Raw genomic sequence first — 115,343 nt, forward strand, 5'->3', positions numbered from 1 at the left:
ATTTTGAAGATATTGCAGATGTATTAATAATCGCAGGTGATATTGGTCATAACAATACTCAAAATATTAAGATATTAAAAATTTTAAAACAGTTCTATAAAAATATAATTTGTGTATTAGGTAATCATGATTACTACTTACTAAATAAAGAAGATAAATCAATATTTAAAGACTCTTTTGCAAGAGCTGAAAATATGAGAGATTTAATTAATCAAGAAAAAGGAATCTATTGTCTTGATGGATTTGTAGTTGAAATAGATGGAATTAGATTTGGTGGATGTGATGGTTGGTATAATGGTGGATATTTGTGGAAACAATATCCAACTGAATCTTTTCCAAAAAAATCAACAAATATTATGTGGCAAAACTGTATGAATGATGCAAAATGTCTAATTGGTGTAGAAAATTTTGATGATATATTTGAAATAGAAAGACCAAAAATAGAGAGAGTTTATAAAAATTGTGATGTGATGATTACTCATATAAATCCATCTGCAAAAGATGAACATTTTAGTATTAGATACCAAAAATCTCCATCAAATACTTTTTTTTCTTTTGATGGTGAAAAGTATCTAAAAGATGGAACTATGAAATATTGGATATTTGGTCATACTCATGAAGAGATGGATTATAAAGAACATAATGTTAGATGTATTTGTAATCCTTTAGGTTATCCAAGTGAAAGTGGTAATGGTCAATGGGTAAAAGTTTTAAGAATAGAAATATAATATATTAAATAAAAGGTGTGGTTATGAAAAGAAATATTGAAAATAAAATTACAAGTGAAGTTTTTGCAAAAATTGTTGAATTAGAAAAAGAAAGAAATCAAGAAAAACAAAAAGTTATCGCAAAAGAAATAATTAATGCCCTTGATATTGAAGATTTTACGCCGTATATGGCTTATGATAATGAAGGAGATATTTTTATTGCATTGAATTATGATTACAGTTCTAATGAAATTAACAACTCATTAATAACTCAAAAACACGATATTTATATTACATCAGATGGTGTATATATTAATGATGAATTAGATTTAAAACAATTAAAAGAAGAATATAATGAAACGATAAAAGAACAATATAATGAAAGTTTGGAAGAAGCAAAAAATATATGTAAAGAGCAAAAAGAATTTGATGATATAAATGAAAAATTAGAATTTTTCAATAATCAATTAATGAATTTGGTAAATTTCCAAAGACCTAAATATGTTGGCAATTATGAAAAAATAATTAAAATTGATGAAGAAATTGGAAAAGTAGAAGAAATAATAAAAATTTATGAAAATAAATTAAAGATAAAAAACAAAGAGAAGATTTAGAAAATGGGAAGATTAATAAAAATCCGTATAAACATTTGAAATTTGAAGATATTAAATCACCGATTTTAAAAAGAAAGATTATGGAAAAAGTTGCTTGTTTTGAAGCGGTTTGTTGGGATTATGGGGTAAAAGAAGGAACTAGCTATATTTATCTTGCTGATTGGGAAAGTTTTTGTAGTTTTTTATAAATACAGGTAAACATAGATTTTCAAATATTGACTAATGAGCTACAAAACTAATAAATTAAAAAATTGTACTTTAAGCTAGTTAATTTTATCAACTAGCTTGAGACTGTTTAGAGTTTTGTGTCAAATCCTGATAGTTGAATAAAACTATATCATATTCATAATTATTTGTAAATTTAATTCCACTAATAATAAATCAACTTGACAAACATATTTTATTATATTAGAATATTCAAATATAATTATATTGGAGTTTATATGAGTGAAGAATGTTATAGAGAATCAAGTAATATCAGTGAAGTTGAAAAAGCTAAGAGTTTTATTTCTAATAATCATTTAGAGATAGAAAAAGAATCAGAAAAATTAGCACTACTGTCAAATAGTGTTAGACTAAAAATTGTATTACTACTTAAAAACTTCAATAAACTTTGTGTATGTGACATTGGTGAAATATTAGAAGTTAATCAATCTGCAATTTCACAACACCTTAGAAAATTAAAAGATGGTGGAATATTGAATAAATCAAGAGAAGGTTTAACTATTTACTATTTTATTGATGAAGGGAATAACCCTGATTTAATAGGTTTATTAGAAAAAATATTTTTATTCAAGGAATAAGTATGGAATTTATATTAAATTTTTTGCAAAGCTTTTGGGAACTATCAGTAATGATAGGTCTATATGTTTTAATTGGATTAATTTTTGTAGGAATAATCCACCTATATATTTCAGAAGATTGGATTAAAAAACATTTAGGTGAAGATAATAAATATAGTGCTTTAAAAGGGGCATTATATGGTATTCCTCTTCCTCTTTGTTCTTGTGGTGTAATACCTTTGGCTACAAGTTTAAGACAAAAAGGTGCTTCTAAAAAAGCTGTGACAAGTTTTTATATTACTACTCCAATGACTGGAATTGATTCAATTATAGCTACATATGGAGTATTTGGTCTTCCAATGGCAATAATTAGAGTTATTTCAAGTTTCATTAGTGGAGTTGTTGCTGGTAGTTTTGTAAAAGAATCATATGATGACATTCAAGAAGAAGAGAAAAAGTCTTGTTGTAGTTCTTCTTGTTGTGGTTCTTCTTCTAATGAAGTAGTAAAAGAGAGTCAATTTAAAAAAGCATATGATTATGCAATGAATGAAGTTTTTAGTGATTTAGCCAAACCAATGTTTTATGGGCTAATATTAGCAACTTTATTTTTACTTTTAATTCCAAATAATGGGGTTGAATTTTTAAATGATAATTTGTTTATCGCTTATGCATTAGTTTTTTTAGTTGCATTACCTTTATATGTATGCTCTATTTCAGCCATTCCTATTGCTTTATCAATGTTAGCAGTTGGAGTAAGTCCTGGAGTAGCTTTTATTTTTTTAGCAGCAGCTCCTGCTACAAATATCATTACAGCATGGATTATAAAGAAAATTCTTGGAAATGATGTCTTAATAATATATCTTATCTCAATTATTGTAGTCACTTTTTCATTTGCATTAATGATTGATTTTGCATTTCCAAAAGAATGGTTTGTTTATACATTAGATAGTTTAGAAAGTGAATCAAAATCAATACTTGATATAGGTGGTGCTATTATATTTTTAGTCACTATGTTTTATTTTGTTGGTAAGCAATGGATTAAGACTATATCTTCAAAAAAAAATTAAAGTAGCCATCTAAAAAAGATGGCTATTATACTTATAGTTTTAAATACTCAATTGATTATCTAACCTACCTTCAAAAAATATTGTAAGTTGAGAGATTGTAAGAGACCAATTCCTAACTGGCATAGACTGATTCAAGTGGTCTTTGTTGCCACTCTTTTAATAATGGTATAACTTTATCAGTAACAGCACTTATTGTAGCTTTAGAAAAACTCATTCCATACATTTCTTCAATATGTTCAGATATTTGACTATAACTATTTCCTAAAGCATACAAAGATAGAATTTTTTGTTCTATATTATCTGACATATGAGTTTGATGTTTTTTAACTATTTGAGGCTCATAAGAACCATTTCTATCTCTTGGAACATCAAGTTCAAATTCACCAACACTACTTTTCATAGTTTTAATAGATTTACCATTTTTTCTGTTTTTATTTATCTCAGAAGTTAAATGAGACTCAAGTTCAGCTTGTAATACAGCTTCTGTAAGTTGTTTAATAAGAGGAACTAAGACTCCATCTTTACCATCTATTTTTGAACCTGCTTTTATTTGTTCAAGTGCTTCATTTAAATCAAATGTTTGATTCATTGTTCAATCCTTTAGAATTATAAATTCTATCAGACTGACACAAAATTTCTAACACTCCCACTAGCTTATTTTACAGACTCAAACTAGCAATTTTTTTGTGGATTTTTTTGACTAATTTTTAACTTAAAAATTAAATTCATGCTCGATACTGGCATAGAATTCTACTATGATAATTTCTTAACACGGAATATTTAACGATCATTATTTCTCTTTTTTCTATGTTCACTATTTTCCTCAATTTTACTAGAATAAACAACACTATTTTCATAAATTTCCATACAAACCTCAATAGCTTCTTTAGTACTTAAATTCAATTCCTTTTGTAAAAAATCTATCACATTTTTTGGTTTTTGTTTATTTTTTAAGTTATCTATTTTATTATCATCAGTTATTGAAAAATTTGAAATATCAAGTTTATAATTCTCTTTTACATATTCTAGGAGAAAATTTACATCAAGTTTTTCTTTTAGTTCTTGTAAGTTTATTTTAGGGTTTAAATCTTCATTTTGTAGATTTACTTTTTGCTGTTGAAGTGGTGATTTTACTCTTTTGATTTCTACATTACTATTTTTAATTTGATTTTTTTTCAAAATTAAATCTGCTATTTGTCTATTTGCTTCATTTATAAAATCTTCATCTCCATATGGTTCTATATTTTCAAGTTTCCAATCTTTTGCAAGTGCTATTTGTATCATTATTTTTACTTGTTCTTCTATATTTGTTCTATTTTTAACAGATACAATTTCTTCACCTTTATCTATTATTTGAATATTTTTGGAAAAATTACTAACAATTACTTCATTATTCTCTTTTTTTACATAATATCCCTCTAATTTATCTTTTATTAGATAATCGTAGTGTTCAATAAATAGTTTTTGTTGATAGCTTAGGTATTTAAAACTATTTTGAATATTTTTATTTGACTTTATTTTATAATTTTCAGATTCATAGATATTATTTAATTTTTCTTTTGATTTTTTGCTTTTTCTTTCATAGATATTTTCTATTCTAGTTTCATAATAGCTTAGTAAAATATCTTCAAGTTCTTTTTTTGATTTATGTCTTGGAAAGGTTCTATTTTTATCATCTTTTAAAATAAATCTTGAAAAATCTTTACCATTTAGATTTAAAGAGTTTGATTTTTTATTTCTTTCTTGTAGATTTAATATTTTTATATATTTATATGTTTTACTTCCAGCTATTTTAAAATCTCTGTTTTCTTCAAATTTTAGGTCATTTTGTAAAAAGTATAAAAGTTCATCTGCTGTTTTTATATCTTTTAAAAGTTCTATCCAATTAGCTCTTGTAATTGCTATTTTACTTCTAATTTTATCTTCTAAAATATTCTTATTTTGAATTTTTTCCTTAGTATCAGTTTCATCATTCTCATCTTCATCTTTTCTAGGTATTTCAAATCCATATTTTTTACAAACATAACTTTGTAAAACATCATCTAAAAAAGAGTTATTAAAAAAAGTAGTTCTTAATTGTGTATCATCCAAAGGATTATATTTTGCAATTGCAATATGAATATGGGGAAATCTTTGTCTGTTTTTTTCATTTATTTGAATTTTTGGCATATGGGCTTCAGAGTAAGCGATAACTTCATTTTCCAAGTTATATCCACTTGTATGATGTTTAATATATATAAGAGCTAACTCTTTAAATAGTTCATCTCTTTTTTGCTCATCATCTATTTCATTTAATTTTTTCACATCTTCTTGTGAGAAAGATAGAGTGATATGAATATAATTGCTTTCATAGTTTTTATATTTATTTAAATATTTTTCAGTTTGTTTAAAAGTTTGAAGATTTCCATATAGAGTAATAGTTTTATCTTTTTGGTCTCTTGTGTAAATACTATCTTTTCTAGCACCACTTATTAAATAATCTGCAAATCCCTCTTTTGCTCTTGAAATCCTTGCTAACAATTAAAACTCCTTTTCAAGGATTGAATCTAATTGGTTTTCAATGATAATTAATTTATTGATTAGATTTTTATAGTTATAAGAATCAAGTTTTTCCATTTGGATTGAATAATTTAAACTATGAGCTAATTGATTAATATTAACTCCAATTTTATTTATATTCCAGATCAACTCTTTTAAATCTTTTTTATTGTTTATTTTTACATTAATATTTGAAGATGAAATAAATTGTCTTAAAAACTCACTTGCACTCATATTGACATATTGAGATTTTGATTCTAGTAGATCTTTTAATTCTTTTGAGATTCTAAATTTAAATAATTCTTCTTTTTTCATAACAATCCTTCGTAAAAATATTTCTTATATATCTATTCACAATTTCCAAGATTTATTTTAATTTTTAGATTTGTTAAAAAATATTGATAAAATATTTATAGATTAAAGGGTTTATTTATTTTTTGGATTAAAAATATTTGGATTAATATTTATGTGTAGATTAAAATTTTGGGATTTTTAAGGGGAAACCCTTAAAGAACGATGTCATGTGGAGAAACGTAGTGTACCCACAATGGCTGTCGTTCCTATTTTGGTTTTATCTAAAAACCTAGATTTTTACTTTATTTGAACATTTTGGAAAAACTTTTCATTTTATTTGAATAAATTGGAATGTTTTTCACTTTTATTTGAATTAATTTCACTTATTTGGAATAACTATAATAAAGGAATATCTCTCTTTTAAATCTAAAACTTTAATTTGAACATTTGGAATTATATATTCAATTTTTATATTACCTAAAATATCGCCTTCTTTAAATATTTGACCTTTATATATAAAGCTTTTAGAATTAAATTGAAATTCATTAAACTTACTCTTAAACTCTTTAATATTTTCAAATCTGATTGAATTATTCTGTGATTTAGATTTTATCTCTTTTACAATTGGTGGAGTTAGACCTAAATAAAAACTTGAACAACTAATCCAACCTATAAAAAAAAATATAAGACCAGATAAAATTAATTTAATGAAGTCATTTCTTTTTTTATTTACATTATACATTTCCATTTCATTTTTTATTAAACCTAATTCAAAGAGTAATCCACTCTCATGTGGATTACCTTTTAAAAGTTTAATTGTTTTAACTAAGTCCTTACTTATTATATCTAGTTGTTCTTGTGTCATTTTTTTACTTTAATTTATTAATGATTTTTTCAATACCAGGAAGAATATAATTCTTTTGCAAAAGTAAAGCACTTTTAACGATATTTCGCTTTTTAATTAGTTGCATTAATTCTTCATCTTGTTCATTTGTAATTTCATCAATTTTCTGATTAATTGAATCAAGATTAGCATCACATAGTGCTTTAATTGTAATTGCATTACGTCTTGCGTATTTAACAGGAAGTGAATCTTTAATTGCAAAGTAATTAGATTCATTATTCAAATCAACTTTATATTTTTTTTGAATAATTTTTGCATTATCAAAAAATTGATCAAATTGATTTTGAACACTTGAATATTCATATTCATTAAATCTATTAAAAACAAATATTACTTTATTTTCCAAATCAACATGATCTTTAATTGATTCTAGAAAGTCCATAGCAACACTAAAATCATCAGATCCATCCATGCAAGGGATTAAAAACAGATCAATATATTGATATAAATCATTAGTTACCATAGATTTATGAAAAGTTGATAACTTATTAGCACCCACATCAATAATGATATTTTTATCAGATTTTCTTAAAATTCTTTCAAATTTAAAAAACTCATCATCAAGTTCTGTTAAAAAATCCATCTGTATTGATTCATAATAATCTTTTGAACTAATTCTTTTATCACTTTGATTGATTGTATCCATCTCAATTAACATAGAATTATTCAAATAAGATGCAGTTGTTGAAGATAGTGTTGTTTTTCCAGAACCACCTTTAAAATTTAAAGAAAGTATATTTTTTGCCATTTTGTTATCCTTTTTAATTTATTTTTATAACTATTTAAAATCTGATTTATCAGCTATTTTTAGCTCTCCATCATCTTTTAACTCTTTAACTTGTGCCAATTGAACTTGACTATTTGCAAAATCATTTTTTACTTCACTTTTATCTATTTGATTTTTTGAAGTAATATCTTCTTTTTTAGTATTGTTTTTTGGAACTATTATTTCATTTTTTATAATATTTTTTACATACCACTTATAAAAATTACTGTATTTTACTTTTGTTTCAAAGACAGAATTTACAAGTTCTAAAATCTCTACTTTTGTAAAAAAATCATTTAAGTAAACTAACTCATTTCTAATGAGTTTTAAAAACTTTGTTGATTTTTTTATCTCTTTTAACTCTTTTCCTAAAAGAGTTTCTAACTCTTTTTTACGTTTAAAAAGTAATTCTTCCATTTATAACATCCTACTTCTCCTAGAATTTTTTTAAAGATTTTTAAATCTCATAAAGGTATTCACAAAAATTGAAAAAAAGTAAAAATTGGTGAAATTGTGAATAGAGTAAATACAAATTAATAAAGGACAAAAGATGGAAAACCAAGAAATACAAAAAGCAAACAATAAGATAGAAAGAGCAATTAATCAATTAGAACTTATTCTTTTAGACATAAAAATCGCCCATTCAAAGATTAAAATAGAGATGTTCGATGATTGTTATCAATTTTTAATTCAGGAAATGGAATATGAAAAAAGAATTGAAGAACTTGAAAAAGAACTAAAATATATTAAAAATGAAAGAAATAAATACACTATTGATGTGGAGGTTGAATAAAATGAAAAAAATAGAAGCAATATTAAAATGTTATGGAGAAAAAGCATTAAAACAAGATATTAAAATTATAAGAAAAGGTATAGATTACAATACTTGGATGATAGAAAAAATAAAAACAGCTAAAAAATTAAAAAAGATGTATACAAAAAAACAAATAATTACAATATATGAAAGTGGAATTTAATTTGTAAGAAATTTGTATCAAAAGATTCATTTTGATACAAATTGTAACATATTGAAAATTTTATACTTATTTTTAAATCATAAAATTTAATGAAAAATTGATATTTTTTAGGAAATCTAAATATTAAATTAAACTTAAATCAATATAACTTAATACTGAATTTATTTTTAATTAAGCTGTTAAAACTACTAAAACAAGCCTGTTGTAGAGATATTTTTACATTTGACAAGCATTTGTTATTTTTATAGAATGATTTCGTGATTAAATAATCATACAGAAGATTCTTTTTCAAAATCTGATAGTTGGCGCTTAAGAATGAAAAAGAATCTATATTAATAAACAGGAGATAGCATGTATAAAAAAATATTAATCCCTTACTTATCATCGGATTATAACAATATTTTGGAAAATTTCCAAATTGAAAAAATTAGATCTATGGGAAAAGATGAATTAATAGTTTGTATTAAAAATCCAGAATCTTGGATTTATGATTTTTATTTGAGAGAAAAATGTATTAACTTGTTTGTAAGAACAGGTGGATTTACAGGAATTGGTTTGTGTGATGATGATCTATATAGAATTGGTGTTGATATTACGATAAATCAAATAAATAAGCGATATTTTTTTGAGTTAGTTGATGATAATCTTTTAATTTTAAACAAAGTTAAAAGTAGAATAGTTAATAATATAAAAAATTACTTTAGTCCAACTAGAAAGGTAAATTATCAACAATTTCAAAATTTTATATTTCAAATAGACGATTTGTATGACAATTCTGAAGAAATTATTTTTGAAATAGATCTAGAAAAAATCGATAATAAAACATTAAAAGAAGGGCTTAAAAAAGTCTGGGAAGATGCTGTTGGTGATATGGATTTTGATTTGCAGGATTTTGAAGAACTGTGTAAAAAATTTGGTTTTAGACCTTTAGATGTGTTGATTTATAATCCTTATATTCTACCACAAATGTCAAAAGAAGGATGTAATAATAGTAATTATCAGTTAGTTTTATTTTTTGATAAAAAAGAGGTGATGTAATGGAAAAAAAGATTAAATTCACTCAAATTAGTAATACTTGCCTCTATGATACAAACTTAAGTTTAGATGCAAAAGGTTTAATGTGTTTAATCAAATCATATCCTAATGATTGGCAATTTTACAATACTCATATTATAAAGGTTTCAAATGTAGGAAAAGAAAAATTGAATAAATTATTTAAACAACTTGAGAGTAATGGATATATAACAAGAACTAAAAAAAGAGATAGTAAAGGTAAATTTAGAGGTTTTGAGTTTAAAATTTGTGATCAAGGAAGCTATAAAATGATACCAGAATCCATAACGAAAAAAACACCATTACGGCAAAAATCCATTGCGGCTAAATCGGTAGCTACTAATACTAATCTAACTAATACTAATCTAACTAATACTAATAATTCATATGATGTTATAGACAATGATTATCAAGAAAAAATGTATGAGTTAAACCAAAAGCTTTTACATAAACAGTTAAATAAAGATATTTTAATGCAAAAATTAGAAAATCTTGCAGTATCGACTCAAAATCAAATAGATTTTTAAGGATAAAATAATGGAAAATTTTAATGAACAATTATTTAATACAATGCTTGTTACACTTATTCAAAAATATGGACTTTTTATCAACACAAAAAATTGTGCAACAATTCTTGGTATTAGTGGTAGGACACTCGACGAAAGAAGGAAAGCTGCTATAGATTGCCCAGAGTACATCGAAGAAAAAAAATGCATAATGTATCCTGTTCAAAAAATAGTTGAGTATCAAATCAATAAAACTAAAAATTCAATTAAAACTAAATAAAACCACATTTATGTGGTTTTATTTTCTAATTATTCTCTTTTATATCTTTTAATGTTTTTTTGCATATCTTTAAATTCAAACCTATAGTTTTTTTCTTAATATAAAGCTAAAAATAGGCTATAAAATATCTCCTTATAATCCTTTTTCATTGTTTATAATACGCTATTACAGGCTTTTGTATTGATAAAAGGGTCAAATGCTAGTAAGCCTTGATACAAAAACATATCCGTTTTAGATGATTATATTTTTTTATAATAAATATTAAAAAATGATGTGCCTAATTAGTTTTAAAATTAGGTACTTTTTTTAAACTTTTGTATTTAACCTAATTCTTGTAATTTTTTGTAGATAGTTTCTTCATAACCTTCTTTAAATTCAGAAAATGTATTTTTAGTATATGATAATGCAAGATTTAAATATTCTCCTGATTATTTTTGATTATCATTTTTTAATGGCATCAGCCATAGTTGCATAAGTTTATGATATTCAAAATATAAGACAAATATATGTCCAAAAAAGTTAATAGAATTTCTTAAATAATAAAAGGAAAATATAGATGCTTGTTAATATATTAGAGGATGCTTGTACTGGATTAAGAAAAGAAGAGAAAAATTATGAAATTATCAATACATTAAAAAAATTGGGATTAGATGGATATTGGTTTGAAAATATTGAAGAAGAATTAGAAGTTTATTGTTTATATGAAAATAAATTAAATCTATCTAATGAACATTTTGAAACTTTATGTTTTTTAACAAAAGATTGTGCTTTAGAAATTGGAATCAGAAATGGAATAATTAATGTTGGATAATTTTATTTAAAGCTTTATAAATAGCTTTATTTAGTAATATTATGAGTAGAATTAAAGAAACAATTATAAATAGGAATGAGATGAAAATAGCATTAGTTGTAACAGATAAATTTAAAGATTATAAACTATTAGAAATGAAATTAGATGAATTGAAAGTAAAAGAAGTTATTTCAGGTACTTCTAATGGCTATGTTATGCTTGAAGAATATATTAAAACAAGACCTAATGTAAAAATAAGTTTGGCAAAAGGAGAAAATCGTCCAATTATAAGAGCATATAATGCAATAAATGAAGCTGATAATGTAGTTATTTTCGCAAATGGAGATGGAATTAGAACAGAACATTCAATAGCAAATGCTCTCAATGAAAATAAGAGACTTAAAATTTATCCTTATAAATCAAAAGCTTTTAATATAGAACAACAAAATGAATATATAAAAATTTCTATGTGTGGCAACTTGCAAAAAGCTTCAAAAATAGAAAGTGTGTGTTTGAATAAAAAAGAGGTTGAAAAACTGATTGATAGATTAACTGAAATGAAAAATAAATTATAAAATAAAGCTAATGAAAATACTTATTTATTTTAATTAAGCCTAGAATTTCCAAAATTAGACAAATAATTGTCCTATAAAAACAATAAACTTCTTTTTTATAAAAGGAGTTTATTATGTCAACAAGAATATTTTTTCAAACTTTTCCAAAACTTTTTTTACCAGAGTTTCAAAAAAGAAATAGCTGGATTGTAACTGTTTATTCAAATGAAAATGAAGAAAAAGCAGAATTTTATAATGCTTATTTTATTTATAAACACTATTATTGTTCTAAATGTGGAACAGTTGAAATAACTAAAAAAAGAGCAAAAAGAAGAGATAACTTTTATTGTGGTTATACTTGTAAAGTTTGTAAAAATAGTGATTTCCTAAATTTACTTTCAAATAATGAATTTTTTAAAGCAAAAAATATAAGTTTTGAGCTTTTTGAAAATCAAGATTTTTATCATATTCAACCATATATTCATATTCCATCTGTAAATTATGAAAATAAAGTTGTAGATAAAAGAATAGAACTAAGAGGTTATAAATGTGATAAAAAAATTTATAACCCAAACTACTTCAAAGATGATTTTTTTAAAGAGGAAAATATCAAATATAGATTTACTGATATTTCTATAAATGAGATAAATAATTTCTTTTTGGAGAGTTTGAGTGATGAATTTATAGTGAAAAAAGAAGAAATAAAAAATGTGTTGTTTAATAACTAAATTAAAAATGATTTAATATATAATAAATAGCTAATAAACTGTAAAACTTGTAAAAAAGGAATAGAATTTAATGATTAATAATATAAATAATATAATAAAAATAGTTGAAAATGATCAAAAATTGATGAATATGAGAGGTTGTATTTTTTATAGCGATAAAAAAACTTTACAAAAAGGAAAATTTTATTTTCTTGGAGTAAATCCAGGTGGAGAGAATTCTGAAACTTTAATTGAAGATTTGAAAAAGTTAGAAGGAGAAAAAATTAATCATTATTTAGTATCTTGGGAAAATGATATTAAAGAATATGCTAAAGGAGAAGCACCCTTACAAAAAAGAGTTAAAAAATTATTTTGTAGATTAAATATTTCTATTGAAGAAGTTTGTTCTTCTAATCTAATTTTTAAACAATCAAAAGATTTAAAAAATTATGATGGTAATCTATTTGAGGATGCTGATGCTTGTTGGAAAATTCATGAACTTATAATAAATGATATAGTTCAACCAGAATATATAATTACACATGGTAAATATGTATATGAGTATTTAATAACTAATCAAGAATTTAAAGAAGATATTGCATTTAATTCTGGACATGGAAATTGGTCTATTAAAATAGCAAAAAGAAATAATATTACTTTAATAAATTTACCTCATTTAAGTTATTATAGTCCTTTTACTAAAAACATTAAGAAAAAAGAAGCAATAGAAAAATTATTAAAATATATTAAATAATTAGACAAAATATTGTCCACATAAAATTATAAACTTCTCTTATAAAATATGAGAGGTTTATATGAAAATAGCTACAAAAAAACTACAAAATATCAAACTTAAAATCACTTTTCCATTTGCAAATAAAAATGATGAAAATGAACTAATTATTTATCAAAAAACTATACAAGAAGTTATGAAACTTTTTAATCAAGAGAGATTTTATATATCTTTTAATCGTAATAATAAAGGAATAGTTTGTGTTAAATCTATTGTTGATTTTATTTATAGTTTGGATGAAGAGATTAAAAAATCATTAGATTATCCAACTGTTGAGATTTTTTCAAGGGATGAAACTTTTGAGAATAATTTTATTTGTATTACTTCTTGTGAAAACTTATCAGTTAATCTAAAGGATAAAGAGAATAGTGATTTCCAGTTAGATGAATATTTACGAACTACTACAGTTGATTTAAAAAATTTAAAAATTTGTATCTCTTGTGATATTGAATATATTTTAATTTAAAAGGAAAATCTAAATGAAAAAAACATCTTTTGTAATAGATTTGAGTAAAGAAGATTATATTAAATCATATATAGAAAAAACTAATTTTAATAAAACTAAAATTTATAATAAAAATGAAGTTGAAAAAATTGGTTTAGATGGATGTAACAGTATAGATACTTTTAAAGCAATAAAATCTATTTCAGAAGCATATATAAAAGCTGTAAAAAATATAAATGAAAAGATTGATGAAACTGTGATTATAATTGGACAAGATTATGTAAAAATGCCACTTGTTGATATAGAAATCAATATGGAAAATAAAATCATTACTAAAAATGATATTACAAAAATCTTACAAGATATGGTTAAAAATCATAAATACCATAATGATTATATTGCTATTCAAGTTCAATCTGTATGGTTCGTTTTAGATAATGATAGACATGTACTTGACGTAGTAAATCATAAAACTTCAATACTTAGATGTTATGCTTCTATATATTTTGTAGATAAAAATATATTTTCAAATTTTCAAGAGATATTTAGTAAATGTGGAATTATAAATCCAAGATTTAAAGCCATGTTTTTTGAAAGAAAGCATAAATATGAACTAGACATAAAGGGAAATCTTATTGAATTAGAAATTTTGAGTGCTTTTGAAAAAAAGTCATCTTTTGGTAAATGGCTACATGAAAGAAAATTTGTTTTAAGAGAGATTTTTAAAATTTTTTGTAAAAAATTAAATCAATAAAAAAATAGAAACCCTTATAAAAGATTGAGTTTTAGACAAAAGAGTGTCCAAAATTTTGTATATGATGTTTTAAATAAATTAGGAGAAAAAGATGCCAATAGCACTTTATACAATAGAAGAATATATAGTAAAAGAGAGAAAAAGAGATACTTATTGGTTGGTTTTTAATACAGTTTACAATGACATCCATGCTTTTAAAAAAGAGCCAACCGTAAATGAAGATGGTTCAAGAAATTATTTAAAAAAAGAGTTTACAGATTATAAAGCAAGAGAAGAATTTTTAGACTTTATGAAAACAAATTTTCCACAAACTAAGCTGATTGAAGTTTTTGATTTTGTGAGTACTTGTTATTTGTTATATCCATATTTAGGTAGTATTGCTATTGATTGTGAAAAAGATGATGAAGTTTTTATGGCTTTGAGTGAAAAATATGGAAATCCTTACGAAGATGGTATCAAAAATAATGCTGTTTTTTGGGCAATGACTTATGAACTTGCATTAGAGTCTCATAACGAAAGAATGGAAGTAATTGAGGGTGAGTTTGGGGATTGAAAGTTAAAATATAGATTAAAAATAATTTATAAAAGGCTATAATAATTCAATTTTGTTACAGTAAGAATACAGGAGTAAAATTTGTTGGATGAAAAATATATAAATTTTTTTGAGAAAATTAGGCTTTTTAAAGAAGAGCAAAAAAAACAAAAACAGCGTGGTCTAAATGATTATAATATGGTAAATGTTGTAAGAAAAGAAAACGCTGAAGTTGGAATGCATTCAAATGTAATCTACTCATTAATTGACCCAGATGGATTGCATTATCAAGATGATTTATTTTTGCAAATATTTATCAAAGATGTTTTAGAGATAAATGATTTTGGAAATATTTTAAGTGTTCAAGCTGAAGAATCAACAAATGAAAATAGAAGAGTTGATTTTACTATAAAAAGTAGTAATTACTATATTGGAATAGAAATGAAAGTTGATGCAAGTGACCTTGAAAATCAGATTTCACACTATTATGATGATTTAAAAGAAAAAGCATCAAAAGATTCAAATCAAGAAGTTATAATATATTATCTTACAAAAAATGGAAAAGATGCTTCATCTCATAGTCATAGGGAAATTGAATATAAAAAAATCTCTTTTGAAAAACATATTTTACAATGGATAGAAAATTGTCAAAAAGAGGTTCGAAATATTACAAATTTAAATGAAGCTTTTGAGAATTATAAAGATATTGTAAAAAAAATTACAAATAAATATGAAGGAAGAGTAATGTCCTTAAAAAATGAATTATTGAAAAATGAAGAATATTTTGAATTAGCTAAAGAAATTAGTGAAGCATTTCAAGAAGCAAAAAATGAAAAAATAAATGAATTTAAAAATAAACAAATAAATTTAATTATTGAAATTGTAAAAGAAAAAAATTTACAATATGTTAGTTATTTACCAAAAAATTGGACTGCTATTGATATTTTGTCAGAATTATCACTGAGAATCATAGCTAATGAAAATGATTATCTAATTCAAATTTTTGATAAAGAAGGTTATGGACAAGATGTTGATAAATTAAAAAAAGAAGTTATATTAGAAAAATTAATTAATATTGATAATAAATTTAAAAGTGCTTATTCAAAAGTATATGGTCAAATGCAAATCAACTATCAAGATACAGATAAAGAAAAATTGGATGTTTTACTTTCTAAACTGATAAATTTAAAAGACGAAATTTAATATGCCACTATCTAAATCCCAATACATCAGAGGACTTCAATGCCACAAGTCTCTTTGGCTTTATAAAAATAAACCTGAACTTAGAGATACTCCAAATCAAGCTCAAGAATCATTATTTAACACAGGTTTTGATGTAGGAGATTTAGCAAAACAACTATTTCCAAATGGTATTGAAATAGAGTTTGATTCATCAAATTTCGATGGAATGATTACTAAAACAAAAGAGCTAATTAATAATGGTTGTGAAGTGATATATGAAGCAACATTTAAAGAAAATGGTATTTTTGCAATGGCAGATATACTTGTAAAAAATGCTGATAGTTGGGATATATATGAAGTAAAAGCAAGTACCAATGTAAAAGAATATCATCTAAATGATGCTTCTGTTCAATGGTATTGTTTAAGTAAATCAATTAAACTAAATAAAGTATATATAGTTCATATAAACAATAGCTATGAAAGAAATGGAACTTTAGATATTAAAAATCTTTTTTCAATTGTTGATATAACAGAAGAAGTACAAAATAGACAATATCAAATACCATTTAATATTGAACAAATGGATTTAATGCTTAAGGATGATATACCAAATATAGATATAGGAACTCATTGTAGTAATCCATATTCTTGTGATTTTGAAAGCCATTGTTGGAAACATATTTCATATCCATCAGTTTTTAATCTTTATTGGATGAATAGTTCTAAAAAATTTGAGATGTATTACAAAGGAATAATAAATTATGAAGATATTCCTTTTGATTTTGCACTAAATACAACTCAAAAACTTCAAGTTGAAACTTCTAAATCAAATGAACCATATATAGACAAATCTATAATAAAAGATTTTATAGAAACTGTTAAATTTCCTATTAATTTTTTTGATTTTGAAACATTTCAAAATGCAATTCCAAGATTTGATGGTCAGCGACCATATATGCAAATACCTTTTCAATATTCGCTTCATATTTTGCACGAAGATGGAACATTAGAACATAAAGAATTTTTAGGTGATGAAAATAGTGACCCAAGAGATGCTTTGATAAATCAAATGTTAAATGATATAACTCCAAATGGAAGTATTATGGCTTATAATCAAGCTTTTGAAATAACTAGGATTAAAGAATTAGCTAATTATAATATTGAAAAAAAAGATGAACTTTTAACTTTAGTTGATAGATTTGTAGATTTAATAGTTCCATTTAGAGGAAGAGGATATTATCATCCAAATTTTAATGGAAGTTTTTCTATAAAATCAGTTCTTCCTGCAATGTTTCCAAATAATGATGAATTGAATTATAAAAAATTAGGCTCAATTCAAAATGGTGGAGATGCTATGGATACTTTTGCAAATCTTTATTTACTAAAAGATAAATCAAAAAGAGACGAAATTAGAAAAGATTTATTAGCTTATTGTCATTTGGATACATTGGCAATGGTTAAGATTTTTGAGAAATTAAAAGAAATTATTAAAAACTAGACATAATATTGTCTAGTTAATAACTTATTATTCTTTTATATGTTAGTTGACAAATAAAGGAGTAGTTTGTGAATAATATTTGCTGTATGACATTAATAATGATTTTTATAATAATTTTTTTTATAGGTCTTAGAAAATATTATAAGAAAAATGAAGAAATAAACCAAAAAGTTAAAATTATTGGAATAGGTGGAGGAGGTTCTAATATTGTCGAATATTTATCAACAACATATTCTGATAATTATGATGCACTTATTATAAATAGTGATAAAAAAGCTTTAGAATCAAAAAAAGTTGATAAAAAGATTTTATTACAAAAAGATAATAATTATGGCTGTGGTTCTAATATAGTTTGTGGATATACTCTTATAACTTCTGATGTAATTTCTAAAATTAAATATTTTATAGTAAGAAATAAAGAAATTTATATTTTTGTAACTTTAGGTGGTGGTTGTGGTACAGGCTCATTAAAAGCTATTGCTCAAGAATTTAAAAATACTAATTATCAATTAAATTTTATTTTAACTACACCATTTAAATGGGAAGGTACTAAAAAAAATGAAAGAGCAAATGAAGTAGTTAAAGTACTTAAAAATGATTTCAAGAATGTTTATATTTATTCAAATGATGATTTATTAACTTACGGTAATTTGGGAATTAATGACTGTTTCAGAATTCAAAATGAAAATTTTAATAAATTAGTTTTAGAATCAGAAGAGAGAAATTATGATTTATAAAATAATAGAAGATGATTATACATTTGAACAAATAGAATCAATTCAAGATATTGAGGAGTTAGAAAAAAAGTATAACTTAAATATAAGTATTGAAGATAAAACATATCCAGAGCTTTATCCTGAAATAGGTTTGAATACAAGTTATAAAGTGTATAAAAATGATAAATTAATAGCTTTTTCTGGTTTCCAATTTTATTATTATAGTATTGCAGCTTTAACACCTTTTGATATTGTAAAAATTTGTAAATTTAAAATAAAACATTTTCCAAAACAATATGAATCTGATTTAGATTTGTTGAAATTTGGAGATATAGGAAGTATTTGGTATCTTACTGAAATTAAGTGGCGTTCATCTCTTACAATTGGAAATAAATGTCATTATTTAGAAGAAGAAAAATTTAAAGAGATATTTTTATCTCAAGATTTTAATAAAAAGAATTACAAAGATTTAATAAAACTTTTAAAATATAGTGAAAAAATTAGAACACCTATTGCTGAATGTATGTATGAATATGTTCGGCTTAATAATTTTCCTATATCATCATATAAAAGATGTGAAAAGTTATTATCAAAATATGCAGATTATTTTGAAGAATTATTCATTTTATTTGTCACAAAAGATGCTTGTATTAGTTTATCAAAAAAAGAACAAAATTATAAAATAATAGATACATTAACAACTTTAGGTTTAAAAGGATATTGGGAGCAAAAAGAAGAAGATAATTATGAAACATATTATTTGTATGAAAAAGAATTAAAAATATCTAAAGAAAATTTCTTGATTTTATGCTCTTTAACTGAAAAATGTACATTGACTATAGAAATTAAATATAAAGTTATAACTATTAATTCTTTTAAACATTATAGTTTAACTAGAAAAAATTTATAATACTAAATATTTATAAAAAGGGTTTAGATGCCAAAAGTTGTTCAAAAACAAAATGATAATACCAAATATAATAGAATAAATCAAATCTATGAAATGTTAAAAAATAATACTAATGGTATGACTATAAAAGAACTATCAGAAGAATTAGATGTTAGTACAAAAACAATACAAAGAGATTTATATGAAGTATTAAGTGATTTTGGAGCTATAAAAGAGGGAAGAACTTGGAAAATAGACCCAAAATTAAAAGAAGATAATTTAGCATCAAATGAAAAAATGATTTTAGGTATCTTAGATGAAATGGCAAAAGGTGCAGGGGGAATATTTTATTCTAAAGCTCACTCTTTACTATCACAAGTTACTCAACAACTTGAACACCCAATTTTTGCAAATATTAATGGTGAATATCTAGAAGAAAAAAATATTGCTTTGTTTGAAGAAATTGAGAAATCTATTAAACAAAAAGTTGAAATACAATTTGATTATGAAAATTATAACTTTCATGTAAAACCTCTTAAATTAGCCTTCTTTGATGGATTTTGGTATCTTCTTGCACTTCATATTAAAAAAGATAAAGAAACATTTAAAAAATATCATCTAAAAACAATTAAAAATATCCAAACCTTAGATAAAAATTTTGAAATTCCCCAAATTGTAGAAGATAGATTAAGATATGCAAACTCTGTTTGGTTTAACCTTGATGAGCAATTTGTAATTAGATTGTTTATAGATAAAAGCATTAGAAAATACTTTGAAAGAAAACCATTAAGAGGACAAACAATAATTGGTGAAGATAGAGATGGCTCAATAGAAATAGAAATAAAGCTCACACATGAAATGGAAATAATACCTTTGATTCTTTGGTATATACCATATATAAAAGTACTTGAACCACAATGGTTAGCTAATGATGTGAAAGAAAGAGTTCAAGAGTATTTAAAAGAGATTTGAAAAATACTTTTATATAAATTTTTTTGATGACATTATCAGGTGTAGCAAGTATAATCATTATAGACTATCATGGAAAATTTAAGAATAAATCCAAGATAGTTTAGTATTAATTTTAGCTATATTTGTTCTTTGTTTTTAGATATCAAAATATTTAGAATTAATTTTTTAATATATAAATATCTATACATAGCTAGATATAAGCTAGAAAAATTATAAAATTTTTTCTCCCCTTAAACCTTTTCTCATAGCTTCAATTACCTTATTATCGGCTTTTGTATTTGTAAAATATTCAAATGCTAAAACCCCTTGATGGAGTAGCATATCTTCCCCATCTTTAATTTCACAATTATTTTCACGTGCAAGAGCTAAAAAAGGAGTGATTTTTCCATAAACACAATCAAAAGCAAAAGAGGCATTTTTTAGTATTGGTTCAAGAAGCTCTTTAGGTGCAGGTAAATAATCATCTTTTAGTCCAGCACTTGTAGAGTTTACAACTAAATCATAAATATCAGGTTTGAAGTTTTCCCATGAAAAAGAAGGGATATTATGATTTTTAAAAAATTCTAGTTTTCCTTCACTTCTATTTAACACTGTTACTCTTATACCTTTTTCTTTTAGAGCTAAACTTATAGCTTTTGCAGTTCCACCAGCTCCTAATAAAAGTACATTTTTTACTTTACCAAAACTCTCTATTGCTTTTAAAAAACCAGGAGCATCAGTGTTATAAGCTACAACTTTTCCATCTTTCAAAATATATGTATTAACTGCTTTTATCTCTTTTGCAATTCCTTCTACAATATCTGCATTTTCATAGGCAAACTCTTTATGTGGTACAGTTATATTTGCACCACTGTAATTATTTTCTAAAAAAATATTTTTTATGATATTTCCATCAATCAAGTGATGTTTTTCATAAATTCCATCAAAATTGATATATTTCAATCCTGCATTTTGCATTTGAGGTGATTTTGAGTGTTCAACAGGATTTCCAAAGATTACAAATTTTTTTGTCATTATTTTTTCCCTATTAAATTAAAAAGTGGATATTCTTTATCGTTTCTTTCATGTACAAATACTGTGTCACATGAAATTATTTCAAATCCAACATCTTCAAAAATTTTACATACTTTTTCTATATCATATCCAAAGTGTTCAACTCCATCGTTATTATGTCGAGAATGAAAAGTTCCATCTTCTTCTTCTAAATCATTTATACAAATTATTCCACCATCAACTAAACTTTCATAAGCTTTTTTTGCAAACATTTTAGTATCTTTGATATGATGCATAGTCATTGAAGAGATAAATAAATTAAATTCATTTTTTGGTAAATCTTCTTCATTGATATTATGTTGTATTGCTTGTATGTTTGAAAAATTTAATTCTTTTGCTTTTTCATTAAATTTGTTAATCATTCCTATAGAATAATCCATCCCTACAACATTATTTTGTTCTGTACTTAAAGCAAAAGCTATAAATCCAGTTCCACAACCATAATCTAAAATTTTAGAGTTTTCATTTAAAGTTATATATTTTTTGAAATTTTCTACACAGGCATTTGAACTTTCAATACTTGTTTGTTTATTTTCCCAAGTTTTAGCTGCTTCATCAAATCTATTCAAATCTTGTCCTTAAACATTTTTTTGATAAATTATATCAAAAGCAAATAAAAAGAAGAAAAAATGAGCCAAAAAATTTTAATAAATTTTACAACAACACAAGATGGTAATTTAGCTTATCATGTTGGTGATATAAAAGAAAATGTAGATAAGAATAGAGAAAACTTAGCAATAAAACTAAATTTTAAAAATGAAAATCTTGTTTATATGAACCAAGTTCATGGAAATAATGTACAAATTGTAGATGAAAAATCACTTAAATTGATAGATAATTGTGATGGATTGATTACAAATTCTAAAAATCTACCTTTGATGGTAATGGTAGCAGATTGTATTCCAATACTGTTTTATGATGAAATTCAAGGTGTAATTGCAGCTGTTCATGCAGGAAGAAATTCTACTTTTCTAAGAATTGCAGAGATTACAGCAAAAAAAATGATAGAAAATTTTTCTTGTAAAGTAGAAGATATAAAAGTAATTATGGGACCATCAATTCAAAAATGTTGTTATGAAGTAAGTGATGAACTTTTAAAAATTGTAAAAACTTCATTTGGAGAAGAGTTTTGTATAGATAAAAACATTGATTTACAAGGAATCAATAAAATGTTATTAGAAAATTTAGGAATAAAAAATATAGAAATCTCGAATATTTGTACAAAATGTTCAAATAAACCATATTTTTCTTTTAGAAAAAATCCCAAAACAGGAAGATTTGCAGGAATTATAAGTATTACTAATGTATAAAGCTTAAAAGATAATTATAAATTATAATTAAATAAAAAAACTTACATAAATTTTACATAACTGATAAATATTTACTTAAATGAATACATATTCATAAAAAATCAACAAAATTCTTTTTATTTAAGTTTCATTTTGTTACTATTTTGCGATTTTATAATAAATCAGTTTATAAAAAGGGAAACAAAATGAGTACGAAAGTTACAAAAGAAGAGGCATTAGAGTATCACAGAGTTCCAAATCCAGGGAAAGTTGCAATTTCAACAACTACAAGATTGGAAACTCAAAGAGATTTATCCTTGGCATATTCTCCTGGTGTTGCTTATCCTTGTGAAGAGATTCAAAAAAATCCAGAATTAGCTTTTGAATATACATCTAAGAGAAATCTTGTTGCAGTTATTTCAAATGGTACAGCAGTTCTTGGACTTGGTGATATTGGAGCAATTGCTTCAAAACCAGTTATGGAAGGTAAATCTGTATTATTTAAAAAATTTGCTGCTGTTGATTCTTTTGATATAGAAGTTGATGAAACGGATATTGATAAATTTTGTGAAGTTGTAAAAGCTATTTCTCCTACTTTTGGTGGAATTAATCTTGAAGATATAAAAGCACCGGAATGTTTTGAAATTGAAAAAAGATTAGTTGAAGAGTTAAATATTCCTGTTATGCATGATGACCAACATGGTACTGCTATTATTACAAGTGCTGCACTTATTAATGCAAGTGAAATGATGGGAGAAAAATTAGAAGATATGAAAGTAGTTGTTGTAGGGGCGGGGGCTTCGGCAATTGCTTGTTCAACAATGTATAAAGAACTTGGAGTAAAAAACTTAATTATGTGTGATTCAAAAGGTGTAATTCACAAAGGAAGAACTGATTTAAACAAATATAAAAAAGAGTTTATTACACAAACTGATATAACGACAATGGAAGAGGCGTTTAAAAATGCCGATATGGTTTTAGGATTATCAAGACCAGGAACATTTACAGTAGAACATATAAAACTTATGAATGATGAACCAATTATCTTTACTTTAGCAAATCCAACTCCAGAACTTTTCCCAGAAGAGGTAAAAGCTGTAAAACCAAAAGCTATAATAGGAACAGGACGTTCAGATTATCCTAATCAAGTAAATAATGTTTTAGGTTTCCCTTTTATTTTCAGAGGTGCACTTGATGTTCAAGCAAGAAAAATAAATATGCATATGAAAAAAGCAGCTGCTTATGCTATTGCAAATCTTGCAAAAGAACCAATAACAGACCAATTAAAAGCTTCATTTGGTGATTTAACTTATGGAAGAGAGTATATTATTCCTATTCCATTTGATAAAAGACTGATGGTTGAAGTATCAAGTGCTGTTGCTTTAGGTGCTGTTGAATCAGGAGTAGCTAGAATAAAAAATTTTGATTTAGAAAAATATAGAGAAAAACTAGCTTCTATGCTATAACTTAAAATTATCTATTAATTTATAAAATGGTATTATTCAAGCTTTAAAAATTTAAGCTTGAATAGTCATAGGATAAATATGGAAGAGTATATACTGTTAATTGATACAGAAGATGCAAAAGGATTAGTTTATAATATCTCAAAAGTTCTTTTTGCAAACCACTTAAATATAGAGCAAAATGCTGAATATGTTGACCCTGAAACAAAAAAGTTTTTTATGAGAAGTATAATATCAGGGAAAGTTTTAAAAAATATTTTATTAAAAGAGTTACAAGAAGTTTTACCAAAAGGTGCTTCAATTAAATTAAATAAAAAAGAGAAAAAAGATGTTGTTATTTTAGCAACAAAAGAGTCTCATGTTTTAGGTGATTTATTGATTCGTTATATTGCAGGAGAATTAAATGCAAATATCAAAGCAGTTATTGCAAATCATGAATATTTAAAAGATTTAGTAGAAAAGTTTAATATTCCTTTTACATGTATTAGCGCTGAAGGTCTTAGTAGAGAAGAACACGAAGATAAAATGATTGCAAAAATTTCTGAATATGAACCAGAACTTATCGTTCTTGCAAAATATATGAGAATTTTAACTCCAAAATTTGTAGAAGCATTCCCTAAAAAAGTTTTAAATATTCATCACTCATTTTTACCAGCATTTATTGGAGCAAATCCATATAAACAAGCTCATGAAAGAGGAGTTAAAATCATAGGAGCAACTGCACATTATGTAACTGATGATTTAGATGAAGGTCCGATTATTTTCCAAGATGTAGTAAGAGTTGATCATAGTTATTCTTGGGAAGATATGCGAAATGCAGGAAGAAATGTAGAAAAAATCGTATTATCAAATGCTTTTGAATTACTTTTAAATGATAGAGTATTTGTTCATGGAAACAAAACGGTAATTTTATAATGTTTAATATAGTTTTATTAGAACCACGAATACCTGGAAATGTTGGAACAATTGGAAGACTTTGTTTTGCTATGAATTGTACTTTACATCTTATTAAACCTTATGGTTTTGGTGAGATTACTGAAAAAGAGGTACGTCGCGCAGGACTTGATTATTGGTATGATTTAGATGTTAGAGAATATGAAAATATTGAAGATTTTTGGTCGAAAAATCCTTTTAATGATAGACATTTTTTAGCAACTACTAAAACAAAACAAGTATATTTTGATGCCGAATATAAAGTTGGTGATTATATATATTTTGGTAGAGAAGATGCTGGACTTCCTGTTTCTTTATTAGAAAAAAGTCCTAAAACTTGTATTACAATTCCCATGACAAATGAAGCAAGAAGTTTGAATATTGCAAATTCAGTATCAATCGTAGCTTACGAAGCTTTAAGACAAAACTTTAAAGATTTTAAATAAGTTTATTACTTTTTTCAATAAGTTTTATTACTGCTTCAAGCTCTTTTTGAAGTTTTTCTTTTTCTGAATCTTTTTTAGCTTCTTTAATCTCTTTTTTTATTTTTGCTTTTTTTAGAGATAATTTTTCAATTATCTCTTTAACTTTTTCTTGTTTAGATTCATCTAAACTCTCTTCTTTTAGATATTTTTTGATTTTATTGATAATTTTATCTAGGTTCATTTTGTGTATCTCCTATTTCTTTTAAAAGATTATTATTTATAAATAATATGCTTGCCATTTCAACAAGTTTTTTCTGAATAGAATAAACAGTCGCACTATCATTTATAAGAGAAGTTGCCATTGTTGCTTTTATTTTATCTTCTCTAATTAAAGCATCAATCTTTCCTGTGTTTGAAAAATCATTTGCTTGAAGTGTTGATTTTATCACTTCTAATTGAGTAAGCTTTTCTAAGTCTGTTTCATTACTATCAAGCATATTAATATCTATTAAAATTGTTGCTAACTCTTTTCTTAATATATTATACTCTTCTTTAATATATTCATTTCGGCTTTTTAAATAAAAATTAACATTTTTTTGAATATCTCTTGTATCTTTTAGAACTTCAATAATCAATTTTGCACTTCTTTTTATATTTGCAACTTCTCTTTGTTGTGAACTTGACATATTTTCTTGAGCAAAAGAAGAATATTTTATGATTTCACTATATAAGTTTTTTAAATTTGAATGATAAATTTCATCAATATTTGTATCGATTTTTGTAACTTCTTTAGAAATTTGTAAATCTAAATCTTCTTTTGTTTTTAGATTACTTGTATGAAGATTTAAAGCATGAAGCATAGCTTTTTGACAATTTTCATAAAGATTTATACTCTCTTTTCTAATAGAAACTATAGCTGTATCTGGAACATTTAAATTTGAATCTAAAAGATATTTTGGTTTTGATAAAGCTGATACTTTTTTCTTAATAAGTTTTTCTGATAATTTTACTATTTGATTCACAAATGGTGAAAGTATGATAATTCCAAGTAAACTAAAAATAGTATGAAATAGTGATAATTTCATTCCATAATTATTTTCACTAATTCCTAAATATGGAGCTAAGAAATCAACTAAATCTTTAAATTGATAAATAAATAGGGTAATTATTGTGGCTGTTATTATATTAAAAAGGAAATGTGCAAATGCAACTCTTTTACCATTTTCATTTGAAGCCAATGAAGCTAAAATAGCTGTAAAAGTTGTTCCTACATTAGCACCAATGGCTAAAGATAAAGCATTTATATAAATAATACTTCCAGCACTTAAAGCTGTGATAATAATAGCCAATGTTGCTGCACTTGATTGAATAATTACCGTTGCAACAGCTCCAATTAAAATGTAGATTATTATTCCAAGAGGTCCTTCCATAGCAAAAGAAGCTAAATCAATAGAATTTTTTAAAGTATCAAAACCATCTTTCATATATGAAATTCCAAGAAAAATAAATCCTAATCCTAAAAGAACATTTCCAATTCCTTTATATGTATTACTTTTTAAAAATCTTAAAACAACACCAAAAACTATCATAGGAAAAGCATAAGCTGAAATTTTTACATCAAATCCTAAACTTGAAACAATCCAAGCAGTAGTTGTACTTCCCAAATTTGAACCAAAGATTATTCCAATTCCTTGAACTAAAGTTAATAACTCAACAGATAAAAATGAGATAACAACTAAAGAGATAATAGAAGAACTTTGAACAATAGATGTTGATAAAAATCCAGTCAAAATAGAATAAAACAAATTACTTGTGAATTTTTGAAGTAATTTTTCTAAAATACCACCAGAAAGTTGTTTGAATCCTTCTTGCATAAAAAACATTCCAATCAAAAATATTGCGATTCCACTCAAGATTACAGTGAAGTTTTCTTGTGAAATTACAAAATATGCAAGAATAAGAAATCCAAAAGGTAAAAGTAAGTTTTTTGCCATTAAACATCCTAAAAATTATTTTTAAAACCTTTATTGTAGCAAATTAATATTAATATCTTTAGATTTACTATAATTTATAGATAATATAATATTTTGAACTCTTTTTTTCCCTTGTTTGTAAAAATTATCAACTATTTAACAAAAAATAAATATAATAAATATAGCTGTTAAGTAAGGATTATTTTTGTATAAAATTTTAGTTTTAGAAGATGATGAACTTTTTTCCTCAACACTTGAAGATTTTTTAAGTGATGAAGGTTTTATTGTTGATATTGCAAGTGATGGTGAAGAGTGTTTAAGTCTAAATTATGAAAAAAACTATGATTTATATATTTTTGATATAAATGTTCCAAAAATAAATGGTCTTGATTTATTATTAAATTTACGAAAAAGTGAAGATAACACCCCAACTATATTTTTAACTTCATATAAAGATAAAGATACTTTACATGATGCTTTTTTAAAAGGTTGCGATGATTATTTGAAAAAGCCAGCTGATTTAGATGAGTTACTTTTGCGAATAAAAGCTTTATTGAAAAGAAATAAAAAACAATTTGATATTATAAAGTTATCAGATAATTTAACTTTTAATCCTTTGAATAAAAGAGTTTATGAAAATGGAATTGATTTAAATCTTCCAGTAAAAGTTTTAGAATTATTTGAATTATTCATAGAAAATAGAGGAGAAATAGTTACAAAAGAGATGATTATTTCAAAACTTTGGGCTACAAGTGAAGGTTATAGTGAAGGTTCAATTAGAGTTTATATAAATCAAATCAAAAAACTTTTTGAAAATAAAGATTCAATTTCAAATATCAAAGGTATAGGATATAAAATTGAATTCTAAAAAAAGAGATTTTTTAATCTCAATATCTATAATTTTTACTTTTTGTTTAGTAATTATTTTGTATTTAAACTATTTTTTTATCTCTAAATTTGGTCTAAATCAAGATAATTTTATATATATAATTGTTCCTTTAATAATTTTAGGTTTATCTATATTTCTAAGTTTTTCAATCTCTATTTTAAAACCATTGTTTAAAAGTGATGAGAAATTAGAACTTAGTATAAAAGAGACTATTCATGAACTAAATATTCCAGTTTCAACTATAAAAATGAATACTCAACTTTTAGAAAAAACAATTACAGATGAAAAGAGTTTAAAAAGATTAGAACGAATAAAACAAGCTAGTAATAATCTTTTGAAATTATATGAGAATATGGAATATAATATAAAAAAAGAGATTGATAAAATAGATAAACAAGAGTTTTTTTTAGATGAGATTATAAATACTTCTATTGAAAAATTTGATGATATAAAAAATGATACAAAAATTTTTGTAAATATACCAAATATAAAAGTTAAAAGCGATATGAATGGTTTTTTAAAAACTATTGATAATCTTATTTCAAATGCAATAAAATACAATATTAAAGAAAATCCAATAGTAGAAATTAGCTATAAAAACTCAATTTTATCAATTTATAATTCTGGTGAAAAAATTGACACTAAAAATCTTTTTATAGTTTTTGATAAATATTTCCAAGAAAATCCTTCTCATGATGGTTTTGGTTTAGGACTTGCTATGGTAAAAGAATTTTGTGATAAAAATAAAATTTTGATAAATATCGAAACTTTAGAGTCTGGAAATAAGTTCAATCTAAATTTGAAAAATATAATTATTTAAAAGCTTTGCTTTAAAATAAATTATTATATTATAGATGTAATTTTAAATTAAAAAAAGGAAATTCAATGGAACCAAGTATTGTATTTGCTATTGCAATAATATTTTTTGTTTTGATTATTATTGTAAAAGGTGTAAAAATTGTTCCACAATCAGATTTATACTTAATTGAAAGATTAGGAAAGTTTCATAAAGTTCTGCATGGTGGTTTTCATATTATTATTCCAATTATTGATAGAGTAAGAGCAGTTCTTACTTCAAGAGAACAATTAGTTGATATAGAAAAACAATCAGTTATTACACGAGATAATGTAAATATTTCTATTGATGGAATAGTTTTTTGTAAAGTTGATGATGCAATGCAAGCAACTTATAATGTAGTTGATTTTAAAAATGCAATTGCAAATCTTGCAATGACAACTTTAAGAGCTGAAATTGGTGGAATGGATTTAGATGATACTTTATCAAATAGAGAAACACTTAATGCAAAATTACAAAATGAATTAGGAAGTGCTGCAACAAACTGGGGAATCAAAGTAACTAGAGTTGAAATTTCTGATATTTCAGTTCCTGCTGAAATTGAAAGAGCTATGAATATGCAAATGGAAGCAGAAAGAGAAAAAAGAGCCATTGAAACAAAAGCACGAGCAGATAAAGAAGCAGTGATTAGAAAAGCAGAAGCATTTAAACAAGAAGAAGTTTTAAAAGCAGAAGCAATTGAAAGAATGGCAGATGCAAAAAGATATGAACAAGAACAAATGGCAGCAGGGCAACAAGAAGCTATGAGATTGATTAATATTTCAATGGTCGAAAATGAAAAAGCAGCAGAATTTTTACTTGCAAAAGATAGAATTGCAGCTTTTAGAGCATTGGCTGAAAGTAACTCAACTGATAAAATGATTTTACCTTATGAAGTTTCTCAAATGATAGGTTCAACATCTGTTTTAGGAGATGCTTTTTTCAAAGGTGTAAGTAATGGAGCTACAAATAATGCTTAGTGCGGTTGATCCATATATATTATTAGCAATAGGTGTAGCTTTGATAGCTTTAGAAGCTTTAATAGTTTCATTTATTCTTATTTGGTTTGGAATAGGTTTTATTATAGTTGCTTTAATTAGTTATTTTTTTATATTTTCAGGAGCTGTTTGGCAATTAGCTATTGTTTCCTTGATTTCATTATTTTTAATATTGATTTTAAGAAAAAAAGTTTTAGAAAAATTTTTAAAATCAAAAATGGAAATATCAGATGATTTTTTTAATGAAAAAGGAATAGGTGAGATAAAAAATTCAAAAGTTTTTTATAAAGGGACTTATTGGGAAATAGATTCAAAACTTGATGAGAAAGAGTTTAAAGAAGGTGAAAAAGTTGTAGTTCTAAAAACTTCTAGAAATAGTGCAACTATTGAAAAAAAGTAGAGAGATATTCTCTACTTTCCTCTAGATTATACGACATGACATAAAAAACTTAATTTATTCAAAATTGGTAACTCTCCATCTGCATATTTTAATAATACTTCATCTATTTTAATTTTATTTGTACCAGAAAAATATACTTTTATACCATTATCTTTTAAATTTTGAAAAGTTTTTTCTCCTACATGAAAAGCAATAAGAATATTTACATTTTTATCTTTTAACCAACTTACTACTGCTTTTTTATCTTCTTGTTCATTTTTTAAAATCTCAATTTTATTATTATTTATAAAAGCAAAATATTTCGCTTTTCCAAATTTTTTTGATAAACCACTATTTTCTTCTTCATTATTTAACGGTATTGCAATCATTTAATCTCCTTTGTTGCATTTTTCATAGAAAACTTATATCCAAGATATATAACAATGGGCCAAAGACTTAACCAGATTAATTCACTAATATATTCCATAATTCATACTCATTTTTAATAATTGTGAGAATCAGAAGATTCTATTTCATCTTTTGTAATTTTTACTCTATCCATACTGTACCAAGCATAAGCTATATAAGCTAATACAAAAGGTACCATTAAAGAAACATAACTCATAGTCATAAGTGTATAATGACTTCCTGAACTGTTCATAATAGTTAAACTACTTTGCAAATCGGATATTGATGGATAGTATGATGTGTTATTAAAACCAACATTTAAAAGCACAGCCATAACAGTTAGAACTATTCCAATTCCACCTGTTTTTATGCAACACGTTTTTTTAAATGTAATTGTCACAAAAACTGCAACTATAACCATAATAACACCAATTAAAAACATACTTAAAACAATAGGCATTTCTATAAAATTTTGAAGATATTTGTATTCTTGTAAGAAAATAATACCATCGTTTTGCACTGCAAATCCATCTTTTGTAAGAATCCAAAATATAAATCCTAAAAAGAAAACTAAGAAAAAAATCATATTTATTTTTATAGAATAAACAGCTTTTTCTCTAATTTTTTCATAATTTATATTATTTATAAAATATAAAGCTCCACTTATTTTTGCTAAAAAAACAAGCGAAAAGCCAAGTAAGTAATTATAAGGATTAAGTAGTGCTTCTAAACCTCTTAATGAATTTTGCCAATCTACAAAGTTATTACTATCAACTATAAATTCACTTCCGCTAAAAAATGTACTAATTGCAACACCTAATAAAAATGTTCCAATATTTCCATTTATTTTTAAAAAATTTTCATAGGTTTTTTGTCCAAGAAAATTGTTTGGTTTTGTTCTATATTCATAACTAACAGCTTGAATAATAAAACAAAAAAGTATTGCTAACCACACCCAGTAAGCTCCACCAAAACTTGTTGAATAAAATAGTGGGAAAGCAGCAAATAATGCTCCACCAAATAGAACTAAAGTTGTAAAACCAAGTTCCCATTTTCTTCCTATACTATTTATTAACATAGTTTTCTCAGTTTCATTTTCACTTAATTTATCTATTAAGGTTTGTCCTCCTTGAACAAACATTATAAATACAAAAAGACCTCCTAATAAAGATATTATTATCCACCAATATTGTTGGAGTGTTAAAAGTTCAAGCGATCCAAAGCCCATATTAATGCTCCTTGTCTGGACCAATTTTGATTTGTTTGGTCATTATTTTGATTTCGGCTATAAGTAACAATGTAAAAAGTATTGCAAATATAAAAAAACTTATCATTACATTTGTAGTTGCAATTTTTGTAGCAGCAATTCCCACAGGCATTAAATCTTGTATAGCCCAAGGTTGTCTTCCAACTTCTGCAACAATCCATCCTGCTTCACTTGCAATATATCCTAAAGGTATAGTAAATAAAGTAGCTTTTAAAATAATTGGGTAATTCATAATATCTCTTTTAGTAGATAAGAATAGAACAATAATAAAAAGTAGGGTAAACCAACTTCCTAAAATTACCATTATATGAAATGAATAAAAATTTATTGAGATGGGAGGAATCACATCTTGTGGATTTTTTATATGTCCATAACCAAAATATTGCATATTTTCGTCCAAGATTTTTCTAGCTTCAATCATTTTTGATTCATCACTTGATTTTTTTGCCTCTTTATAGGTTTCTAAAGCCTCAACGGCCAACTTTCCCTTTAGCATTTTTTCTTGTGTACTTATAATTCCTTGATCTTCATTACCATAAATTAAATCTTTAATTCCAGGAACAAAAGCATTAATGTTATGATACCCCAAAAAAGATAAAGCGTAAGGTATTGTAAACTCAAAAATAAAAGTTTTTTCATCATTTTCTAAAGTTTTATTTGGATTTAAAATTCCAATTGCAACAATACCAGCATCTTTTTCACCCTCATAAAGTCCTTCCATAGCCGCTAACTTCATTGGTTGTTTAAGTGCAACTTGATGAGCTGATTCATCTCCACTTAAAATTAAAAATAAAGATGTAATCAATCCAAATGTAGCTCCAATAATCATAGATTTTTTTGCAAATAATATGTCTCTTTTTTTTAGTAAATACCAAGCACTAACACCTATTACAAAAAGTGAAGCTAAAACATAACCACTTGCAATAGTATGTAAAAATTTGCTTATGGCAACTGGTGAAAGTAGTACATCCCAAAAATTATTCATCTCATTTCTTACAGTATTTGGATTAAAAGTCATTCCAGTTGGATATTGCATCCATCCATTTGCCACAAGAATCCATAATGCAGATAGATTTGAACCAATTGCAACTAACCAAGTAGATATTAGGTGAAATTTCTTACTAACTTTATTCCAACCAAAAAACATAACTGCAAAAAATGTACTTTCCATAAAAAATGCTAAAATACCTTCAACAGCAAGAGGAGCTCCAAAAATATCTCCTACAAACCAAGAATAATTTGCCCAGTTTGTACCAAATTCAAATTCCATTATTATTCCTGTTGCAACTCCAATTGCAAAATTTATGGCAAATAATGTCATCCAAAATTTTGTAGTTTTTTTCCAAAACTCATCATTTGTTTTTACATAAATTGTTTCCATAATAGCAACAATAAAACCAAGACCAAGTGTCAAAGGAACAAAAATCCAATGATACATAGCAGTCAGTGCAAATTGAGCTCTAGACCAGTCAACTAAATGTTCTTCCATTTTGATTTCCTATTTAATTCTTTTTTGTTAGATTTTTATAAACAAAATCAACTTTTTCATCGTATGTTTTATATTCTGTATTTAATGATTTATCATGGATAAAATAATTAAGGAAAATAAGAATTACAAATAATTTTATAATTATAATTTTCCATAAAGTCTTTCCAATTGTCATATTTCTAAAACCATTTAAATAAAAATAATAAATATTTCTTATTGTATTCATATAAGTTCCTCTTATTATAATTATCATAAAATGATAACACTTTGAGATATTTATGTCAATAAAAACTAAGAGTAATTTCAATAAATAATCTTTTTATGTAAGAAATAATAAAATTACGAAATAATATTTATATGGTGAAGAGATAATGGAATACGTTAGAGATGTTTTTTTTGCTACTTCAATATTTGTAGTAGGATATATGATTTTTAAATTTGATATATTTAAAAAATTATCTAGAAAAGGAGTAATTGAAAAGGATTTTAAAGGTTGTTATATTTTAAAGTATCCCAAACAAACTGAATTACATAATAAAGATAATGTTTATAAAATAGATTTAGAAGAATTTTTTAAATTAAATCCAAAACTAAAAGGGAAAATTCCAGTTATAGACAGACCTGAAATTGATTTTACAAAACCAAATGCAAAAAAAGAAGAACTTGAAGAGAGAAGAAAGATTAGAGAAAAATATGGTATTAAAGATTTAGAAATAGAGTAATAAAAAGGAGAAAAATCCCCTTTTTATTAATAACTTAAATTTTGATAGTCTTTATCTAATAATTTTTTAGCAACTTCAGCTGGTTTTGCAACACTTATACCTTCTAATAAAACTGATTCATCTTTTGAAGTATTTGGTAAATAAAGAGGGCAAACTTCAACTTTAGCACCTTGTTTGATTAGAGCTTGTAACATCATTTTTGGTGATTTATCTTGAGGTTTTAAAATAGGACTTTCAATTCCTTTTACAGCTAAATCTCCTGCATCAGAACAAAGAGTCATATTTACTTCTTTTTTTTGTTTTAAAGTCATCATAGATAGAACCATTCCCATCATTTGAGTTTGTGCATCTTTTGATGTGATAACTACATTTAATCCTTTTGCTAAATTATCATTTGCAAAAAGAGAAGTTGATAAAACTAACGAAGATAATAAAATAGGTAAAGTTTTTTTCATATTATAAATCCTTATATAAAATTGTTTTAATATTATAATTAAAACTTATTTATTCTAAATAGTTTTAACTTATAATAAGATAAAAAAAAGAATTATTTTCCTCTTTTAAAAAGAAAACTTTTTGTAAAGTTTAAAGAAATAGATAATAGTTTTTATTTGAATGTAAATAAAAGGAATCATTAAAATAAAATAAGCCATAGAATATTTTGAAATAATTTCATTATATGTTAATCCAAAATTTATAAAAAACATACCAAACACAAAAAAAGCAACTCCAGGACAAATCAAAGCAAATGAAATTGCAGATTTTTCACCTGATTCTATATATTTTTCAAAGTATCCTATTTGTTTCATAACCATATATCCTAAAATACCAAATATAATTTGTAAAGATAAGATAACAGAAGTTAAAATAAATAAAGAAGTTATTTCTACGGGTGAAGAATAGTGATGCTCTAATCCAAATGAGATTCTTATAAAAGCAATACCTAAAAGTGTTAAAATAGGAATAATTATCCAAATAGAAGGAGCTGCTTCAAGATTTAGCCCTTTTTCAAACATATTTTTGAAACCCAATGTTATTTTTATTAATATTAATAAAATTGATAAAGAGGCAAAAAATATTGAAAAGAATAATCCAATAGAATTTATAACTATATTATGGCTCATTGCTCCTGGTGCTGCAAATCCAACAGCAACCATTGCAAGGGCAAATATTGAAATCATTTGAGATAGGTTATTGTTTTTTGAAAAATCAAAATCACCTTTTGTTAAAAGTCTTGAAAAATACTCAAAAAATATTTTTAAAGCAAAATAACCAGTTGTTATAAAACCAAGTAGTGCAAAAGGAAATAAATATTCAACAAAACTCCAAAGACCAGGAACAAAAACTGCACCTAAAACAAAACAAACATTTATAGTCATTGTGTAAGTTAAAGGAAGAGTCATAAGAGTAATTTGTGCATTTGAATTTTTTAAATCTTCATAAGCTTTTGTTTTTTTATATAAATTATATTGTTTTGTATTCCAAAGCAATAATTTGAAATGAAAAAAAGCAAATGCAATAATAAATACTAATGAAAATGAGATTACAAAAGATAACCAATCTCCTTTTAATAAAGCTGGCATTATAAAATCATAAGTTGCCATTGGTGTGTTTGGATGTGGAACTAAAAACATTAGATACATAAAAAATGATACACTTAATCCACCTGCACCTAAAGCAGATAAAAAACAAGTCGGAGAGAATTTTTCTCTTAAAGTCATAAATAATCCTTAATAATTTTTTTTGTTATCTTACTTATTAATATATTAAAATATTATAAATAATATATAAGAAAAATTAATATATTTGAATTTAATTTATTCTTAGTATTATAATTATATATTATGATAAATTTATAAATTTATTTTATTTTTAAGGTCTAATTTATTTTAAATCATATACAATTCTTTTTATCAAAGGAAAAATATTATCCTTTGTTTAAAAGGAGAAACTTATGGCTTGCGATACAGGTGCAAAACCAATAGAAGAAAAAGAAACAGTTTTAGAAAATGAAAATAATAATGAAATAAAAAAGGAAAAAAATATGAGTTCAAGTTTAGTTTTAAGAAGAGTTCCAGAGTTCAAAATGGATGCTTATGATTCAAAAACAGGTCATTATACAACAGTTAGTAGTGAAGATTATAAAGGTAAATGGCACGTTGTTTGTTTTTATCCAGCAGATTTTACATTTGTTTGTCCAACTGAGATTGCAGCTATGAATGCAAAATATGATGAATTTCAAGAATTAGGAGTTGAAATTTTAGCTGTTTCAACTGATACAAAATTTTCTCATAAAAGATTTGTTGAAACTGAACCTTTATTAAAAGGATTAAAACTTACAATTGGAGCTGATTCAACAGGAAATGTAAGTAGGGCATTTGGTGTAATGATTGAAGAAGAGGGACAAGCTTTAAGAGGAAGATTTTTAATCAATCCTGATGGTGTTGTTGTAGCTCAAGAAGTTCAAGCTCCAATGGTTGGAAGAAATGTAAATGAATTTTTAAGACAAGTAAAAGCTTGGCAACATGCATCTAAAACAGGTGAAGTTTGTCCAGCTGGTTGGGTTCCTGGTAAAAAAACACTTCCAGTTAATACTGATGTTGAACAAATGACAGGAAGAGTTGGTGATTATATTACTATTGAAGAAATTTTAGCCTAGTTTTTTTCTTATCCCAAGATTTTTCTTGGGATAATCACCTTTTTATTACAAATCTAACAAAAAATTAACAGAAAGTTAACAGAGTAGTTCTATCATTTCAAAAACTTATTTAAGGACTGAAATGAGACTAAAATACTCTATATTTGCACTAATTGCATTAAATGCAAATCTTTTATCAAATGAAACAATAAAACTAGAACAGATGTCAGTAACTGCTACAAAAGTTGAAAAAGCAACAAAAGAAGTAAGCGAAAGTATTGCTGTTGTAGATGAAAAAACAATCAAAGATAAAAATATCTTAAATATTCAAGATGCTTTACAAAATATTCCAGGTGTGATTGCTGAATCTTCATCAAATTCTCCTAGTCCAAGACTAATTATAAGAGGTGCTGGATTAAAAGCTAGATATGGGGTAAGAGAAATCATGGTTATGAAAGATGGTGTTCCTATGACAGATCCAGATTCTTTTACTAGATTTGATTTTATTGATATGCAAGATGTTTCAAGTATTGAAGTTCAAAAAGGACCAGGGTCTATAAATGCTGTTAATTCAACAGGTGGAGTTATTCAGTTAATTACAAAATCAGTTTTTGATGAAGATAAAAATAGTTTCAAAGTTGGAGTTGGTGACGAAAATCAAAGAAATGTTAATCTTAAATTAAGAGGTGTAATAGATGAAAATGATTTTGCTTCATTTACATTTAGTTCAAGAAAAATCGATAACTCTTGGAGAGATAACAATGAGTTTGATACTACACAAGCAACTTTAAAATATGGTCATATTTTTGATGATGACTCAACAATCGAAAATGAACTTTCATATACAGAATCAAATTTAGAACTTCCAGCTTCTATGACAAAAGAAGAGTTTGAGATTTTTAAACAAACAGGAAAACAACATGATACTTCAAGTCAATGGCAAAATAGTGCAAGGGATTCGAAAATCTTTTCATTAAATAGTAAATATGAAAAAGAAGTAGGAAATATTACATATAAGCCAAGATTTTATTTTAACTCTTGGGAACATTTCCATCCTGTAACTGGTCTTATAAATGATGCTGATGACAATAAAGTATTTGGTACAGATTTAGAGTTTAATGCAGCTCATAAACTATTTGAAAAAGATGCAATGCTTGTTGGTGGATTGACATTTAAAATGGACAAAACAAATGATGCTAAAAAATATGAATATGCAGATGTTATAACTAATACTGTAACAACAGGTTGGGGTGCAAATAAAACAACAGTTGATCAAATAGTAAAAACTTTATCAAATAATAAAGGAGCCTTAGCTTCAACTGAAGATTCTCAAACTTTACTTTATGGTGCTTATTTAATGGAGAGTTTTAAAGCAACAGATAAATTGGGTTTTGATATTAGTACAAGAATTGATAAATTAAAATTTGATATAGATGGAAATGAAATTTCAACTTATGATTATTCAACAAAAAGTTATAAAGCTGGTATTGGTGAGTATTCAATAGATAATTCATTTACTCTATTTTCTGCAAAATTTGGTTCAAGTTATGCAATAACAGATAATACAAATATTTATGCATCAATTGCAACTGCAAATCAAGCTCCAACAACAAGTGAATTAGGAGAAAATGAAGATTTAGATAAATCTCAAAGTACAAACTATGAAATTGGATTAAAAACAAGAACTGATAAATTAGCTTATGATTTAGCACTTTTCCAGAATTTTGTAGATGATGAGATTATACAAATCAAAGATGCAAATGGAAATTCTATCTATGACAATGCAGGAAAAACAGATAAAAAAGGTTTAGAGTTTAATTTAGCTTATGATTTAACTTCTTTTATTCAAGTTGGTGGAGCTTATGCTTATAGTAATTTTAAATTTGATACTTTTAATGAATCAGTTAGAGGAAGTTTAGTTTCAAGAGATGGAAACTATATGCCATATATTCCAAAAAATCAATACTCGCTATTTGCAGCTTATAATCTAGCAAATGGATTTAAAACAAGAGTAACTGCAAGAACTTATGGAAGTTATTATATGGATAATGCAAATACACAAAAGTATGAAGGTTATGATTTAATCACTGATTTTATGATTGGATATGAAAAAAGTAATCACAATATTCAGTTAAATATCAATAACTTATTTGATAAATATTACGCTTCAGAAGCTTCAAAAGATGTTTATGGGATTGAGTCATATAAAGCTGCAAGTCCTAGAATGACAATGCTTACATATACATATAAATTTTAGGAAATAATTATGGTAAATTTTGTAAAAAGAGATAAAAATGATATTTTTGGAATGCCTATTTTAAATATCATTTTTAAAAATAGAGTTTTTCAAAGAACAGTTCAGATTTTAGTCTTATTTTTATTTGTATATGCAATTTATATGGGATTTATTAATCCAACAAAAGAGGAAAATCTATTTACAACAGCACTCTTTTGGGGATTGTTTTGGCCATTTTTTATGGTTACAACATTATCAACATTTGGAAGAATTTTTTGTGGAATTTGTCCTCATGGATTTATAGGAAAATATATCACTAAAATTGGATTAAAGAAAAAAATTCCTCAAAGTTTAGCAAATCCTTTTATTGGAGTTTTTTTACTTTTTATTGGTTGGTGGGCTACATATTATATGTATCCGGAGTTTTTCAAAACACCTTATTCAACTGCACTTTTATTTTTTATTATGACTTTAGTTGCTGTAGTTTTTTATTATATTTATGATGAAATGGCATATTGTAAATATATTTGTCCTATTGGAACTATGACAAAAGCTTTCTCAAAAGTAGGATTTACAAAACTTGAAACTTACAAAGAACACTGTTCATCTTGTAAAACATTTGATTGTGCAACTGCTTGTAGTTATAACTTAAAACCATTTACTTTTGCAAAGAAAAATTCTATGGAAGATTGTACTTTATGTATGGATTGTAGTAGTGTCTGTGAAAGTGTAGCTTTTAAATTTAAAAAACCTTCAAGCACATTATTTGATAAGTTTAAAACATCAAAAGCAGAAGTTTGGGCATTGATTTTTATAACCGCAGCTATTAGTATAACTATGGGATTTCATCACGCACTTGGAAGAAGTGCGATAGTTGAAGAGTTTTTTTGGACTAAAACAGCAAGATATTTTGAATCATTTATAAATTTTGGAACTATTGATGTTATTGGACTTTTTGCATTTTTATATGCAGTTTTAATCTCAATAGTTTTAAGTGTTGGAGGAATGTTTATAGCTTCAAAGATTTTAAAAGTTAATTTTCAAACTACATTTTACACTTTAGGATATGCTTTTGCTCCACTATTTATAATAGGTGGATTATCACATATTGGAGAATTTTTCTTTTATTCTTATGCTTCAAATATCGTAAATGGGTTTAATCAAGCTTTTTATTTAGGATTTGAAACTATGCAACCACTTGCAAGTAGAAAAGATGACTGGGTTCATATTTTTAAAGTTTTTAATCACATTGGTTATATTTGGGCTTTTGTGTTGATGATAAATAGATTTAAACTAATAGAGAGTAAAACTATTTTAAAAGTTTTTGCTTTTCCTTTTGCATCTGCACTTATAATCTTTTATATGAGTCTAAATTTTTATACGGGTTATGTATTTAAAACTTATGGTGCAAATATGGGACACAATCATAAAAATCATCAAATGAGCATGGAGAATAAATGAATATCGAAGTTTTAAAAAATCTTATAGATTATGGAGTTATTGCTCTTTTACTTTTTATGAGTTTTATCTCATTTTGGTTTTTTGTTGAAAGAATAATTTTTTATAAAAAGTTAGATGTAAAAAGTTTTAAAAACAAAAAACAACTTGATGTTGCATTAACAAAACATCTAACAATCATAGGAACAATAGCTTCAAATTCGCCTTATATTGGATTGCTTGGAACGGTGTTGGCTATTATGCTTACTTTTATGACTATGGGAAGTGGAGATATTGATGCAGCAAAAATCATGAGTTCATTAGCGCTTGCTTTAAAAGCAACTGCTATTGGACTTGTAGTTGCTATTAGTTCTCAGATTTTTTATAATATTTTGGGACGTTATGCTGAAGTTTTGGAGAGTCATTATGAAACTGAAGAAATATGATTCAATAAATGTAATTCCATTTATTGATGTATTACTTGTTTTATTAACTATTGTTTTGATGACATCAACTTTTATTACAAAAGGAATAATTCCGATATCTCTTCCCAAAGCATCAAATGCTGAAAATTTAAAAGTAAATAAAGAGATAATTATAGTAATAAAAGAGGATGGAACTCTATTTTGTAATAATAATATAGAGGGTTTAAAGAATATAGAAGAACATATTTTACAATTTTCTAAAGATACACCAATTCATATAAATAGTGATAAAAATTCAAAATTTGAAATTTTTGTATCTGTTTTAAATATGTTAAAAAGATACGAATATTCAAATATTTCAATTGTGACTAAAAAATGAAAAGATATTTTAATTCTTTTATTATTGCATTAGTTTTTTATAGTTCTTTTGCTTTTGGAATTTTCTATTTTTTTATAGATAAAAAGATAATTACAAAAGATTCTCAAGTAGTTCAAAAAATATCTTTAAATCATATTGAGTTAAAACCTGAGCCAGTTGTTAATCAAATAAAAGAAAAAAAGATTATACAAGAAGAAATAAAAGAGCAAATTAAAGAAGAAATAAAACCAGAACCAATAGAAAAAGTAATTAAAAAAGAAGAAAAGAAAAAGGTTCAAAAAAAGCCAAAAGAGAAAAAAATAGAAAAAGAAAAAGTAGTTAAAAAACAGGAAATAAAAGAGCAGAAAAATTCTACAAAAGAAGAAGTTGTAAAAGAAAATATAGTAAATAATAATATACAAAAAGAAACTAAAGAATTATCAGCTACAAAACCAGTAGTTGATGAAAAAAAAGAGTATTTAGAAAAACATTTAGCACTTATTAGAAATTTGATAAATCAAAATGTAAAATATCCTTTGAAAGCTAGAAAATTATCTATTCAAGGAGTTGTAACAGTAAGATTTAAAATCAATGAAAATGGAACTGTTGAAAATATTATTATAGTTGATGGTCATAAATTTTTACAAAATGCAACAATTGAAGCTATACAAGAGGCTTCAAGAAATTTTCCTAAAACAAATAAAAGTATAGAAATTCAAATTCCAATAGAGTATAAGTTAATCTAAAAAAGTCATTTGTGAGTAATTTGTTTGTTATAATCTTTTAATAATTTTTAAAAAAGAAAGAACAAACTTTGAAAATACTACATTTTAGCGATACACATCTAGGTTTTAATGACCTAGATATTATAAATGAAAACAATATAAACCAAAGAGAAGCAGACTTTTATGATGCTTTTTCTCAAGTAGTTGAACAAATAAAACTAATAAAACCTGATTACATAATCCATACGGGAGATTTATTTCATAGAGCAAGTCCAAGTAATAGAGCAATTACCTTTGCACTTGAAAAATTCAATGAGATAAATGATTTAAATATTCCATTTATTTTAATAGCTGGAAATCACTCAACTCCTCGAACAAATCTAAGTTCTCCTATTTTAAAGATATTTGAAAACTTTAAAAATATCTATGTTTCATATAATCAAGAGTATAAAAAAATAGAGTTTGAAGATGTAGTATTTCATACCTTACCTCATATGAATGATGAAAATATTGCAATAGAGCAAATAAACTTTTGTGAAGCAAATATAGACGAAAACAAAAAAAATGTCATGATGATGCACTGTTCAGTTGGTGCTTGGTATTTGATGAGTGAGTTTGGAGAATGGGTATATCCATCAAACAAAGAGTATATATTTGAAAAGATGGATTATGTGGCTCTTGGTCATTGGCATGGTTTTGGAAAAGTTGGAAAGTACGAAAATGTTTATTATAGTGGAAGCGTTGAGCGAACAAGTCTAAATGATAAACGAAACTCAAAAGGTTTTATAATTGCAAATATTGAAGATACACTTACTATAGACTATAAAGAGATAAACATAAGAGCTATTAGACAAAAAGAGATAGATTGTGAAGATTATGAAGTTTCAATACAAGCTTTAGATACAAGTGATTGTCAAAATGCTATAGTAGAAGTAAAACTAACAAATCTTACACCACTTTCTTCAATAGATATTCAAAACAAACAAATCAAAGAGTTATTCCCAACTGCTTTAAGTGTTAGTATAAAAAGAGAGTTTAAAAAAGATACTACCTCATCAAATATTGATAATCTTGAAGCTATATCACTTGAAGAGTATTTTTTAGAGCATATAAAAGAGAGTTGTAATGATATAGAGTATGAAAGACTAAAACAAAAGACACAAGAATTATTTTCTAAGTATGAAGAGGTAAGTTATGATACTAACTAAACTAAAACTAGAAAACTTTAAAAAGTATAACTCTTTTGAAATCTCTTTTGATTTAGGACTTATAGGAATCATAGGGAAAAATGGTAGTGGAAAATCTACTATTTTTGAAGCTATCTTATTTGCCTTATATGGAGAACTAAGAAACAAAGGTGATAAAGAAGTGGTAAGAAATGCAAATGCAACTTCAAAAGATATTGTAAGTGTTGAACTTGATTTTGAAATAGGTGAGAGTATATATAAAATCATCAGAGAGTTTAGAGGAAAGACATTAAGTGCAAATGCAAAACTATATAAAAACGAAGAACTTATAACAACAGGTGCAAAAGAAGTAACTACAACTATCTCAAATCTAACAAAGATGAGTAAAGATGCTTTTATGCATACACTATTTGCTAGTCAAAAAGAACTTACAAGTTTAAGTAATAGTAAACCAGAAGATAGAAAAAAGATGATTAGAAAACTTCTTGGTCTTGAAAAGATAGATTTTGTAGAAAAAGAGTTAATAGAAAAAAGTAGGGAATTAAAAAGAGAGATAGATGCTTTTAAAGAAGTATTACTAAGTAGTGAAGATATAACTATAAAAAAAGAAAACATAGTTGAACAAACATCTCAAAAAGAAGAGTTTTTAAAAGAGATAGATAAACAAAGTTTAGTTTTAGAAGAGTTAAATAAAAAAGCTTCTACTATAAAACAAGAGTTAGAACAACTTACAAAAACAAAAGAACAAAAACAAAGCCTAAAAGCTAGATGTGAACTTTTAACAAATACAATCAACTCTCACCAAAAAGCACAAGAGAAACTACAAACGGAATTAAATACTCTATATACAAAACAAGAAGAGTTAAAAGGTTTACAAACTATAAAGCAAGAGTATATAACTTTACATGAAACTCTAAAAGAGCAAGATAAACTAAAAGAGTATAGTCTAAGAAAAGATGGATTACTTTTAGAGCAAAAAGAGTTAAGAGAACAATACACAAAAGCAAAGGATAGTATAAAAGTATTAGAGTTTGAAACAAAAGAGCATTTAGAGTTAGTAGAAAAAGAAAAAGAGTTAGATAAGAGTATAGAAAAGTATAAACAACTACTAACAAATAAAGAGTTAGATGAAAAAAGAGTAATACAAGAAATAGCAGGTGAAGAGAAGCTAATAGCTGATATAAAAAAGAAAATAGAAAATATCACAACACTTGGACGTGAATCAAACTGTCCAACTTGTACAAGACCTCTTTTAGATGAGTATGATAGTGTTATATTCTCACTAGAGCAAATAGTAACAAATACACAAAATACAAAGATAGATACTGCAAAAGAACAACTAGCAAATATAAAAGATGAAAAAGAAAAACTAGAAGAACAACAAAAAGCATATATAAAAGAGCATTTTGAAATCTCTAAAAAGATAAATCTAATAGAAAATAAAAAAAGAGATTTATTAGCCCTAAAAGAACACTTTGAAAAAGTGACACAAAAGGGAGTGAAAAATAAAGAGGAGTTAAGTAAACTTGAAATCTATAGTTATGATAAGAACTTACATGAAGAACTGCTTTTAAAACAAAAAGAGTTAAAAACTAAGTATGAGTATATACTCTCTCTTGAAACAATGCTAAAAAGAGTTGATACTATAAAAGAGGAGTTACAAACTTCTATAAATAATCAAGATAAATACAATCTAGAACTTCTTCAAAAAGATTTAGAGTATAAAGCTATAGACTATGATGAGGTAAAACATCAAGAAAAATCAAAAGAGTTTGATGAGGTACAAAAACAAAAAGATAGTCTAATAAGTCTAATAAATGATTTAAAAGTAAAAATAGCAACTATACAAGGACAAATCAAAACTATACAAGAGAGTTTATCAAACAATGAAACTCAACTAAAAAAAGTACAAACAAAAAAAGATGACCTAAACGACTATGAAAAAATCAAAATAAATCTAGCAGAGTTTAAAACAAAACTAAACTCAAAAGTAGCTCCAAGAATCTCTGATATTGCTTCAACTATGTTTGCTCAAATCACAAAAGGAAAATATCAACATATAGAGGTTTCAAATGAGTTTGACTTTTATATCTATGATGAAGGTAAAAGATATCCAATAGAGCGATTTAGTGGTGGTGAAATCGACCTTGCAAACTTGGTTTTAAGAATCGCCATTTCTAAAACTTTGAGTGAATTAAGTGGTGCAAATAGTGTAGAGTTTTTAGCTTTTGATGAAGTTTTTGGAAGTCAAGATGATACAAGACGAATGGAAATCCTTGAAGCCTTTCATACAATCAAAGAACAATATAGACAAATATTTTTGATCAGCCATGAAATGGAGATAAAAGAGATGTTTGAACGGGTTGTAGAGGTTTAGAAATAAAAAAGAGTTATTTGTGAGTATTTTATATAATATACTTGATTTTTAAAATTAGACAAGGAAAAAAATTGAGTGAAGAAATAAAAAATACGCTAGATATAGAATGTCCACATTGTTTAGAAGAAAATAAAATAAATTTATCTAAAGAAATAAGATGCAAGAAATGCGAGAAACCTTTAATTGGTGAAAAATATAGAAAACCTATATTATCTGCAATGACTACAATTCTTATTGGAAGTGGATTGGGTATTACTGCTGATGCTTATTTGAATATAAATAGAGCATCTGTGAAAACTGAATATAAAATGATGAAAACTTGCATTGGATTATTTGGCTCATATACTTTTGTTAGAGATAGATGTGCTTGTGCTGTTGAGTCTATGTCAGGTGTAATTGATGCACAAAGAGCTAGAATATTAGGTATAGAAAAACTTGAAAAAATTTTGAGAAACCGTTACAATGAATGTGACTAAATTTTTTAATTTAATCAAACCAATGTTCAGGTGTTTCATCTTCTAATAGCTCTTGAATAAAGTAACCATTATTTAAAAATTTACAATATTCTTGTAGCTGCAAAAAAGTAACTTCTCTGATGCTTTTTTGTTTTTGTATTATTATTCTTTTATGCCACTTTTCTAATTTATCTAAAACTCTTTTTTTATCATTTTCTTCATTTGTATCACTATGTTTTTCATAATATTTTGCAAAACCTTTTAAGTCGTTTGTCTCAAGTCTTGTAGATATTTTTATTTCTTTTTCAAAAATAATCCATAATTTTTTGAATTTTTCTAAATTAGTTTCTTTTGTCCCCATATTTGTCCTTAATGGTTATTGCATAATTCTTTAATTGATAATAACTTTATCAAAAAATAATAAAAAAGGAATAAAAAATGGCAAATGATAATCATAAAGCTAATCAAGGAAATAAAAATAAAGGAACATCTGGTAATAATGTTGCAAATGCAAAAGTTAATGGTAATAGAGGTGCACAGTTAAATCCTAATAATAAAAGAGGGAATAACTACTCAAATAAAGGTAAATAATAAAAAAGAGATATTCTTATATCTCTTTTTTTAGGATATTAGTATTTTATATTAATATAAGAGAAAATATAGCAATTATTAAAATTTGAACAGAGGTAATAATTAAAAAAAATTTTCTTTTATATGTTATATTATGAATGGATTATTTTAAATTTTTAAATAATTTTTATAATATTAAATAAAGAGTTAAATAGTAAGTATAATAAATTAAAAACAATGAACAAAATAAAACTAGAATACCACCAAGAAATAGATAACAAAATAGTAAAAAAAGAGTTAGAGTTTGAAGAGGATTTGATTAAAGTTCCATACTCTAAGACTTCACTTTTTGTCTCAAAAATAGAAGGTAAATCTATGCAACCAGTTATTTCTGATAACTCTTTGGTTGTTGCTGATTTATCTCAAAAAGAGTTTGAAGATGAAGCAATATTTTTGATTTATAAAGATGATAATATGTGGATAAAAAAAGCTAGTCTTATAGAGCAAAAAGAGTTTTTTGTATCTATAAATCCTGATTTTTCTCATCTTGTTTATAAAAAAGAGGATTGTAGAATCATCGCAAAAGTTTTGATATATTTTGAAAATGAAAACTAATCAAATAATCATATTTTACGATGAAGAGTGCCCTTTTTGTAAAAACTATACAAACTTTTTGAAGCTAAAAAAGAGTTTTGATTTAAAACTAATAGATGCAAGAAAAAATAAAATAGAACTAGAAAATATTTGTAAAAACCTAGATATAAACGATGGTTTTATAGTTGTTTATGAAAATCATTGTTTTCAAGGAGCTAAAGCTTTAGAGTTTTTAAATAGTGCAGTTGATAAAACTACGATTTTGGGAAAATTGCACTTTTTCTTTGCTTACGATAATACTTTTTCAAAATTTTTATACAAAATTCTTTTTATTTTGAGAAAATTTATACTTTTTATTTTAAGAAAAGATAGCAAAATCTAATCTTTTCTTAATATCTTAAAAATCACTCATAAAATGAGTCTATATTTTTTTTGTGTCTATTTGCCCACTCTTCAAAACTCAAAGCAGACTCTTTTTTAACTTTTTCTTTACACTCTTGATATATCTCTTCGGCTCTATCTTTTGGAATAACTGCAATTCCTTCTTCATCAGCAACTATTATATCACCTGGATTTACATTTATTCCACCAGCAATTATTGGTGTATTTACTGGAACAGCTTGTTTTTTTGTTCCTGGCATTGCTAAAACACCACGTCCAAACATTGGAATTCTTTTTTCTCTAATCTCTGCGATATCCCTTACAACACCATCAATCACAAAACCTACAATTCCTCTGTTATACGCAATAGTGGCTACATTTCCACCAATCACTGCATAATCCATTGTATTTGATTGGGCTACTATTATAGAACCAACTGGCGCTTCATAAATAGCTCTATGAAGTGCTAAATTTTCTCCTGCAACCATATTTACAGTAAATGCAGGACCTGAGATTCTAGGAATATTTGACCAAAGCTCTTTTATTCCAGCATCCATAAAACTTTCTCTTTTTAAAGTTCCTGCATAATCACAAGGTGAAATTTCACTAAATTTTTTATAATCCACATATTCTCCTTATTATTGGTAAGAAATATTACACTATTAAAATAAAAAGTTGCAAATACTTAGAAAATCAATAATACAATTTTCATTATCAATAGGATAAAATAAGATATGTCAAATACAAAAACACTACATCCCAGAAATTTTCATAACAATAGATATGATTTTACTACTTTAATAAAATCTCAAGATAGTCTAAAAGAGTTTGTAAAACCAAATAAATATGGTGATTTATCAATAGATTTTGCAAATCCTGAGGCTGTTATTACTTTAAATAAAGCCTTATTATCGCATTTTTATGGGATTAAAAATTGGGAAATCCCAAAAGGATATTTATGTCCTCCAATTCCTGGACGAGCTGATTATATACATCATATTGCGGATTTATTAGCTTTAAGTAACAATGGAAAAATTCCTAAAGGAAAAGCTATAAAAGGTTTAGATGTTGGAGTTGGAGCAAATTGTATTTATCCTATTATTGGTGTTAGCGTTTATGGTTGGCAGTTTTTAGGAAGTGATATAGAAAAAAGTTCTATTGAATCAGTTTTAAATATCATAAATTCAAATGAAATTTTAAAAGAAAATATCAAAGTATTACAGCAAGAAAATCCTTCTAATATTTTTGTAAATATTATCAATAAAGATGAAAAATATGATTTTACTTTATGCAATCCTCCTTTTCATAAATCATTAGATGAAGCATTAGCAGGAAATAAAAGAAAAGTTCAAAATCTTACAAAACAAAAAAGTACAAAAAGTGCTCTAAATTTTGGTGGGAAAAACAACGAACTTTGGTGCGAAGGTGGAGAAATAGTATTTATTAAAAATATGATAAAAGAGAGTTTAGCGTTTTCAAAAAACTGTCTTTGGTTTACAACTCTTGTATCAAAAAAAGAGAATCTTCCTTTTATTTATAAAGCATTAAAAGATCTAAAAGCAGTAGAAGTAAAAACAATAGAAATGGCTCACGGTCAAAAGATAAGTAGAATAGTAGCTTGGACTTTTTTACCAAAAGATGAGCAAAAAACTTGGGCTAAAAATAGAGTAAATTAATCTACGCCCAATATTTTAAAATACTCATCTCTGCTTATTTCACTAGCTCCCAAACTAGCTAAATGGTCATTGTAAACTTGACAATCTATGATTTTGATTTCATTTTCTTTTGCCCATTGGCAAAGATGATAAAAAGCAACTTTTGAAGCATCAGTTACCTTTGCAAACATACTTTCACCACAAAAAACATCACCAATAACAAGTCCATAAAGTCCACCAACTAACTCATCATCCAAATATGTTTCAATAGAAAATGCAACTTCAAGTTCATGTAAGTTTGTATAAGCTTGTATGAACTCTTCACTTATCCAAGTGCTATCTTCATGTTTTCGTTTAATTTCGGCACATTCACGCATAACTCTTTCAAAGTTTTCATTTGATTTGACAACAAAGCCTTTGTTTGTTATTGATTTTTTTAGGCTTTTAGATACTTTCATTTCATTTGGATTTAACACCATTCTTTTATTTGGAGAAAACCAATGAATATAACCATAATCGTCAATATACCAAGGAAAAATCCCATTTTCATAAGCATTTATAAGTCTTTGAGGATGAAAGTCACCACCAACAGCAACTAAATCATCTTTCATCATCTCCAAAGTTGGAAAATCAAAGTTATCATCATCTAATAAATAGATTTTATATTTTTTATCAAGTAATTTCATATTTGTATTTTATTGAAAAAAATGTTAATATCCGACCAATTTAAAAGAAAAAGATAGGAATTTATGGCAAATAGTTATAAAAGAATAGATGCACATCTGTCTAGTTTGGGATATTGTACACGAGGTGAAGCAAAAAAGTTTTTGAGAATTTTTGAAGTTTTAGTAAAAGACAAAAGAGTTTTTGACCCATCTTTAAAAGCATATCATGATGATATCAAAATTGATGGTGAGCCAATAGATGCTGAAACAATCACTATTTTATTAAATAAACCAAATGGTTTTATTTGCTCTCATAATGATGCAGGAAGTTTGATTTATTCTTTAATTCCACAACGTTGGAATAGAAGAAATCCAAAAATCTCAACTGTTGGAAGACTTGATGTTGATACAACAGGAGCTATTATTTTAACAGATGATGGAGACTTAAATCATAGATTAACAAGTCCAAAAAGTGATGTTATAAAAGTTTATGAAGCTACACTTGCAAAACCACTAAAAGGTGATGAAGCTCAAATCTTTGCAAGTGGAGAACTTATGCTAAATGGTGAAAAGAAACCTTTACTTCCAGCTATTCTTGAAATTATAACTCCAACACAAGTTCGACTTGAAATTGTTGAGGGAAAATATCATCAAGTAAAAAGAATGTTTGCAGCAGTAGGAAATAGGGTAGTTAAACTTCATAGATTAAATTTTGCAGGATTTGATGTAGAAGATTTAAAAGAGGGTGAATATAAGTTTATAAAACTTTAACACTCCTCTTTTTTTGTTATTGTCCAATCTTTATTTTCTTCTTGAAGTTTATCTATTTGTTTTTGAGTTAAGTCAAGATACTTCATAATTTTTCCATCAAAAATAATACAAGGGAAAACTTCCTCTTTTTTAAAGAGATTTTTTATACTTTCAAACATAATAACTCTTAGTAAAATTTTGCTTTTATTTTATTTTCTAACTCTTGAACAGTTTCAATTGCATCTTTTTCATGATTTGAAAATCCCCAATTAACTAAAACTGAATCAACACCTGCATTTGTAGCAGCCATAATATCTTTGTGAGAATCACCAATTAGTTGTGCATTATGTTTTTGTATATTATGTTTATCCAAAATTTTATAAACCATTTCAGGATGTGGTTTTGGATTTTTTACACTGTCATATCCTAAAATAGTTGAAAAATATTTTGCTAAACCCACATGATTTAGCATCTTATATGCATAAGTTGAGTTTGCATTTGTTGCAACTGCAAGTGTAAAATCACCTTTTAAATCTTCAATTAGTTTAGTAATACCATCATAAACAGCCAAATCACTTAAACAGTGTTGATTATAATACTCTTCAAAAAGTTTTGTTTGTTCTTGTGTAAACTCTTTTGTTCCATAAAAAAACTCTGCTGAGTTTATAGTTGGGTCATTTACTTTTTCTAAAATATGATTTTTTTCTAATTTTTCAAAACCTAAATTTTCTCGTACATAATTTATAGTATTTGTAATGGCAAATCCACTATCAATCAATGTTCCGTCCATATCAAACATTATTAGACGCATTAAATTCCTTTTTTCTTTTGATTTTTTATTATATTATTAAAAATATAAGTAAATAGTTAAAAAAAATAAACAAATAGGAGAACTTTTATCTTATTTTAATATTTGAACTGATATTATTCTTCCATAGGATATTTGTATTAAATCCTCCTACTACTAAATACATATGATTTTGTATCCTATACTCTGAAATAGATTTGAATACGGGCTTTACAGTTTTTCCCTCTGTAAAGCCTTTTTTTATGCCTTAATAATCTGAATTTTATAAACAAGTGAATATAATACGGCTAAAATTTGGGAGTTCCAATTGAAAAAAATCTTACCTTTTTTTACAATAATAGTAATAATTGCCATCATTGTTATAATATTTTTATCAATGTCAAATAGTAAACAAATGGTTGTTTTAAAAGAGGGTAATACTACTCAAACACCACTTGATATAGTTTTAGGAAAATATCAAGATAGTGATTGTGGGATGATTATTGATAATCTTGATTATGTTTCTCAAGTTGTAGCTCCTGATGGTAAAACTTGGTTTTTCCATGATCACGGTGGAATGGCAAATTGGTTAAAAGATAAAGCTTTTAAAGATGAAGCAAAAATCTGGGTTAGAACTATCGATACAAAAAAATATATAGATGGAAGAACGGCTTGGTATAGTCAAACAGATATAACTCCTATGAGATACGGATTTGGTGCTTATGAAAATAAACAAGATGGATTTATTACTTTTGAAGAGATGAGTTTAAAAATGCTTCGAGGTGAAACTATGGCAAATCCAGTTTACAAAAAAGAATTATTAGGTAAATAATGGAAGCAATTAGTATTATAACTATTATTTCAATAGCTTTTTTAGGTTCATTTGGTCATTGTGTTGGAATGTGTGGAGGAATTGTTATCGCATATTCAAGTACAAAAATAAAAGCTGAATGGTCAAAACAAGTTCAAGCTATTGCTCATTTATTGTACTCTTTTGGAAGAATTACAACTTATATGATATTGGGAGCTTTATTTGGTCTTGTTGGTGGAGTTGTGACTTTTGATAATCTTACAAGTGGGATATTTTTACTTATAACTGGATTTATGATGGTTTTAGTTGGACTTTCACTTCTTGGAAAAATCAAGTTTTTAACAATGCTTGAACATAGTTGCTCAAAATCATCTTTTTATCAAAAAACATTTAAATCACTTTTAGGTTCAGATTCTTTATTTAGTTTTTATCTTTTAGGTATGCTAAATGGACTACTTCCATGTGGTTTTGTATATGTTTTTGCAATTACAGCAGCTAGTACAGGAAGTGCATTTTGGGGTGCATTTGTAATGCTGATTTTTGGACTTAGTACAATACCTGCACTTTTTTCTCTTGGTTTTTTTGTTGGACTTTTTAAACAATCAAATTTAAGAGATTTATTTATTAAACTTGCTTCAATTTTAGTAATTGCTTTTGGAATATACATAGGATATATCGGTTATGAATATCTAACAGATCCAACAAAATCAATTTTAAGTTGTCATATATAAATCAACAAAATAAATTTTATAAAGGAGGAAATAATGATCAGTAAAAATAGAAAATACTTTAGTCTTTTCGGAATTTTAGCTGCGACTGTAGATAAAAAAATACAATCAATAAATTGTATGATTCATTCTATTTTATCAAAAATGCCAAAAATTACTAAACAATTGTTACAAAAACAATTAAAACCAATCAAATTATATTCAACAAATAACATATAAATAATAATTTAGGAAAATTAATAATGCAAAAAAAATTATCTATAAGCTTAGTTGCAAGCTTTCTAATAGCAACAAACCTTTTCTCAGCTCAAGATTTAGAAACAATCACAGTTAATTCATCTGCAATTAAATCTGATGAAAAAACAGCAACTTTTTCTACAGAAATATATACAAAAGAAGATATTGATAAATCAAAATCAAAAGATATTTATGAATTTCTATCATCTCAAACTTCTGTTAATGTTAATTCATATTTTGGGAATACATTTTCTCAATTATTAGATTTAAGAGGTTATGGAATATCAAATGGTGGTGAAAATCTTATAGTTTTAGTTAATGGTAGAAGAATGAATAATATTGATTCTACACCACAATTATTGAGTTCAATTCCAATTGATAGCATTGAAAAAATTGAAATTTTAAAAGGTACAGGTTCTGTTCAGTTTGGTGATGGAGCAAATGCAGGTGTAATTAATATTATTACTAATGGTATTAATGAAAGTTATATAAAAGCCTATGTTGGAAATAATGGTGTTAAAAATGGAACATTAAGTTTTGGACATAGTTTTGATAAAGTTATTATAAATGGTTACACAGATTATAGTTCAACAGATGGAAATATATATAATAGCAATGATGAAAAAAATGATAATTACAATAAAAATAAAAAGATTAGTGTAACATATTTTCCAATAGATGAATTAGAATTAAATTTATCAAGAAGTTACTCAAATATGAATACTAAATATGGAAGTTCTATAACATTAGATGATTATGAAAATAATATCAATAGAACATCATATTTTACAGAACAATATTTTAGAAGTTATGTAACAAGTGTAGGAGCTAAATATAATATAAATAATAATTTATCTCTTGAATTAGATTTTAATGATGAAAATAAGTTAAGTAGATATTCTTCAGGTTGGGCTTCAAATTATGATTATAAATCTTTTGGAAGTAAATTAAATTATAATTATGAAGATTTAAAAATTGCTGTAGGCATTGATGGATTTAATGGTGATAGAATAAGTTCTAGTGATATAACTACAAAAGACAATAAAGCAGTTTTCATATCAGCAGAATATAATATAACAGATGATTTAAAAATATCTTCTGGTGTAAGAAGAGAAAATGTTGAATACAAATATCAACCAAATAGTGGAAGTAGTTTAGAAGAAGATGATTATTTAAATGCTTACGATGTAGGAGTTAACTATATTTTGGATGAGAAATCATCTATATTTGCAAATTATAATAGAAGTTATCAAGCTCCTGATATTGATAAATTTTTTACCTATGGTTCGTTTAATAATTTTATCGAACCATCTAAAGTTCATAATTATACAGTTGGATATAATAATATTTTACAAAATAATAAATTTAAATTTTCTATATTTAGAGCTGATTTAAAAAATGAAATTTATTATTATAATACTGGTTCTTGGTTAACTTCATTTAATACAAATATAGATAAATCTCATAAATATGGTTTAGAGATATTTGATAAATATTTAATTAATGAAAATTTATATACATCTTTTAATTATTCATATATTATTGCAAAAATTGATGAAGAAAATGAAGGAAATGGTGCATATAATGGTAAATATTTGCCAGGAGTTTCAAAGCACAATATTACAGTTAATTTAGGTTATAATATAAATAATATAAATACTATATTATCTCATACTTATAAAAGTAGCGCTTATGCATCTAATGATTTTGAAAATAATTTTACTCAAAAACAAGAAGTGTATAATTCTACAGATTTTACAATTTCATATACTTATCAAAATCTTGAATTATTTGGGAAAATTCAAAATATTTTTGATGAAAAAAATGGAATGTGGATTAGGGATGATGCAATTTATCCAATTAATTTTGAAACAACGTATTATGCTGGTATGAAAGTAAAATTCTAATATGAAAAAAATTTTATTTATACTAATTTTTTGTATAAATTTGTTGGCAGAAGAGAGAATTGTAACTCTCTCTCCATCAATAAATGAAATTGTATTTGCTTTAGGTGTTGGAAAAAATGTAGTTGCAAATACAAATTTTTGTGATTATCCTGAAGAATCAAAGAATGTTACAAAAATTGGTGGATATAACAATATCTCTTTAGAAAAGATATTGAAATTAAAACCAACAGTTGTAATAGGGCAAGATTATGATGAAAAACTAAATTCAAATTTAAAAGCTTTGGGTATTAAAACTTTGATTTATAAAACAAATACAATAAATACTATTCAAAATACTATAAATGATTTAGGTGATTTTTTTGATAAAAAAGATAAAGCAAAAGAGTTAAATATGAATATAACAAATGCTTTAAATTCTTTAAATTCAATAGTTGAAAATAAGAAATTCTTGATTGTTATAAGTCCACAAACCACTCTTTCTAATCAAATTTATATAACAGGGAATTATATCTATTTTGAAGATGTTATAAAAGCAAGTGGAAATCAAAATGCTTATTCTTCAAAAAATCATGCGCAACCTGTTGTAAATACAGAAAAAATTATAAATATGAATCCTGATATAATTGTTTTATTAACTCCATTTTTAGAAGGCGATAAAAAATCTCAAAATGAGATTATCAAAATTTGGAAAGATTTACCAATAAATGCATCAAAAAATGATAATATTTATACTATCGATAAATTATACGCTGGAATACCAAGCCATAGAATAGAGTTTTTTATAAAAGATTTTAGGAAGATATTAGAAAATGTTAGAGATAAAAAATTACAATAGTTCAATTTTAAAAGATATTTCATTTGTTTTAAAAAAAGGTGAAAATCTAATAATTTTGGGCGAAAATGGTGCAGGAAAATCAACTTTAGCAAAAGTTTTATCTAATCTAATATCAAATGATAAGGTTTTACTTTTTGAAGAGAATATCTCAAAAATAGATGATTTAAAAAGAGCAAAACTTATAAATTATATTCCTCCAAGACTCTCTATTTTTGATGAATATATTACTTTAAAAGAGTTTTTAGAACTCTCAAGTGTTGATATAGTTGATAATAATAAAATAGATAAAATAATCTTTTTATTAAAACTTGAAAAATTAAAAAATAGGTTTTGCAAAGCTTTTAGTTCAGGTGAAAAGCAACTTTTACTTCTTGCAAGTGCAATTATGCATAATGCAAAAATAACGATTTTTGATGAATTAACAGCAAATTTAGATATAAGTAGATTAAAAGAAGTTTTTGAGATATTAAATTCAGATTTATTGGAGCAAAAAATAGTAATTACACATAATTTAGATTTAGCCTATGCACTAAAATATAAAGTTTTATTTGTAAAAAATGGAAAAATAGCGTTTTTTGATGAGCATGAAAAATTTTTTACAAATGAGAATTTAGAAAAATTTTATAATAAAACTATTTTAAAACTAGAAAACCATTTGGTAGTTAATTTATGAAAATTTTACTTTATTTTTTTAGTTTTATTATAGTTATTATTTCGCCATTTTTAGGTGAAGTAACTCTTAGTTTTAAAGAAATTTTTGATTCAACAAATAGTTCTTCTATGGTATTTTGGGATTTAAGAGTTTCTAGGATTTTATTGGCATTTTTTGTTGGAGGAATTTTATCTTTGAGTGGTTTGATTTTTCAAATCATTTTTAAAAATGAACTAATAACTCCATATACGTTGGGAATTGCAAGTGGAACTACACTTTTTACTGCAATTGGTATAGTTTTTGTTCCTTTTTTATCTTTGACAATTTCATCAATATTTGGCTCGATTATTACTATTTTGATTTTGTATTTTATTTCAAGAGTTATAAATAAAAACTCTGTTGCTGTTTCTACAAACTCAATTTTATTAATAGGAATTGCATTATCTTATTTTTATAGTTCTGCGTTGATGTTGGTTTTTTATATGAGTAATTTACAAGAAAACTATTCTATTGTTAGATTTACTCTTGGAAGTTTAGATACAGTTGGATTTACAAATAGTTTTATTCTTATGGCGGTAAGTTTTGTTTTTTATTTAATAATTTATTTGTATAAAGAAAAAATTAAACTACTTTTGATTTGTAATGATACTGCTTTTTTAAAAGGTCTAAATGTAAATAAAATAAATTTAATACTTTTGATTGTAGTTTCTTTAAGTGTTGGAATAAGTATAAGTTTTGTAGGTCCAATAGGTTTTATAGGATTAGTTATTCCTCATATAATTAAACTAATTTATAAACAAAGTGCTCATAATTTGATATTTCCAGTATTTTTCTTTGGAGGAATTTTTTTAGTATTTTCTGATTTAATTTCTAGAAATTTAAACACTGATTCAACTTTGCCTATTGGCGTTGTTACAGCTTTTATTGGAGCGCCATTTTTTGTATATTTACTTATAAAAAGAAATAAAAAAGTATAAATTTTTATTTATACTTTTTAGGGTATTCAAAAAAGATAAGTTTTGAGTTTTCTTTTGATATATCTTTCCAAGATTTAGTATCAAAATCTACCTCAACAATACCACAAGTTGGAATATTTTCAAAATACTCTTTAGATAAAAAATTTACTAAATCAGAAATTCCAGGATTATGACCAAATAAAAAAGCTATTTTATTTTTATCTTCTATATTTTGTAAAACTTTTAGAAGATTTTCATAAGGTGCTTCATAAATAGATTTTTCAAATATAAATTTACCTTTAAAATCTAACTCTTTTATAAAATACTCACTTGTTAGTTTTGTTCTAAGTGATGGTGAGCAGATTATCAAATCAGGTTTTATATCTTTTTATTTTAAAATTTTTGCCATAAAAGGAGCATCTTTTAATCCTCTTTTATTTAAAGCTCTATCAAAATCTTCTAAAAAAGGATTACTCCAATCTGATTTTGCATGTCGAATTAAAACCAACTTTTTCATCTAAATTCTCCAATGTTTTAATCTATCTTTATCTAAATCTTGTTTTACAGTTTTACAAAGTTGTGGAAAAAATTCTAAAAAGTCTTTTTCTAAATGGTGAATATTTTCAACTACAGTTTTTGAATAACTGCTTGCACTATCTCTTTGTAAAAGTCTAGGGGATAATCTTCTATCCATTCTTGAAAAAGAAGTTTTTAGTTGATTTATAGTGTGATATTTATTTAACAAATCTCTTTCTATCATATGTGAAATTGGTAAATTTGCTTGATATGGCATAAAAGGAGTTCTTTTATAAGCTTCATGATAAAAATTATTGGAAAATTTTTTCAAAGGAACATTACAAAATTTATCCCAATTTTTTGTTAGAAAATAATCATAAGTTAAATCTATGATTATAGGTTTTAATAAACCTTTTTCTCTTAATCTTTTTTTACTTATAGTTACTATTTCATGTTTATCTGTAAAAGAATCAATTTGTTTATGTGTAAACATACCTTTTTTGATCTCTTCATTGGCATTTTCCCAAGCTTTTCCTTTTAAGGGATCAGCTAAAAAATTTCCAATTTGAAAATCTATATTTGATTCAGATAAAAATATATGTGCTAACCAATTCAAACATTTTCCTTAGTATTATAATTTATACTTATATAAAATAAAACAAACTTTAAATTTTATAAGTTATAATTATAAAAATATTTAGAAAAAAACATTATTTTTCTTTAGGATTTAGTTTGGCTTTTAACTTTTTAGGTAGATGAGCGAAAACCATAGTGCTATTTTTGATAAATTTATCTTTTTCATAAATTGCAATATCTAAACTCATACTTTCTATCTTAAAATTCAATAGTTTTATAGTTTGATTTCTATCTTCAAAAGATAGATTTTCTTTACTTAAATCTATGATTTTTTTACTTTTTGCCAAAATAAACCTTTTAAATTTTTTCTAATTATAATAAATTAATCTTAATAGGATTTATAATGCAAGAACAAGAGAGTATAAAAGCAATTCCTTCCAATAGATTGCAATTTTTCCCTATAATGATGTTTGCTACAATTATGGGATTAGGTGGTTTGACTTTAGTATATGAAAGAATGAGTAGTGTATTTCTTTTCCCAATGTTAATAGCCACAGTAATGATAGCTATTTCAACAATTTTATTTTTTGTTGTTTTAATTTTTTATAGTTTAAAACTTATTAAATTTAAAGATGAAGTTAAAAAAGAGTTCACCCACCCAATAAGAGTAAACTTTTTTGCAGCTTTTTCTATATCTATGTTGATTTTATCTATTGATTTTAGAGCTTATTCTATAAATATATCTGAAATATTTTTTATTTTTGGAGCACTTTTTCATATCTTTTTTACTTATTACACTATTAAATTTTGGATAAATAATAATCTTGAAATACAACACTCAAATCCAGCTTGGTTTATTCCTATTGTTGGAAATCTTATCGTTCCCATTGCTGGAAAAGGTTTTGTTGATGATTCTATTCTTTATTTTTATTTTTCAATTGGAATTTTTTTCTGGATTATTCTATTTTCTATTATTTTAAATAGAATTATTTTTCATAATCAATTTGCACCAAAATTTATGCCAACACTATTTATCTTAATAGCACCTCCTGCTATTGGATTTATTTCATATATAAAATTAACTGGAAATTTAGACTTTTTTGCACAAATTTTATTTAATTTAGGGCTATTTTTTACAATTCTAGTTTTTGTAATGTACAAAAACTTTGTAAAAATTAAATTCTTTATATCATGGTGGGCATTTACTTTTCCGATGGCAGCTGTAAGTTTAAGTGCTATTTTAATGCATGAATTAACTAAATATTGGATATATGAATTACTTGCTTATGTACTTACAACAATTACAACAGTGATTGTTATTTTAGTTGCTATTCAAACTATAAAACATATGAGAAAAAAAGAGATTTGTATTATGGAATAATCAACTTAAAACGATATAATCTAATTCCTATAAAAACAATTTATTGTTTTACATAGAATTTTACTTCTTAAAATTTTTTTAAGAGTTTAAAAAGGATATATTATGGAATTTCGTTATATTGGAAAAAGTGGATTAAGAGTTTCTACTATTTGTATGGGAACTATGACTTTTGGTTCAACTACAACAAAAGAAGAAGCATTCAAAATAATGGATAAAGCTTACGAAAATGGAATAAATTTTTTTGATACAGCCGAGCTTTATCCTGTCCCTCCCAAAGCAAATACAACAGGTATTACTGAACAAATTGTTGGTGAATGGCTAAAAACAAAACCAAGAGATTCAATCATTTTAGCAACAAAGGTTGCTGGTGCTGCTTCTGGTTGGTTTGTCCCTCCAATTCGTCACGGACTTACAGCTATTGATTCTTTTCATATAAAAAGAGCAGTAGAAGGAAGTTTAAAAAAACTTCAAACAGATTATATAGATTTATATCAAATGCATTGGCCTGACACTGTTGTTCCTATTGAAGAGTCATTAAAAGCTTTTGATGAACTTGTAAAAGAAGGAAAAGTACGATATATTGGAACTTCAAATGATAGTGCTTATGGTCTAACAAAAGCAAATGAAGTTGCAAAATATGAAAAACTAACTAGATTTGAATCTATTCAGAATAATTTTTCTTTATTAAATCCAAGATTTCATGATGAATTAGCAAATGTTTGTAGACGTGAAAATATTTCGCTTTTACCTTATTCTCCAATAGCAGGAGGAGTTTTAAGTGGAAAATATAATAATGATTTTTATCCTTCTGATGCACGATTTACAGCATATACAAACAATCCTAATATAAGAGTTCAAGCAATGGCAAAAAGGTTTGTAAATGATAAAACACTAAATGCAACAGTAAGATATATTGAACTTTCACATGAATATGGAATTTCACCTGTTACTTTAGCTGTTGCATATTCAAAACATTTTGATTTTGTTGCTTCAACAATAATTGGTGCAAGAGTTTTAAATCAATTAGATGAGTCACTAAAAGCATTTAATTTTAAGATAAATGATGAACTTTTAGCAAAAATTGAAGAGATTCAAAAGGATATTTTATATCCAATGGGATAAATTATTTTTTTATAAATTTAATCTTTTTTAATGAATATTTCAATAAAATGTAAGTTATTTCCACAAAAGGATAAAGATGAAAGACTTGAGTATTAGTAAAAAATTCACACTAACAAATGTAATAGTTACATTATTAGTTCTTGTTATAGGATATTTTATATTAAATAAGTATAGAAATGATTTAACAAAAGAAGTTTATCAAGATGTAACTACAAACTTAAATTCTTTAAGTAATCAAAGAATAAAAGCTAAATTTGAAGTAGGAATTTCAAATGCAATCTCAATTGCAAATGATTCTTCAATAAAAGAATCATTATCTACAAAAAATAGAGAATTAGCTATATCTACTTTAGCAAATTTATCTTCGAGTATGAAAGAATCTACTCCATTTAAAAATATTCAGGTTCACCTTCATACAAAAGATAATCATTCTTTTTTAAGATCATGGCAACCTACAAAATTTGGAGATGATTTAAGTTCATTTAGAGCAAGTGTTGTAAAAGTAAATAAAGATAAAATTGCAGTAAATGGTTTTGAAATAGGAAAAGCAGGATTAAGTTTAAGAGCTGTTGTTCCAGTTTTTGATTCAAATAAAGAGCATGTTGGATCATTAGAATTTATGCAAGGAATAAACTCTGTTGCAATCTCTTTTGATGAAGAGAAAAGAGGTTTCTTGTTATTGATGGATACTTCTTTAGCTATTGCAGATGTAAAAAAAGAAGACACTTTAGATAAATATCTTATTTCACAAAAATTTGTAAACAAAGATTTTTTAGAAGAAACTAAAAAAATAGATTTTAATAAACTTTTAAATAGTAAATATCTTATTACAGACAAGTATTTTTATACTTTTAGTGAAGTAACAGATTTTGAAGGTAAAAAACTTGGTATTGCTTTAGTTGCTGAACCAATTGATTCTGTTAAAAATGCTATTGATCATGCTTCAAATATTATTTGGGTTGCACTTATTATTTTAGTAATTGCTGTTTTAATTATAATGAGTATTTCATTGGTAAATATGAGAAATAATATTTTACTTCCTATATTTAATCTAAAAAATTCAATTGAAAATATCTCAAATAATTCAAATGAAAGAACAAGAATTGAAGTTAAATCAAATGATGAAATAGGAGAAGTTGTAAATAGTTTCAATAATTATTTAGATTCAATTGAAAAAGGCTTAAATCAGGATCAAATAGTTATAGAAGAATCAAGACAAATTATTGAAAAAGTAAATGCTGGTTTATTAAATGATAGAATAAAAGGAAAAGCTAATTCATTAGGAGTTGATTCTTTAGTAAAAGAAATTAATAATATGATAGAAAGAATGCAAAAAAATCTTACTATTTTAAGTGAAACATTAATTGCATTATCAACAGCAAAATATGATTATCAAATTCCTCATATTCAAAATGTTACAGGAATAATTGCTTCTTTATTAAGTGGGGCAAAAGTTACTCAATCATCAATCAACGAAATTATGTGTTTAATTGAAAAATCAAATAATGAATTATCATCAAGTTCATCTGAACTTGCAAATGCTTCTAAAAAATTAAGTGATTCATCAAATACGCAAGCAGCATCTTTAGAAGAAACAGCTGCTGCAATTGAAGAGATATCTGCAACAGTTACAAGAAGTAGTGAAAATGCTATTCAAATGGCACAATATGCACAAAATGTTACAAAATCAAGTAATATTGGAAAAGATTTAGCTGAAAAAACAGCTATTTCTATGGATGAAATAAATAATCAAGTAATAGCTATAAATGAAGCAATTTCTGTAATAGATCAAATAGCTTTCCAAACAAATATTCTTTCTTTAAATGCTGCTGTTGAAGCTGCAACTGCTGGTGAAGCTGGAAAAGGTTTTGCTGTTGTTGCTGCTGAAGTAAGAAATCTTGCAAGTAGAAGTGCTGAAGCTGCAAATGAAATAAAAACAATAGTTTCTAATGCAACTATAAAAGCAAAAGAAGGAAAAGATATTACTTCAAAAATGATTGAAGGATATAATGAGTTAAATGAAAATATTGTTGTAACAACAAAATTAATTGCCGATGTAGCAACTGCATCAAAAGAACAACAAAAAGCAATGGCTCAAATAAATGATACAGTTAATTCTTTGGATCAAGCTACTCAACAAAATGCTGCTTTAGCTTCAACTATAAATGATATGGCTACTAAAACTTCAGATTTAGTAACTCATCTTGAAAATACTATAAATCAAACAAGTTTTGATAGAAATGCTCATAAAAGAGTTTGTGATACAGATTTAATAATTGATATAAATAGACTAAAATCTGATCACATAAGTTTTAAGAATACAAATTTTGCTTTATGTAAAGCAGGATTTAAATTTACTGTAAAAAATGATCATGAATGTAATTTAGGTAAATGGATAGATGCAAATGAAAATAAACTTTTTGCAAAAAGTAAAGAGTGGGGTGATTTAAAAGTAGCTCATAAAAAAGTTCATGATTTAGTTCAATCAACTGTAAATTTATATGCAGATGAAAGTAATAATGAAAAAATCTTCTCAACAACTAAAGAAATGGAAGATAATATAGAAATTGTTTTTGATTTATTAAATAAAATTAGAGAGATAAATTGTTCTAATTAAAATTCAAAATTTAGATTTATTTTAGGCTAGAAGTTTTTCTAGCCTTTTTTTATTTTAAAGGATTGTTGTGAACAAAGATAAACAAATACTTCAAGAGGCTTATAAATTAAGATTTGAGTATTATAATTTTTATGAAAATAAAGAACCTGAATGGCATAATAAATACAAAAATCATAAGTTATATGATATTGTTGTTGAAAGTTTTGACTATAAATACAATGAAATAGGAATCATAATGCCAAAACTTTTAGGAAAATTAGTTTAATATCAACTTTTTTTACTCACTAAAACTAGCAAAAGCACCTTCAACACTAGGAATAGTTTTATAATGAGTTTTTGTTAATCTTACATTTTTTGTTTTAAGATCACAAATTGCGATTCTAAAACTAGCTCCCATGATAGGTTCTACAACACAAATAATTTTATCTTCTATTTGTCTTGTCACATAAATAGTGCCTTGTAAATCATGAAAAAAATATTTTGGATAACTTAATGGCGTAATTTCTACAATATCAATAATTTCTGGATTTTCAAGAGTTTGAACTATATCCCTAGCATCATCATAATTTTCAAATTGAATACACCAATCATCAAATTTTTTATTAAAATGTACTAAATCTTCATCTAGAAAACCACCAGCTATTGATTGTAAAGCAAAAATAGACACGAAAAACACCTTTAAATATATACGATTTTAAAAAAGGATTTTAACATATTTAACTTTCTCTTTTTCTTTTTTAAAATAAGTGCACCACTAAATCCTGTATAAATAAGTTCTTTTATTTCTAATTATAAGTCCAATTGAATTTGATAAAAGATACAATCAAGAACTTACATTAGAAATATATAATAAGGAAAATTATAATGAAAATTCGTGTTTATTACGAAGATACAGATTGTGGAGGAGTTGTTTATCACTCTAATTATTTTAATTTTTGTGAACGTGCTAGAAGTGAACTTTTTTTTCAAAAAGGTTTATCCCCTCATAATAAAGATGAATTTTTTGTAGTTAAAAGTACAATAGCAGATTGGATAAAACCTGCTATTTTTGGAGATATTTTGGAAATATCTGCAAAACTGGTTGAAAAAAAATCGGCTTCAATTGTAATGTATCAAGAAATTACTAGAGATAATGAAGTTTTATTTAAAGCTACATTTAAATTAGCATTTTTAAAAAATTTCAAACCTTCAAAAATTCCTTTGGATTTTTTTGAATTATTTAATTAGGAAAAAATTATGTTAAAAATTTTATTTATATCTTTGTTTTTGGTTTTAAATTTATATTCAAGTGAAGTTTTTATTCTTCCAAATGATTCAAAAAAAGCACAAGAACAAATTAGTTCAGCTATATTGGATGCAAAAACAGAGATTTTTATTGCAATGTATAACTTTTCATATAAAAGTTTTGCAAAGGATTTGATAAAAGCCTCAAAAAAAGGTGTACAAGTAACTGTTTTATTTGATGATAAAAAAACAAAAAAAGATGATGAAGTATTGGATTTGTTAAAAGAAAATGAAATAAAAACCATAATCAACAAAGATAAAAATAAAATGCATCTAAAAGTTGCTTTAATTGATTCTTCTAAAGCCATTATTGGAAGTACAAATTGGACAAAAGAGTCATTTGAAGAAAATTATGATTTGATTTATATAACTGATGATAAAAAAGTTATAGATAAGTTAGTTGAATTAAAAGAAATATTCAATTAAAAGCATTAAAATTGTATCATATAAATAAAAATATTTAAAAAGGATTTTTTAGTGTTAGAGATATTTGTTATAGGTTTTTGTATCTATTTTGCATTTAATATTTATACTTCTTTTATGCAAATAGGATTTGTTAAAAATGCAAAAACATTACAAGCTATTATATTAGATTCAGCAAAATATGAAGAGGCTGCAAATTATTCAATAGAAAAAGAAAAACTTGCTATTGTTTCAACTTTCTATGATTTTGTATTATTTATTTTATGGATTGGGTTTGGGTTATCTTATTTAGATTCTTTAGTTCAAGTTGATTCATACTGGTTAAAAGCAGTGATTTTCGTAGATTTATTTATTGTTATAAATTGGTTTTTGACTTTACCTTTTGAACTTTATTCAACTTTTAAATTAAATAAAAAATATGGTTTTTCAAATATGACACCAGCTTTATTTATAAAAGATACAATAAAAACTGGAATATTGTTTTTAGTTTTTGGTTCAATTGTAATTGCAGGAATTTCATTTATTATAAATAGTTTTTCTGCTTGGTGGATTTGGGGATTTGCTTTTATATTTGCTGTTATTATTTTGATAAATATGCTTTATCCAGTAATCAGAGATAAAATGTTTGATAAATTTGAAAAATTAAAAGATAAAGAATTAGAAAAGAAAATAGAAAATCTTTTAGATGAAGTAGGATTTAAAAGTAGTGGAGTTTTTTCTGTAGATGCAAGTAAAAGAGATAATAGATTAAATGCTTATTTTGGTGGATTAGGAAGTACAAAAAGAGTAGTTTTATTTGACACATTGATTGAAAAATTAACACATAATGAATTATTAGCAGTTCTAGGGCATGAATTAGGACACTTTAAAAATGGTGATATTATAAAAAATATTGGAATTATGGGTGTTGTTATGTTTGTATTTTTTGCAATTTTTGGAAATTTACCAGATAAACTATTTTTAGGACTAAATTTACAAAATGAACCTTATGCAATTATAGTTGTATTTTTGATTTTTTCTCCAATCTTGTCATTTTTCTTAATGCCTTTAATATCTTTTATTTCAAGACATAATGAATATGCAGCAGATAGTTTTGGTTCAAATTTGGCAACAAAAGAAGATTTAGTAAATGCTTTGTTAAAACTGGCAAATGAAAATAAATCATTTCCTTTATCACATCCTTTATATATTTTCTTTTATTATTCTCATCCACCTTTAGTAGAGAGATTTAAAGAGTTAGGATATGATGTTAAAAGTTTAAAATTTAGTGAGAATAAATAGATGTTAAGTGAAGGAATAATTGAGGTAAATTATTTAACATTAATAGTTACTTTTATTGCAATATTATCAGGATTATTGATAATATTGCAATTTTCTAGACAAAAATACGAAAATCAATTAAAAGCTTTACAAGATGAAGCATTACTTAAACTAAAAGCATTAAATGAAAAAATAGAATTAAATCATAGTTCTTATGAAACTCAAATAACTAATCTAAACAATGCCAATAGAAAACTTGAAGAAGAAAAAAAACTTATTAAAGAGAGTTTTGAAGATAAATTAAAGATTTTGGAAAAACACGCTTCTCAAATAAATTCAAATACAATAGAAGCTTATGAATTTAAACTTTCAAGCCTTGCAAAAATGTCTGAAGCAAAAGAGAAACAACTTCTTAGAGAGTTTGAAATAAAAGAAGAAAATTTCAATGAAAAAATAACTCTTTTAGAAGAGTCAAAGAAACAATTAAAAATAGAGTTTGAAAATCTTGCAAATAAATTATTTGATGAAAATCAAAAAAAATCAAATTTAAATTTAACACAAGTTTTAACTTCATTTAAAGATCAGCTAGAATCTTTTGGGAAAAGAGTAAATGAAATTCATAATGAAGAGACAAAACAAAGAACTTCACTTTTAACAGAGATAAAAAATCTAAAAGATTTAAATAATCAGATTTCAACTGATGCAGTTAATTTAACAAAAGCTTTAAAAGGACAAAATAAAACTCAAGGTGATTGGGGAGAGATGATTTTATCATCAATTTTAGACCAAACTGGACTTAGAGAAGGGAATGAATATACAATTCAAGGCTCATTCAATGACAATGATGGAAAAAGATTAAGACCTGATGTTATTGTTCATTTACCATCAAAAAAAGATATTGTTATTGATTCTAAAGTTTCTTTAAATGCTTATATAAACTATTGTAAAACTGAAAATGAAGAACACAAAGCAACAGCTTCAAAAGAGTTAGTAAAATCAATCACATCTCATATCAAAGCACTTAGTTCTAAAAAATATGAAGAATTAGATGGTGTCAGAACTTTAGATTTTGTATTGATGTTTATTCCTGTTGAAGGTGCTTTTATCCTTGCAACTTCAACTGATGATAATCTATTTAAATTAGCGTTTGAAAATAACATTATGTTAGTTTCTCCTTCAACTTTATATGTTACTTTAAGAACAATAGAAAATATTTGGAGAAATGAACATCAAAATGAAAATGCTTTATTGATTTCTAAAAAAGCAGCTGATTTATATGACAAATTTGCTTCATTTGTAGCTGATATTGAAGATATAGGCGTAAATATAAACAGAACTCAAAAAGCTTATGATAGTGCTATGAATAAACTTACTTTAGGAAATGCAAATCTAATAAAAAGAGCTGAAGAGTTTATAGATTTAGGTGTAAAACCTAAAAAACAAATTTCAAATAAATTGATAAATTCTCAAGAGGAATAAATATGGAATTAGCAATAACTTTGGCTAATAACTTTTTAGCGTTACTTGATGCAATGGCTATTTATATTTTAGTTGGATTATTAATTGCTGGATTTTTAAAACAAATAGTTCCAGATGATTTTATAATAAAACATCTAGGAAGTGGAAATATAAGTTCAGTTATAAAAGCTACTATTTTTGGAATACCACTTCCCGTTTGTTCTTGTTCTGTTATACCACTTGCTCAAAGTCTTAGAAAAGAGGGTGCTAGTAAAGGTGCAGTGCAGAGTTTTTTGATATCAAGTCCAATAACTGGAGTTGATTCTATTTTAGCAACTTACTCTTTTTTTGGTCTTATTTTTACAATTTATAGAGTTATTTCATCAATTATAATTGCGATTGTTGTAGGAATTATTCAAAATATTTTTGACAAAGATGAAGAAAAAGAGATAAAAAAAGAAGAAACTTCTTCTTGTTCTTGTCACTGTTCTTGTAGTTCAGAAAAACCAGCTAAAAAAACTTTTTCTATAAAAGAAGTTTTCTCTTACGCTTATGTAACTTTATTTAAAGATATGGTAAAACCACTTTTTATTGGACTTATTTTCGCAACACTTTTTACTTCATTAGCTCCAAAAGAGTATACAAGTCTACTTTTTGAAAATCAATTTTTAACTTATCTTGTAATAATTTTATTTTCAATGCCTTTATATATTTGTGCAACTGCTTCACTTCCAATTGCTGCTGCTTTAATAATAGAAGGTATGAGTCCAGGAGCTGCATTTATACTTTTAAGTGCTGGTCCAGCAACAAGTTTAATAACAATGAGTGTTGTATATAAAAGCTTAGGAAAAACTTCACTAATTATCTATTTAACTATGATTGCTGTTTTATCTTTATTATTTGGTTACTTATTTGACACATTTTTTACAAATGTAAATATATTAAATTTTAGTCTTGAAGAAGAAAGAAGTTCCTTATTATCTCAAATTTCAAGTTTTATTATGCTAGTTTTAATGTCATATTATTTAATAAAACCTTGGTTAAATAGAAAAAAGGTTGATGCATAATGAAATGGGAAGATAATAGAAAAAGTTCAAATGTCGAAGATAGAAGAGGTGAAACAGGAGTAAATTTTGGTAGCAATAATAACTCTTTAGCTTTATTGATTCCTATTGTAAAGACACTTTTAGGTACAAAAATAGGAAGAATAATTTTAATAGTTGGAGTTATTGCTTATTTTATGGGATTTAATCCTTTATCTTTGATGGATGGAAATACAACATCAAATAATAGTTCAAATAAAGTAATAAATGAAAAAACAGATGATAAAAGTGCTCAATTTGTAAGTGCAGTTTTAGCTCAAACAGAAGATATTTGGAGCAAAGTTTTTAAAATGTATGATTTAAAGTACGTTGATCCAAAACTTGTATTATTTAGAAATTCAGTAAAAAGTGGTTGTGGATTTGCTTCTTCTCAAACTGGACCATTTTATTGTCCAACTGATGAAAAAGTATATCTTGATTTATCATTTTTTGATGAATTAGCAAAAAGACATGATGCTCCAGGAGATTTTGCACAAGCTTATGTAATAGCTCATGAAATAGGGCATCATGTTCAAAATCTTTTAGGAACTTTAAGCGAAGTTCAAAAAGCAAAACAAAATCTATCAACAACAAAAGAGAATCAACTTCAAGTAAAGGTTGAACTTCAAGCTGATTGTTATGCTGGGCTTTGGGCATATTATTCTAAAAAAGATTTTAACTCTTTAGAAAAAGGTGATATTGAAGAGGCTTTAAATGCAGCAAATGCGATTGGCGATGATACTTTACAAAAAGAAGCAAGAGGATATGTGGTTCCTGATTCTTTTACACATGGAACTTCAGCTCAAAGGATGAGTTGGTTTAAAAAAGGTTTTGATACTGGTGATTTGAATAATTGTAATACTTTTTAATTCTTTCTAAATAGTTTAAAAATATTTAAATTATTTAGAATATAAATAGCAATTATTGTAAAAATTGTACCAATAACTATATTATAAGTAATCTTTTCTCCTAAAAATATAGCTCCAATTATAAGAGCTGATGCTGGAACTAAAAATATATATGAAGATACCTCTTTTGCACCTAATTTACTTGCTCCAATAAAATAAATAGATGTTGCAAAAGTTGTACTTAAAATAGTTATAACAAAAATATTAAACCAAAAAATAGAATCAAAGTTTATTATTTTTGTAAACAGTGTATTGTCAACAAAAAATAAATAAAGAGTGAAACTAGAGATTATATAAGTATAAAAAGTAAATACCATAGCATTTATTTTTGTAGCTTTTGCTGTAATTATAGTAAGAATTGGCCATAAAATAGAAGCTATTAAAAAGTATATATTATCTTTTGAAAAAATCTCATTTAAATTAAAATTCCAAATATTTAGCATATTTAAAACTCCAAAAGCTCCAAGTATTAATGCAAAAGAGTGTTTTAAACTAATACTTTTTTGATTTATTATTGCAATTATTATAAAAGTATTTATTGGAATTAGCGTTGTTACTAAAGCTCCACCAAAGCTTCCTGTTCCATGTTCGACACCCAAAAACATAACAATACTATAAAATGTTAAAACAACAGAAGCAACTAAAATCAAAAGAAAAGATTTAAAATCAAATTTAAATGAAAGTTTATAAAAATATATTATTGGAAACATTGTAATAAAACATATTCCCATTCTTAAAAATACTAATTCATACTCATTTACATAAGTAGTAAGAACTTTTGTACTTATCCAAGATGCTCCCCAAAACACCATGGCAAAAACCATAAGAATATGAAATAGATTTTTAGACATCTATTTTAAATGATTAATTAATAAAATATCTACTAAATCACCAGCTTTTAAATCACCACTATTTTCATCTTGAATCAATAGAGCAGGGCTTTCAAGCATATTTGTTAAAATAGCGCTTGTTCCTTCTTTTTTACCTTTGAAATCTACAAAATATTCACCATTTATATAACTAACATTACAAGCAGTAAATACAGTTTTATCTGTTTTTTTAGGAAAATTTTGAGTTATTTTTGCTTTTATTATTGGTAAAGATTCATTGGAATTTCTAAATTTATAAATTAATGGTAAAACATAAAGTATCGCACAAACAGTTGATGAATAAGCAAATCCAGGAAGAGCAACAATAATTTTTTCATCTTTTGTTGCAATTAAGATATGCATTCCAGGTTTTATTGAAACTCCGTGAAAAAGTATTTTTGCTTTTAATCTGTCTTTAACTACATCTTGTACAAAATCATAATCACCAACACTAACTCCACCAGTTGTCACAACAATATCAGCTTTTTGTAAAGCAGTTTCAAATAAGCTTGTAATAGAATCAATATCATCTTTTACTACACCCATTTGTAAAATATTTGCACCATTACTTTTAAATAATGCTTCCAAAGTTAAATGATTAGAGCTTCTTATTTGAGCTTCGTTTGTTTGTATTTCACCTAAATCTAAAACTTCACTTCCTGTACTTGCTATGGCAATTGTAGGATTTACAATAACATTGATTTGAGAAATATTTAATGATGCTAAAACACCAATTTCTGCAAAACCAATAATAGTTCCTTTTTTGATTAAAACTTCATCTTTTTTATAGTTTTCACCAATATCACGAACTGCAAAACCAAAAGGAACCTCTTTTTTTATTTTAATTTTATTATCAAATACTTCAACATTTTCTATTGGAATTAAAGTATCACTTCCTTTTGGCATAAGTGAACCTGTGAATGTTTTTATACATTTTTCTGATGTAACTTCTACTTCAACTACACTACCAGCAGGATTTTTTGCAATTATTTCTAAAAATTCACTTTTTAAATCTTCAAATTTTATGGCATATCCATCCATCGCTGAAGTTGGAAATTCTGGACTATTATGTGATGCAATTACGTCATTTGCAATAACTTTTCCAATTGCATTTGTGATAAATAGTTTTTGTGTTGTGGCATTGTTTAATTGAATATTATTTATTATTTCAATTGATTCTTTATAATTTATAAAATTTCTCATATTTACTTTTATTATTTATTTAATTGATTATATTTATATACCATTATTTGTTCAAATAACATATCCGCAAAACCTTTTGGTAGATTACTATTTGATTTCTCAACAGATAATATAACTTTTCTTATTTGATCTTCTGTCATATTTACTGCAAATGGTAAAATAGTCTCTTGGATTTTTTGTTTAAACTCTTTTTCTTCTTCTAATGTCATTTTGAATCTTTGTATAATATTTATGAAATTATATATTTTTTATCTAAAATTAGAGTAAAATTTTCTCTATACTTTAAATTTAGTGAATATAGTTGCCATAATAACATAATAAAAGGATTTTCTATTGGAAATAAAAATTGCAACAGAAGAAGAAATAAAATATTGTTATAAAATAATGCATCAAATTAAAAAAGAGTTATCAGAAAAAGATTTTTTAAAGAGTATCTCTTTACAGATTAAAAGTGGTTATAAACTGGCATATATTACTGATAATAATCAAATCATTTGTGTCGTAGGATTTTCAATAAGAGAAAAACTTGCTTGGGGAAAACATATCTATATCGATGATTTTGTGACTGATAAAAGTGTTAAATCATCTGATGCTGCAAAAGCTTTATTGAATTTTATAAAAATCTATGCAAAACAACAAAATTGTACATCAATTCATCTTGATTCTTCTGTCCATAGACATGAAGCACATAAATTCTATTTGAATCAAGATATGAAAATTGATTCTTACCATTTTAGTTTTGATGTAAAATAGTATTAAAACTTTTTTGATATAATCACAAAAAAATTATAGGAATAATATATTGGTTGAATTAAGTAAAAAAATTTCTACAATAGTTGGAAAAACTAATGCAGAATATGGATTAATAAAAGAGGGTGATAGAATATTAGTTGGATTTTCTGGTGGAAAAGATTCTTTAACATTAATTCATACATTAAATAGATTAAAAAAAGTCGCTCCATACAATTTTGAATTTAAGGCTGTAACTGTAACTTATGGTATGGGTGAACAAGTTGAGTTTTTAAGCAACCATTGTAAAGAACATGGAATTGAACATCAAATAATTGATACACAAATTTTTGAATTGGCTGGTGAAAAAATCAGAAAAAATTCCTCTTTTTGTTCATTCTTTTCAAGAATGAGAAGAGGATATTTATATTCAACAGCTCAAGAGCAAGGATATAACAAAGTAGCTTTAGGACACCATCTAGATGATGCAATGGAATCATTTTTTATGAACTTCTTCTATAATGGAACTATGCGTTCTATGCCTCCCATTTATAAAGCTGAAAATGGTTTAGAAGTTATTCGACCTTTGATTTTTTGTAGAGAGAGACAATTACGTGCATTTGCAAATACAAATGAAATCAATGTAATTGGTGATGAAGCTTGTCCTGGATTAAGATTTGATGTAAAAATGCCACATGCAAGAGCTACTACAAAAGAATTATTAGCTAAACTTGAAGAAGAAAATCCAAAAATCTTTGTTTCAATGAAAGCAGCTTTTAGTAATATCCAATTATCAACATTCTTTTATAAAGATTTAAAAGAATTAACGGATGAAGTAACTGAAGAAGATAATACTATATGAAAATATTAATATCTTCTTGTTTATTGGGAGAAGATGTTAGATATGATGGAAATAATTCATCTATAGCATTTAATCCGAAATTTTCATTCTCACTAAAAGAACTATTTATGGATATTTTATGTGAAAATGAAATTTATTCATTTTGTCCTGAAGTTGCTGGTGGATTATCAATTCCAAGAATTCCAGCTGAAATAGTAAAAAATGATAAACCTTTTATTGTTAAAAATCAAGAAGGACTGGATATAACAATAAATTTTTTATTAGGTGCAAAAAAAGCTTTAGATATTTGTAAAGATGAAAATATCAAAGTTGCACTTTTAAAGGCAAATTCTCCTTCTTGTGGAAATATCAATATATATGATGGAACTTTTTCTAATAATTTAATAGCCGGACAAGGTTTAACAGCAAAATTACTTGAAGAAAATGGAATTATGGTATTTAATGAAACTCAATTAAAAGAGTTAAATAAGTTTATAAAAACTAATAAATAGTTCTTATAAACTTTCATTTACAAGATTTGATAGTCTAAGTGGATCTAAAGCTCCTGAAACTCTCTTTTTCTCAATACCATTTTTATAAACTATTAATGTAGGAATAGATTTTATATTAAATCTTCCTGCTAAATTTTGATGTGATTCTGTATTAACTTTTACAAAAAGTGCTTTCAAAGGATATTTTTTTGAAACTTCACTAAAAATTGGAGCAAACATTTTACAAGGTCCACACCAAGGTGCCCAAAAATCAACAATTACTGGAATTTCTGAATTTACAATTACATGATCAAAATTTGATTCATCTACTTCTATAGGTGATGTATCAAGTAATGATTTTTTACAAGCTCCACAATTTGCTTTTGAATAACTATCTTTAAAAGGAATGGCATTTATTTTTAAACAATGAGGACAAACTATATTTATTTTTGACATTTTCAAGCCTTAATATTTAATAACATATCTGAAACAGCATTTTGCGTTTCTATACTTTTTGCATTTGCAGAATATGAAATAACTTCTGGAATTTGTCCTACAATAGAATCTATTAAATCTGCACTTACTTCTTGAAACTCTGGATCTGCAACTGTATTTGCAACTCTTGCAATATTTGTTGCCATATCATTTATTTGTAATTCTGAAGCTATCATCGAATTTAAATTATTATCAATTCTCATAAGTAAATCCTTGTTTTAAACTTTCTAATAACATTTTATTTAAATTTGCAGTTTGTGCAATACTTGCATCTGCACCACTTAAAGAACTAACAGAACTAGATGCTTTTTTTAATTGTTCAAGTTTTACTTTAGCACTTTGTGAATTTTCTGGTATAGATGTATCAAATCTAACACTTCCACCCATCGCATATAATTTTCCATCTGGTCCAACTTGATAATTATAATTTATTGCACTTGTTGTAGTCGCACCTGATGCATGAGTTTGTTCATGAGTTCTTACTTCATTATCTTTATTTTTAAATTTATTTAAAACTCGTTGATAATCATTTTCATCATAATTTTTTTCACCAAGAGTTACTAAATCGTTCTTTTCAAAAGTTGATTTTTCATTCTCTTTTTTGTCAATATTTGATAATTGACTTTTTTTAAGAGATAATTCTTGATAAATTGATGATATATTTAGATAATTATCAGTTATTTCCAAAAGTAATCCATTTTTTCTTTCATTTTAACAAAAAAGAATGAAAATGTAAATAAAAGATTTACTTTTATTTGGATAAAATAACTAAATGATATACAAGTTTTTAAAGTCTACAACATTAAAACTGTTAATGCTCGTATGTACAGTTCTTGCTACATTAATAGTTTCTGCTTTACTATTTTATAGCCAAATAGATGAATTAAAAAAGCAAATTGACAATATCTATTTTGGAAATCTAATTCCTATTATAAAACTTCAAATTATTTCAGATAATTATCAAGAAATAGCAAATTGTAGAAAAGTAAAATATAATTGTGATTTTAAAAAAGAAGAAGAAATTATATTACAAGAATGGGACTATTATTTTAAATCATATAAAAATAATGATGAAAGAATAGTTGTTGATACAATTAATGATGAAATATTAAATTCATTTAAAGAAAATAAATACAATTTATTTGTCAATATTTTAAAAAGAATTGATTTTCTAATAAAATATGAAACACAACAAGCCTTTAAACAAAGAAAAGCTTTTTTAGATGATTATGAGCAAATGAAAAATTATCTATTTTATAATATAGTTTTAATTCTAATTTTGTCATTTGTTGTTATCGCTTATATTATTTTACAGGTTATAAAAAAAGACAGACAATTAACTATTTTAAATAAAAGATATAAAATAGATTCTATTACAGATTCAATGACAAAACTTTATAATAGAAAATATTTTGATACGATTTTTGATAATATGCCATTTATTGCAAATGCAAATAATTGGAAATGTGCTTTTATAATGATTGATATAGATTATTTTAAACAATATAATGATACATATGGTCACGACTCGGGAGATGTGACTTTAAAAAAAGTTGCAAATAATTTAAAAGAATATTTTAATAAAAAATATGAATTTGTATTTAGATTAGGTGGTGAAGAATTTGGAGTAATTTTATTTGATATTGATTTAAATATTTTAGAAAATTGCCTAAAAGATATGAATAAACGAATTATCGAATTACAAATTGAGCATAAAAATAGTAAAATACTCGATGTTGTTTCTATTTCGATGGGAGCTATAATATATGAGCCAAATTCATATATTTCAGCAAACAAACTTTATAAATTTGCAGATGAATGCTTATATAAGTCAAAAGAAAATGGAAGAAATCAATATCATATATATAACAAAGGGAAAGAATGAGTTTTTTGTTTAATAAATACAATCACTTTAATTTAGCAAATATAGTGACTTTTTTTAATATTGCATCAGGACTATTTGCAATTTATTTTCTAACACACCATCAATTTTTTGCAGCAGCATTATTTGCATGGCTTGCTGGAGGATTTGATATATTTGATGGAAAAATTGCGAGAAAATATAATCTTTCTACTCAATTTGGTATTCAGTTAGATTCATTTGCAGATTTTTTATCATTTGTAATTGTTCCAGCAATGTTTATCTATTTTGCAATAATTGATACAAAAGAACCTTTTTTAAGTGTTCCTTTAATTATTTTTGCATTCGTTTATTATGTAATTTCAGGATTAAGAAGATTAATTCAATTTAATATCAATGCAGATGAAGGTAAAGTAGAAAAATATTTTACAGGTGTTCCAACTCCTTTAGGTGCTATTTTATTGTGGATTGTTTATTTGATTTTTTTAACAGGATTTATATCTGAAACTTTTGTTCTTTTTATGATGATAATTATAGGTTATTTACTAAATTCAAAAGTTAAAATTCCTCATTTATAAGAAAACCTATGAATAATGAAATTGTTAGTGTTGATTTAGGTTCAAACTCTTTTAGAGTTTTAAAATATGATTGTTTAAATCATAAAATCGTTTTAGAATATAATGAAGTTGTTGGAATGGCTGATGGCCTAGTAGATACTGGGATTATTTCAAAAGAAGCAATGCTAAGAGTAGTAAGTGCAATTAAACATTCGAGTGAAGTTCTAAATTATAAACCTGAAAATGCAGTTTGTGTTACAACAGCAGCTATGAGAAAAGCAAAGAATAGTAAAGAAGTTTTAGAATTTTTCAAAAATGAAACGGGAATAAATTTTGAAATAATAAATGGCGATGAAGAAGCAAGACTTACTTTACTTGCCGTTAAGTATGCTTTAAAAAGAGAAAATATTAATTCAGATAATTTTATACTTCTTGATATTGGTGGTGGTTCTACTGAAATTATCGTAAATACTAAAGATAAATATAGTGCAAAAAGTTTTGATTTTGGTATTGTTACAATGACTCAAAAATTTTTAAAAAATCATGACTTACATAAAGATTTAGAGAATAGAAAAATAGAAATAAGAGATTTTTTAGATTCACTACATTTAGATTTAAAAAATTATAGTTTTGTTGCAACCGCTGGAACTCCTACAACAATAGCAGCTATTAAATTAGGACAAGATTTTTTCTCTTATGATAGAAATATTGTAAATGGAGCAATTGTTAATTTAGAAGATTTAGCAAATAGTTTAGATATTTTTAAAAACTCTTCAAAAGAAGAAATTGCAAGACTTGTTGGTCGTGGTAGAGTTGAATTTATTGAAGTTGGAATTTTTATTTATAAAGCAATATTTGAAGTTTTAAATAAAAAAGAATCGATAGTTTTAGACGATGGATTAAGAGAAGGTGTAGCTATAAACTACTGTTTAACAAAGTGTAAAAATTAAGAAAGTAATCTTACACTTTGCTCTTGAACTATATTTGCTTGAGAAGCAGCTAAATAACCTGCATTTGCATTTACATTAGATTTTGAGAAATCAGTTGATTCTCTTCCAAAATCTTTATTTTTGTTCATTTTATTTTCATTATATAGATTATTTTGTTCTTTTATATTTTCTAATGCTTTTTCTTCGAGTTGTTTACTAAACTGAGAAAATTGATTAGAAATACTATCTAATTGACTTGAAGAAGATGATACTTTATTTAAAGCATTGTTCAAATTTTCATTATTATTTAAATCACTATTATTTATAGTTTCAAAAATATCATTAGCAAAATTTGTTGTATTTGGTTTTGACATTGTAAAATTTTCTGAACTTGTATTTATATCAATTGTTGTTTTATCATCATAAAAATCATTAGCCAATAATGATTCATTTTTATATTTTGTTTCATAAGCTGTTTGATTAAAATTTCTTAAATCTTCATTTATACTTTGTTTTATATCATTTTTATTTTCTAAATTATTTGTATTTTCAAGTTTATTTTGAACGTTTTTCAAAAATTCTTGCTGTTTTTCAATTCCATTTTGTGCAATTTTTGAAATTGCTATTCCATCATTTAAAGACTGAACATTTAAAGATAATTCATCTCTTTGTTTATTATAATTATTGATATTTAAATTTAAAGCTTCTTTTTCAGAATCATTAATTTTATATTTTGAAGAAGTTTTTTCTAATTGCAGTGAAGAAGTGTTTAAATTAGAAAGCGTATTATTATTTATAGCGTTTACATCCATATTTACTCCTTAAAAATAGTTACTTTTATTATATCAAAAAATATTGAGTTTTTATTAAAACATTATTCATTTCCAAGAAAAAAACAATTTTTTTAAATTAATCTTTCTATCAAAAGGTAATTTAATCATAGTTTTTGTAAAATAAAACCTTATTTTTAGAAAAACGGAGAATTATTATGAAGATGACTGGCGCAAAAATGGTTGTAGAATCATTACATCAAGAAGGGGTTGAAGTAGTATTTGGATACCCTGGAGGCGCTATTATGAACGTCTATGATGAAATATATAAACAAAACTATTTTCAACACATTCTAAATAGACATGAACAAGCTTCAATTATTGCAGCAGAAGGTTATGCAAGAGCTACAGGTAAAGTTGGAGTTTCAATAGTAACAAGTGGTCCAGGATTTACAAATGCAGTTACAGGATTAGCTGATGCATATATGGATTCTATTCCTTTAGTTGTAATTTCAGGACAAGTTCCAACTACAATTATTGGAACTGATGGATTCCAAGAAATTGATGCTGTAGGAATTTCAAGACCTTGTACTAAACACAATTATTTAGTTAATAGAATTGAAGATTTACCAAGAATTATAAAAGAGGCGTTTCATATAGCAAGTACTGGAAGACCAGGACCTGTACATGTGGATATTCCAAAAGATATTACTGCTCAAGTTGCTGAATTTATTTATCCAGAAGAGATAAATTTACCAACATATAAACCAACTATTAACTACAATAAAAGACAATTGAAAAAAGCTATGGAAGCTATTTCAAATGCTAAAAAACCACTTTTATATGTTGGTGGTGGAGCTATATTATCAAATTGTGCATTTGAAATTAGAGAATTAGCTAGAAAATTAAATATTCCTGCTGTTGAGACATTAATGGCAAGAGGAGCAATGGGTGATGAAAATCCATTATTCTTTGGAATGTTAGGGATGCATGGAGAATTTGCAGCTAATATGGCTGCATATGAAACAGATTTATTAATCTCTTTAGGTGCAAGATTTGATGATAGGGTAACAGGAAGACTTGATGAATTTGCTTCTAAAGCAAAAGTTATTCATGTAGATATTGATCCCACATCTATTGCAAAATTAGTAGTTCCTGATTATCCAATTGTTGGAGACTTAAAAATTACTGTTAAAGCTATGATAGAAGCAATAAGCGATTATGAATTTAATGATTATACAAATTGGGTTGAATTACTAAAAGATTATAGAGAAAAAGAACCTTTAAGATATATTGATTCAAATGAAGTTATTAAACCTCAATGGCCAATTGAAAGAGTAGGAAAAATTTTAGGTTCAAAAGCAATTATTTCTACTGATGTTGGTCAACATCAAATGTGGACAGCACAATTTTATCCATTTTCATATCCTAGACAATGGGTTACAAGTGGTGGTTTAGGAACAATGGGATTTGGATTACCAGCAGCTTTAGGAGTAGCTAGAGCTATAAAAGGAACAGACAAAGTTTCTGTTAATTTTACTGGTGATGGATCAATTTTAATGAATATTCAAGAGCTTATGACTTGTGTTGAATATGAATTACCAGTAATAAATATTGTTTTAAATAATAACTACTTAGGTATGGTTAGACAGTGGCAAACAATGTTTTATGATAATAGATTATCTCAAACTGATTTATCAGCTCAACCAAACTTTAAAATGTTAGTTGAAGCTTTTGGGGGATTAGGTTATAGAGTTACTACAAAAGAGGAGTTTGATGCTGCTTTAAAAGATGCAGTAGAAAAGAAAAAACCAGCAATGATTGAAGTTGTTGTTGCTAGAAATGAAGAGGTATTACCAATGGTTCCAAATGGTCATGCATTAAATGAAATGACATTAATAGAAGGAGGAAAATAATGAACAATTTTAATCATTATTATGATAGTGAAACAACAAGACAAGTTATTTCTGTTGTTGTATTAAATGAACATAATGTTTTATCAAGAATTGTTGGATTATTTTCAGCTAGAGGTTATAATATAGACTCTTTAACTGTTGCTCCAATTGCAGAAAGTCCTTATTCAAGAATGACAATTGTAACAACAGGTGATAAAAGAGTGATTGATCAAATTGTTAAACAATTAAATAAATTAATTCCTGTATTAAAAGTAAATGAACATAAAAATGTAGTTGAAAAAGATACAGTTTTAATGAAATTCTCAATTGATAATAATTTATCAGATATAGATGTAATTGCTCGTGCTTATCATGGAACAATTCAAAATGTTACGGATGAAGCTATTATTGTAAGTGCTACTGATTCAAGTGCAAGAATTATGAATTTCATCAAAGTTATGCAAAAATTTAATCCACTTGAAGTTGTAAGAAGTGGAATAGTTGCAATGGAAAGATAAGAGTATTTTGCTCTTATCTTGTTCTTATATTAAGGATAAAAAATGACTCTTCAAGAGATTGCAGATTTTATTGGTATAGATTGCCAAGAGAAAAAAGAAATTACAGGTTTAAATACTTTATTAGATTCAAATGAAAATCAACTTACTTTTTTAGAAAATAAAAAATATTTATCGGATTTGAAAAATACAAAAGCAGCAGCTGTTTTAGTAACAGAAGAAAATTCAAAAGAAGTTCCATCTTCAAGTATTGCTTTAATTTGTGATGAACCATATTTAATGTTAGCAAAAATAAGCAAACTTTTTGCTCCAAATGTGATAGAAATGGATGGTGAGAAACCATTAATTGGTGGTGGAACAAAAGTTATGCCAAATGTATATATTGGTAAAAATTCAGTTATTGGAAGTGATTGTACAATAATGGCAGGAGCTTTTATTGGTGATAATGTAACTATTGGAAATAACACTATTATTTATCCAAATGTTACAGTATATAGAGATTGTAGTATTGGAAATGATTGTATAATTCATGCTGGAACTGTAATAGGTAGTGATGGTTTTGGATTTGCAAATACAAAAGATGGAAAATATATAAAAATTTATCAAAATGGTAATGTAACAATCGGAAATGATATTGAAATTGGAGCAAATTCTACAATAGATAGAGCAGTTTTTAACTCAACAATTATTGAAGATGGTGTAAGAATAGACAATTTAGTACATATTGGGCATAATTGTAAAATTAGTCGAGGGTCTATTTTAGTTGCACAAGTTGGATTATCTGGATCTACAACATTACATCCTTATGTTGTGATGGGCGGACAAAGTGCAACAGCAGGGCACTTAGAAATTGCACCATTTACAACAATTGCTGCACGTAGTGGAGTTACGAAAACAATACATGAACCTAAAAAACAATGGGCAGGATTTCCTTTATTCGAGCATAAACAATGGCTTAAATTACAAGGTAAAATTTCAAATTTATTAAAATAACAAAGGTTTTATCATCGCTAAGAAAATTATATCACTAATCCTTCTATTTATTATTGTTTATTTTCAATTTACTACTTTTGAAAGTAGTAAAGATATTGTTGGGAATGTTGGATTTGTATTTTCTGATTTTTCCCATAAATATTTTGGATATTTATCATATATATATTTATTACTATTGATTATTCCTTTATATATAATTAATTTTAGAAAAAATATTGACCAAAAAGATTTAATATTAAATATTTTAGTAGTTTTTTTACTATTTTTTGTAAGTTTAATATTTCAAGCATTAATTTTAGAAAATCCTTATACAAGAGGAGAAATTGGAAATATTTTAGTTGATTCTCTAAGTCCTGTTATTGGGCGAGCAGGTTTATATTTTTTTGTAATTGTAGGATTTACTATCTCTTCTTTAGTTTTATTTGAAACTTCTGAATTTGATATGGATGATTTAAAAAAGTTAAGAAATAAAATAAAATTAAAAAATAGTTTAGATGTAAAAAGAATAGAAAATAAACATAGAGAAAAAAGAGTAGAAGAGAATACTAAAGAGATTTTAAATAGTATAGATAAAAAATTAAATAAATCTCTTCCTGAAGTAAAAGAAGTCAAAGTAGTAGAAAATAATATTACAACAATAACTCCTGAAATTTATGAAAATATTGAAAAAATAAAAGATAAAGAAGTTTATGAAACTTCTTTATTTGATAGTGATGATTTTGAAAAAGATATTCAAGTAGTTGAATCTCATGGAATTATTGTTGACGAATTAGAAGAAAATAAAAAACTTCTTGCAGAAATTGAAGTAGGAAAAACAGAAAAACCAAAAAATTTTGAATTACCACCAGCATCATTCTTTCAAAGTTCACCAAAAGATAATAAATCTAAAGTATCAGAAGCTTTTATTGACCAAAAAATCGGAGATTTATTAGATAAACTTGCAATGTTTAAAATAGAAGGTGATGTTGTAAGAACTTATACAGGACCAGTTGTTACAACATTTGAGTTTAAACCAGCTCCAAATGTAAAAGTTTCAAAAATATTAAATCTTCAAGATGATTTAGCAATGGCTTTAAAAGCACAAACAATTAGAATTCAAGCTCCAATTCCTGGAAAAGATGTAGTTGGTATTGAAGTTCCAAATGAAGACACTCAAACAATTTATTTAAGAGAGATGTTAGAAAGTGATATTTTCCAAAACTCTATTTCTCCACTTACTATGATTTTAGGAAAAGATATAGTTGGAAAACCATTTGTAACAGATTTAAAAAAATTGCCACATCTTTTAATCGCTGGAACAACAGGTTCAGGAAAATCTGTGGGAATTAATTCAATGATTTTATCATTGCTTTATAAAAATTCGCCAGATAATTTGCGTTTAGTTATGATTGACCCCAAAATGCTTGAGTTTTCAATGTATAACGATATTCCACATCTTTTAACTCCAGTTATTACAAAAGCAAGTGACGCAATCAATGCTTTAGCAAATATGGTTAGTGAAATGGAAAGACGTTATACACTTATGTCAAAAACTAAAACTAAGAATATTGAAAATTACAATGAAAAAGCTAAAAATGAAGGTCATGAAACAATGCCTTATATTGTAGTTGTAATTGATGAGTTAGCTGATTTAATGATGACAAGTGGAAAAGATGTAGAATATTCAATTGCAAGACTTGCTCAAATGGCAAGAGCAAGTGGGATTCACTTAATAGTTGCAACTCAAAGACCATCTGTTGATGTTGTAACAGGACTTATTAAAGCAAATTTACCAAGTAGATTGTCTTATAAAGTAGGGCAAAAAATCGATTCTAAGATTATCTTGGACTCACAGGGTGCTGAATCACTTTTAGGAAGAGGAGATATGTTATTTACTCCTCCTGGAATGTCTGGACTTGTAAGAATTCACGCTCCTTGGTCAACTGAGGCTGAAATAGAAAAAGTTGTAGAATTTTTAAAAGAACAACGAGAAGTTGTTTATGATATGAATTTTATAAAAGATAGAGCAACTTCTGTTTCTTCAAATTCAAATGGTTCTAATAATTCTGATTTAAGTGATCTTGATGAACTTTATGAAGATGCAAAAGAGATAGTTTTAACAGAGAAAAAAACATCTATTTCTTATATACAAAGAAGACTTAGAATAGGATACAATAGAGCTGCAACAATTGTTGAGCAATTAGAACAAACAGGTATTTTATCAGAGGTAAATGCTAAAGGAAACAGAGAAATTTTAATCTAAATAAAAATGTTACTCTTTTACTTAAAAAATTCATCAACTTTAACTTCTACATTTAATTACGCTTAGAAATTCCTAAGCGTAATTAAAAAAAATCTCATATAATTATTCATTTTACAGTAATTACAAGGTTATACAAGGGTTATTTTTTTGAGAAAAGTACCCATTTTATCTTTTTTATGTTAGAATATATAAATTATTATTAAGGAGTATGTTATGAATACAAGTATTGTAGGAAGACACATAGAATTAACAGATGCAATTAAAGATTACATTAATAGTTCAGTAGAAGTATTTAAAAAATTTAATTTAGATATTATTTCTGTAAACTCAATTATTTCTCAAGACGAAAAATTAGGTAAAAAAGCTTTCTCGTTTGAATTTACTTTAAATATTGCGCATTTAGATACAATAGTTGTAAAACAAAAAGATAAAGATTTATATTCTGCTATTGATATTGCTGTTGATAGAGTATCAAAAGTATTAAGAAGACATCATGATAAAATAGCAGCTCATAAAGCTACTAAATTAGCTGAAGTTGTAGCTAATGAAATTCAAGATAAAATAGCTTTAGAATTAGAGAAATTTGAAGATGAAATTACTCCTGTAAGATTAACATCTTATAAACCAATTGATATAGAAGAAGCTTTAGAAGATTTAAAAGCATCAGATTCAGCATTTAAAGTATTCTATGATAAAGATGATAATATGAGAGTTTTATATAAAAGCTCAGTTGAAGGAAAATTTGGGTTATATTAATAAAAACTCATATTTAGTTAAAAGGTATTAGCTAAAATGCTAATACCTTTTTTAATTTATAATATAAAGAAAATTAGGATTAAAAATACTTATGGATAAAACACTAAAAAAAATCGCACTAATTGGACAACCAAATGTGGGAAAATCTTCATTATTCAATAGAATTGCAAATAAAAGAATTGCAATTGTTTCTGATATGGCTGGAACAACAAGGGATATTAGAAAACATGAAATTGAAATATTGGATAGAAAAGCTTTAATGCTTGATACTGGTGGAATAGATGAAACAAATGATGCTATATTTTCAAATGTAAAAAGAAAAGCTATTGAGACGGCAAAAGAGGCTGATATAATACTTTTTATGGTTGATGGTAAAAATATACCAGATGATAAAGATAAAGAATTATTTTATGAGCTTCAACGACTAGGTAAAGAGTTAGCTTTAGTTGTAAATAAAATAGATAATGATAAAGAACTTGAAAGACTTTGGGAATTTTTTGAATTTGGAATAGGGGATGAAAATCTTTTTGGAATTTCTGTATCTCACAATAGAGGAACAAAAAATTTATTTGAATGGATTTATCAACATCTTCCTGTAAATCTTGAAACAGTAGCACGTGAAGAGGCTGAAGCTTTAAAAAAACAAAGAGAAAATGAATTTGATTTTGATGATGAAGAGGATTATTCAGAAGAAGAACAAGAAATTTCTCAACAAGAAATAATAAATAAAGAAGTTGATGAAAATAAAATCAATGTAGCAATTATAGGAAGAGTAAATGTAGGAAAATCTTCAATTCTAAATGCTATTATTGGAGAAGAAAGATCTGTTGTTTCTCCAATTGCAGGAACTACTATTGATCCTGTTGATGAATCTTTTGAATATAAAGAGAAAAAAATTACATTTGTTGATACAGCAGGACTTAGAAGAAGAGGAAGTATTGAAGGAATTGAAAAATATGCTTTAATGAGAACTAAAGATATGTTAGAAAAGGCAAATATGGCTTTAGTTATTTTAGATGCTTCAAGAGAACTTACTGATTTAGATGAAAAAATTGCCGGGCTTGTAGATGAATATGGATTGGGAACAATTATCGTTTTAAATAAATGGGATGAGAATATGGATACTTTCCAAAAAATTGAAGAAGAAATTAGAAGAAGATTTAGATTTTTATCTTATGCACCAATTATCGCTGTTTCAGCAAAAACAGGAAGAAGTATAGAAAGATTAAAAGATAAAATTATTGAAATTCATAATAACTATACGCAAAGAATACCAACTTCTCAATTAAATAGAGTTATTGAAGAAGCAGTTATTAGACATTCACTTCCAAGTCCAAATGGAGCATATTTAAGAATTTATTATACAACTCAATTTGATACAAGACCACCTAGAATTGCTCTTGTTATGAATAAACCAAATCTTTTACACTTTACATATAAAAGATATTTAATTAATTATTTAAGAGAACAATTTAATTTTGAAGGGACTCCTATTCACGTAATTGCACGTGGTAAAAATGATAAAATGGGTGATGAAGAGTATTTAGAAAAAAGTTAAAAAAATTTTAGGAGTATTCCTTGAATAGAGTAAAAAATGATATTTTTGCTGGTATTACAGCAGCTGTAGTTGCTTTACCATTGGCTTTAGCTTTTGGTGTTGCAAGTGGTGCAGGAGCGATTGCAGGATTATATGGTGCCATAATATTAGGTTTTTTTGCTGCTTTATTTGGAGGAACTCCAACTCAAATATCAGGACCAACTGGTCCAATGACAGTTATTGTTGCCACAGCAATTGCAACTTTTCCAAATGATTTTCAAACTGTAATGACAATCGTTTTTTTAGCTGGACTTATGCAAATTTCTTTTGGAATAGTAGGAATTGGAAAATGGATAAAATATATTCCTTATCCTGTTATTTCAGGTTTTATGTGTGGAATAGGTGTTATTATAATTATTTTACAAATAAATCCTTTTTTAGGTGTTGAAGGATATAGTTCTATTGTTTATACATTAACACATCTTACTGATACACTAACAAAAGTAAATTATGAAGCTATATTAATTGCAACAATTACACTAGCAATAATGTTCTTAACACCTAAAAAAATATCAAAAATAATTCCTCCTGCTTTAATTGCCTTGGTATTAGTAACATTATTTTCAATTTTTTTCCATTTTAAAGTTATGATTATCGGAGAAATTCCTATGGGATTACCTCAATTTGTTTTACCAATATCATTTGATATTTTAAAATTAAGTACAATTTTAACTTTAGCTATTACTTTAGCTCTTTTAGGTTCTATTGATTCCCTTTTAACTTCTATAGTTGCAGATTCAAAAACAAAAACAAAACACGATTCTAAAAAAGAATTGATAGGACAAGGAATAGGAAATACAATTTGTTCTTTTTTTGGTGCAATTCCAGGAGCAGGTGCAACAATGAGAACTGTAATAAATATAAATAGTGGTGCGACTTCAAAATTATCTGGAATGGTTCACTCAGTTACTCTTTTATTAATAGTTTTATTTTTGGCTCCTCTTGCTTCGCAAATTCCACTTGCCGTATTATCTGGAATTTTGATAAAAGTTGGATTTGATATTTTAGATTATAAATTTTTAAAAGTAATAAATAAGGTATCAAAACAAGATTTAATTATAATGATAACAGTATTTTTACTTACTGTTTTTGTAGATTTAATTATGGCAGTAGGTGTGGGAATTACAATTTCTTCAATAATAGCTGTATATCAAATTTCAAAAAATACACAAATGAAAACAGCTCACTCAAAAGTATCTTTTGATATTGATATAGAAAACCATGACATTGAGATTATTAAAGTTAATGGTTCTTTATTTTTTGGTACAGCTTCAGCTTTGGATACAAGATTAGAAAAAATAAAAAATAGTAAAAAGATTATCATTGATTGTAGAAATGTCTCTTTTTTAGATATTTCTGCGATTTTTACACTTGAGGATATAATTGAAAAATTTAAAAGTAAAGATTTAGAGATTATTTTAGTTCTTAAATATAGACATAAGAAAAAAGTTTTAGCGGTTGATAGTTTAAATGTATTCAAAAAAATAAGAATATATCATAATCTTGATGATGCAATAAATTATACACAAAAATATGAGTTAATATATGGCTAAAATTTATTTATTAAATAATCAAAAATACTCTGATGTTGAAAATTTAGAAGTTTTTCAAATAGAATATATAAAATCAAAAATTGATTTAAATAAATATGACGCCTTGATTTTTACATCAAAGAATGCAGTTTATTCTTTAGATTCATTTAACAAAGATTGGAAGAATATCCCTTGTTATGCAATAGCTTTAAAAACTGCAAATATCATAAAAAATTTGGGTGGTAAGATTTCGTTTATTGGTAGTTCAGGACATGGGAATGATTTTGCACAAGAATTAATAGCTTTATTAAAAAACAAAAAAGTTTTATATATAAAAGCTTTAAAAACTGTATCTGATTTACCAAATATTTTAAGAAAAAATGAGATTCTTTTAGATGAACTAATAGCATATAAAACTTCATGTAAAAAATCAACTGCTATTTTGGAAGATAATTCTACATTTATTTTTACTTCACCTTCGAGTGTAGAATGCTTTTTTAAACAATATACTTGGAAAGATTCTTATAAAGCAATAGTTATTGGTAATACAACAGCAAAATTTCTACCTGAAAATGTTAAGTATGAAATTAGTTCTCTAACATCTATTGAAGAGTGTATAAATCTAGCGAAGCATTCCTTTTTTTAAACTCAAATTTAATCATATTTAGATAAAATAAGAGAATCTAAGTAGTTCGAGATTTCCATTGTTGTGGGTCCGAATAAATAATTTTCGCGGGCAGTTGTAGTCAAATGGTGTGCAGCGATTCATTGCGTTCTCGCTCCTGAAATTTGCACTTGCCTGCAATTTGTGGCTTATGTGGGCCATTTGATGGTTAACGGCTACTTGGGTAATCTTACCTAATTAAAAACATTACAAGGAATTATCGTGAATATATTGATACTAGGAAGTGGTGGTAGAGAATACTCTATTGGATTAGCAATATACAAAGAAAATGCTCATAATTTATATTTTATGCCAGGAAATGGTGCAACTGATAGATTGGGTACAAATATTAATATAAAAGATTATAATCAACTAGCAGTTTGGGCAAAAGATAATTCTATTGATTTAACAATTGTAGGACCAGAGGCTCCTTTAGTAGATGGTGTTGTTGATATATTTAAAGAAAATGGTTTAACAATTTTTGGACCAAGTGCAGCAGCTGCTCAACTTGAAGGTTCAAAAGTTTATATGAAAAATATACTTAAAAAGTATAACATACCAACAGCAGCATTTATAGAAACATCAAATGAAAAAGAGGCTTTTGATTTTATTGATACAATGAACGAACCAATTGTAGTAAAAGCAGATGGTTTATGTGCAGGTAAAGGTGTAATTATTGCACAAACAAAAGATGAAGCAAAAAAAGCTGCTTCTGAAATGTTAAGCGGAGTAGCTTTTGGTGACGCTGGAACATCTATTGTTGTAGAAGAGTATTTAGATGGTTATGAATTATCAGTATTTGCAATTTGTGATGGAGAAAACTATAAAGTATTACCAGCTGCTCAGGATCATAAAAGAGTAGGGGATGGAGATACAGGTCCAAATACTGGTGGAATGGGTGCTTATGCTCCAACACCACTTGTAAATGAAGATATTTATAAAAAAATTGAAGAAAGAGTGATAAAACCAACTTTAAAAGGTATGCAAAATGAAGGTGCACCTTTTGAAGGTGTACTATTTATTGGAGTAATGGTTGTACGAGGTGAACCAATTATTTTAGAATATAATGTTAGATTTGGTGATCCAGAATGCGAGATTTTAATGCCATTATTAGCAACTCCTGTATCTGAATTATTTTATAAAGGTGCAACAAAACAATTAGATAAACTTGATATTAAAATCAGAGATGAATTTGGAGTTGGTGTTGTAATGGCAAGTGAAAATTATCCATATGGTTCTAGTACACCTGCTGAAATTATAGTTGATGAAATAGTTGATGAAGATTTACTTCAAAATTCTCATATCTCTTTTGCTGGTGTTGAAAAAATTGATGATAAATTAATGGCAACTGGTGGAAGAGTACTTGTTTGTGTTGGCTTTGGTAAATCAATAAAAGAGGCAAGAGATAGAGCTTATGCTTTATGCGGTCAAGTGCATTTTGCAGGCAAAAAATGTAGATCTGATATTGCTTATCAAGCTTTAAAGTAAAAATATATGCAAGACAATACAAACAATCTTCAATTAGCTTCAATGCGTTCTCGTGCATTTGCGTTTGTAATTGATGATTTATTAGTTACAATTATTATAATGGTGATTTTTTGGGAAAATATCCTTGCTGTTAGTCAAAATATGGATGCAATGATGTATTTGATGAAAACAGATTTAGTTATGCCATTAATCATACTAAAAATAATCTATCAAACTTTTTTTGTTTGGTATTATGGTGCAACAGTAGGAAAAATAGTGGCAAAAATTAGAGTTATTGATGCAAATTCTTGGGGAAGAGTATCTTTCTTTTCATCTTTCTTAAGAGCAGTAGGAAGAATTTTTTCAGAAATGTTTTTTTATGTGGGGTTTTTAGTGGGGTTTTTCAACGATGGAAGAAGAACTTTTCATGATATTACTGGTAAAACGTTGGTAGTAAATGTATAAGAAAATTTTAATTTCACTACTACTAAGTACCTCATTATTAACAGCTCAAGAAATAAATAATGAAAAATTCCAATTAATTGCGAAAAATATAGATTCAAAAGAAAATATAATAACAGCAGTTGGAAGTGTTGTTATTTATTCTCCTACTTATTATTTAAGTGCTGATAAAATTATATATGACAAAGAAAAAGAAACTTTTGAACTTTTTGATAATGTTCTAATTATAAAAGACAATAATATTCAAACCCAAAGTAATCATGCTTTTGTTGATTTAAAAAATGAACTATCCAATCAAAGTCCTATGTTTTTATATGAGAATACTAACAATATTTGGATGAATACTAAAGAATCAAATAAAGAAAAAGAGATTATTCAATTAGATAGTTCTATTATCTCATCTTGTGATTGTTTAGACCCTGCTTGGAGTATTAGAGCATCAAGTGCAGATTATGATACAGAAGCTAAATGGATAAATGCGTATAATCCAAGATTATATATAAAAGATGTTCCAGTTTTTTATAGTCCTTATTTTGGATTTCCAACTGATAAAACAAGAAGAACAGGATTATTATTTCCTACTTTAGGTTATTCAAGAGAAGAAGGAGTTTATTACTCTCAACCAATATATTTTGCACCTGCACAAAATTATGATTTAGAATTTGTTCCTCAAATTAGAACTTTTAGAGGAAAAGGTGGATATTTATATTATAGATATGCAGATTCACCTGATTCTATGTTAAATGTAAAAGGTGGTTTATTCAGAGAAGATGGTGATTATAGGGAAGAAAATTCATTAGATCATCAAGAACATTTTGGTTTAAATGTTGATTATAGTAGAAAAAATATTTTTGCTAATCAAAATACAGAAGATGGATTATTTACTTCTATAAAATATCTAAATGATGTTGAATATATAACTTTAGAGGATGATGAACAAAGTATTTCAACAGATAAAAAAGTTGAATCTAAGATAAATTATTTTTATAATACTCCTGATTATTATATGGGAACTTATGCAAGATATTATATAGACACATCTAAAAAATCAAACTCAAATACGTTACAAGAATTACCTCAAGCACATTTTCATTCATATAATAAAGAAGTATTTATTGATAATCTATTATATTCAATTGATACAAAAGTTATGAATTATACTAGACCTGAAGGTTTAACAGCTAATGTTTATGAAATAAGTGTTCCTATTAGTTATAGTAAATATTTCCTTGATGATTATTTGTATTTAACTGTTGAAAATAAAACTATTATTAGTAAATATGATTATGACAATTTTACAAATAATGATTATGAAGATGGAAATTTAATACAAAATAGAACATCAATTTTAGTTGGAAGTGATTTAATTAAACCTTATGAAAACTATTTACATACTATGAATTTAGGTGCAGAATATGTAATTCCAAAAAATCTGAAAGAAGATGGTGATTTATATAAAATTACAACAGTTAGTGGTTCTACAAAAGAAAATGAATTAAAAGCCTTTCCAATAACTCAAGAAGAAAAAAATATTAATTTGACATTGAATCAATCTTTATATGAGAAAAACAGTTTAAAACAATTAATCAATCATAAAATGTCTCAATCTATTCTCTATGATGAAGTAGATAATCCAAAATTTGAAGATTTTGAAAACTACGTAAAAGTAAATCATGATTTCGGATCTATTTCTGGAAGAGTAGTTTATAATATGGATGATAATACTTTTGTTGAAAACAGTATATCTAATACTCTATCTTATGAAGATTTTTCTTTAACAGCAGGTTATTATAAATCGAAAAAAACAGATAATACTTTTAACGATAGAGATGATTTAGAATCATATAGATTTAATACTTCTTATAAAATATCGAAAGACTACAAAATAACTTATTATGAAAATTATAATATTTTAGAAAAAACAAGAAATAAACAAGGTATAAGTTTTAATATAAATGATAATTGTTGGAATTTAGATTTAAAATATGAAAAAGAAGTAATTCCAGAAACTCGATATAATGATTTAACAAATAAATATGATTCAAAAGAACAAGAAATAATTTTTGTTAATTTAATATTAAAACCATTAGGTGGAATAAAACAAAAATATAAAATGGAAAATGACAACTAATGAATTCTGATAAAATATATTTCAAAAATAGAGAAGTAGCAGCTTATAGATTATTAGATGTTTTACCTATTGATAGTATGAAATTAGAAGATTGGACTGTAATTTCTAGTTCATATGGTGGATTTATAATTGCAAAAATTATTGCAAAAACTTTAAATAGTAAATGTGATATGATGTTTTCAGGGAAAATTTATGCTCCAAATAATGAAGATTGTGAAATTGCAGTTGTTACAGAGCATGAAGAGGTATTAATACATGAGGAGTTAGTAAAATCGTTTGATATAAGTTTAGATTATGTGTATTCTAAATCTAAGCAAGTTTTTGAAGAGTCTATTAAACATAGAATTAATAGATTTAGACAAGGTGAGAAAATTGAAAAATTAGAAAATAAAAATGTTTTAATTGTTGATGAAGGTATAAATACAGGTCTTACAATGATGGCTTGTATAAAAACTGCAATTAATTTAAAAGCAAAATCTATTTCAGTGGCAACTCCAATTTTACCAACAGCTAGTATTCCGACCATAGAATCAATTGCAGATGATTTATATTTCATAAAAAAATTGGATCATTTTGTTGAAATTGATTTTTATTATGATAGTTTAGAAGATGTTAGTTTTGAAGAATTAGAAAAAATAAATAAAGGATAAAAAAATAATGGCAACAGTTTGTGAATTTGATTTAAATGGAAAACAAGAGGTTTTCGAATTTGAGAAAGTAGCGAAACAAGCAAATGGCGCAGTTTTAGCGAAAATAGGGAATGCTGTAGTTTTAGCTACAGTTGTAAGTGAATTTGATAATCCCGTAAGTGAAGATTTTACTCCTTTAACTGTTCAATATATTGAAAAAACTTATGCCGCAGCAAAATTACCAGGAGGTTTTATAAAAAGAGAAGGTAAACCAAGTGATTTTGAAACTTTAACATCAAGAGTAATTGATAGAAGTTTAAGACCTCTTTTTCCTAAAGGATATGTTTATCCTACAACAATCACGGTAATGGTATTAAGTGCAGATAAAGATGTTGATTTACAAACATTATCATTAAATGCAGCAAATGCAGCTTTATATACTTCTAATTTACCAATAAAAAAGTCAGTTTGTGGAGTAAGAGTAGGAAAAATTGAAAATGAATTAATTATTAATCCAACATCAGAACAATTAGAAAATTCTACTTTAGATTTATATGTAGCTGGTTCTAAAGATGAATTATTAATGATAGAAATGAAAACTATATCATCAAGTGAATTAGTTGAAATTGATATAGAAGCATTTACAAAAATTCATAATACAAATGAAATGGATGAAGAGAGTTTAGTTGAAGCTATTTCTTTTGCGCAAAATGCTTTAAAAGAGTCAAATTTAACTTATGAAAAAGCTTTTGAAGAAGTATGCAAAGAAAAAGTAGAAGTAGAGTTAATCAAATTTACAATTGATGAATCAGTTATAAATTATGTAAGAGATAATTTTTCAAATGAGATAAAAGAGGCAATTAAAAAATTAGCAAAAAGTGAAAGAGCTACTCAGCTTAAAGATGTTGCCAAAATGATATCTTCAAATGAATATTGTTCTACGAATGAATTAGATTTTACTACTATTTATGAAGCTGTTTCTATTGTAAAAAGAGAAATTGTAAGAAATATGATTGTAAGCGATAAAGTAAGAGCTGATGGAAGAGGTTTAAAAGATGTAAGACCAATTACAATTGAAACTAATATTTTACCATCAACTCACTCTTCTTGTCTATTTACAAGAGGTGAAACACAAGCATTAGTTATTGGAACAATTGCTGGTCCTAAAGATGGGCAAATGTATGAAGTTTTAACTGATAAATCAACTTCAATGGAAAGATTTATGGTACATTATAATTTTCCAGGTTTTTCTGTTGGTGAAGCTAAACCCATGTTTGGTGTTGGGAGACGTGAATTAGGACATGGAAATTTAGCAAAAAAAGCATTAGAAGCAACAATTGATGATGATTATACAGAAACAATAAGATTAGTTTCTGAAATTTTAGAATCAAATGGTTCTTCATCAATGGCAACTGTTTGTGGTGGTTCATTAGCACTTAAAGCTGCAGGTGTACCTATCTCTGATTTAGTTGCAGGTGTTGCAATGGGTATGGTTGTTGAAGGAGATAATTATTCAGTATTAACTGACATTATGGGATTAGAAGATCATGATGGTGATATGGATTTTAAAGTAGCAGGAACGAATAAAGGAATTACTGCTTTACAAATGGATATTAAATTAGGTGGAATTGAATTATCAGTATTAAAAGAAGCATTACTTCAAGCAAAAGAAGGTCGAGTTCATATTTTATCTTTAATGAATGAAGCTGCTAAAGATATCGTTCCAAGTGAAGCTTTACCATTAGTAGAACAATTTGCAATTGATCCAAGTAAAATAATGGTAATTATTGGAAAAGCAGGTGCAACTATAAAAGAAATAATTGAAAAATTCACTGTTTCAATTGATTTAGATAGAGATAGTGGAACAGTAAAAGTTAGTGGAGGAAATAAACAAAATGTTCTTGATGCTTGTGAACATATAAAAACAATCTCAAATAATGCTCCTGCAAGAAAAGACGCTCCAAAAAATGTTGATTTTGAAAAATTATACGCTGTTGATGAAGTTGTAACTGGAAAAGTAGAAAGAGTAGTTGATTTTGGTGCATTTATTCTTTTACCAAAAGGTGGAGAAGGTCTTTTACATATTTCAAAAATTTCTAAAGAGAGAGTAAATAATGTTTCAGATGTTTTATCTGTTGGTCAAGAAATAGAAGTAAAAGTTTTAAAAGTAAAAAAAGATAGAATAGAATTATCTTCAAATTAATCCTTAAAAAAGGATTAATTTATATCTACATATCCCTACAAAATAACGATTTTACCAATTTATCAGACAATAATAAAAAATTATAATAAATTCTAATCCTAAATTAATATTTCTTACGTTAGTATAGTAAAAATAATTTTTTATAAGCAAACTTAAGGGGTTCTAATATGGCTAAGCTTTTAATAGTAGATGATTCTACAATGCTAAGAGATATGCTAAACTATGCATTAAATGAGGGTGGTTATACTGATGTAACTGAAGCCGTTGATGGAGTTGATGGTTTAGCAAAAGCAAAAGCTGCAGATTTTGATTTAATAATTACAGATGTTAATATGCCAAATATGGATGGGTTAACATTAATAGGTGAATTAAGAAAAATATCACAATATTCAAAAAAACCTATTTTAGTACTTACAACAGAAAGAAGTGATGAGATGAAGGCGAAAGGTAAAGCTGCAGGAGCTACTGGTTGGATTGTAAAACCATTTGTACCAGATCAGTTATTAAAAGCAGTAAATATAGTGTTAAGTAGATAATAAAGGAGCTTTCATGTCGTTTGATATTTCTAAATATAGGGAAATGTTTCTTGAAGAAGCTGAAGAACTTTTTGAATCAGCGGATAATGTTCTTTTAGAAGCTGAAAATAATGGTACTTTAACTGATGAAGAAATGGGGCAGTTATTTCGAGATGTACATACTTTAAAAGGTAGTGGTGCTTCTGTAGAATTAGCTTTATTTGCTGAATTTACTCATGATGTTGAAAACTTGATGGATAAATTAAGAAATCATAAAATTGAATTTATTCCAGAAATGGCTGAAACATTAATAGATGGTCTTGATGTAATGAAAGAGATTTTGGACCTTGAGGTTGCAGATAAATTAGATAGAGATACTTTTACTGAAATGACTAGTTCATTATTAGAAGAAATAAGAGCTTATTCTAACGGTGGAAATATTGCAAAAAAAGAAGTAGAACAACCTGTTGTTGAAAAAATTGAAAAACCTAAAGAAGAACCTATAAAAGTAAAAGAAGAAGTTGTTGTTGATAGCGATAATTTTGGTTTTTTTGATGATGATTTAAATGAGCAAAGAGATAATAAAAATAAACCTTATGGAATTTTTGCAGATGATGAAATTGATGAAGAACATGAAAATATAGGTTTCTATGATGATGATTTAGAAACAATTTCAAAAAATACAAAAGATAGTGATTTCAAAATATCAAATGAAGATAAAGATAATTTTGGATTTTTTGATGAAATGCCTGAAATGACACCTTCAGCAGTGATGCAGACAAATGATATTGAAGAAAAAGTAATAGCTGAATCTGAAATTGAAAAAACAAAACCTGCACAAAACAATACTCCTGTAGTTAGAAAACAAAAAACTGCTTCAGAAGATAATGAAGAAGCAACAACTAAAAAATCTGTTTCTAATAATAACAACAGTATTAGAGTAAATCTAGATAAAATTGATTTATTAATGAATAATGTTGGAGATTTAGTTATAACTAATGCAATGTTAACACAATTTTCATCAACAATTGAAGAATCAAAAACAAGAAATTCTGTATTAGAAAGACTTGAGTTACTTGAAAGACATATAAGAGATATGCAAGATTCAATTATGAGTATTAGAATGGTTCCTATGGATTCAATTTACTCAAAATTCCCAAAAGTTGTAAGAGATATTTCTAAAAAACTTGGTAAAAAAGTTGAATTTAAACATTATGGAGATAATGTTGAAATTGACAAAGCTATGATTGAAGGATTAACAGATCCTTTAATGCATATTATTAGAAATTCTTTAGACCATGGAATAGAAACTCCAAGTGAAAGAGAATTAACAGGAAAGCCTGAAGTTGGATCAATAAGTATTTCAGCAGAGCAAGCAAATGGACAAATGATTATTACTATTGAAGATGATGGTAAGGGAATCAACTCAGAAAAAGTTGCGCAAAAAGCTCTTGAGCAAGGTCAAATTGATGAAAATCAATATAATTCAATGACTGAAAATGAAAAAGCTTTATTAATTTTTGGAGCAGGTGTTTCAACAGCAGATCAAATTACTGATATTTCAGGTCGTGGTGTTGGAATGGATGTTGTTAAAACAAATATTCATAAACTAGGTGGAGCAATTAAACTTGATACTCATTTAGGAGAGGGAACAACTATTACTATTATGTTACCGTTAACTCTTGCAATTCTAGATGGCTTAGATATAAGAGTTGGAAATCAAAAATATATTTTACCTTTAAGTTCAATTGTAGAATCTTTACAACCAACTTCAGATATGATTAAAAAAATTGGAGATGGAACACAAGATTTATTAATGTTACGAGAAGAATTTATTCCTGTTGTAAAATTACATCAATTGTTTAGTTTGGAAAAAAGTTTTGATAAATTAGAAGATGGTATGTTAATTGTTGTTAAATCTGGTAATACTAAAGTAGCTTTATCAATAGATGAGTTTTTAAATCAACATCAAGTTGTTGTTAAACCTTTAGATAAAAACTTTAGAAGTGTTCAAGGAATTGGTGCTGCAACTGTAAGAGGTGATGGAAGTATTGGTTTAATTTTAGATGTAGTTGGAATAATCAATGCCCAAATTAAAATTGAGAAAGATATGAACTTAGCAAAAAGGGCTTCATAAAATATATGGCTTATACGACGCAAGATGTTCATAATAAAGTAAAAAAACTTCTTTATTCTTTAACAGGTATTACTCTTTCAGAGAATAAAGATATTATGATTTCAAATAGAATTGATAAATTAAAAAGAAATTGTAGATATTCTGGTGATATTATGGATTTATTAAATTCTATTGAAGAAGGAAATAATGTAACAGAATTTATTAATTCTTTTACTACAAATAAAACTCATTTTTTTAGAGAAGATTTTCATTTTGTAGATTTGAAAGATAGGATTCTTCCCACTTTTGCTACTAGTGGCAATAAAATAAATATGTATTGTTCTGCTTCTTCTACAGGAGAAGAACCTTATTCTATGGCAATGACTGTTTTTAAAGCAATGGAAGATTTAGGAAAACATATTAATGCATCTATTATTGCAACAGATATTGATACAAGTGTATTACAATACGCTGCAAATGGAATATATAGATATTCAAAATCATCAAAAGAGTTTCCTTCTTGGATTAAACCTCAAAAGTATTTTAAAAGAAGAGTTCAAAAAAATCTTTCAGGAGAAGAAATTCTTATAAAAGTAAATGATGAACTAAAAAAAATGATAACTTTTCATGTTATGAATTTAAGTAGTTCATCTTATCCTTTTTCTAAAAATCAATTTGATGTGATTTTTTGTAGAAATGTATTGATATATTTTTCTGCTGAAGACCAAAATATAATATTAAAAAAACTATTTAGTCATTTAAAAATAGGTGGAACTTTATATCTAGGACATTCAGAAAATCCTCAAGATTTAGTTCCCTTTGTTAAAAGAGTAGGACAAAATATTTTTGTAAAGGAAAAGGAAATTATATGATTGTAATAGGTCATAAAGATGGAAGCATTGAAAAAACTTCTGCTGTTCGATATACACAAAAAACTAAAGGATATTTAACTCATACTGTTATTGGTGGAGAATTTGCTGTTGGAAGTGATACAGATCAAATAGCTTTTAAAACTTTACTTGGTTCTTGTGTAGCTATTATGTTTTATGACAAAAATACAAAAATAAAAGGGATGAATCATTTTTTATTACCAAAAACAAATAATACAAATGATGATATGAAATATGGTCTATATTCAGTTGAAGCTATGTTAAATGAAATGTATAAATTAGGTTGTAGTAAAGGAAATATGGTTGCAAAAATATCAGGTGGTGCAGATATAATGCAAATAAATATGTCTAATCAATCGATTGGATTTAGAAATGTTGAATTTGCTAAAGATTTTTGTAAATCAGAAGGTTTTAAATTAATAAGTGAACATACACGTGGAGAACATGGAAGGTTAATATTATTAGCAAATGATTTTGAAACTTTTATTAAAGTAACTCAAAAATCTGAAACAGATAGTAAAATTTTGTCAGAAGAAAAATATTTACAACAAGAAATTACAAAAGCACCTGTTATCAAAGAATATGTTGGTGGAGTTGATTTATTTGGTATTGATACTAAAGAAGTTGAACCTCAAATGGAAATTGAACTTTTCTAAAATAAAGTAGGGTGGAAAGATAAGTGTATACTGTTTTAGTTATAGATGATTCGCCATCAATGCGAAGAATTATAAAAGATATGATAAATTCTATTGAAGAGTTTGAAGTTATTGGTGTAGCAACTGATGCATATGATGCAAGAGAAAAAATAAAAGAGTATGAACCTGATTTAGTAACAATAGATATTAATATGCCTAAAATGGATGGTGTTACATTCTTAAGAAATTTAATGAGATTACATCCAATGCCTGCTGTTGTTATTTCAGGTGAAAGTGTTAGAGGTAATGATATTTTTGATGATGGAGCAGTGGGGTTTATACCAAAACCTGATACTGGTGAATCAATGATTTCATTTCAACATAGAATAAAAGATACTCTTTTAAATTTAACATTTTTATTAAAAAGATATACTTTAAAAAAACCACCTGCTTTAAAAAAGAATTATAAGCCAACTATAAATGTGGAATATAAAGTACATCCAGATGAAGTGATTCCTCTTAGAGCTTCAACTTTTCCAGGAATGAAATTAATTGCAATTGGTTCATCAACAGGTGGAGTAGAGTCTTTATTAAAAGTTTTTAAACGATTACCTGGAGATTTACCTCCAATATTAATAACTCAACATATACCTTATGGATTTTCAAACTCTTTTGCACAAAGATTAAATGATAATTCTGAAGTTAATGTTTGTGAAGCAAAAGATGGAATGATTTTAGAAAGAGGGCATGGATATTTAGCTCCTGGAAATATGCATCTTACTATTGAAAAATATGCTAATGAATATAGAACTAAGTTATTAGATACAAAAAAAGTAAGTCAACATAAACCAAGTGTTGATGTTTTATTTAGATCAGTAAATAATGCTGTTGGTGGTGCTGCAATGGCTGTTATGATGACTGGAATGGGTGATGATGGAACAATTGCCATGAAAGAATTGCATGATAATGGTGCATATACAGTTGCACAAAATGAAGAGAGTTGTGTAGTTTTTGGAATGCCTATGAAAGCAATTCAAGCAGGAGCTGTAAAAGATATCGTTCATTTAGATGAAATTGCAGATTACATTATAGATTTTTCTAAAGGAAAAAAGAGGTAATGTCTTTTAAATGTTTATAAACATAATTGATTGCACTGAAAGATCAGATAAAAATATTGAAGATATAATAAGCTTTCTCATAAATTATTTTGATTCTTTAAATATAAAAAATGAAAGAATAAGATTTAAAGATTTCAAAATTGTTACATGTACACAATGTAGATGTTGCACTTTAATAAAAAGTGATAATCCTACAAAATGTGTTATAAAAGATGATATGAATGATTTACTTGATAAAATTGAAGAAGCTACGGCATTTGTAATTGTAGCTGATAGAAATGATTTATTTAATAGAAATAAGTTATTTGAAAAAGTTGAAAGTAGGTTAATCGCATATCATTATTGGCCATATGGCCAAGCTCATTCAACTCCAAGAAAAACAATTTTGGATAAAACTTCTATTTTAATAAATTATAATACAACAAAATATTTTATGAATCATAGTTTTTACATGGCAAGAATGTATATGGAAGAAGCATCAGTTTCTATTGGAGCAAAAGTATTAGACTGGCAAGTAATTATTCCTACAAATGATTTAATTAAAGATTATGCTAAAAGATTAAAAGAAATGGCAGATAAATTAGTCAATAACTCATAATAGATATTCTAAATTTATTTTAGTATTGAAAACTATAATTTTCAAACTAAAATAAATATATCTTCTGATATAATACTTTCATTAAATATTAATTGATTAGGATTAAGATGAGATACGATTTAGATTTTAAAAATAGTTTTAATGATACATTTTTATTTTGGATTGAAAGATTTGTTAGAAATAAACTTACAACACTATCAAACAGACAAGTTACAGATAAAGAAAAATTAGCTTCTATAATTCAACAATTAGTAAAAGGAACTAAATCTATTGATGAATTAGCTACTATTGTCAAAGAAGCTAGAAATATTGGTTTAGCAGGTGTCAATACATATTTTAATCCCCTATTTAAACTATACAATTTTATTGTAACTCTTGGACTTGCTTCAATGAGAGAAATAGATGAAGAATTACTTAGCGATTTTTTAGCAAGTGAAACTAGCTCATTATCTGATGCCTCTAAAAAAAACCATAGAATAGCCCTATTATCACTATTTTCATATATAGATAAGCAAAATCAAAATGAAGATGGAAGTTCATATTTATTTAAAATTGAATTAAAAAATTGGGGAGGTTTAAGTGGAAAAAGTGGCACAAAACTACCCTCTTTTATGAATAAAGATGAAATTGATAGATTTTTAAATGCAATTGATACTTTTGAGTTTTCAGATAATACTTCTTATCGAAATAGATTAATATTAAAAATTATAATTTATACTGGTATTAGGGTTAGTGAAATCCTAAATTTGAAAATCAAAGATATGTTTCAAGAAGATAATGTTTATTTACTTCAAATTAGAGGTAAAGGTAATAAACCAAGAGTTGTAATGATAAAAAGCTCAATTATTGAAACTGATTTAAAAAATTGGTTAGATATGCGAGTTTGTAATAGTGATTTGTTAGTTTGTAATCAAAAAGGTGACAGATTAACGCAAGCTTATATAAGTAGAATTGTTGAAAATATCTTAATAAGTGCTGGAATTAGAAAAGAAAAAAATGGTGCACATATGTTAAGGCACAGTTTTGCAACCCTACTTTATGCAAAACATCATGATTTAATACTTGTTCAAGAAGCTTTAGGTCATGCAGATATTAATACTTCTAGAATTTATACACACTTTGATAAAGAAAGATTACGTAAAACTACAGAGATATTTTAAATAATATTTCTGTAATATAAATAAATATTTAATTTAAGAGAAAGGATGAAAGAATGGAAGCTTTAATAATTGTAGCTCATGGTAGTAAAATGAAAAGTTCAAATGATGAAATCGTAACAATTGTAGAAAAAATTAAAGAGTCAAATGAAAACACAAATCTTCATGTTTTTCATGCTTTTCTAGAATCAACAGATCCTTCTTTATTTATATCAATAAATAATGCAATAAGTAAAAAATGTAAAAAAATTAAGATTTTTCCTTATTTCTTAGCTGCAGGAAAACATGTAACTGAAGATATTCCTTGTGAAATAAAAAAATTCAAAAAACAATATCCTGAATTAGAGTTTATTTTATTACCACATATTGGATTATGTAATGGCATTGAAAATATGATAATTTCAAACTCTTGATTACCAAAGAGTTTGAGTATTATCATCTAAGTTTGATTCTGTAACTTCTAAATAAATATTTTTATCATAATCAATATATATATTGTATTCTCCTATAGAAACACTCTCTTCTACATCCCTTTTATTAAAATATACATTATCATTATTGTAATTATAAAAATTTGATAAATGATATTCTACTAATGATGGAGCCATATTATCTATTGTTGTTTCCAATGAATAAAAATTATTGACTCCAAATAAATTAAATAAAGAATCTTTATCTACACTAATAATCATAAATAAATAATTCTTTGATTAATGATTAAAACCATTTAATAAAGAAGCCATTCTATTTAAATCAATTTTATTACTATTTGATTCTTCTTTTACTTCTTCTTTTTGTAATACATTTTCAAAAGAGTTAGGGTTTGTATTTAAAATATTTGGTTCTTCTTTTACTTCTTCCTCTTCTTTCTTATCTTCAACTTTTGTTGTATTAGAAGAATTATTATTTATATTGCTTGTAGTATCAATTTTTCTATTTAAAATACTTTCAATTTTACCTAACATAGAACTAATATTTGATTTATCTTCTTGTGTATGATTTTTAAACTCATCAACATTTTTCTCTAAATCTTCTTTTGCTGCCTCTAGGTCTAGTACTTCATCTTCTAATTCTGTAATTCTACTTTTTAAATTATTATTTTCTTCTTGAAGTTCTTCATATGCCTTAATTAGAGTACTTAAAGCATTATTTAGTTTTGAAATTGTTTCTGCGTTTGTCATGGTTATTAAATCCTCATTGATATATATTATTAAAAGCCGTATTATTACAAAATTTAGCTAATAATTCCATCAATTTTTAATAAAGAATCAACACTTGGTTCTCTTTGTGCAAAATTAAAAAATAATTTATCCATATCATACGAACCACCTTGGCTTAAAATCGTATCTCTATATTTAATTCCTAACTCTTTGTTAAAGATATTTCCTGAATCAATAAACATATAAAATGCATCTGCACTTAAAACTTCTGCCCATTTATATGAGTAATATCCAGCAGAATATCCTCCACTAAAGATATGAGAAAAACTATTTTGGAATTTATTATATCTTGGAGGTATCATTGCTGAGAATTTTTCTCTTACAGAATCCAATAAATTTTGTATCTCTTCTTCAGTTTTGTATAATTTTTGATGTAGTTTAAAATCAAACAATGCAAATTCAACTTGTCTTACAGTTGCTAAAGAAGATTGAAAATTTTTAGCTTTTATAATTCTATTTATAGCTGCATCATCTAAAACTTCTCCTGTTTGATAATGTTTTGCAAAAAGTTTTAAAACATCTTTATCATAAGAGAAATATTCTAAGAATTGTGATGGAAATTCTACTGTATCCCAAGCAACACCAGAAATTCCACTAACAAATGGCTCTTCAATTTTACTTAAAAGGTGATGTAAAGCATGACCCATCTCATGGAAAAGTGTTACAACATCTGAATGTCTTAATAATGAAGGAGTTTCTTCTGTAGATTGTGGGAAATTTCCTACAATATAAGCTGTTGGAAGTTGTATTTCACCTTTTGAGTTTCTATGGTATGTATGCCAATTATTCATCCATGCACCACCACGCTTCTCTTTTCTAGCTTCTAAATCTATATAAATTCTAGCAACTATTTTTCCATCTTCGCTTAAGTCATATACTTTTACTTTTTCATCCCAAGCAGGAGTATTTGCTTTTGTAAATTTAATATTAAACATTTGATGTAAAAAATCAAAAAATCCATTTAAAACTGATTGTTGTTCAAAATATGGTCTATAATATTCTTCATCTAAATCATATTGAGCTTTTTTTAATTTCTCAGAATAATATGACATATCACTAGATCTAAAATCTGTTATTCCATCTTTTAAAGCAAGAGCTTTTATCTCTTCAAGTTCTTCTTTAGCTTTGTTTTTAGCTTTACTCCCTAATTCTTCTAAAAATGAAACAACATCTTCTTCTTTTGAAGCCATTTTTGTAGCAAGTGAATATTGAGCATAGTTTTCAAAACCTAAAATTTTTACTTTTTCATCTTTTAAAGCTAAAAGTTCTTCTATTATTTTTCCATTTTCTGGTGCTCTTGTACAATAAGCTTTATAAATCTCTTCTCTTTTTTCTCTAGAAGTTCCATAAGTAATATATGCTAAATATGATGGCATTTGAAGTGTAAATTTATATTTTGTAATTCCCTCTTCTTCAAATTTTGCTAATTCTAAGTCAGAAGCTGGGATTTCTTTTACATCTTCAAAATTATCAATTATCATTTCAAAAGATTTTGTAGCATTTAAAAGGTTTTGTGAAAACTTATGAGATAGTTCACTAAGTCTTAAACTTATCTCTTCTAATCTTTTCTTTTTGTCATTTTCAAGATGACAACCTGAAAGTTTAAAGTCTCTTATTTCATTTTCTAAAACTTTATTCTGTATATTATTTAAAGATCTTTTTTCTTTAGACTGTATATCTTTAAAAGATAGATATATATTTTCATTTTGAGAAATTTCAGTTTCATATTTAGAGATAACAGGAATACACTCTTCATAAACTTTTGTAGTTATTTCTGAGTTTTTAACAGAATCAATATGAAAGATTGGAGTTAAAAAATCATTTATACTCTCCCCTATTTCTTGAAAAGGTAAAACAAAATTTTTATAAGTTTTATTTTCTATTTTTAATAACTCATCAACTTTTTTTCTATTTTCATCTAAAAACTTTTCTAATAATTCTTTACTATTTTCTAAATTACTTAAATCAAATTCTTTAAACATTTTTTATTCCTTTCTCATTTTCTAAATTTTAGAGTAAAGCCTCTATCAAAACTTTCATAATCTTTATAAAAACTAAATGAGTCCACATTAAACTCTTTGAAATAGTTTTCCAAAGGAGCTTTTTGGTCAAATCCCATTTCACAAAGTAAATATGGTATTTTTCTTTCACTAGTTTGTTTTATAATATCTTTTAAAAGTTCATCTCCAATATCCCCACCAAACAGAGCATTTGATGGTTCATATTTTACATTTGTTGGAAGTTTATAATTATTTGCAATATATGGAGGGTTTGAAATGGTCATAAAAATATCATTTTCTTGAATATTTTCATATAAATTACTCAATCTAAACTCTATTTTATTTTCAACTCCATGTTTTATAGCATTTTGTTTTGCTAACTCCAAAGCTTTTTCATTTATATCAACTGCTATAATTTTTATATTTTCAATCAATATTGCAATCATTACAGATATTATTCCACTTCCTGTTCCAATTTCCAAAACTTTTATCTCTTCTTTTTTATCTTTTAAAATCTCAACAGCATTTTCGACTAAAATTTCTGTTTCAGGTCTTGGAATTAAAACTCCCTCTTTTACAATAAACATTTCTCCATAAAATGAAGCTTTATTTATAATGTATTCTAAAGGGTAGTTTGTAGCTCGTTTTTTTACTAAAATTTCAAGTTCTTTTTCTTTTAAAAACTCTTGATTATAGTTTAAATGGAGCCAAATAGTGTTTTTCTCTAGTAGATGCATAATTAGTATTTCAACTTCTTTTGCAGGAATATGAGTTACTAATTTTAATTGATTTGTATATTTTCTTACAATTTCTTTTATCGTCATTAATTTATTTACCTTTTAAAAGTTTAGATTATATTATAAAAATAATTAAGAGATTAATCTAATATGTATAAAGCTAACTCATCAGCCAATAAAAAGTTCTTATTAAAGACTTTTTCATTTTCTATATAAAGTTTATCATATTGTATTAATTCATCAATTTTTTCTTTTTCTTTTTCATTAAAAAGCTCTAATTCTACGCCATTTGAACATCTAAATCCAAGTAGAATTTTTTCCGTTTTTATATCTGTTTCATCAATTTCTTCTACTTCAAAAAATAGTGGATTAGATATATATTCTTCTATACTTTTTGAAGGATATTCTCTTTGAGAATTTATATATCCAACAGCTCCAGCTCCAACACCTAAATACTCTTTATGTTGCCAATAACCATAATTATGTTTTGATTCTGATTCTTTGTTTTTTGCAAAATTTGAGATTTCATATTGAGTAAAACCTTTTTTTGAAATATAATCAAATATCTCATAAGACAACTCTTCATCATCAATTTTTACACTACTTCTATCAAAGAATTTAGTTCCCTCTTCTATGGTTAAAGAATAAGCACTTAAATGGGTAATAGGAAGAGAAAAAGCAACATCTAAATCACTTTTTATAGTTTCTATTGTATCACCTTGAACACCATAAATTATATCACAATTAATACCTTTAAAACCTATACTATTTGCATTTTGTATAGCTTTTATAGCACTATTACTATTATGTGAACGACCAAGAAATTTAAGCTTATTATTTTCAAAACTTTGAACTCCAAAACTAACACGATTTACACCTAAATCTTTCATACTTTGTAACCATTCAAAAGATGCAGAGTTTGGATTAGCTTCAGTTGTAATCTCTGCATTTTTTTCTAAAAATGGTTTTATCATAGAAAAAATTTCTTCATATTCAAAAGCTTTTATAGTTGAAGGTGTTCCCCCACCTATAAAAACTGTTTCAATTTTTTTATCTCTTTTTAAAACATAATTATCTAAATTATATTTTAATTGTTTTTTTAATGCCTTCATATATTCGTGTTTTAAAGAAAACTTATCTGTATATGAGTTAAAAGCGCAGTAAAAACATTTACTGTCGCAAAAGGGAATGTGTATATATAAAAGCAATTTTTAATCCTAGTTTTTGTAAAATATCTGGCTAATTATAAGGGAAAATATATTTATGACTGATAAAAAAGAAATGACAATTAATCACGAGAAAAAAAAGTTCAGACCAAATGTAGCCGCAATTGTACTATCAGCAAAATATCCTCATAAGTGCGAAATATTTATTGCTTCAAGAACTGATGTAGAAAATGCTTGGCAATTTCCCCAAGGGGGAATTGATGAAGGAGAATCTTCAAAAGAAGCACTTTTTAGAGAACTTGAAGAAGAAATTGGAACTAGAGATATTGAAATCATTGCAGAATACCCTACTTGGGTTTCATATGAATTTCCTCCTGCTATTGCAAAAAGGATGTATCCTTATGATGGACAAAGACAAAAATATTACCTAGTAAAACTAAAAAAAGGCGCTAAAATAAATATTAATACTGAGATTCCTGAATTTAGCGAATATAAATTTGTGCCTACTAAAAATATTTATGAATATATAACTTTTTTCAAAAGAACTGTCTACAAACAAGTTTTAAAATATTTTAAAAATGAAGGTTATATTTAAAAAGGATAAAAAATTAGATGTTAAAAGTACTTAAGTTTGGTGGAACAAGTGTTGGTACACTTGATAGAATACAAAATGTTGCAAATATTATCAAAAAAATAAGAGATGAAGGTGATGATGTAATTGCAGTAGTTTCAGCTATGAGTGGAGAAACTAATAAATTATTAGAATATGCAGAATATTATTCAAAAACTCCTAAGTTAGATGAAATTGATATGCTTTTAAGTTCAGGAGAAAGAGTTACTTCTGCACTTTTATCTATTGCTTTAAATGAAATGGGTTATAAAGCAATGTCTATGAGTGGAAGACAAGCTGGAATTGTTACAGATAATGCTCATACAAAAGCAAGAATTGAATCTATTGATACAACGCAAATGAAAAAAGCTATAAAAGATGGGAATATTATCATAGTTGCTGGTTTTCAAGGAGTTGCTCAAGATACTTTAAGAGTTTCAACTTTAGGTAGAGGTGGAAGTGATTTAACTGCTGTTGCAATTGCTGGAGCGATTGAAGCTGATCTTTGTGAAATTTATACTGATGTTGATGGTATTTATACAACGGATCCAAGAATTGAACCAAAAGCAAAAAAGCTTGAAAAAATTTCTTATGATGAAATGTTAGAATTAGCAAGTTTAGGTGCAAAAGTATTACAAAATAGATCTGTTGAAATGGCGAAAAAATTAAATGTAAATTTAGTATCAAGAAGCAGCTTTACGCCAGAAGTTGAAGGTACGTTAATAACTAAGGAAGAAAATATTATGGAAAAACCAGTTGTAAGTGGAATTGCTTTAGATAAAAATCAAATTAGAGTAGGAATGTATGGAGTTACAGATAGACCTGGAATTGCTTCAGCTATTTTTACAGCACTTGCTGATGCAAATATAAATGTTGATATGATAGTTCAAACAAGAGGACTAGATGGAACAACTGATTTAGATTTTACAATTCCAACTACTGATTTTGAAATTTGTAAAAAAGTTATGGAAAGATTTAGAGAACAAGCTAAAAACATTGATTACAATGAAGCAATTTGTAAAGTATCAATTGTTGGAGTTGGGATGAAATCTCATACAGGTGTAGCTTCAAAAGCATTTACTGCACTTGCAAATGAAAATATAAATATAAGAATAATTTCTACAAGTGAAATTAAAATCTCTATGATAGTTGATTTAAAATATGCAGAACTTGCAGTTCGTGCTTTACATGATGCATATCACTTGGATAACTAGAAGTGCAAGAATTTTTAAATTGGACTGTTAATACAATCAGGGAAGATAGACTTATCTCTCCTTGGTTAGAAGAAAAAAAATATGAATGGACACCATTAGTATCAAAAAACATCAATAATCTACTTGAAAGAGGTTTCTCTATTATTGTTGTTACAGATAAAGAAAGAGAATGGTTTTTAGAATATATTTTAGCTAATATTAATTCTACAAAATTAAATAGACCCTTTTTACCTTATTATGATTTTAAATCTTTTTATAGATACATTGATGCTGTAAAATCAGATGAAGATATTTCATATATAAAAGATATGTTAAGTATCTCTTTTCCAAATGGATACTGTTTTTGGTATATTGGTAAAAGTCAAGATGTAAGAGCTATTATTCCAAAAGTCTCTAAAAACTCTTTTTTATGGCTATTTGATGAAGAAAAACAAGATGCATTTAATCTAAAAAGTAGTGATGAAGCTTTAGATATGAAACTTTTACAAATGTTTAGGTTATATAATAAATCAGTTAGTGCTTCTTTATTTGCTGAAATTAATGTGGAAAATTAAAAGTGATTGAATTTATTGAAAACTCTTCTATTTTAATAGTAAATGATATTGAGTCAACATTAAATGAATTATTGACAAAATATCCTTTACATTCTACAAGAATTATAAAAAATGAAGAGAAAGAAGAATTTTTAATTGCACAAGCTACTCAAGCAATAAAAGAAGCATATATAGCTTCAAATGAAAAAAAATATATTTTTTTATGTGGATCAACTTTTAGAAAAGAAGCTCAAAACTCTTTACTTAAAATTTTAGAAGAACCACCAAGAAATGTTGTATTTATAATAATAACAAATTCAAAAACTTCTCTTTTACCAACAATTTATTCAAGATTGCCTTATAAATATTTAAAAAAATCTTTAATAAAATTTGAATCTACTTTAAATATAAATAAGTTAGATTTGAGAGATATCTATAACTTTTTAAAAGAAAATCAAAAAATTTCTAAACAAGAAGCCAAAGATATTGTTGAATCAATTTTATTAAAAGTAAATAATCAAAAAATAAAGTTATCACAAAAAGAACTAGAATTTTTTTCTAAATCAATAAAACTATTAGAATTAAACTCAAGACCTATAAATGTGTTAACAACCCTACTTCTATTTTTGGCAAATCAAAAAAATAAAAACTAAAAAGGTTTTATATGCAAACATATAAAATATCAATATCTGATACAAAAAAATTTTATGAAAATCTTGGTTGTGATAAAGGTGGTATAGAAATACTATCTAAAAAATCAAAACTTCATACTTTGTACATAAAAGATTTACATGTTGGTGCAGCAAATATTTTAAAACAAGATGCTTTATCTATTGGTGCTGATTTAGCAGTTCCAAGTGGAGTGATTGTAGCTCGCGATAAATATGTGGATGCTGTGTTAATTGGTACAACTAAACACTTTGAAGTTTTATCAAGAAAAGAATTAGCTCAACCTTTTGGTTTAAAAGAGTTAGCAAAATCTTTAAAAGATTATGTAAAAGAACAAAACTATAAAACAAAAATAATGGGTGTTTTAAATGCAAATGAAGACTCATTTTTTAAAAATAGTAGATTTGATAACTCTAGTGCTTCAATAAAAATTGAAAAAATGATTGAAGATGGTGCAAATATTATTGATATTGGAGCTGTTTCTTCTAGACCTGGAAGTCTTGCTGTTACTGAAGATATTGAATTAGAAAGAGTAAAAGATATAGTTCAAACTATTTATAAAAATAAATACTATGAAAAAGTTGATTTTTCAATTGATTCTTTTGCTCCAAAAGTTATTGATTATGTTTTAAATCATGGTTTTAAAATTGTAAATGATATTACAGGTTTAGAAAATGATGAAGTTTGTAAACTTGTAGCAAAATATAATGCTCAAGCAATTATTATGCATATGCAAAATAATCAAACAAATATGCAAGATAATCCAATATATGAAAATGTGATTTTAGATATTGATACTTATTTAAAAAATCAAATCCAAAAAGCAAAAAGTTTTGGAATTAATGATATTGTTTTAGATGTTGGAATTGGATTTGGAAAAACATTAGAACATAATTTATTACTTTTAAAAAATTTAGAACATTTTAAACATTTTGGTTATGAATTATTAATAGGAGCAAGTAGAAAATCAATGATAAATATGATAACTCCAACAGAAGTTGTTGATAGACTTTCTGGAACTCTTGCAATTCATTTGGAATCTATTAGATATGGTGCTTCAATTATTAGATGTCATGATGTAAAAGAACACTATCAAGCAATAAAAGTTTTTGAAGCAATAAACAATATAAATTAAAAAGAGATACTATTTATAGTATCTCATGTAATGTATTTGCTTTTTTCATCCAATCTTCTAAAACTTCATAATTTTCATCTTCTATCATTTTTTTTGCTTCATTTAATTGATTTTCAAATGTTTCAATAGCTGCTAAAAGATTTTTTCTATTTTGTTTAAAAATATCACTCCACATTCTTGGACTTGATTTTGCTATTCTACTCATATCTTTAAATCCACCAGCTGCAAGTGCAATAATAGCTTTTGGATCTTCATGACTCATAACTGTATTTGCTAGAGAAAAAGAGATAATATGAGGTAAATGAGAAATATAACAAGCATGAATATCATGTTGTGAACTATCCATAACAACAATTCTCATACCAATTTCTTGAAAAATTCTAAATGCTTTATTTACATGAATATTTGCATTATCCTCTAAATCACAAAAAACAACTGTTTTCCCTTCATATAAATCATCAATAGCAGCTTTTGGTCCAGATTTTTCTGTTCCTGTCATAGGATGAGCTGCTATAAAATTTTTTCTTATTTTTTCTGGAATATTTTTTACAATATATTCTTTTGTAGAACCCATATCAATAATAGTTGTATTTTCATCAATATCTAAAAAATTTGGAAACATTGAAATAATAGCATCCACAGGAATAGCTAAAATTATTACATCAGAAACTTTTTTTAATGTTTCTAAATCAACTAACTCATCAACTAAGTTTAAATCTAAGATATCTTTTTTATTTTTTTCACTATTAGTAAAACCATAAACTTTTTTTGCAATACCATATCTTTTTACTGCCTTTGCTAAAGAACCACCCATAAGTCCTAAGCCAATAATTCCTACGTTCAAAATATAACCTTTTAACAAATAAATTAAGCTTGGATTATATCTTACTTTATATTTATATAAACTATATTTAGATATATTATTGCACTATAATGAAAATAAGGATAGTTGTGAAAAATAAAGTCGTACTATTATCTTTGGCTTGTGCAACAGCATTAAGTGCAAATACAATAAAATCTATAGAGTATAAAGATGTTAATAAGATTTCACCTCAAATTTTAAATGAAACATTAAATATGAATGTGGGTGATGAACTTGATGAAAATAAATTAAATGATGCGGTTATAAATTTTTATAAACAGGGTTATTTTGAAGATATTAAAGTTATAAATGAAAATGGAAATTTGAAATTAATATTTAAAGAAAAACCTTCAATTGCAAGTATTGATATTAAAGGTTATAAATCAAGAGCTGAAGATATTGATACACTCAAAACTGTTTTGAGGCTCAAAAAAGGGTCAATGTATACTGAAAAAAAAGTAAAAGAAGCAAAAGAAAAACTTCTTAGTATGCTTGAAAGTGAAGGATATATCAATTCTGTTGTTGAAACAGAAGTTGAAAAAATAAATGAACAATCTTTAAAGCTTACATTTAATGTTAATAAAGGTGACGAAATTATTATTAAAAAAGCAAACTATCATGGTGCTGATAAATTAGAACAAGATGAATTTGATCATGTTACTGCAAATAAAGAAAAAGAGTTTGCTTCTTGGTGGTTTGGTCAAAATGATGGTGAAGTAAAGATAGATCAATTAAAATATGATGCTAGAAGAATTAATGATTTATATTATGAAAAAGGTTATTTAGATGCACAAGTTAAAGAACCTTTTTTAGATATTGATTTTGCTTCAAATCAGGCAAAGCTTGACTTTTTTATCACAGAAGGTGAAAAATATACAACTAATGATATAAAAATATATTTAGATTCTTCAATTGTAGATCCTGCAACTATTTATCCTGAACTAAAATTAATTGTAGGAAATACTTTTAATATTAAAAAACTAAGACAAGATCAAGATTATATTAAAACTCAAGTAGCAAATCAAGGTTATGCTTTTGCTGATGTAAGATTTGATTTAAAGAAAAATGAAAAAGAACAAAAAGTTGATGTTGTTTTTAATGTAATCCCTGGTAAAAAAGTTTATATTAATGATGTAAAAATTTCAGGAAACAACAGAACTTTAGATAGAGTTATTAGAAGAGATGTTTATTTAGCTCCTGGAGACTTATATAATCTTACAGATTTTAAAGATTCAACAAATAAACTTAAACGTTCAAGATTCTTTGAAGATGTTCAAATAGAAGAAAAAAGAGTTAGTGATACAAAAATGGATATTGTTGTAAAAGTAACTGAAGCACCAACAGGTTCGTTAATGCTAGGTGGAGGTTATGGTTCTTATGATAAATTTATGGTTAATGGATCAGTTAGTGATGTAAATATCTTTGGTTCAGGTCTTGCTTTATCATTAAGTGCAGATTTGTCAGCTAGATCAAATAGATTTGAATTAAGCTTAAAAAATCCTGCAATTAATGATAGTAATTATAACGGTGAAGTTGAAATTCATAGTACAGAATCAGAAATCAATAGAGATACTTATGATTCAACTATTGATACAAAAGGTTTTTCAGTTGCTTTAGGAAGAGAACTTGTAAGAAACTTATATGCAGGAGCTAGATATAGACTTGACTTTATTAGTGAAAATTATGATTATAGTTCTACTTTCTTAAGTGAATATAATACTAATGTTGCTAATGATCCAGATTTTGCAAAAAGTCATCAATTATATAAAGACCAAGATTATACTTCAAGTTCAATTACTCCCTATCTAAATTATGATAACACTGATGATTACTACTTCCCAAGAGAAGGCTATAGAGCAGGAATTTCTGCTGAATATGCAGGTGTTGGTGGAGATTCAAAA

General features: G+C 25.8%; 132 protein-coding genes and 1 pseudogene (2 of these 133 only partly in view). 94 read left to right on the forward strand and 39 right to left on the reverse strand.

The genetic code is table 11. The annotated features are described in order from the left end of the window. The 4 genes from ADFLV_RS07235 to ADFLV_RS07250 all read left to right on the forward strand — a co-directional run. A protein-coding gene (locus tag ADFLV_RS07235) for a metallophosphoesterase (RefSeq protein ID WP_129011487.1) crosses the window boundary here: on the forward strand, positions 1-728 show its 3' portion. The gene continues 97 nt to the left of window position 1, outside the view; the window shows 728 of its 825 coding nt (coding positions 98-825); its start codon lies beyond the left edge, outside the window; it ends in the stop codon at positions 726-728. Positions 729-751: 23 nt separating this feature from the next. Further along, positions 752-1,321 (forward strand): hypothetical protein, encoded by a 570-nt coding sequence (locus tag ADFLV_RS07240; RefSeq protein ID WP_129011486.1) that lies wholly within the window; start codon positions 752-754, stop codon positions 1,319-1,321. Positions 1,322-1,764: 443 nt separating this feature from the next. After that, positions 1,765-2,124, forward strand: a complete 360-nt coding sequence (locus ADFLV_RS07245; RefSeq protein ID WP_129011485.1) for an ArsR/SmtB family transcription factor — start codon at positions 1,765-1,767, stop codon at positions 2,122-2,124. A 2-nt stretch (positions 2,125-2,126) separates the two neighbouring features. Beyond that, a complete protein-coding gene (locus ADFLV_RS07250; RefSeq protein WP_129011484.1) occupies positions 2,127-3,170 on the forward strand; it encodes a permease in 1,044 nt (347 codons plus the stop codon). A gap of 121 nt (positions 3,171-3,291) precedes the next feature. Here the strand turns inward: ADFLV_RS07250 and ADFLV_RS07255 are convergent. From ADFLV_RS07255 to ADFLV_RS07280, 6 genes and pseudogenes are all read right to left on the reverse strand, one after another. Then, positions 3,292-3,759: pseudogene (locus ADFLV_RS07255) on the reverse strand (transposase); the annotation flags it as partial. A 191-nt stretch (positions 3,760-3,950) separates the two neighbouring features. Continuing rightward, positions 3,951-5,690: a hypothetical protein gene (locus ADFLV_RS07260; protein WP_129011483.1), complete on the reverse strand. Its 1,740-nt coding sequence runs from the start codon at positions 5,688-5,690 to the stop codon at positions 3,951-3,953. Further along, on the reverse strand, positions 5,691-6,023 hold the full coding sequence (locus ADFLV_RS07265) for a plasmid mobilization protein (protein WP_129011482.1): 333 nt from the start codon (positions 6,021-6,023) through the stop codon (positions 5,691-5,693). It lies immediately after the preceding gene. Between the two features lie 358 nt (positions 6,024-6,381). Continuing rightward, positions 6,382-6,867 (reverse strand): hypothetical protein, encoded by a 486-nt coding sequence (locus tag ADFLV_RS07270; RefSeq protein WP_129011481.1) that lies wholly within the window; start codon positions 6,865-6,867, stop codon positions 6,382-6,384. Between the two features lie 4 nt (positions 6,868-6,871). Then, complete coding sequence (locus ADFLV_RS07275) at positions 6,872-7,654, reverse strand: P-loop NTPase family protein (RefSeq protein ID WP_129011480.1); 783 nt, start codon at positions 7,652-7,654, stop codon at positions 6,872-6,874. A 30-nt stretch (positions 7,655-7,684) separates the two neighbouring features. Then, positions 7,685-8,089 carry a hypothetical protein gene (locus ADFLV_RS07280; RefSeq protein WP_129011479.1) on the reverse strand — a complete coding sequence of 135 codons (405 nt, stop codon included), beginning with the start codon at positions 8,087-8,089 and terminating at the stop codon, positions 7,685-7,687. 133 nt (positions 8,090-8,222) lie between these two features. Between ADFLV_RS07280 and ADFLV_RS07285 the strand changes: the two genes are divergently transcribed. The 17 genes from ADFLV_RS07285 to ADFLV_RS07365 all read left to right on the forward strand — a co-directional run bounded on the left by ADFLV_RS07285 (position 8,223) and on the right by ADFLV_RS07365 (position 20,320). After that, positions 8,223-8,465, forward strand: coding sequence for a hypothetical protein (locus ADFLV_RS07285; RefSeq protein ID WP_129011478.1), 243 nt, complete (start codon positions 8,223-8,225; stop codon positions 8,463-8,465). 1 nt (position 8,466) lies between these two features. Continuing rightward, positions 8,467-8,649 carry a hypothetical protein gene (locus ADFLV_RS07290; RefSeq protein ID WP_129011477.1) on the forward strand — a complete coding sequence of 61 codons (183 nt, stop codon included), beginning with the start codon at positions 8,467-8,469 and terminating at the stop codon, positions 8,647-8,649. Positions 8,650-9,000: 351 nt separating this feature from the next. Continuing rightward, positions 9,001-9,687, forward strand: coding sequence for a hypothetical protein (locus ADFLV_RS07295; protein ID WP_129011476.1), 687 nt, complete (start codon positions 9,001-9,003; stop codon positions 9,685-9,687). Then, the gene (locus tag ADFLV_RS07300) at positions 9,687-10,229 is read left to right on the forward strand and encodes a helix-turn-helix domain-containing protein (RefSeq protein ID WP_129011475.1); all 543 of its coding nucleotides are present in this window, start codon (positions 9,687-9,689) and stop codon (positions 10,227-10,229) included. The genes ADFLV_RS07295 and ADFLV_RS07300 overlap by 1 nt, the downstream gene beginning before the upstream one ends. Before the next feature lie 10 nt (positions 10,230-10,239). Next, the gene (locus ADFLV_RS07305) at positions 10,240-10,488 is read left to right on the forward strand and encodes a hypothetical protein (protein WP_129011474.1); all 249 of its coding nucleotides are present in this window, start codon (positions 10,240-10,242) and stop codon (positions 10,486-10,488) included. A gap of 556 nt (positions 10,489-11,044) precedes the next feature. Continuing rightward, positions 11,045-11,299: a hypothetical protein gene (locus ADFLV_RS07310; RefSeq protein ID WP_129011473.1), complete on the forward strand. Its 255-nt coding sequence runs from the start codon at positions 11,045-11,047 to the stop codon at positions 11,297-11,299. Between the two features lie 80 nt (positions 11,300-11,379). Then, the gene (locus tag ADFLV_RS07315; protein ID WP_172658768.1) at positions 11,380-11,853 is read left to right on the forward strand and encodes a hypothetical protein; all 474 of its coding nucleotides are present in this window, start codon (positions 11,380-11,382) and stop codon (positions 11,851-11,853) included. 113 nt (positions 11,854-11,966) lie between these two features. Then, positions 11,967-12,560, forward strand: coding sequence for a hypothetical protein (locus tag ADFLV_RS07320; protein WP_172658769.1), 594 nt, complete (start codon positions 11,967-11,969; stop codon positions 12,558-12,560). A 70-nt stretch (positions 12,561-12,630) separates the two neighbouring features. Continuing rightward, the gene (locus ADFLV_RS07325) at positions 12,631-13,293 is read left to right on the forward strand and encodes a uracil-DNA glycosylase family protein (protein ID WP_129012246.1); all 663 of its coding nucleotides are present in this window, start codon (positions 12,631-12,633) and stop codon (positions 13,291-13,293) included. Positions 13,294-13,354: 61 nt separating this feature from the next. Then, positions 13,355-13,798, forward strand: a complete 444-nt coding sequence (locus ADFLV_RS07330; protein WP_172658770.1) for a hypothetical protein — start codon at positions 13,355-13,357, stop codon at positions 13,796-13,798. 13 nt (positions 13,799-13,811) lie between these two features. Beyond that, positions 13,812-14,531, forward strand: coding sequence for a cell division protein FtsA (locus tag ADFLV_RS07335; RefSeq protein WP_129012240.1), 720 nt, complete (start codon positions 13,812-13,814; stop codon positions 14,529-14,531). A 91-nt stretch (positions 14,532-14,622) separates the two neighbouring features. Next, positions 14,623-15,084 carry a hypothetical protein gene (locus ADFLV_RS07340; RefSeq protein ID WP_129012239.1) on the forward strand — a complete coding sequence of 154 codons (462 nt, stop codon included), beginning with the start codon at positions 14,623-14,625 and terminating at the stop codon, positions 15,082-15,084. 81 nt (positions 15,085-15,165) lie between these two features. Further along, positions 15,166-16,266, forward strand: a complete 1,101-nt coding sequence (locus tag ADFLV_RS07345) for a PDDEXK-like family protein (RefSeq protein WP_172658771.1) — start codon at positions 15,166-15,168, stop codon at positions 16,264-16,266. A 1-nt stretch (position 16,267) separates the two neighbouring features. Next, positions 16,268-17,743 (forward strand): DUF2779 domain-containing protein, encoded by a 1,476-nt coding sequence (locus ADFLV_RS07350; protein ID WP_129011552.1) that lies wholly within the window; start codon positions 16,268-16,270, stop codon positions 17,741-17,743. Between the two features lie 68 nt (positions 17,744-17,811). Further along, complete coding sequence (locus ADFLV_RS07355) at positions 17,812-18,480, forward strand: FtsZ/tubulin family protein (RefSeq protein WP_129011553.1); 669 nt, start codon at positions 17,812-17,814, stop codon at positions 18,478-18,480. Further along, positions 18,470-19,369 (forward strand): hypothetical protein, encoded by a 900-nt coding sequence (locus ADFLV_RS07360; protein WP_129011554.1) that lies wholly within the window; start codon positions 18,470-18,472, stop codon positions 19,367-19,369. The genes ADFLV_RS07355 and ADFLV_RS07360 overlap by 11 nt, the downstream gene beginning before the upstream one ends. 27 nt (positions 19,370-19,396) lie before the next feature. After that, positions 19,397-20,320 carry a helix-turn-helix transcriptional regulator gene (locus ADFLV_RS07365; RefSeq protein ID WP_129011555.1) on the forward strand — a complete coding sequence of 308 codons (924 nt, stop codon included), beginning with the start codon at positions 19,397-19,399 and terminating at the stop codon, positions 20,318-20,320. Between the two features lie 210 nt (positions 20,321-20,530). Here the strand turns inward: ADFLV_RS07365 and ADFLV_RS07370 are convergent, their stop codons facing one another. Both ADFLV_RS07370 and ADFLV_RS07375 read right to left on the reverse strand, forming a co-directional pair. Further along, entirely contained in the window at positions 20,531-21,334 is an 804-nt protein-coding gene (locus tag ADFLV_RS07370; protein ID WP_129011556.1) for a shikimate dehydrogenase, read from the reverse strand. Then, complete coding sequence (locus tag ADFLV_RS07375) at positions 21,334-21,942, reverse strand: class I SAM-dependent methyltransferase (protein ID WP_129011557.1); 609 nt, start codon at positions 21,940-21,942, stop codon at positions 21,334-21,336. The genes ADFLV_RS07370 and ADFLV_RS07375 overlap by 1 nt, the downstream gene beginning before the upstream one ends. A 60-nt stretch (positions 21,943-22,002) precedes the next feature. On the opposite strand from ADFLV_RS07375, the gene pgeF reads away from it, so the two are divergent. From pgeF to ADFLV_RS07395, 4 genes are all read left to right on the forward strand, one after another. Continuing rightward, positions 22,003-22,683 carry a peptidoglycan editing factor PgeF gene (pgeF, locus tag ADFLV_RS07380; protein ID WP_129011558.1) on the forward strand — a complete coding sequence of 227 codons (681 nt, stop codon included), beginning with the start codon at positions 22,003-22,005 and terminating at the stop codon, positions 22,681-22,683. 185 nt (positions 22,684-22,868) lie between these two features. Beyond that, positions 22,869-24,128, forward strand: a complete 1,260-nt coding sequence (locus ADFLV_RS07385; protein WP_129011559.1) for a malic enzyme-like NAD(P)-binding protein — start codon at positions 22,869-22,871, stop codon at positions 24,126-24,128. Between the two features lie 78 nt (positions 24,129-24,206). Then, on the forward strand, positions 24,207-25,040 hold the full coding sequence (purU, locus tag ADFLV_RS07390) for a formyltetrahydrofolate deformylase (RefSeq protein ID WP_014474142.1): 834 nt from the start codon (positions 24,207-24,209) through the stop codon (positions 25,038-25,040). Continuing rightward, on the forward strand, positions 25,040-25,504 hold the full coding sequence (locus ADFLV_RS07395; RefSeq protein ID WP_129011560.1) for a tRNA (cytidine(34)-2'-O)-methyltransferase: 465 nt from the start codon (positions 25,040-25,042) through the stop codon (positions 25,502-25,504). The genes purU and ADFLV_RS07395 overlap by 1 nt, the downstream gene beginning before the upstream one ends. Here ADFLV_RS07395 and ADFLV_RS07400 read toward each other — a convergent pair. Then, on the reverse strand, positions 25,497-25,724 hold the full coding sequence (locus ADFLV_RS07400) for a hypothetical protein (protein ID WP_041654760.1): 228 nt from the start codon (positions 25,722-25,724) through the stop codon (positions 25,497-25,499). The genes ADFLV_RS07395 and ADFLV_RS07400 overlap by 8 nt on opposite strands. After that, positions 25,711-27,477, reverse strand: a complete 1,767-nt coding sequence (locus ADFLV_RS07405) for a Na/Pi cotransporter family protein (RefSeq protein ID WP_014474144.1) — start codon at positions 27,475-27,477, stop codon at positions 25,711-25,713. The genes ADFLV_RS07400 and ADFLV_RS07405 overlap by 14 nt, the downstream gene beginning before the upstream one ends. A gap of 184 nt (positions 27,478-27,661) precedes the next feature. Here ADFLV_RS07405 and ADFLV_RS07410 point away from each other — a divergent pair, with 184 nt between their 5' ends. The 4 genes from ADFLV_RS07410 to ADFLV_RS07425 all read left to right on the forward strand — a co-directional run bounded on the left by ADFLV_RS07410 (position 27,662) and on the right by ADFLV_RS07425 (position 30,578). Then, on the forward strand, positions 27,662-28,324 hold the full coding sequence (locus ADFLV_RS07410) for a response regulator transcription factor (RefSeq protein WP_129011561.1): 663 nt from the start codon (positions 27,662-27,664) through the stop codon (positions 28,322-28,324). Beyond that, complete coding sequence (locus tag ADFLV_RS07415) at positions 28,314-29,165, forward strand: sensor histidine kinase (RefSeq protein ID WP_129011562.1); 852 nt, start codon at positions 28,314-28,316, stop codon at positions 29,163-29,165. Before ADFLV_RS07410 ends, ADFLV_RS07415 begins: the two co-directional genes overlap by 11 nt. A 65-nt stretch (positions 29,166-29,230) precedes the next feature. Next, positions 29,231-30,160, forward strand: a complete 930-nt coding sequence (locus ADFLV_RS07420; protein WP_014474147.1) for an SPFH domain-containing protein — start codon at positions 29,231-29,233, stop codon at positions 30,158-30,160. Beyond that, on the forward strand, positions 30,138-30,578 hold the full coding sequence (locus ADFLV_RS07425) for an NfeD family protein (RefSeq protein ID WP_041654761.1): 441 nt from the start codon (positions 30,138-30,140) through the stop codon (positions 30,576-30,578). Before ADFLV_RS07420 ends, ADFLV_RS07425 begins: the two co-directional genes overlap by 23 nt. A gap of 26 nt (positions 30,579-30,604) precedes the next feature. Here the strand turns inward: ADFLV_RS07425 and ADFLV_RS07430 are convergent, their stop codons facing one another. The 4 genes from ADFLV_RS07430 to ADFLV_RS07445 form a co-directional block, all read right to left on the reverse strand. Continuing rightward, a complete protein-coding gene (locus ADFLV_RS07430; RefSeq protein ID WP_014474149.1) occupies positions 30,605-30,946 on the reverse strand; it encodes a NifB/NifX family molybdenum-iron cluster-binding protein in 342 nt (113 codons plus the stop codon). Between the two features lie 113 nt (positions 30,947-31,059). After that, positions 31,060-32,193, reverse strand: a complete 1,134-nt coding sequence (cydB, locus tag ADFLV_RS07435; RefSeq protein ID WP_014474150.1) for a cytochrome d ubiquinol oxidase subunit II — start codon at positions 32,191-32,193, stop codon at positions 31,060-31,062. Position 32,194: 1 nt separating this feature from the next. Beyond that, the gene (locus ADFLV_RS07440; RefSeq protein ID WP_014474151.1) at positions 32,195-33,721 is read right to left on the reverse strand and encodes a cytochrome ubiquinol oxidase subunit I; all 1,527 of its coding nucleotides are present in this window, start codon (positions 33,719-33,721) and stop codon (positions 32,195-32,197) included. Positions 33,722-33,734: 13 nt separating this feature from the next. Further along, positions 33,735-33,968 carry a DUF4492 domain-containing protein gene (locus ADFLV_RS07445; RefSeq protein ID WP_412486580.1) on the reverse strand — a complete coding sequence of 78 codons (234 nt, stop codon included), beginning with the start codon at positions 33,966-33,968 and terminating at the stop codon, positions 33,735-33,737. A gap of 124 nt (positions 33,969-34,092) precedes the next feature. Between ADFLV_RS07445 and ADFLV_RS07450 the strand changes: the two genes are divergently transcribed. Next, positions 34,093-34,443 carry a hypothetical protein gene (locus ADFLV_RS07450; RefSeq protein WP_129011564.1) on the forward strand — a complete coding sequence of 117 codons (351 nt, stop codon included), beginning with the start codon at positions 34,093-34,095 and terminating at the stop codon, positions 34,441-34,443. A gap of 26 nt (positions 34,444-34,469) precedes the next feature. Here the strand turns inward: ADFLV_RS07450 and ADFLV_RS07455 are convergent, their stop codons facing one another. Together ADFLV_RS07455 and ADFLV_RS07460 are read right to left on the reverse strand one after the other, a co-directional pair. Further along, positions 34,470-34,898 carry a DsrE family protein gene (locus ADFLV_RS07455; RefSeq protein ID WP_129011565.1) on the reverse strand — a complete coding sequence of 143 codons (429 nt, stop codon included), beginning with the start codon at positions 34,896-34,898 and terminating at the stop codon, positions 34,470-34,472. Positions 34,899-35,003: 105 nt separating this feature from the next. Beyond that, the gene (locus ADFLV_RS07460) at positions 35,004-36,164 is read right to left on the reverse strand and encodes a TsoY family (seleno)protein (protein ID WP_129011566.1); all 1,161 of its coding nucleotides are present in this window, start codon (positions 36,162-36,164) and stop codon (positions 35,004-35,006) included. A 233-nt stretch (positions 36,165-36,397) separates the two neighbouring features. Here ADFLV_RS07460 and ADFLV_RS07465 point away from each other — a divergent pair, with 233 nt between their 5' ends. The 9 genes from ADFLV_RS07465 to ADFLV_RS07505 all read left to right on the forward strand — a co-directional run bounded on the left by ADFLV_RS07465 (position 36,398) and on the right by ADFLV_RS07505 (position 46,302). Beyond that, a complete protein-coding gene (locus ADFLV_RS07465; protein ID WP_014474156.1) occupies positions 36,398-37,102 on the forward strand; it encodes a peroxiredoxin in 705 nt (234 codons plus the stop codon). A gap of 121 nt (positions 37,103-37,223) precedes the next feature. After that, positions 37,224-39,338 carry a TonB-dependent receptor gene (locus ADFLV_RS07470; protein ID WP_129011567.1) on the forward strand — a complete coding sequence of 705 codons (2,115 nt, stop codon included), beginning with the start codon at positions 37,224-37,226 and terminating at the stop codon, positions 39,336-39,338. Positions 39,339-39,347: 9 nt separating this feature from the next. Further along, a complete protein-coding gene (locus ADFLV_RS07475; RefSeq protein WP_129011568.1) occupies positions 39,348-40,778 on the forward strand; it encodes a 4Fe-4S binding protein in 1,431 nt (476 codons plus the stop codon). Beyond that, positions 40,775-41,200 (forward strand): TonB-system energizer ExbB, encoded by a 426-nt coding sequence (gene exbB, locus ADFLV_RS07480; protein ID WP_129011569.1) that lies wholly within the window; start codon positions 40,775-40,777, stop codon positions 41,198-41,200. The genes ADFLV_RS07475 and exbB overlap by 4 nt, the downstream gene beginning before the upstream one ends. Further along, positions 41,181-41,558, forward strand: a complete 378-nt coding sequence (gene exbD, locus ADFLV_RS07485; RefSeq protein ID WP_129011570.1) for a TonB system transport protein ExbD — start codon at positions 41,181-41,183, stop codon at positions 41,556-41,558. The genes exbB and exbD overlap by 20 nt, the downstream gene beginning before the upstream one ends. Beyond that, positions 41,555-42,283, forward strand: a complete 729-nt coding sequence (locus tag ADFLV_RS07490; protein ID WP_129011571.1) for an energy transducer TonB — start codon at positions 41,555-41,557, stop codon at positions 42,281-42,283. Before exbD ends, ADFLV_RS07490 begins: the two co-directional genes overlap by 4 nt. A gap of 68 nt (positions 42,284-42,351) precedes the next feature. Next, complete coding sequence (locus tag ADFLV_RS07495) at positions 42,352-43,470, forward strand: metallophosphoesterase family protein (RefSeq protein ID WP_129011572.1); 1,119 nt, start codon at positions 42,352-42,354, stop codon at positions 43,468-43,470. Beyond that, on the forward strand, positions 43,457-45,826 hold the full coding sequence (locus ADFLV_RS07500) for an AAA family ATPase (protein ID WP_129011573.1): 2,370 nt from the start codon (positions 43,457-43,459) through the stop codon (positions 45,824-45,826). Before ADFLV_RS07495 ends, ADFLV_RS07500 begins: the two co-directional genes overlap by 14 nt. 71 nt (positions 45,827-45,897) lie before the next feature. Next, positions 45,898-46,302 carry a hypothetical protein gene (locus ADFLV_RS07505; protein ID WP_129011574.1) on the forward strand — a complete coding sequence of 135 codons (405 nt, stop codon included), beginning with the start codon at positions 45,898-45,900 and terminating at the stop codon, positions 46,300-46,302. A 10-nt stretch (positions 46,303-46,312) separates the two neighbouring features. Here the strand turns inward: ADFLV_RS07505 and ADFLV_RS07510 are convergent, their stop codons facing one another. Further along, on the reverse strand, positions 46,313-46,642 hold the full coding sequence (locus ADFLV_RS07510; RefSeq protein WP_129011575.1) for a hypothetical protein: 330 nt from the start codon (positions 46,640-46,642) through the stop codon (positions 46,313-46,315). Between the two features lie 77 nt (positions 46,643-46,719). Here ADFLV_RS07510 and ADFLV_RS07515 point away from each other — a divergent pair, with 77 nt between their 5' ends. The 3 genes from ADFLV_RS07515 to ADFLV_RS07525 all read left to right on the forward strand — a co-directional run bounded on the left by ADFLV_RS07515 (position 46,720) and on the right by ADFLV_RS07525 (position 47,827). Further along, positions 46,720-46,872 (forward strand): alpha-amylase, encoded by a 153-nt coding sequence (locus ADFLV_RS07515; RefSeq protein ID WP_129011576.1) that lies wholly within the window; start codon positions 46,720-46,722, stop codon positions 46,870-46,872. 216 nt (positions 46,873-47,088) lie between these two features. Further along, a complete protein-coding gene (locus tag ADFLV_RS07520) occupies positions 47,089-47,466 on the forward strand; it encodes a S24 family peptidase (RefSeq protein WP_129011577.1) in 378 nt (125 codons plus the stop codon). After that, complete coding sequence (locus ADFLV_RS07525; protein ID WP_129011578.1) at positions 47,456-47,827, forward strand: DCC1-like thiol-disulfide oxidoreductase family protein; 372 nt, start codon at positions 47,456-47,458, stop codon at positions 47,825-47,827. Before ADFLV_RS07520 ends, ADFLV_RS07525 begins: the two co-directional genes overlap by 11 nt. Positions 47,828-47,849: 22 nt before the next feature. Here the strand turns inward: ADFLV_RS07525 and ADFLV_RS07530 are convergent, their stop codons facing one another. Continuing rightward, entirely contained in the window at positions 47,850-48,452 is a 603-nt protein-coding gene (locus ADFLV_RS07530; protein ID WP_129011579.1) for an RraA family protein, read from the reverse strand. A gap of 108 nt (positions 48,453-48,560) precedes the next feature. Here ADFLV_RS07530 and rlmF point away from each other — a divergent pair, with 108 nt between their 5' ends. Beyond that, positions 48,561-49,502 (forward strand): 23S rRNA (adenine(1618)-N(6))-methyltransferase RlmF, encoded by a 942-nt coding sequence (gene rlmF / locus ADFLV_RS07535; protein WP_129011580.1) that lies wholly within the window; start codon positions 48,561-48,563, stop codon positions 49,500-49,502. Here rlmF and aat read toward each other — a convergent pair. Continuing rightward, the gene (gene aat, locus ADFLV_RS07540; RefSeq protein ID WP_129011581.1) at positions 49,499-50,167 is read right to left on the reverse strand and encodes a leucyl/phenylalanyl-tRNA--protein transferase; all 669 of its coding nucleotides are present in this window, start codon (positions 50,165-50,167) and stop codon (positions 49,499-49,501) included. The genes rlmF and aat overlap by 4 nt on opposite strands. A gap of 63 nt (positions 50,168-50,230) precedes the next feature. On the opposite strand from aat, the gene ADFLV_RS07545 reads away from it, so the two are divergent. Beyond that, complete coding sequence (locus ADFLV_RS07545) at positions 50,231-50,917, forward strand: pseudouridine synthase (RefSeq protein WP_129011582.1); 687 nt, start codon at positions 50,231-50,233, stop codon at positions 50,915-50,917. On the opposite strand, the gene ADFLV_RS07550 is transcribed toward ADFLV_RS07545, so the two are convergent. Then, positions 50,914-51,075 (reverse strand): hypothetical protein, encoded by a 162-nt coding sequence (locus ADFLV_RS07550; RefSeq protein ID WP_158310008.1) that lies wholly within the window; start codon positions 51,073-51,075, stop codon positions 50,914-50,916. The genes ADFLV_RS07545 and ADFLV_RS07550 overlap by 4 nt on opposite strands. Before the next feature lie 8 nt (positions 51,076-51,083). Next, on the reverse strand, positions 51,084-51,707 hold the full coding sequence (locus ADFLV_RS07555; protein WP_129011583.1) for an HAD family hydrolase: 624 nt from the start codon (positions 51,705-51,707) through the stop codon (positions 51,084-51,086). A gap of 304 nt (positions 51,708-52,011) precedes the next feature. Between ADFLV_RS07555 and ADFLV_RS07560 the strand changes: the two genes are divergently transcribed. Genes ADFLV_RS07560 through ADFLV_RS07590 form a run of 7 tightly spaced genes read left to right on the forward strand, consistent with a single transcriptional unit; the run spans position 52,012 to position 57,830 of the window. Then, positions 52,012-52,515: a hypothetical protein gene (locus tag ADFLV_RS07560; RefSeq protein ID WP_129011584.1), complete on the forward strand. Its 504-nt coding sequence runs from the start codon at positions 52,012-52,014 to the stop codon at positions 52,513-52,515. Then, on the forward strand, positions 52,515-53,225 hold the full coding sequence (locus ADFLV_RS07565; protein WP_014474174.1) for a sulfite exporter TauE/SafE family protein: 711 nt from the start codon (positions 52,515-52,517) through the stop codon (positions 53,223-53,225). The genes ADFLV_RS07560 and ADFLV_RS07565 overlap by 1 nt, the downstream gene beginning before the upstream one ends. A 33-nt stretch (positions 53,226-53,258) precedes the next feature. Beyond that, on the forward strand, positions 53,259-53,441 hold the full coding sequence (locus ADFLV_RS07570; RefSeq protein ID WP_014474175.1) for a hypothetical protein: 183 nt from the start codon (positions 53,259-53,261) through the stop codon (positions 53,439-53,441). Between the two features lie 23 nt (positions 53,442-53,464). After that, positions 53,465-55,366 carry a TonB-dependent receptor gene (locus ADFLV_RS07575; RefSeq protein ID WP_129011585.1) on the forward strand — a complete coding sequence of 634 codons (1,902 nt, stop codon included), beginning with the start codon at positions 53,465-53,467 and terminating at the stop codon, positions 55,364-55,366. Between the two features lies 1 nt (position 55,367). After that, positions 55,368-56,201, forward strand: a complete 834-nt coding sequence (locus tag ADFLV_RS07580; RefSeq protein WP_129011586.1) for an ABC transporter substrate-binding protein — start codon at positions 55,368-55,370, stop codon at positions 56,199-56,201. Further along, entirely contained in the window at positions 56,176-56,874 is a 699-nt protein-coding gene (locus ADFLV_RS07585) for an ATP-binding cassette domain-containing protein (protein ID WP_129011587.1), read from the forward strand. The genes ADFLV_RS07580 and ADFLV_RS07585 overlap by 26 nt, the downstream gene beginning before the upstream one ends. Continuing rightward, complete coding sequence (locus tag ADFLV_RS07590) at positions 56,871-57,830, forward strand: FecCD family ABC transporter permease (protein WP_129011588.1); 960 nt, start codon at positions 56,871-56,873, stop codon at positions 57,828-57,830. The genes ADFLV_RS07585 and ADFLV_RS07590 overlap by 4 nt, the downstream gene beginning before the upstream one ends. Positions 57,831-57,834: 4 nt before the next feature. Here ADFLV_RS07590 and ADFLV_RS07595 read toward each other — a convergent pair whose 3' ends face one another. From ADFLV_RS07595 to ADFLV_RS07605, 4 genes are all read right to left on the reverse strand, one after another. Next, positions 57,835-58,179 (reverse strand): SixA phosphatase family protein, encoded by a 345-nt coding sequence (locus tag ADFLV_RS07595; protein ID WP_228712396.1) that lies wholly within the window; start codon positions 58,177-58,179, stop codon positions 57,835-57,837. An 18-nt stretch (positions 58,180-58,197) separates the two neighbouring features. After that, a complete protein-coding gene (locus ADFLV_RS15230) occupies positions 58,198-58,326 on the reverse strand; it encodes a SixA phosphatase family protein (protein ID WP_268812262.1) in 129 nt (42 codons plus the stop codon). Continuing rightward, positions 58,327-58,941, reverse strand: a complete 615-nt coding sequence (locus ADFLV_RS07600; RefSeq protein WP_129011589.1) for an acyl carrier protein phosphodiesterase — start codon at positions 58,939-58,941, stop codon at positions 58,327-58,329. 94 nt (positions 58,942-59,035) lie between these two features. After that, complete coding sequence (locus ADFLV_RS07605; protein WP_014474182.1) at positions 59,036-59,248, reverse strand: hypothetical protein; 213 nt, start codon at positions 59,246-59,248, stop codon at positions 59,036-59,038. Positions 59,249-59,304: 56 nt separating this feature from the next. Between ADFLV_RS07605 and ADFLV_RS07610 the strand changes: the two genes are divergently transcribed. The 4 genes from ADFLV_RS07610 to ADFLV_RS07625 all read left to right on the forward strand — a co-directional run bounded on the left by ADFLV_RS07610 (position 59,305) and on the right by ADFLV_RS07625 (position 64,286). Beyond that, entirely contained in the window at positions 59,305-60,282 is a 978-nt protein-coding gene (locus ADFLV_RS07610; RefSeq protein WP_129011590.1) for an SLAC1 anion channel family protein, read from the forward strand. A 102-nt stretch (positions 60,283-60,384) separates the two neighbouring features. Beyond that, positions 60,385-61,404 carry an aldo/keto reductase gene (locus ADFLV_RS07615; RefSeq protein WP_129011591.1) on the forward strand — a complete coding sequence of 340 codons (1,020 nt, stop codon included), beginning with the start codon at positions 60,385-60,387 and terminating at the stop codon, positions 61,402-61,404. 76 nt (positions 61,405-61,480) lie between these two features. After that, complete coding sequence (locus tag ADFLV_RS07620) at positions 61,481-64,021, forward strand: methyl-accepting chemotaxis protein (protein WP_129011592.1); 2,541 nt, start codon at positions 61,481-61,483, stop codon at positions 64,019-64,021. Positions 64,022-64,088: 67 nt separating this feature from the next. Then, the gene (locus ADFLV_RS07625) at positions 64,089-64,286 is read left to right on the forward strand and encodes a hypothetical protein (protein WP_014474186.1); all 198 of its coding nucleotides are present in this window, start codon (positions 64,089-64,091) and stop codon (positions 64,284-64,286) included. A gap of 12 nt (positions 64,287-64,298) precedes the next feature. On the opposite strand, the gene ADFLV_RS07630 is transcribed toward ADFLV_RS07625, so the two are convergent. Continuing rightward, positions 64,299-64,688 (reverse strand): hypothetical protein, encoded by a 390-nt coding sequence (locus ADFLV_RS07630; RefSeq protein ID WP_129011593.1) that lies wholly within the window; start codon positions 64,686-64,688, stop codon positions 64,299-64,301. Positions 64,689-64,885: 197 nt separating this feature from the next. Between ADFLV_RS07630 and ADFLV_RS07635 the strand changes: the two genes are divergently transcribed. From ADFLV_RS07635 to ypfJ, 6 genes are read left to right on the forward strand one after another with little or no spacing between them, the layout of a single operon-like run. Next, positions 64,886-65,248, forward strand: a complete 363-nt coding sequence (locus ADFLV_RS07635) for a YbgC/FadM family acyl-CoA thioesterase (protein WP_129011594.1) — start codon at positions 64,886-64,888, stop codon at positions 65,246-65,248. 9 nt (positions 65,249-65,257) lie between these two features. Then, complete coding sequence (locus ADFLV_RS07640) at positions 65,258-65,731, forward strand: phospholipase D-like domain-containing protein (RefSeq protein WP_129011595.1); 474 nt, start codon at positions 65,258-65,260, stop codon at positions 65,729-65,731. Positions 65,732-65,782: 51 nt separating this feature from the next. Then, a complete protein-coding gene (locus ADFLV_RS07645; protein ID WP_129011596.1) occupies positions 65,783-67,009 on the forward strand; it encodes a M48 family metallopeptidase in 1,227 nt (408 codons plus the stop codon). Continuing rightward, positions 67,010-68,467, forward strand: coding sequence for a DNA recombination protein RmuC (locus ADFLV_RS07650; protein WP_014474191.1), 1,458 nt, complete (start codon positions 67,010-67,012; stop codon positions 68,465-68,467). A 2-nt stretch (positions 68,468-68,469) separates the two neighbouring features. Continuing rightward, a complete protein-coding gene (locus ADFLV_RS07655) occupies positions 68,470-69,513 on the forward strand; it encodes an SO_0444 family Cu/Zn efflux transporter (RefSeq protein ID WP_129011597.1) in 1,044 nt (347 codons plus the stop codon). Beyond that, a complete protein-coding gene (ypfJ, locus tag ADFLV_RS07660; RefSeq protein WP_129011598.1) occupies positions 69,513-70,397 on the forward strand; it encodes a KPN_02809 family neutral zinc metallopeptidase in 885 nt (294 codons plus the stop codon). The genes ADFLV_RS07655 and ypfJ overlap by 1 nt, the downstream gene beginning before the upstream one ends. Here ypfJ and ADFLV_RS07665 read toward each other — a convergent pair. From ADFLV_RS07665 to ADFLV_RS07675, 3 genes are read right to left on the reverse strand one after another with little or no spacing between them, the layout of a single operon-like run. Next, positions 70,394-71,287: a DMT family transporter gene (locus ADFLV_RS07665; RefSeq protein ID WP_129011599.1), complete on the reverse strand. Its 894-nt coding sequence runs from the start codon at positions 71,285-71,287 to the stop codon at positions 70,394-70,396. The genes ypfJ and ADFLV_RS07665 overlap by 4 nt on opposite strands. Beyond that, the gene (locus ADFLV_RS07670; protein WP_129011600.1) at positions 71,288-72,508 is read right to left on the reverse strand and encodes a molybdopterin molybdotransferase MoeA; all 1,221 of its coding nucleotides are present in this window, start codon (positions 72,506-72,508) and stop codon (positions 71,288-71,290) included. An 11-nt stretch (positions 72,509-72,519) separates the two neighbouring features. Beyond that, on the reverse strand, positions 72,520-72,717 hold the full coding sequence (locus ADFLV_RS07675) for a hypothetical protein (RefSeq protein ID WP_014474196.1): 198 nt from the start codon (positions 72,715-72,717) through the stop codon (positions 72,520-72,522). A gap of 124 nt (positions 72,718-72,841) precedes the next feature. Between ADFLV_RS07675 and ADFLV_RS07680 the strand changes: the two genes are divergently transcribed. From ADFLV_RS07680 to ADFLV_RS07690, 3 genes are read left to right on the forward strand one after another with little or no spacing between them, the layout of a single operon-like run. Then, positions 72,842-73,261: a GNAT family N-acetyltransferase gene (locus ADFLV_RS07680; protein ID WP_014474197.1), complete on the forward strand. Its 420-nt coding sequence runs from the start codon at positions 72,842-72,844 to the stop codon at positions 73,259-73,261. A 49-nt stretch (positions 73,262-73,310) separates the two neighbouring features. Beyond that, complete coding sequence (locus ADFLV_RS07685; protein WP_014474198.1) at positions 73,311-74,099, forward strand: tRNA 2-thiocytidine(32) synthetase TtcA; 789 nt, start codon at positions 73,311-73,313, stop codon at positions 74,097-74,099. Then, the gene (locus ADFLV_RS07690) at positions 74,096-74,590 is read left to right on the forward strand and encodes a 2-thiouracil desulfurase family protein (RefSeq protein WP_014474199.1); all 495 of its coding nucleotides are present in this window, start codon (positions 74,096-74,098) and stop codon (positions 74,588-74,590) included. Before ADFLV_RS07685 ends, ADFLV_RS07690 begins: the two co-directional genes overlap by 4 nt. Before the next feature lie 3 nt (positions 74,591-74,593). On the opposite strand, the gene trxC is transcribed toward ADFLV_RS07690, so the two are convergent. Genes trxC through ADFLV_RS07705 form a run of 3 tightly spaced genes read right to left on the reverse strand, consistent with a single transcriptional unit; the run spans position 74,594 to position 75,751 of the window. Continuing rightward, positions 74,594-75,025 (reverse strand): thioredoxin TrxC, encoded by a 432-nt coding sequence (gene trxC / locus ADFLV_RS07695; protein WP_014474200.1) that lies wholly within the window; start codon positions 75,023-75,025, stop codon positions 74,594-74,596. 2 nt (positions 75,026-75,027) lie between these two features. Next, a complete protein-coding gene (locus ADFLV_RS07700; protein WP_014474201.1) occupies positions 75,028-75,267 on the reverse strand; it encodes a hypothetical protein in 240 nt (79 codons plus the stop codon). After that, positions 75,257-75,751, reverse strand: coding sequence for a putative metalloprotease CJM1_0395 family protein (locus ADFLV_RS07705; protein WP_129011601.1), 495 nt, complete (start codon positions 75,749-75,751; stop codon positions 75,257-75,259). Before ADFLV_RS07705 ends, ADFLV_RS07700 begins: the two co-directional genes overlap by 11 nt. Positions 75,752-75,836: 85 nt before the next feature. Between ADFLV_RS07705 and ADFLV_RS07710 the strand changes: the two genes are divergently transcribed. Genes ADFLV_RS07710 through ADFLV_RS07720 form a run of 3 tightly spaced genes read left to right on the forward strand, consistent with a single transcriptional unit; the run spans position 75,837 to position 78,432 of the window. Then, the gene (locus tag ADFLV_RS07710; protein ID WP_172658772.1) at positions 75,837-76,949 is read left to right on the forward strand and encodes a GGDEF domain-containing protein; all 1,113 of its coding nucleotides are present in this window, start codon (positions 75,837-75,839) and stop codon (positions 76,947-76,949) included. Then, complete coding sequence (locus ADFLV_RS07715; RefSeq protein ID WP_129011603.1) at positions 76,946-77,503, forward strand: CDP-alcohol phosphatidyltransferase family protein; 558 nt, start codon at positions 76,946-76,948, stop codon at positions 77,501-77,503. Before ADFLV_RS07710 ends, ADFLV_RS07715 begins: the two co-directional genes overlap by 4 nt. An 8-nt stretch (positions 77,504-77,511) precedes the next feature. Continuing rightward, the gene (locus ADFLV_RS07720) at positions 77,512-78,432 is read left to right on the forward strand and encodes a Ppx/GppA phosphatase family protein (RefSeq protein ID WP_129011604.1); all 921 of its coding nucleotides are present in this window, start codon (positions 77,512-77,514) and stop codon (positions 78,430-78,432) included. On the opposite strand, the gene ADFLV_RS07725 is transcribed toward ADFLV_RS07720, so the two are convergent. Next, positions 78,429-79,223, reverse strand: coding sequence for a hypothetical protein (locus ADFLV_RS07725; protein ID WP_129011605.1), 795 nt, complete (start codon positions 79,221-79,223; stop codon positions 78,429-78,431). The two genes, ADFLV_RS07720 and ADFLV_RS07725, sit on opposite strands and share 4 nt — an antisense overlap. A 176-nt stretch (positions 79,224-79,399) precedes the next feature. On the opposite strand from ADFLV_RS07725, the gene ADFLV_RS07730 reads away from it, so the two are divergent. From ADFLV_RS07730 to ADFLV_RS07830, 21 genes are all read left to right on the forward strand, one after another. After that, entirely contained in the window at positions 79,400-81,097 is a 1,698-nt protein-coding gene (locus tag ADFLV_RS07730; RefSeq protein WP_014474207.1) for an acetolactate synthase large subunit, read from the forward strand. Further along, the gene (gene ilvN / locus ADFLV_RS07735; RefSeq protein ID WP_014474208.1) at positions 81,097-81,594 is read left to right on the forward strand and encodes an acetolactate synthase small subunit; all 498 of its coding nucleotides are present in this window, start codon (positions 81,097-81,099) and stop codon (positions 81,592-81,594) included. Before ADFLV_RS07730 ends, ilvN begins: the two co-directional genes overlap by 1 nt. A 42-nt stretch (positions 81,595-81,636) precedes the next feature. Beyond that, a complete protein-coding gene (gene lpxD, locus ADFLV_RS07740) occupies positions 81,637-82,584 on the forward strand; it encodes a UDP-3-O-(3-hydroxymyristoyl)glucosamine N-acyltransferase (RefSeq protein WP_129011606.1) in 948 nt (315 codons plus the stop codon). A gap of 13 nt (positions 82,585-82,597) precedes the next feature. Then, a complete protein-coding gene (locus ADFLV_RS07745; RefSeq protein WP_412486581.1) occupies positions 82,598-84,826 on the forward strand; it encodes a DNA translocase FtsK in 2,229 nt (742 codons plus the stop codon). A 213-nt stretch (positions 84,827-85,039) separates the two neighbouring features. Beyond that, the gene (gene hpf / locus ADFLV_RS07750; protein WP_014474220.1) at positions 85,040-85,582 is read left to right on the forward strand and encodes a ribosome hibernation-promoting factor, HPF/YfiA family; all 543 of its coding nucleotides are present in this window, start codon (positions 85,040-85,042) and stop codon (positions 85,580-85,582) included. 91 nt (positions 85,583-85,673) lie between these two features. Beyond that, a complete protein-coding gene (gene der, locus ADFLV_RS07755; protein WP_014474221.1) occupies positions 85,674-87,140 on the forward strand; it encodes a ribosome biogenesis GTPase Der in 1,467 nt (488 codons plus the stop codon). A gap of 20 nt (positions 87,141-87,160) precedes the next feature. Next, complete coding sequence (locus tag ADFLV_RS07760; RefSeq protein ID WP_014474222.1) at positions 87,161-88,732, forward strand: SulP family inorganic anion transporter; 1,572 nt, start codon at positions 87,161-87,163, stop codon at positions 88,730-88,732. Beyond that, entirely contained in the window at positions 88,725-89,357 is a 633-nt protein-coding gene (locus ADFLV_RS07765; protein ID WP_129011608.1) for a uroporphyrinogen-III synthase, read from the forward strand. The genes ADFLV_RS07760 and ADFLV_RS07765 overlap by 8 nt, the downstream gene beginning before the upstream one ends. Before the next feature lie 240 nt (positions 89,358-89,597). After that, positions 89,598-90,863: a phosphoribosylamine--glycine ligase gene (purD, locus tag ADFLV_RS07770; protein ID WP_129011609.1), complete on the forward strand. Its 1,266-nt coding sequence runs from the start codon at positions 89,598-89,600 to the stop codon at positions 90,861-90,863. A 6-nt stretch (positions 90,864-90,869) separates the two neighbouring features. Beyond that, positions 90,870-91,307, forward strand: a complete 438-nt coding sequence (locus ADFLV_RS07775; RefSeq protein WP_014474225.1) for an RDD family protein — start codon at positions 90,870-90,872, stop codon at positions 91,305-91,307. After that, positions 91,300-93,435 (forward strand): LPS-assembly protein LptD, encoded by a 2,136-nt coding sequence (locus tag ADFLV_RS07780; protein WP_129011610.1) that lies wholly within the window; start codon positions 91,300-91,302, stop codon positions 93,433-93,435. Before ADFLV_RS07775 ends, ADFLV_RS07780 begins: the two co-directional genes overlap by 8 nt. Next, positions 93,435-94,085 (forward strand): phosphoribosyltransferase, encoded by a 651-nt coding sequence (locus tag ADFLV_RS07785; protein WP_014474227.1) that lies wholly within the window; start codon positions 93,435-93,437, stop codon positions 94,083-94,085. The genes ADFLV_RS07780 and ADFLV_RS07785 overlap by 1 nt, the downstream gene beginning before the upstream one ends. Before the next feature lie 7 nt (positions 94,086-94,092). Next, on the forward strand, positions 94,093-96,267 hold the full coding sequence (locus ADFLV_RS07790; protein ID WP_129011611.1) for a polyribonucleotide nucleotidyltransferase: 2,175 nt from the start codon (positions 94,093-94,095) through the stop codon (positions 96,265-96,267). A 167-nt stretch (positions 96,268-96,434) separates the two neighbouring features. After that, entirely contained in the window at positions 96,435-96,803 is a 369-nt protein-coding gene (locus ADFLV_RS07795; protein WP_014474229.1) for a response regulator, read from the forward strand. A gap of 13 nt (positions 96,804-96,816) precedes the next feature. After that, a complete protein-coding gene (locus ADFLV_RS07800) occupies positions 96,817-98,919 on the forward strand; it encodes a chemotaxis protein CheA (RefSeq protein WP_129011612.1) in 2,103 nt (700 codons plus the stop codon). A gap of 5 nt (positions 98,920-98,924) precedes the next feature. Then, a complete protein-coding gene (locus ADFLV_RS07805; RefSeq protein WP_129011613.1) occupies positions 98,925-99,770 on the forward strand; it encodes a CheR family methyltransferase in 846 nt (281 codons plus the stop codon). Continuing rightward, the gene (locus ADFLV_RS07810; RefSeq protein WP_014474232.1) at positions 99,767-100,444 is read left to right on the forward strand and encodes a chemotaxis protein CheD; all 678 of its coding nucleotides are present in this window, start codon (positions 99,767-99,769) and stop codon (positions 100,442-100,444) included. The genes ADFLV_RS07805 and ADFLV_RS07810 overlap by 4 nt, the downstream gene beginning before the upstream one ends. Before the next feature lie 23 nt (positions 100,445-100,467). Continuing rightward, entirely contained in the window at positions 100,468-101,541 is a 1,074-nt protein-coding gene (locus tag ADFLV_RS07815; RefSeq protein WP_014474233.1) for a protein-glutamate methylesterase/protein-glutamine glutaminase, read from the forward strand. Positions 101,542-101,551: 10 nt separating this feature from the next. Next, positions 101,552-102,139 (forward strand): flavodoxin family protein, encoded by a 588-nt coding sequence (locus tag ADFLV_RS07820; protein ID WP_129011614.1) that lies wholly within the window; start codon positions 101,552-101,554, stop codon positions 102,137-102,139. Between the two features lie 107 nt (positions 102,140-102,246). Beyond that, on the forward strand, positions 102,247-103,299 hold the full coding sequence (locus tag ADFLV_RS07825) for a tyrosine-type recombinase/integrase (protein ID WP_129011615.1): 1,053 nt from the start codon (positions 102,247-102,249) through the stop codon (positions 103,297-103,299). 53 nt (positions 103,300-103,352) lie between these two features. Further along, positions 103,353-103,709: a sirohydrochlorin chelatase gene (locus ADFLV_RS07830; protein WP_014474236.1), complete on the forward strand. Its 357-nt coding sequence runs from the start codon at positions 103,353-103,355 to the stop codon at positions 103,707-103,709. On the opposite strand, the gene ADFLV_RS07835 is transcribed toward ADFLV_RS07830, so the two are convergent. The 5 genes from ADFLV_RS07835 to hemW are packed head-to-tail and all read right to left on the reverse strand — an operon-like array spanning position 103,710 to position 108,461. Continuing rightward, complete coding sequence (locus ADFLV_RS07835) at positions 103,710-103,988, reverse strand: hypothetical protein (RefSeq protein ID WP_014474237.1); 279 nt, start codon at positions 103,986-103,988, stop codon at positions 103,710-103,712. A gap of 18 nt (positions 103,989-104,006) precedes the next feature. Beyond that, positions 104,007-104,477 carry a hypothetical protein gene (locus tag ADFLV_RS07840; protein ID WP_014474238.1) on the reverse strand — a complete coding sequence of 157 codons (471 nt, stop codon included), beginning with the start codon at positions 104,475-104,477 and terminating at the stop codon, positions 104,007-104,009. A gap of 53 nt (positions 104,478-104,530) precedes the next feature. After that, a complete protein-coding gene (locus ADFLV_RS07845; RefSeq protein WP_129011616.1) occupies positions 104,531-106,498 on the reverse strand; it encodes a M3 family metallopeptidase in 1,968 nt (655 codons plus the stop codon). Positions 106,499-106,512: 14 nt separating this feature from the next. Next, positions 106,513-107,340, reverse strand: coding sequence for a peptide chain release factor N(5)-glutamine methyltransferase (prmC, locus tag ADFLV_RS07850; RefSeq protein ID WP_129011617.1), 828 nt, complete (start codon positions 107,338-107,340; stop codon positions 106,513-106,515). Between the two features lie 53 nt (positions 107,341-107,393). Beyond that, positions 107,394-108,461: a radical SAM family heme chaperone HemW gene (gene hemW, locus ADFLV_RS07855; protein WP_041654776.1), complete on the reverse strand. Its 1,068-nt coding sequence runs from the start codon at positions 108,459-108,461 to the stop codon at positions 107,394-107,396. A 55-nt stretch (positions 108,462-108,516) separates the two neighbouring features. On the opposite strand from hemW, the gene ADFLV_RS07860 reads away from it, so the two are divergent. Genes ADFLV_RS07860 through folP form a run of 5 tightly spaced genes read left to right on the forward strand, consistent with a single transcriptional unit; the run spans position 108,517 to position 112,580 of the window. Continuing rightward, positions 108,517-109,014: an RNA pyrophosphohydrolase gene (locus ADFLV_RS07860; RefSeq protein ID WP_014474242.1), complete on the forward strand. Its 498-nt coding sequence runs from the start codon at positions 108,517-108,519 to the stop codon at positions 109,012-109,014. Between the two features lie 17 nt (positions 109,015-109,031). After that, entirely contained in the window at positions 109,032-110,243 is a 1,212-nt protein-coding gene (locus ADFLV_RS07865) for an aspartate kinase (RefSeq protein WP_014474243.1), read from the forward strand. A gap of 2 nt (positions 110,244-110,245) precedes the next feature. Then, complete coding sequence (locus ADFLV_RS07870; RefSeq protein ID WP_014474244.1) at positions 110,246-110,797, forward strand: HobA family DNA replication regulator; 552 nt, start codon at positions 110,246-110,248, stop codon at positions 110,795-110,797. Positions 110,798-110,799: 2 nt separating this feature from the next. Then, positions 110,800-111,429, forward strand: a complete 630-nt coding sequence (locus tag ADFLV_RS07875) for a DNA polymerase III subunit delta' (RefSeq protein ID WP_014474245.1) — start codon at positions 110,800-110,802, stop codon at positions 111,427-111,429. A gap of 11 nt (positions 111,430-111,440) precedes the next feature. Then, entirely contained in the window at positions 111,441-112,580 is a 1,140-nt protein-coding gene (folP, locus tag ADFLV_RS07880; protein ID WP_014474246.1) for a dihydropteroate synthase, read from the forward strand. Positions 112,581-112,593: 13 nt separating this feature from the next. Here the strand turns inward: folP and ADFLV_RS07885 are convergent, their stop codons facing one another. Beyond that, positions 112,594-113,424 carry a prephenate dehydrogenase gene (locus ADFLV_RS07885; protein WP_014474247.1) on the reverse strand — a complete coding sequence of 277 codons (831 nt, stop codon included), beginning with the start codon at positions 113,422-113,424 and terminating at the stop codon, positions 112,594-112,596. A gap of 107 nt (positions 113,425-113,531) precedes the next feature. Here ADFLV_RS07885 and bamA point away from each other — a divergent pair, with 107 nt between their 5' ends. Further along, positions 113,532-115,343, forward strand: the 5' portion of a protein-coding gene (bamA, locus tag ADFLV_RS07890) for an outer membrane protein assembly factor BamA (protein ID WP_228712397.1). The gene runs 474 nt beyond the window's last position; the window shows 1,812 of its 2,286 coding nt (coding positions 1-1,812); it begins with the start codon at positions 113,532-113,534; the stop codon falls past the right edge of the window.

Origin of the sequence: Arcobacter defluvii (assembly GCF_013201725.1) — a bacterium.
Classification (GTDB): domain Bacteria; phylum Campylobacterota; class Campylobacteria; order Campylobacterales; family Arcobacteraceae; genus Aliarcobacter; species Aliarcobacter defluvii.

What these genes read in the sequence shown, in the direction of transcription:
- ADFLV_RS07240 (WP_129011486.1), top strand. Translation starts at nt 752, where the DNA reads ATGAAAAGAAATATTGAAAATAAAATTACAAGTGAAGTTTTTGCAAAA.
- ADFLV_RS07245 (WP_129011485.1), top strand. Translation starts at nt 1,765, where the DNA reads ATGAGTGAAGAATGTTATAGAGAATCAAGTAATATCAGTGAAGTTGAA.
- ADFLV_RS07250 (WP_129011484.1), top strand. Translation starts at nt 2,127, where the DNA reads ATGGAATTTATATTAAATTTTTTGCAAAGCTTTTGGGAACTATCAGTA.
- ADFLV_RS07265 (WP_129011482.1), bottom strand. Translation starts at nt 6,023, where the DNA reads ATGAAAAAAGAAGAATTATTTAAATTTAGAATCTCAAAAGAATTAAAA.
- ADFLV_RS07270 (WP_129011481.1), bottom strand. Translation starts at nt 6,867, where the DNA reads ATGACACAAGAACAACTAGATATAATAAGTAAGGACTTAGTTAAAACA.
- ADFLV_RS07275 (WP_129011480.1), bottom strand. Translation starts at nt 7,654, where the DNA reads ATGGCAAAAAATATACTTTCTTTAAATTTTAAAGGTGGTTCTGGAAAA.
- ADFLV_RS07280 (WP_129011479.1), bottom strand. Translation starts at nt 8,089, where the DNA reads ATGGAAGAATTACTTTTTAAACGTAAAAAAGAGTTAGAAACTCTTTTA.
- ADFLV_RS07285 (WP_129011478.1), top strand. Translation starts at nt 8,223, where the DNA reads ATGGAAAACCAAGAAATACAAAAAGCAAACAATAAGATAGAAAGAGCA.
- ADFLV_RS07290 (WP_129011477.1), top strand. Translation starts at nt 8,467, where the DNA reads ATGAAAAAAATAGAAGCAATATTAAAATGTTATGGAGAAAAAGCATTA.
- ADFLV_RS07295 (WP_129011476.1), top strand. Translation starts at nt 9,001, where the DNA reads ATGTATAAAAAAATATTAATCCCTTACTTATCATCGGATTATAACAAT.
- ADFLV_RS07300 (WP_129011475.1), top strand. Translation starts at nt 9,687, where the DNA reads ATGGAAAAAAAGATTAAATTCACTCAAATTAGTAATACTTGCCTCTAT.
- ADFLV_RS07305 (WP_129011474.1), top strand. Translation starts at nt 10,240, where the DNA reads ATGGAAAATTTTAATGAACAATTATTTAATACAATGCTTGTTACACTT.
- ADFLV_RS07310 (WP_129011473.1), top strand. Translation starts at nt 11,045, where the DNA reads ATGCTTGTTAATATATTAGAGGATGCTTGTACTGGATTAAGAAAAGAA.
- ADFLV_RS07315 (WP_172658768.1), top strand. Translation starts at nt 11,380, where the DNA reads ATGAAAATAGCATTAGTTGTAACAGATAAATTTAAAGATTATAAACTA.
- ADFLV_RS07320 (WP_172658769.1), top strand. Translation starts at nt 11,967, where the DNA reads ATGTCAACAAGAATATTTTTTCAAACTTTTCCAAAACTTTTTTTACCA.
- ADFLV_RS07325 (WP_129012246.1), top strand. Translation starts at nt 12,631, where the DNA reads ATGATTAATAATATAAATAATATAATAAAAATAGTTGAAAATGATCAA.
- ADFLV_RS07330 (WP_172658770.1), top strand. Translation starts at nt 13,355, where the DNA reads ATGAAAATAGCTACAAAAAAACTACAAAATATCAAACTTAAAATCACT.
- ADFLV_RS07335 (WP_129012240.1), top strand. Translation starts at nt 13,812, where the DNA reads ATGAAAAAAACATCTTTTGTAATAGATTTGAGTAAAGAAGATTATATT.
- ADFLV_RS07340 (WP_129012239.1), top strand. Translation starts at nt 14,623, where the DNA reads ATGCCAATAGCACTTTATACAATAGAAGAATATATAGTAAAAGAGAGA.
- ADFLV_RS07350 (WP_129011552.1), top strand. Translation starts at nt 16,268, where the DNA reads ATGCCACTATCTAAATCCCAATACATCAGAGGACTTCAATGCCACAAG.
- ADFLV_RS07360 (WP_129011554.1), top strand. Translation starts at nt 18,470, where the DNA reads ATGATTTATAAAATAATAGAAGATGATTATACATTTGAACAAATAGAA.
- ADFLV_RS07365 (WP_129011555.1), top strand. Translation starts at nt 19,397, where the DNA reads ATGCCAAAAGTTGTTCAAAAACAAAATGATAATACCAAATATAATAGA.
- ADFLV_RS07370 (WP_129011556.1), bottom strand. Translation starts at nt 21,334, where the DNA reads ATGACAAAAAAATTTGTAATCTTTGGAAATCCTGTTGAACACTCAAAA.
- pgeF (WP_129011558.1), top strand. Translation starts at nt 22,003, where the DNA reads ATGAGCCAAAAAATTTTAATAAATTTTACAACAACACAAGATGGTAAT.
- ADFLV_RS07385 (WP_129011559.1), top strand. Translation starts at nt 22,869, where the DNA reads ATGAGTACGAAAGTTACAAAAGAAGAGGCATTAGAGTATCACAGAGTT.
- purU (WP_014474142.1), top strand. Translation starts at nt 24,207, where the DNA reads ATGGAAGAGTATATACTGTTAATTGATACAGAAGATGCAAAAGGATTA.
- ADFLV_RS07395 (WP_129011560.1), top strand. Translation starts at nt 25,040, where the DNA reads ATGTTTAATATAGTTTTATTAGAACCACGAATACCTGGAAATGTTGGA.
- ADFLV_RS07400 (WP_041654760.1), bottom strand. Translation starts at nt 25,724, where the DNA reads ATGAACCTAGATAAAATTATCAATAAAATCAAAAAATATCTAAAAGAA.
- ADFLV_RS07405 (WP_014474144.1), bottom strand. Translation starts at nt 27,477, where the DNA reads ATGGCAAAAAACTTACTTTTACCTTTTGGATTTCTTATTCTTGCATAT.
- ADFLV_RS07420 (WP_014474147.1), top strand. Translation starts at nt 29,231, where the DNA reads ATGGAACCAAGTATTGTATTTGCTATTGCAATAATATTTTTTGTTTTG.
- ADFLV_RS07425 (WP_041654761.1), top strand. Translation starts at nt 30,138, where the DNA reads ATGGAGCTACAAATAATGCTTAGTGCGGTTGATCCATATATATTATTA.
- ADFLV_RS07430 (WP_014474149.1), bottom strand. Translation starts at nt 30,946, where the DNA reads ATGATTGCAATACCGTTAAATAATGAAGAAGAAAATAGTGGTTTATCA.
- cydB (WP_014474150.1), bottom strand. Translation starts at nt 32,193, where the DNA reads ATGGGCTTTGGATCGCTTGAACTTTTAACACTCCAACAATATTGGTGG.
- ADFLV_RS07440 (WP_014474151.1), bottom strand. Translation starts at nt 33,721, where the DNA reads ATGGAAGAACATTTAGTTGACTGGTCTAGAGCTCAATTTGCACTGACT.
- ADFLV_RS07450 (WP_129011564.1), top strand. Translation starts at nt 34,093, where the DNA reads ATGGAATACGTTAGAGATGTTTTTTTTGCTACTTCAATATTTGTAGTA.
- ADFLV_RS07455 (WP_129011565.1), bottom strand. Translation starts at nt 34,898, where the DNA reads ATGAAAAAAACTTTACCTATTTTATTATCTTCGTTAGTTTTATCAACT.
- ADFLV_RS07460 (WP_129011566.1), bottom strand. Translation starts at nt 36,164, where the DNA reads ATGACTTTAAGAGAAAAATTCTCTCCGACTTGTTTTTTATCTGCTTTA.
- ADFLV_RS07465 (WP_014474156.1), top strand. Translation starts at nt 36,398, where the DNA reads ATGGCTTGCGATACAGGTGCAAAACCAATAGAAGAAAAAGAAACAGTT.
- ADFLV_RS07470 (WP_129011567.1), top strand. Translation starts at nt 37,224, where the DNA reads ATGAGACTAAAATACTCTATATTTGCACTAATTGCATTAAATGCAAAT.
- ADFLV_RS07475 (WP_129011568.1), top strand. Translation starts at nt 39,348, where the DNA reads ATGGTAAATTTTGTAAAAAGAGATAAAAATGATATTTTTGGAATGCCT.
- exbB (WP_129011569.1), top strand. Translation starts at nt 40,775, where the DNA reads ATGAATATCGAAGTTTTAAAAAATCTTATAGATTATGGAGTTATTGCT.
- exbD (WP_129011570.1), top strand. Translation starts at nt 41,181, where the DNA reads ATGAAACTGAAGAAATATGATTCAATAAATGTAATTCCATTTATTGAT.
- ADFLV_RS07490 (WP_129011571.1), top strand. Translation starts at nt 41,555, where the DNA reads ATGAAAAGATATTTTAATTCTTTTATTATTGCATTAGTTTTTTATAGT.
- ADFLV_RS07500 (WP_129011573.1), top strand. Translation starts at nt 43,457, where the DNA reads ATGATACTAACTAAACTAAAACTAGAAAACTTTAAAAAGTATAACTCT.
- ADFLV_RS07510 (WP_129011575.1), bottom strand. Translation starts at nt 46,642, where the DNA reads ATGGGGACAAAAGAAACTAATTTAGAAAAATTCAAAAAATTATGGATT.
- ADFLV_RS07515 (WP_129011576.1), top strand. Translation starts at nt 46,720, where the DNA reads ATGGCAAATGATAATCATAAAGCTAATCAAGGAAATAAAAATAAAGGA.
- ADFLV_RS07520 (WP_129011577.1), top strand. Translation starts at nt 47,089, where the DNA reads ATGAACAAAATAAAACTAGAATACCACCAAGAAATAGATAACAAAATA.
- ADFLV_RS07525 (WP_129011578.1), top strand. Translation starts at nt 47,456, where the DNA reads ATGAAAACTAATCAAATAATCATATTTTACGATGAAGAGTGCCCTTTT.
- rlmF (WP_129011580.1), top strand. Translation starts at nt 48,561, where the DNA reads ATGTCAAATACAAAAACACTACATCCCAGAAATTTTCATAACAATAGA.
- aat (WP_129011581.1), bottom strand. Translation starts at nt 50,167, where the DNA reads ATGAAATTACTTGATAAAAAATATAAAATCTATTTATTAGATGATGAT.
- ADFLV_RS07545 (WP_129011582.1), top strand. Translation starts at nt 50,231, where the DNA reads ATGGCAAATAGTTATAAAAGAATAGATGCACATCTGTCTAGTTTGGGA.
- ADFLV_RS07550 (WP_158310008.1), bottom strand. Translation starts at nt 51,075, where the DNA reads ATGTTTGAAAGTATAAAAAATCTCTTTAAAAAAGAGGAAGTTTTCCCT.
- ADFLV_RS07555 (WP_129011583.1), bottom strand. Translation starts at nt 51,707, where the DNA reads ATGCGTCTAATAATGTTTGATATGGACGGAACATTGATTGATAGTGGA.
- ADFLV_RS07565 (WP_014474174.1), top strand. Translation starts at nt 52,515, where the DNA reads ATGGAAGCAATTAGTATTATAACTATTATTTCAATAGCTTTTTTAGGT.
- ADFLV_RS07570 (WP_014474175.1), top strand. Translation starts at nt 53,259, where the DNA reads ATGATCAGTAAAAATAGAAAATACTTTAGTCTTTTCGGAATTTTAGCT.
- ADFLV_RS07575 (WP_129011585.1), top strand. Translation starts at nt 53,465, where the DNA reads ATGCAAAAAAAATTATCTATAAGCTTAGTTGCAAGCTTTCTAATAGCA.
- ADFLV_RS07580 (WP_129011586.1), top strand. Translation starts at nt 55,368, where the DNA reads ATGAAAAAAATTTTATTTATACTAATTTTTTGTATAAATTTGTTGGCA.
- ADFLV_RS07585 (WP_129011587.1), top strand. Translation starts at nt 56,176, where the DNA reads ATGTTAGAGATAAAAAATTACAATAGTTCAATTTTAAAAGATATTTCA.
- ADFLV_RS07590 (WP_129011588.1), top strand. Translation starts at nt 56,871, where the DNA reads ATGAAAATTTTACTTTATTTTTTTAGTTTTATTATAGTTATTATTTCG.
- ADFLV_RS15230 (WP_268812262.1), bottom strand. Translation starts at nt 58,326, where the DNA reads ATGAAAAAGTTGGTTTTAATTCGACATGCAAAATCAGATTGGAGTAAT.
- ADFLV_RS07610 (WP_129011590.1), top strand. Translation starts at nt 59,305, where the DNA reads ATGCAAGAACAAGAGAGTATAAAAGCAATTCCTTCCAATAGATTGCAA.
- ADFLV_RS07615 (WP_129011591.1), top strand. Translation starts at nt 60,385, where the DNA reads ATGGAATTTCGTTATATTGGAAAAAGTGGATTAAGAGTTTCTACTATT.
- ADFLV_RS07620 (WP_129011592.1), top strand. Translation starts at nt 61,481, where the DNA reads ATGAAAGACTTGAGTATTAGTAAAAAATTCACACTAACAAATGTAATA.
- ADFLV_RS07635 (WP_129011594.1), top strand. Translation starts at nt 64,886, where the DNA reads ATGAAAATTCGTGTTTATTACGAAGATACAGATTGTGGAGGAGTTGTT.
- ADFLV_RS07640 (WP_129011595.1), top strand. Translation starts at nt 65,258, where the DNA reads ATGTTAAAAATTTTATTTATATCTTTGTTTTTGGTTTTAAATTTATAT.
- ADFLV_RS07650 (WP_014474191.1), top strand. Translation starts at nt 67,010, where the DNA reads ATGTTAAGTGAAGGAATAATTGAGGTAAATTATTTAACATTAATAGTT.
- ADFLV_RS07655 (WP_129011597.1), top strand. Translation starts at nt 68,470, where the DNA reads ATGGAATTAGCAATAACTTTGGCTAATAACTTTTTAGCGTTACTTGAT.
- ypfJ (WP_129011598.1), top strand. Translation starts at nt 69,513, where the DNA reads ATGAAATGGGAAGATAATAGAAAAAGTTCAAATGTCGAAGATAGAAGA.
- ADFLV_RS07665 (WP_129011599.1), bottom strand. Translation starts at nt 71,287, where the DNA reads ATGTCTAAAAATCTATTTCATATTCTTATGGTTTTTGCCATGGTGTTT.
- ADFLV_RS07670 (WP_129011600.1), bottom strand. Translation starts at nt 72,508, where the DNA reads ATGAGAAATTTTATAAATTATAAAGAATCAATTGAAATAATAAATAAT.
- ADFLV_RS07675 (WP_014474196.1), bottom strand. Translation starts at nt 72,717, where the DNA reads ATGACATTAGAAGAAGAAAAAGAGTTTAAACAAAAAATCCAAGAGACT.
- ADFLV_RS07690 (WP_014474199.1), top strand. Translation starts at nt 74,096, where the DNA reads ATGAAAATATTAATATCTTCTTGTTTATTGGGAGAAGATGTTAGATAT.
- trxC (WP_014474200.1), bottom strand. Translation starts at nt 75,025, where the DNA reads ATGTCAAAAATAAATATAGTTTGTCCTCATTGTTTAAAAATAAATGCC.
- ADFLV_RS07700 (WP_014474201.1), bottom strand. Translation starts at nt 75,267, where the DNA reads ATGAGAATTGATAATAATTTAAATTCGATGATAGCTTCAGAATTACAA.
- ADFLV_RS07710 (WP_172658772.1), top strand. Translation starts at nt 75,837, where the DNA reads ATGATATACAAGTTTTTAAAGTCTACAACATTAAAACTGTTAATGCTC.
- ADFLV_RS07715 (WP_129011603.1), top strand. Translation starts at nt 76,946, where the DNA reads ATGAGTTTTTTGTTTAATAAATACAATCACTTTAATTTAGCAAATATA.
- ADFLV_RS07720 (WP_129011604.1), top strand. Translation starts at nt 77,512, where the DNA reads ATGAATAATGAAATTGTTAGTGTTGATTTAGGTTCAAACTCTTTTAGA.
- ADFLV_RS07725 (WP_129011605.1), bottom strand. Translation starts at nt 79,223, where the DNA reads ATGGATGTAAACGCTATAAATAATAATACGCTTTCTAATTTAAACACT.
- ADFLV_RS07730 (WP_014474207.1), top strand. Translation starts at nt 79,400, where the DNA reads ATGAAGATGACTGGCGCAAAAATGGTTGTAGAATCATTACATCAAGAA.
- ilvN (WP_014474208.1), top strand. Translation starts at nt 81,097, where the DNA reads ATGAACAATTTTAATCATTATTATGATAGTGAAACAACAAGACAAGTT.
- lpxD (WP_129011606.1), top strand. Translation starts at nt 81,637, where the DNA reads ATGACTCTTCAAGAGATTGCAGATTTTATTGGTATAGATTGCCAAGAG.
- hpf (WP_014474220.1), top strand. Translation starts at nt 85,040, where the DNA reads ATGAATACAAGTATTGTAGGAAGACACATAGAATTAACAGATGCAATT.
- der (WP_014474221.1), top strand. Translation starts at nt 85,674, where the DNA reads ATGGATAAAACACTAAAAAAAATCGCACTAATTGGACAACCAAATGTG.
- ADFLV_RS07765 (WP_129011608.1), top strand. Translation starts at nt 88,725, where the DNA reads ATGGCTAAAATTTATTTATTAAATAATCAAAAATACTCTGATGTTGAA.
- ADFLV_RS07775 (WP_014474225.1), top strand. Translation starts at nt 90,870, where the DNA reads ATGCAAGACAATACAAACAATCTTCAATTAGCTTCAATGCGTTCTCGT.
- ADFLV_RS07780 (WP_129011610.1), top strand. Translation starts at nt 91,300, where the DNA reads ATGTATAAGAAAATTTTAATTTCACTACTACTAAGTACCTCATTATTA.
- ADFLV_RS07785 (WP_014474227.1), top strand. Translation starts at nt 93,435, where the DNA reads ATGAATTCTGATAAAATATATTTCAAAAATAGAGAAGTAGCAGCTTAT.
- ADFLV_RS07790 (WP_129011611.1), top strand. Translation starts at nt 94,093, where the DNA reads ATGGCAACAGTTTGTGAATTTGATTTAAATGGAAAACAAGAGGTTTTC.
- ADFLV_RS07795 (WP_014474229.1), top strand. Translation starts at nt 96,435, where the DNA reads ATGGCTAAGCTTTTAATAGTAGATGATTCTACAATGCTAAGAGATATG.
- ADFLV_RS07800 (WP_129011612.1), top strand. Translation starts at nt 96,817, where the DNA reads ATGTCGTTTGATATTTCTAAATATAGGGAAATGTTTCTTGAAGAAGCT.
- ADFLV_RS07805 (WP_129011613.1), top strand. Translation starts at nt 98,925, where the DNA reads ATGGCTTATACGACGCAAGATGTTCATAATAAAGTAAAAAAACTTCTT.
- ADFLV_RS07810 (WP_014474232.1), top strand. Translation starts at nt 99,767, where the DNA reads ATGATTGTAATAGGTCATAAAGATGGAAGCATTGAAAAAACTTCTGCT.
- ADFLV_RS07820 (WP_129011614.1), top strand. Translation starts at nt 101,552, where the DNA reads ATGTTTATAAACATAATTGATTGCACTGAAAGATCAGATAAAAATATT.
- ADFLV_RS07825 (WP_129011615.1), top strand. Translation starts at nt 102,247, where the DNA reads ATGAGATACGATTTAGATTTTAAAAATAGTTTTAATGATACATTTTTA.
- ADFLV_RS07830 (WP_014474236.1), top strand. Translation starts at nt 103,353, where the DNA reads ATGGAAGCTTTAATAATTGTAGCTCATGGTAGTAAAATGAAAAGTTCA.
- ADFLV_RS07835 (WP_014474237.1), bottom strand. Translation starts at nt 103,988, where the DNA reads ATGATTATTAGTGTAGATAAAGATTCTTTATTTAATTTATTTGGAGTC.
- ADFLV_RS07840 (WP_014474238.1), bottom strand. Translation starts at nt 104,477, where the DNA reads ATGACAAACGCAGAAACAATTTCAAAACTAAATAATGCTTTAAGTACT.
- ADFLV_RS07845 (WP_129011616.1), bottom strand. Translation starts at nt 106,498, where the DNA reads ATGTTTAAAGAATTTGATTTAAGTAATTTAGAAAATAGTAAAGAATTA.
- prmC (WP_129011617.1), bottom strand. Translation starts at nt 107,340, where the DNA reads ATGACGATAAAAGAAATTGTAAGAAAATATACAAATCAATTAAAATTA.
- ADFLV_RS07860 (WP_014474242.1), top strand. Translation starts at nt 108,517, where the DNA reads ATGACTGATAAAAAAGAAATGACAATTAATCACGAGAAAAAAAAGTTC.
- ADFLV_RS07865 (WP_014474243.1), top strand. Translation starts at nt 109,032, where the DNA reads ATGTTAAAAGTACTTAAGTTTGGTGGAACAAGTGTTGGTACACTTGAT.
- folP (WP_014474246.1), top strand. Translation starts at nt 111,441, where the DNA reads ATGCAAACATATAAAATATCAATATCTGATACAAAAAAATTTTATGAA.